Source organism: Rhizobium sp. LC145 (genome assembly GCF_001005825.1).
Classification (GTDB): Bacteria; Pseudomonadota; Alphaproteobacteria; order Rhizobiales; family Rhizobiaceae; genus Neorhizobium.
Genome location: NZ_LBHV01000001.1, coordinates 500,195 through 612,559 on the forward strand (window position 1 = coordinate 500,195; position 112,365 = coordinate 612,559).

Consider the following 112,365-nt stretch of genomic DNA (forward strand, 5'->3'; position numbering starts at 1 on the left):
CGAAAGCTGGCGGGTGTCGTCGGTCTCGGCGATCAGCCGCGCCTGTTCGAGCTGCTGATAGACGACCTTGTCCTGCACGTCGTAGAGCCTCAGCACCCGATCCTGCCGGAGCTGGTTTCGCCAGCCGGAGAAATCGAAACGGGTCATGAGGTTTTCGATATTGAAGGTGCCGAGGCGCAGCGACATGAAGCGGAATCCTCCTGTTTCGACGGCACCATAACCATGCGGGCCGAAGCTGGCTACAATCTCCAAGCGGAGCGGATGACGATCGGCAGGACATCGCCCGCCTTCACCGGATCGCGGCTGAAAGCCCGGAGCATCTGCCCGTCCGGCAGGACGAGCCGCAAGGCGTAGCGCTCACCTTCGAAGAGCACGGAGACGACGCGGGCCTCGATCCCCCCGCCCGCCACCGCGATATCCTGCGGCCTCACAAGAATGTCGGCATGCGCCGTATTCGTCTCGGCGGGATCGAAGAGTAGCTGGAGGCCGCTCCAGTCCAGACGCCGGTTGTCACCGGCCAGTGACGGCAGCGAGAGGATGGCTCCCTGCCCCACCAGCGCGCCGACGAGGCGGCCTTCCGGCCTGGCATAAATCTCCTCCGGCGAGGCTACCTGCAGCAGCCGCCCCTCCGACATCACCGCGACATCGGTGGCGAGCGCCATGGCCTCGCCCTGATCATGCGTGACATAGATCATCGTCGCGCCCGAGCGGGCGTGGAATTCCCGGAAGGTCTCCTCCATCTCCTGGCGCAGATGCCGGTCGAGATTGGCGAGCGGCTCGTCGAGAAGCACGACATCCGGCTCGGTGACAAGGCAGCGGGCCAGCGCCACGCGCTGCCGCTGACCGCCGGAAAGATCGGCCGGCCGGCGGTCCGCGAAGTTTTCCAGGCGAACGGCGGCAAGCGCCTCGCCGATCTTCTTCTGCCGCCTCTCGCCGGAAATGCCGCGCACCTTGAGCGGATAGCCGACATTGTCGGCGACGCTCATATGCGGCCAGAGCGCATAGGACTGGAAGACCATCGCCATGTTGCGGCTTTCCGGCGGAATCATCTCCCCGGCATCCGCGAGCACCCGCTCGCCGAGCAGGATGGAGCCATCGGTCGGCTGCTCGAAACCGGCGATCATCCTCAGCACCGTCGTCTTGCCGCAGCCGGAGGGGCCAAGCAGCGCCAGGAAGCCGCCTTCTCGCACGGTCAGCGACAGATCGTTCACGGCCGGTTTTCCCGAGCCGAAGGCCTTGGAGACACGATTGAGGATCAGCTTCGCCAAGGCACCACTCCCTTCGGCAGTCGTTTCGCCATCAGCTCCAGCGCGATCATCATGGCGACGACCATGACCACCACGAGGACGGACAGAGCGGAGGCGAGATTGAAACTGCCGCTGTCATCGAGATTGTAGATCGCCACGCCGAGCGTCTGCGTGCCCGCCGACCAGAGCAGCGCGGAGATGGTCAGTTCGTTGCAGGCGATCAGGAAGACGAGGATCACCGAGGCGCCGGCGGCGGGCGCCACCAGCGGCACGAGGATATCCGCGAGCCTTCGTCCGAAGCCGGCGCCGGAAAGCCGTGCAGCCTCTTCCAGCGACGGATCGAGCTGGCGGAAGGCGCTGACCACCGGCTTCAGGCTGACGGCGAAGAAACTGGAGAAGTAGGCGATCAGGATGATCCAGATCGTGCCGTAGATGGAGATGCGAAGGATCGGGATCGGCGCGGCGAAGAGCAGGATGAAGGCGACGGCCAGCACGATGCCCGGAAGCGCGTAGGGAATTTCCGCAAGCGCGGTGATGAGGCCGGCAAGCCGGCTCTTCGTGCGCACGAGGAAATAGCCGGTCAGCACCGTCACCGCCAGGAGACCGAAAGCGGTCGAAACGGAGAGAAAAATGGAATTGGAAAACGCGGTGCGCGTCACCGACTGACGGAAGAGGATTTCCTCGTAGGCGTGGATGGTCACGGTCTTGGCGCTCAGCGGCACGCCATAGGCCGGTGCCAAGGAACTTGCGACGAGCGCCGTCAGCGGCATCACCAGGATCAACAGGATGACGAGCCAGAGCAGCGCTTCGGCAAACACCCGCCAGCCGCCCAGCCGGAAAACCGCGACCTGCCCGGAAAGGCCGATCACGCGATAATCCCTCCCCTTGAGAACCCGGCTTTCCACGGAAAGTCCGATGATCGAGATAATCGCGATCAGCGCGGAGATGAGCGATACGTCGCCGAAGGTGCCGGGACCGAAGCTTGCGAATTTCGAATAGATCAGCACCGGCAGCGTGTAGATCGAGGCGGGGATACCGAGGATCGCCGGAATGCCGAAATTGCCGACGCCCGAGACGAAGGCGATCGCCGCACCGGCCACGAGCCCCGGCAGCGACAGCGGCAGGATGATATCGATGAGCACCCGGCGCGACGACGCGCCGGAAAGCCTTGCCGCTTCCACCGCATCGCGCGGCAGGGCAAGCAGCCCGGCCCGCAGCGAAAGATAGACGAGCGGCGCATGCTGCACGCCGAAGAGCAGCGCTATGCCGCCGATCGAATAGAGCGGCTGTGGGCTGCCGAGCGGCGGCGCGAGCCCCAGCGCCTTCAGAAGCGCGCTCGAAGGCCCCGTCATGCCGATCCAGGAGAGCGCCGTCACCTGCGGCGGGATCATCATCGGCAGCATGAAGAGGAAACCGAGCAGCGCCTTCGCCCGAATGTCGAAGAGCGTCAGCAAGAGCGCGAAACCGCCGCCGAGGATCACCGCGGCGATCATGCCGAGGAAGGACGTGACGAGCGTATCGTAAACCGACCGCCAGAGTGCCGGATCGGACAAGAGCTTCGCAGCCCCGCCTTCGAACGCCGAAGCAAGCCCCGTCGCCGCCAGCCTGCCGAGCGGCAGCACGCTCAGGAAGAAGACGACGGTGACGACAAAAGGAAACAGCCAGCGCGGCTGGCTGTTTCCCGGATTTCCGGATCGCGTCATGCGCTCTCTATATCAGCCCTTGATGCCGAAGATATCCGAAAAGGTCTTCACATCCTCTTCGGAAGCCTTGAGAGCTTCGGCCGCGTTGATCGGCAATACCTTGATCTCTTCGCGGGCGGGATAGCCGGCCGGCAGATCGATGCCGTTGCGGGCCGGGATGTAGCCGAGCTTGGCGGCGATCTTCTGGCCGTTTTCCGACAGCAGATAGTCGATGAACTTCCTGGCGGCATCGGCATGCTTGGTGGAGGAAAGGATCGCCGCGGGCTCGGTAACGGCCGAGACGCCCTCCGTCGGGAAGACGAACTCCACCGGCGCGCCCTTCGCCTTCTCGCGGATCGGCAGGTAGTCGACGACCACCCCATAAGCTTTCTCGCCCGATGCGACCGCCTTCAGCACGCCGCCATTGCCGCCGGCAGCGACGGCGCCGTTATCCTTGAGCTGCTTGTAATAATCCCAGCCGAGGCCGTCGACACCGGCAAGCGTCTGGGCGTGGATGAGCGCAGCACCCGAAGCGAGCGGGCTCGGCATGGCGACCAGGCCCTTGGCTTCCGGCTTGGCGAGATCGGCCCAGCTCGTCGGCTTCATGCCGGCCTGGGTGTTGTACATGATGCCGGTGGTGATGAGCTTGGTGGAATGGTAGTAGCCGTCGGCGTCATAGAGAGCAGCGTCGAAATTGGCGGCTTCCGGCGACTTGTAGGCGAGAAGCTGGCCAGCCTGCTTCATGCGTTCCAGCGTGACGGTATCGGCGATCAGCAGAACGTCGGCCATCGGGTTGCCGGCCTGGATCTCCGCATTCAGCTTCGCCATGATCTGCGGCGTGCCGTCGCGAACCCATTCGACGTCGATATCCGGGTTGGCGGCCTTGAAGCCATCGACGGTCGCCTGGGCATCCTCGTTCGGCTGGCTGGTGTAGAGCACGAGGTCGGCGGCTTGCGCGGCACCCGCGACAAGGCCAAGCGCGACGAGCGCGGTGAAGGCGGAGAGAAGCTTTTTCATCTGAGCAGTCCTTCTGAATGGATAACCGCTTAAACACGATCGATCTGACAGGTATGTGACAGTCGCGACCAGCCCCGCAGAAAGACTATCCGCAATAAAAAAGCCCCGTCACCGAGTGGAGACAGGGCTTTGAACTTTGTAAGCGACCTGATCAGGCAGCGGCGGCGGAAAGCGCGTTGCCGATGAGGCGGCCGAGCCGCTGGATGCCTTCCTCGATCATCGCCTCGTCGGCGCAGGAGAAGGAGAGCCGCAGGGTATTCGCGCCCGAGCGGTCGGCGAAGAAGGCCTGGCCCGGCACGAAAGCGACCTTCTCCGTCTCGATCGAGCGGGCGAGAAGCTCGGCGCCGTCGAGGCCCGCCGGAACGGTGACCCAGACGAACATGCCGCCTTCCGGCTTCGTCCAGCTCGTGCCCTTCGGCATGTACTTGGCGAGCGCGGCCAACATGGCGTCACGGCGGGCGCTGTAGGCTGTCTTGATCTTGGCCACCTGCGCGTCGAAGCCGCGCGTCGCGACATGTTCGATGGCGATCTGGTTGATGGTCGAGGAATGCAGGTCGGCCGCCTGCTTCATCAGCACCAGCTTGCGGATGACCGGCATGGCGGCGACCACGAAGCCGACGCGAAGACCGGGAGCAAGGGTCTTGGAGAAGCTTCCGCAATAGATGGTGCGGGTGTTCTCGATGCCGCCCTTGCGGGCGATGTCGAGCGCCAGGATCGGCGGGACCGCTTCGCCATCGTAGCGCAGCGACTGGTAGGCCGCATCCTCGATGACCGCGATGTCGAGCTCATCGGCAAGGCCGAGCAGCTTTTCGCGCCCTGCCCGATCCACCGTCTCGCCGGTCGGATTGGCGAAATCGGCCGAGAGATAGGCGAACTTCACCGCGCCGCCTGCTTTGGCCGCAGCCTCCTGATACGCGGCCGGCGTGCGGTTGCCGAAGGAAAGCTGGTCATAAGTCGGCTCGTAGGCGTTGAAAGCCTGCAGTGCGCCGAGATAGGTCGGCCAAGTGACGAGCGCGGTATCCTTCGGCGATAGGAAGAGCTTGCCGAGATAATCCAGCGCCTGCTGCGAGCCCGACGTGATGAAGACGTTTTCGACCGCGCAAGGGATGCCGATCTTGGCCATCTCGCCGACCAGCCATTCGCGCAGCGGCTTGTAGCCCTCGCTCACCGAATACTGGAGCGCGGCATTCACCTGGGGGCCGGAAAAGATATCCGAATAGGCCTGCTTGAATTCCTGATCGGGAAAGAGCGCCGGGTCGGGAATGCCGCCTGCGAAGGAGATGATGTCGGGACGCTCGAGCAGCTTCAGGAGCTCACGGATTTCGGACGCACGCATGCGACTGGAGCGCGTCGCAAAGATATGTTCCCAATCAAGCACGGATGTTTCCTCTTATTTCAATTTTCTATCGTCTTTCTTTACAGAAAGATCGACAGGTCAGCAATACTGACCTATTGGCCGGCGAGGTATTTTTTTGTCCTCTTGCCCACTATGCCACCAGAGCCATTCCAGCAAAAGTGCGTAGCGGTTTTGCGGCCGCAATTGCGTGAAAACAGACTGCACCCGCGCTTGCCAGAACGGCAAATAGACGCCAGTTTCCGTTCCCCGACAAATAGCGAAGCGGCCGCCCGGCCCAAGAGGAAAACATGCTCAAGAATATCGATCCGGCGCTCAACGCCGACGTGCTGCACGCGCTGCGTTCCATGGGACACGGCGACACGCTGGCGCTCGTGGACACCAATTTTCCGGCCGAATCGGTCGCGCGCCAGAGCACACTCGGCAAACTGCTCAGGATCGACAATGTCTCCGCGGCACGCGCCATGGAGGCCATCCTCTCGGTGCTGCCGCTCGACACCCCGCTCCAACCCTCCGTCGGCCGGATGGAGGTCATGGGCGCGCCCGATCAGCTCGAGCCCGTGCAGGTGGAAGTACAGGCCAAGATCGACGCAGCCGAAGGCCAGTCCGCCCCCATGTACGGTATCGAGCGCTTCGCCTTCTACGAGGCGGCGAAAAAGGCCTATTGCGTGATAGCGACCGGCGAAACGCGGTTCTACGGCTGCTTCCTGCTCACCAAGGGCGTCATTCCGCCGGCGGCGTGAACTATTTGCGCAGAGGAAAGCTCTGACCCCATGAGCGAAAAACTAAAGCTAAATCCACAGCTTTGTAAACATGCTTACGACGAAGCAGTGGAAAGGATAGCAAGACTTGCGGCTTATGCGACGTCACGCAGCCTGAAGATACTCGGCTTCGGTGATTACTTTTCCTTAGCCGAAGAGCTCTGCAAAAAGGACCTGATAATATTAGCCATTTCCGTCAGACGTCTGGCTGAAATGACAAAAAGCACAAGCGAACTGAAAAACCTCCGCATAAAAGCTATGATTACCGATGAGCGAGGCAATCACACGGGCGGCCAGGAAAACTGTTGGGACATAGTCGGCAACATTTTGCACGGTGTGGAAATAGATGTATTTAAGGATGTTGGAAAATACATTTCAGAAGACTTTATGGAAATCATGAGAAACAAAGATGAAATTGATGCCGCCATCTCTATAAAATCTGAAAAATTTCACAAAAAAATGTTCAAGCTTACGGATTTTCTTCGCTGCATAAATGAATATCTCGATAAGGCTGACGAAACCCTCTCTGACAATGGCATATTTGTAAGCGACCTATATCAATAGGCCGGAGCATACGCCCCGGCCTATGATGTAGATTGCCAGAGTTTTGTTTTAGTTGACCGTCTTGTCGACCAGCTTGTTCTTGCCGATCCAAGGCATCATGGCGCGCAGCTTGGTGCCGACTTCCTCAATCTGGTGGTTGTCGTTGTTGCGGCGGATGCCCTTGAAGCGGGCACCGCCGGCGCGATATTCCTGCATCCATTCGGAGGTGAACTTGCCGGTCTGGATGTCCTTCAGGACGCGCTTCATCTCCGCCTTGGTCTCGTCGGTGATGATACGCGGACCGGTGACGTATTCGCCCCATTCGGCCGTGTTGGAGATCGAGTAGTTCATGTTGGCGATGCCGCCTTCATAGATCAGGTCGACGATCAGCTTCACTTCGTGCAGGCACTCGAAATAGGCCATTTCCGGCGCGTAGCCGGCTTCCACCAGCGTCTCGAAACCAGCGCGGATGAGCTCGACCAGACCGCCGCAGAGAACGACCTGTTCGCCGAAGAGGTCGGTTTCGCACTCTTCCTTGAAGTTGGTCTCGATGATGCCCGAACGGCCGCCGCCGACGCCGCAGGCGTAGGAGAGAGCGAGTTCAAGAGCATTGCCGGAAGCGTTCTGATGAACGGCGACCAGGCACGGCACGCCGCCGCCCTTCTGGTATTCGCCGCGAACCGTGTGGCCCGGGCCCTTCGGCGCGATCATGACGACGTCGACCGATGCCTTCGGCTCGATCAGGCCGAAATGCACGTTCAGGCCGTGGGCGAAGGCGATTGCAGCGCCGTCGCGGATGTTCGGAGCGATTTCAGCCTTGTAGATATCGGCCTGCAGTTCGTCCGGGGTCGCCATCATCATCAGGTCGGCCCACTTGGCGGCTTCGGCAACCGTCATGACCTTGAAGCCATCGGCCTCGGCCTTCTTGACGGTCGGCGAACCGGCCTTCAGCGCGATCGCCAGGTTCTTGGCGCCCGAATCCTTGAGGTTCAGCGCATGCGCGCGGCCCTGCGAACCGTAGCCGATGACGGCGACGTTCTTCGATTTGATGAGGTTGATATCGGCATCCCGATCGTAATAAACGCGCATCGTTTTTTCCTTCCCTATGCGTGTCGCTTGTTGATGATGTTCATCGTCCCGAGGCGGCGCGGAGCGCCTCCCCCGAATCCTTCTGCGTGCCGTGCAGCGTCAGGAAGGCGTCGACCGCCTTCTGCGCCTGGCGTGCATTGTCCTTGAGGCCCGGCTCGCCCAGCAGCATGCGCACATGCAGGTCGGAGACGATCAGGCCGTAAAGCGTGTGATAGGCCGCGTCGGCATCGTCGAAGCGCAGGAGCCCTGCCCGCTTGCCCGCATCGATCAACGCGATTGCGCGGCGATCGATCTGGCGGCGGCCGTGCTCGAGCAGCAGCTTGCCGAGTTTGGAACCGTCGCGGTTGGACTGGCCGATCGCCAGCCGGTTCAGCGCCAGAGACACGTCGCCGGCCAGAACCTCCAACAGGTCGCGGGCGAAAAGCTCCAGATGTTCGCGCAGCAATACGGCGTTCAGCCGCTCGCCTGAGCGCTCGAAGGTGCGCACCTTGCTTGCCTGATGGGCGATCATCGCAGCCAGCAGGCCTTCGCGATCGCCGAACCACTTGTAGAGGCTTTCCTTGGAGCAATGCGCTGCGCGCGCCAGGCCGGAAGTCGTGAGCGCCTTTTCGCCCCCTTCCACGAGTAGCCGAAGCGCCTGCTCCAGAACGACATTCTGGCGGGGCGAAAATTCCGGCATGCGGCCTGCTTCGGCGATCACTGTAGGGCCTCCAATTTCCGTACCGTACGGTACGGTTCGGGTGCAGCTTATGACGCAGTCGCAAGCCGGCGTCAAGACGGTTCGGGAGAAGTTGATCGGCAGTTCTTCCAGCGGCGTCCCGTTGCCGGCGAAACCGATCTTGTCAGTTGGGGCTAGGCCGGCAGCGGCGGCAATTCCGGCGCCTCCAATCCCCGGAAGGGATCACGCCACGCGTCGATGTCTTCGAGCCGACGATACCAGCGGCGAATGGAAGGATAATCATCGATCGGCAGCAGCGCCGCATCGTTGAAGGGCAGAAACGTACCCATTCGGAAGTCCGCGAAAGAAAGCGTGTCCCCGACCAGCCAAAGCCGGCTTGAAAGTTCGGCTTCAAGGACCTCAGCGGCCCGGTGAAATTGCCGCAATCCATCCTGGACCTGTTGCGGATCCAGGGGGCCGATCCCGTACCGCAGCTTGGTTCCGCGTTCAAAATGCACGATATCGCAAGCTTTCACGAAATTCTGCATGCCCCAACTGATCCATCGGATCATCTCCGGCTCGTCATCGTCGGTGCGCCAGAAATCCGAGCGCATGTCGCGGGAAAGGCGGCAGACGATTGCGTCAGCCTCCCAAAGGGCCCTTCCGGGACCCTGCAGAATAGGCACCAACAGGTTCGGGTTCAGCGAGCGGTAACGCTCGGCTTGCCCCGGCGCTCGCGGCGATGCGTATTCAAACTCGACCGGCGCATTCAGATAGCGCGCAGCAGCCACCGCCAGACGCGGGTTGGGATTGCGGCTGAAATACAGTTTCATAACAGGCGTGCCTCCATTCATCTCCTTTTAAAGACGAGAGCGGGCACGAGTATCCGACATGCCGGAACAAAAATGCACGTCTGGCCGCCCGATCGTTTCGGACGTTTTCGAAACGATCAAAGCCGGCGCAAACCTGCGCCGGCTTTGATCGGGCCTTTCATGATATGTCGGCGTTTTCAGCCCGGCCGGATCAGGCGGCGTAGGCATCGCCCACGCCGCGCAGACCCTTCACATACGAGATGAGGTCCGCGATCGTAACCAGCGGCATTCCATGGAGTTTCGCGAACTCGACGAGGTCCGGCAGCCGCGCCATGGTGCCGTCATCCTTGGCAACCTCGCAGATGACGCCGGAAGGCTTCAGGCCCGCCAGACGGCAGAGCTCCACGGCCGCTTCCGTATGTCCGGGGCGTGAAAGTACGCCATTCGGATGGGCGCGGAGGGGAAAGATATGGCCCGGCCGCGCGAAGTCGTCCGGCTGCGCCTTCGGGTCCATCAGCGCCCTCACCGTTGCTGCCCGGTCGGCCGCCGAGATGCCCGTCGTCGTTCCCGGAATGTAATCCACCGAAACGGTGAAGGCCGTCTTATGGGATTCCGTATTCCGCGGGACCATCAGCGGGATGTCGAGCGCATCCAGCCGCTCGCCTTCCATCGCCACGCAGATCAGACCGCGTGCGTGGTTCATCATGAACGCAACGGTCTCCGCAGTCACCGTTTCCGATGCCGCGATGATGTCTCCCTCGTTCTCCCGATCCTCGTCATCCACGACGACGATCATCCGGCCACGAGCCAGAGCTTCGAGAGCATCTTCGATTTTTGCGATTGTCATTTCAGTGCCTTTCAAGGGTTACCCGCGTTAGCGGTAAAACCACGGCCTTGCGAGCCGCCATTTATCCCTTGGGCGAACAAGCCGGACTCGTCCCCCGAACAGGAAACACCCGGCGTTGTTCTCTTCCATCCGGACTTTAACCGTCGGCTCCGGCATCTCACCGGATCTGCTGACCTTCCACTTGCGTGAAAGCGCTCGCGGGCTCCGGGATCACTCCCGATACCGCCGGTGGGGAATTGCACCCCGCCCTGAGAACGGTTCCAAAATAATGACTTCCGCGGGTGATTTGCAAGAGGCTTTGCGACAGCCGAGCTTTGTACCGAGGAATTAATCACCTTCAGCGGCATCTGCCGGAGAAGATTTTTCCGGACAACATGGCGTTGCTCGGCGTGACGAGCATTGCCGATATCGGGCACGAACACATCGTCGACATGTCCGCGTGAAGCGCCACAAGGCTAGGCGGTGACGGGTTCGCGGACCGATTCCGATTCCATGTCGCGCAAGGGCGAAAGGCCGTAGAGCCGGCTGTATTCGCGGCTGAACTGGGAAGGGCTCTGATAGCCGACCCGATGGCCCGCCGTGCCGACATCCAGCTTTTCCACCAGCATCAGCCGGCGCGCTTCATGCAGGCGCAGCTTCTTCTGGAATTGAACCGGCGTCATCGCCGTCGCCGCCTTGAAGTGATGGTGGAACGAGGATTCGCTCATATTGACGCGCTCCGCCAGTTCCTCGATGCGAAGCGGACGGGCGTAGTTCTGGCGCAGCCAGGCGATGGCGCGTGCGATCCGGTTGCCGTTGCTGTCGTTGACCGCGATGTTGAGCAGCCGCGCGCCGTCCGGGCCGGTGAGAATGCGGTAGAGGATTTCCTGCTGGATCAGCGGCGCCATGGCCGGTATCTCCTGCGGGCGATCGAGCAGGCGCAACAGACGCACCGCCGCGTCCAGGATTTCCGGCGAGGCGGCATTGACGGTGATGCCGCGCTGGCTTTCCGCATTGGCCTGCCGCCGGGGAAGCTCGATGCGGTTGAGAAGCTCCGCGAGCTTCCCGCTGTCGATCGCGAGCGCGAAGCAGAAATGCGGGGTTTCCGGGCTTGCTTCCGTCACCCGCCAGGTGACGGGCAGATCCAACGAGGTGAGAAGATACTCGCCCATGGCATAGTTGATCGTCTCCGTGCCGAGACGCAGGCTTTTGGCACCCTGCAGCACGATCGCCACACAGGGGCGATAGCTGCTGTGGAACGACTCGCTCGGCGTAGAGCGCCGGCTGAGACACAGATTGTCGATGGCCGTGTCGAACTCGCCCTCGCCCGGCGTATGGCGCGCGGCGATGGAGGCGATTTCCTGATAGGGATTGAAGGGCAGCGTCATGGAAACTCGCTCTGGGATGGCCGCAGGTTTCTTCCAATCTAGGCGTCACGGCGCCATTCTACAAATCCGCAGTCGGCTTACGGAGAAAACGATGCGTTTTATCAATCCCATCCCTTTCGTTCGCGACATAAGCCGCTCCAAGGAATTCTACAACAAGCTGCTGGGTCTGAAAATTATCGAAGACGCCGGAAATTTCGTCCTTTTCGAGTCCGGCTTTGCAATCCACGAAGGTCAATCGCTCGAGCAAACGGTCTGGAACCGGAAGCGTGACACCGGCGAACCCTATGGCCGACGGAATTTGCTTCTGTATTTCGAACACAGCGATGTCGATGCCGCCTTTGAAAGCATCGCGCCGCATGTGGAGTTGATACATCCCATAGAAAAACAGGCGTGGGGGCAGCGGGTCTTTCGTTTCTACGACCCGGATGGACATGCGATCGAGATCGGCGAACCGGAGGACCGAAACACTTAGACGTTTCGTGAAATAGCCTGGCACGGAGCGCGCCATGAATTTTGCAGGATCGTGCAAGAAGCTTGCAGGATCGATCTAACACCTATCGGCTGCCCGGATGCATATTCCGCCTCGTCCCTTTTCCCTCAAATCAACAGATGATTGGAGCTTCTCATGGCTATTGCTAGAGGCTATGCCGCCACCGACGCGTCCAAGCCGCTGACGCCCTTCACCTTCGAGCGCCGCGAACCGAATGCCGACGACGTGGTCATCTCGATCCAGTATTGCGGCGTCTGCCATTCCGATATCCACCAGGCCCGCAACGAATGGGGCGGGTCGAAATATCCGATGGTGCCGGGCCACGAAATCGTCGGCACGATCGCGGCCGTCGGTTCGTCGGTCACGAAGTTCAAGGTCGGCGACAAGGTAGGCGTCGGCTGCTTCGTCGACAGCTGCGTCGGCTGCGCTTCCCGCGATGTCGACAACGAGCAGTACATGCCCGGTCTCGTGCAGACCTATAACGACTACGAGGCCGATGGAAAGACGCCGACCTATGGCGGCTATTCGGACTCGATCGTCGTCAAGGAAGGCTATGTGCTGTCGATCCCGGAAAACCTGCCGCTCGATGCCGCAGCACCGCTGCTTTGCGCCGGCATCACGCTCTACTCGCCGCTTCGCCACTGGAATGCCGGCCCTGGCAAAAAGGTCGCGATCGTCGGCATGGGCGGTCTCGGCCATATGGGCGTCAAGCTCGGCGCGGCCATGGGCGCGGACATCACCGTTCTCAGCCAATCGCTCTCCAAGAAGGAAGATGGGCTGAAGCTCGGCGCCAAGGAATATTACGCCACCAGCGATGCCGAGACCTTTACCAAGCTCGCGGGCACTTTCGACCTCATCATCTGCACGGTGGGCGTGGCGATCGACTGGAACGCCTATCTCGGCCTTCTCAAGGTCAACGGCTCCATGGTTCTGGTCGGCGTGCCGGAGCATGCGGTACCAGTTCATGCCTTCTCGCTGATCCCCGGCCGCAAGAGCCTTTCCGGCTCGATGATCGGCTCGATCAAGGAAACCCAGGAAATGCTGGATTTCTGCGGTCAGCACAACATCGTCTCGGAGATCGAGACGATCAATATCGGTGAGATCAACGAAGCCTATGAACGCGTCCTGAAGAGTGACGTACGCTACCGCTTCGTCATCGACATGGCCTCGCTGGCGGCCTGATCAAACCGAGAGGGGCGGTTTCCGGCCGCCCTTCTCCTTTTTCTGTCGCAAAGCTCTATGAGGCCCGGCGCACCAAATCGTCGGAAAGACAGGCGACAGCTTGGGGATCAGATACATCCACGATGGTTATCCCGTGCTGCATTGCAGCCTCATGCATTTCCGAGTTGTCCTGCAAGGACCGCTCGATGAACTTATCCATTATGGCGCGGACAGGCTCGTCGGCTTGCCGATATTCCGCCTCGGACCGCATTCTTTCCCGCAGAAAATCCGCATCCGCATGGAGACAGATCCCGGCAACCCTATCGGAAACAAGAGGCGCTATGAACTCTGGCCGAAGCGCCGATCCCTCAAGGACAAGCGGCCTCCCGGCTTCGATCTCGCACTCGATCATCCGCCTGATATTGGGCCACATGTTTTCGTGATGCACCTTCAGAAACCAGTAGATCGTCTCCGGTGAAAGCCGCGCGTAATATTCGGCGACAGGTTGAGGTATGCTCGGCCATGGTCGGCCGGGATGTCTTCCGAGGCGGTCGGTCGATACCATATTCCAGCCGAGCGTTTCGGCGAGACGCCGCGCGAGCGTGGTTTTACCCACATGCGAACTCCCGGCAATCAGGATGCCCGATAGTCTTTGCCCCACCCGCTTCTCCGCCGAGTTCGCATTCAATTTCGCATTCAAGCGAGTTCGCTCGCGTCGTAACGCTCCCGCGCCGCCTTGACGTCGGCATGATTGGCTTCCGCCCAGCGAAGAACCTTGGACAGCGGCTCGAACAGCGAGCGTCCGAGATCGGTCATGCGATATTCCACGCTCGGCGGCTTGGTGGGAAACACCTCCCGCTCGATATAGCCGTCCCGCTGCAGGTCCCGCAGGGTCTGGGTCAGCATGCGCTGCGAAATATCCGGGATCAGCCGGCGGAGTTCCCCGAAGCGATAGGGACGGATAGCAAGCGCCTCCAGGAGCAGCGTGGACCATTTGCCGGCGATGCGATCGATCACGTCGCGCACTGGGCAGTTGTCCATATCCCACGCGGTGATGTCGAACTCCTCGCGCTGCAGCTGCGGGCTGGTTTTGCTCAGAACCATGGTGGTTCCCTCCCGGTAACGATCTCCCGCGAAACTGCCTTCTTTACAGCCTGAGGTCAATTCCTATTTTAGCGCTAGTCTCTTTTTGAGACCAACACTCACCAACGCTGCCGCGTGCAAGCGGCCGCCAGAAAAGGAAGATTTCATGAGCAAGCTGCTCGTCACCGGCGCCGCCGGCCAACTGGGCCAGTCGATCATTCGTCACCTCCTGGAAACGTCCAAGGTGCCCGCCAGCGACATCATCGCTGCAAGCCGTGATCCGCAAAAGCTTGCCGGCCTTGCCGAAAAGGGCATCGAAACCCGCAAGGCCGATTTCGATGACGAAGCCGGCCTCGTCGCCGCCTTCAAGGGAGCTGACCGCGTGCTCATCATCTCCACCGACGATCTCGCCAATCCTGGCAAGCGCCTGATCCAGCACCGCAACGCCGTCTCGGCGGCGGCCAAGGCGGGCGTCAAGCACGTCGTCTACACCTCCATGCCGAATCCGGACAAATCGCTCATCTCCTTCGCGCCCGACCACCTCGGCACGGAGGAAGCGATCAAGGCGAGCGGCCTCTCCTACACCATCCTGCGCAATGCTTGGTATTACGACAACTACCTGCACTCCATGCCGCACAACCTCCAGGCCGGCAAATGGTATACCGCATTCGGCAAGGGCCGGGTCTCCAACATCTCCCGCGACGACTGCGCCCGTGCCGCCGCCGCAGCACTTGCCAACCCGCCTGCCGGCAGCCAGACGCTGACGCTCACCGGACCGCAGGCGCATACCGCGGAGGAGATCGCCGCGGCTGTTTCGGCCGCCGCCGGCAAGCCGCTGGAGGTCGTGCATGCGAGTGACGAGCAACTCGAGCAAGGTCTGATCGGTGCCGGGCTACCGGGTTTCGTCGTCAAAATGCTGGTCTCGACCGACGCCAATATCCGGGCCGGCAATTTCGATCTGGTGACCGGGGATTTCGAGAAGCTGACGGGCGTGAAGCCTCAACCTCTCAGCGCCTACTTCGCGGAACACAAAGCAGCGCTCCTCGCCGCATAAAGTATTTGACTAAGTCCAATAAATATCAGACAGAGTCTCCAAAGGGAGGCTCTGTCCATGACCGATATCGCCATGCTGGACGCCGTTCGCGGCTTCAACCGCTTCTACACGAACAAGCTCGGCCTGCTGGCCAAGGGTTATCTCGATACCGATTACACGCTCACCGAAGCGCGCATCCTCTATGAGATCGGCGCCCGAAAGCGACTTTCGGCAACCGAACTCAATCGCGAACTCGGTCTCGATCCGGCCTATCTCAGCCGCATCCTGAAGAAGTTCCGCGAGGCAGGTTTCATCGAAAGCGAGCCCGATCCCGCCGACGGGCGCAGCCAGATTCTCATCGTCACCGATAGGGGACAGGCGGAATTCGAAATGCTTGGCGAGCTTTCCCGCCGGCAGATCGCCGCGGACCTCGATAACGTCGAAGATACCCGCCGTCAGGCTCTAATCGGCGCGATGAACACGATCCGCGCAACTCTCGACCCGTCAATGCCGGCCGGTCCGGCGATCATTCGCCCCCACCGGATCGGCGATATCGGCTGGATCATCGAGGCGCAAGCCAAGGCCTACGCGGCCGAATACGGCTGGAATGAAAAGTTCGAAGGCATGGTTGCCGAAGTGGCCGGCAAGTTCCTGACGAATTTCAACCCTGAACGCGAACGCTGCTGGATCGCCGAGCGCGACGGCCAGAGGGTGGGTTCGATCGTGGCCGCGGATGGCGGAGACGGCATCGCCAAGCTCCGTCTTCTCTATCTCGCTCCCGAAGCGCGTGGACTCGGCCTCGGCCGAACCTTGGTCGAGGAATGCATCCGCTTTTCAAAGACTGCTGGCTATCGCCAGCTCTCGCTCTGGACCAATGACGTCCTGACGGCGGCAATTCACATCTACCGGAAGGCCGGCTTCCGGCTGGTTTTCGAAGAGAAGCACGCCATGTTCGGTCCGGAATGCAACGGGCAGACCTGGGTTCTCGACCTCAGCGAGGCAAGGCTTTCCGCCTAGACTTTCTGACCGCAGGCATGGCGGAAGCGGCGCACCGTTTCCGCCATGCCGTATTCCAGCGCGTCCGCGGTCAGGCCGTGGCCGATCGAGACTTCCGCGAGCGTCGGAATGCGCTTCGCCAGCGCCGGCAGGTTGGCGACAGTCAGGTCGTGGCCGGCATTGACGGCAAGCCCTTCGGCCGCCGCCGCATCGGCCGTCCGCCCCAGTTTTTCGAGGATTTCCGCCGCGAGTTCCGGCTTGTCGTAGCAGCCGCCATAGGGCCCGGTATAAAGCTCGATGCGGTCCGCGCCGGTCGCCTTGGCAAGCTTGACGGCCTCGACATCGCCATCTCCATCGGCAAAGAGCGACACGCGCACGCCCTTCGCCTTCAGCCGTGCGACGATCGGCTTCAGGAACTCGCCCTGCGCGCGGAAATTGAAGCCATGATCCGAGGTCGCCTGGGCGGGATCGTCCGGCACCAGCGTCACTTGCTCCGGCTCGGTTCTTTCGCAGAGCGCCAGGAAATCCTCGCTCGGATAGCCTTCGATGTTGAACTCCGCTTCCGGAAACTCGTCGTCGATCAGCGCGCGGATCACCGGCAGGTCGGAGAAGCGGATATGCCGCTGGTCGGGACGTGGATGGACAGTCAGCCCCGCCGCGCCGGCCTGCAGAGCGATACGGCCGAGATGTTCAAGGCTCGGCCAGGGAAGATCGCGGCGATTGCGCAGCATGGCGATGGCGTTAATGTTGACCGAAAGCTTGGCGGGCATGGCGAAAGTTCCATCTGAGACGACGTGACCTGCTTATGCCATCGAGATAGTAGAGGCCAATGGCTTTTCTGCCATCCGCCCATGCAAAGTTTTGATGGAAGCGATCAGCGAACGATCGTCAGCGTCTCGGCGGCGCGGGTAATCCCGGTATAGAGCCAGCGCTCGCGGGTATCGCGGAAAGCGAAGCTCTCGTCGAACAGCACGACATTGTTCCACTGCGACCCCTGAGCCTTGTGAACGGTCAGCGCATAGCCGAAGTCGAAATCGTCATAGCGCTTCTTGGTGGACCAGGGGATCTCGGTTTCCTGATCCTCGAAGGCGGCCTTCAAGAGCTTTATCTTGGCAGCACCCCGATCCATGTCGTCATCTTCGGGGCGAATCATCAGGTTAATGCCGGGCTTCACCGTCTCGCGCGAGGAACTCATTACCTGCCAGAGCGAGCCGTTGAGCAGCCCCTTGGCCGGATCGTTGCGAAGGCAGACCAGCTTGTCGCCCGATTGCGGGTATTCCGCCGAAAAACCCTTAAGCTCCCGCAGACGCTGATTGTAGCGCTTGCGCGTCCTGTTGGTGCCAACCAGCACCTGGTCGGCTTCCATCACGAGGGTCTGGTTGACCTCGTTGCGGGAAATCACCTGCGCCGTGCCGTAGTCGCCATACATCAGCTCCCTGCCCTCGCGCACGTCCATGGCAAGCTTGATGATCGGGTTGTCGCGCGCCTGGCGGTGGATTTCCGTCAGCAGGTAATCCGGCTCCTGTTCGGTGAAGAAGCCGCCGCCGGTCACGGGCGGCAACTGGCCGGGGTCGCCGAGCACCAGGATCGGCGTGCCGAAGCTCAGGAGGTCGCGGCCGAGCTGTTCGTCCACCATCGAGCACTCGTCGATGACGATGAGCGCGGCCTTTGCGACAGGGCTCTGACGGTTGATGGAAAACATCGGCGAGATGGAGGTCTTACCCGTTTCCTCGTTCTCGACCGCCTCTTCGCCGCGCGGGCGATAGATCAGCGAATGGATCGTCTTGGCGTTGCGGGCGCCGCGCGAGCGCAGCACCTGCGCCGCCTTGCCCGTGAAGGCCGCGAACAGCACATCGCCGTCCACATGCTCGGCGAAATAGCGGGCAAGCGTCGTCTTCCCCGTGCCGGCATAGCCGAACAGGCGGAAAACCTGGCTGCGCCCCTCCTTCAGCCATTGCGAAACGGCTTTCAGAGCCTCGTCCTGTTGGGGTGCGAACTGCATGGGAGCGACTTGGCAGGATTCGGGCCGCAGGCGCAACCGAAAAGAACGAAAGAGGATCAAAACAGCTAGGGCGAATGGTCGCCCGAGCGTGTTGTACTCGGCGGATGGGTGTGGAATGGATTGGCAAACGGAGGAGCATGATGAGAATCGAAAGCATAACGTCCAGCGTCCATAGGCTGCCGCCCGCCTCGCCCTGGGAAGATGCCACCAACAAGGTTGAGGCGCTCGAATTCGTCGTCGTCGAGGTCACGACCGACACCGGCATCACCGGCACCGGTTTCAGCTACAGCGTCGATATCGGCGGCACCGCGATCCACACGCTTATCGAGGACTATCTTTCCGGGCTTGCGATCGGAATGAATCCACTCGCCTACGAACAGGTCTGGACGAGGCTTTCGAACCAGTCGCGGCGGCTCGGCCTCGGCGTCAATTCGATGGCCATCGCCGCCATCGATATCGCGATCTGGGACATTATCGGCAAGCACAAGGGCCAGCCGCTGCACCAGCTCATCGGCGCGGCGCGCGAAAGCATCCCCGCCTATATCAGCGAGATCAATCTTTCCGAAAGCGACCGTGTCGAGGATCTGCTGGCCCGCGCCCGGGATTATCTCGCCCGGCGCTACAAGGCGATCAAGATCAAGATCGGCAAGCCCGACCTGGAGGCCGATATCGAACGCCTGGCCAGGCTCCGCGAATTGCTCCCGTGCGATGTGCGCCTGATGGTCGACCTGAACCAGAAATGGAGCGCCGCGCAGGCGATCCAGGCCGCTGGCCGGCTCGAGCAATTTAATCTCGAGTGGATCGAAGAGCCGCTGCTCTATCACGATGTCCAGGGTCACGCGGACCTCAAACGCTCGAGCAAGACGCCGATCGCGCTCGGAGAAAGCCTCTACAGCAAATACCAGTTCCTCAATTATCTCAGGGCCGGCGCCGTGGACGTGGTGCAGGCAGATGTCGCCTTCGTCGGCGGCATTACCGAATGGCTCAAGGTCGCGCATCTCGCCGGCAGCTTCGGCAAGCCGATCGCGCCCCATTACATGATGGAGATTTCGCTGCCGCTCCTCTGCGGCGTGCCGAACGGTTACATGCTGGAGGACGTGGTGGGTGGCAGCTTCACCGAACTCGGCCTCATCGAAAACCCGATCCTCACGAGGGACGGCGTAGGAACGCCGCTCGATGTGCCGGGCCACGGCATCGCGTTCAGCCGAAGCGCGCTTGACGCCTGCCGGACGAATTCGGTGGAGTTGAAGAAATCCTTCAAGGGCGGCAGCAAATAAACCTGCAAAAATCTCAGGTCGGTACGGAATAAAACCCTCCCCTTCGGTGTCTCGACATGGGCGGCAGGAAAAAGCCGCCTTCACACTTGAGAGGAGACCCCCATGAAAACCCTCATTCTCCTGCCCTTCGCATTCGTTGCGCTGGCCACCGCGGCCTTTGCCGCCCCGCCGGTCAAGACCGTCAAGTCCGAGAAGGGCGAAGTGCTTGCCGGCGAAAACGGCATGACGCTCTATACCTTCCGCAACGACAAGAAGGGCATGTCCAACTGCTACGACAAATGCGCCACCAACTGGCCGCCGCTGATGGCGGATAGCAACGCGACCGAAGAAGGCGCATACTCGCTCGTGACCCGCAAGGACGGGTCGAAGCAATGGGCCAAGGACGGCATGCCGCTCTACTACTGGGTCAAGGATACCAAGGAAGGCGATGTCACCGGCGACGGCGTGGGCGGTGTCTGGGATGTCGCGAAACCCTGACGAAGCCGAACCGGCGCACGGGGCGGCTGCTTCCGCGCCGGTTTCCTTCGAGGCGCATATGCTCGCGCTCCTGCCGTCGCTGAGGCGCTATTCTCGCAGCCTCACGCGCTCCGACAGCGAGGGCGAGGACCTGTTGCAGGATTGCGTCGAGAAGGCGCTTTCAAGCCGTGCCCAATGGCGCGGCGTCAACTTCAAGTCCTGGCTCTACAGGATCATGACCAATCTCCACCTCAACCGGCGCCGCACGCTGCGACGGCATCCTTCCGTCGGCATCGAGGAGGCCGAGGCAATGACGGCGGGTGGTCCCGGCGATCCATTGGAGATGAAGCGGCTTTCGCTGGCGCTCGAGGCGCTGCCGGCCGATGCGCGCGCCGTCCTGATGCTGGTGGCGGTCGAGGGATATGGCTACCGGGAAGTCGCCGAAATGCTGGAAATTCCGATTGGAACGGTGATGTCGCGTCTGTCGCGCGCACGCCAGATGCTGCGCGAACAACTCGCGGAAGAAAACGTCATTCATCTGCGGAGACCAAGATGAACGAAGAGGCACGCGTGAGCGAAGCGGAACTGCATGCCTATGTCGACGGGCTTCTCGACGAGGCAGAGCGCGCGCGCATCGAAAGCTGGCTTGCCGCCAATCCGGACGCCGCGGCGATGATCGCCGACTGGAAGACGCAGAACGACCGGATACGCGCCGCTTTCGCAGGGCATGCGAAAAGCATGGAGAACGACGTTCGGCTGATTGCCCGTGGCGCAGCTCCGAAGAAGACCTCGTCCGCCAGGCGCCTGCAGCTTGCGGGCGCTGCGGCCGCGATCTTCGCGATCGGAGCGCTGAGCGGCCATTTTGCTCCGCGATTGCTCGGCCAGCCGCAGATCGAACTCACCTATGCCGAGATCCTGCCGAAGGAGGCGCAGACCGCCTTCCTCGTCTATGCCGGCGAGGTCAGGCATCCGGTGGAAGTGTTCGCCGAAGAGGAAGCGCATCTCGCCACCTGGCTCGGCAAGAGGCTCGCCATCGACGATCTGAAGGTTCCGAACCTTCAGAGGCTCGGCTTCAAACTGGTCGGCGGCCGGCTGCTGCCGGTGGACGGCCAGCCCGGCGCCATGTTCATGTACGAGGACCAGGCCGGCGAGCGCCTGACGGTGCTGCTCGGCCGCAACTCGCAAAACAGGACGACGAGCTTCCGCTTCGCTTCCGTGGGCGAGGTCGAGACCTTCTACTGGATCGACGGCGACCTCGGCTATGCGGTCACCGGCGAGGTGCCGCGCGACGTGCTGCGACAGGTGGCGGAGGAATGCTACCGGCAGTTTCCGTCATGAAGAGGCGAATAGCACCGCTTAGGGCCAATCGACAATCAGGTTTCGGGCGCGGCGCTCCCTGAAACGCGCTCCAAACCCTGAATGTCGATTGGTCCTAACCTGCCGGCAGGCTCCTGCCGATCTCTCCCCGGATCAGGTGTTCGAAAGGCCGCGGCTCCAGCTTTCCGGGATTGGCATAGGGGTTGGAGAAAGCGAAGATGAAGAAGAGGATGACGCCCGAGTAAGCGCCGAACAGCGATAGCAGCGCTATATGCGTCCGCGTCGGGCGGGAGACGTAGAACGCGGCCGAGACCAGAATCAGGCCGATCAGGGCCGGTCCCCAGAACAGGCCGGAGAAGCGGCTGACCGAGGTGGCCTCCCGGAGTTGCCTGTAACGCGCGATGGAAGCGATCCGATCCTTCATGCGCTGGCTCAGATATCGCTCGCGGTCCGTCGTCGGAGAGAGGTCCAGCAGGCGTCGGTAAACCTCATCCCATATCATCCAGGCCTTTGCGGAAAGGCCCTGATGCTGCGCCAGCAGCGGCCACTCCTCATCCACGACGACCGCCAGATACCGCGCCAGCCCCTCCTGCAACGGTGCGACGATCACGCCGCCATAGCGCCCAGCATCGTGATAGACATCCGAGATGGCGATCGCCTCGTCGGTCAGCGTGGCGCGCACGCCCTTGTAATCGTCAAGCTCCTGTGCATAGACGAGACCCAGGATCAACCCGTGCAATGTCGCGATCCTGACCGCGACATTGTTGGCCACGTCCCATGTCCTGTCCCCCTCGTACCCCGGATGGAGCAGCTTTCGCGCGATGAAATAGCTGCCGAGCACCAGAGCGATCGTCGCCAGGACGAAACCGATACCGGTCGCAAGAGAGGTCAGGAAGTCGCTCATCACTTCAACATTGGCCAGAGGCTCGCGACAAGCAAGACCGCCATGGTGATGTTGAACCATTTAAGCCGCACAGGCACCGACAGCCATTCCCTTAGCGCCGAGCCGAAGCCCGCCCAGGTGGAGACGCTCGGAACGTTGACGGCGGCAAAGACCAGGCCCACCATCAGCACGGTCGGCAGGTAATAGGCGGGATCGGTATAGGTCGCCATGGCGGTGACGGCCATCACCCAGGCCTTGGGATTGACCCATTGGAATGCAGCCGCGCCCAGGAATGTCATCGGCCGGGCTGCCGCCTCGCCTTCGGAAAGGCTGCGCGACGTGCCGATCTTCCAGGCGATCCACAAGAGATAGGCGCCGCCCGCGAACTTCAGCACCGTATAGAGGAGCGGCACGCTCTGCATCAGCGCGCCGAGCCCGAGACCCACGGCGATCAGGAGCGAGAAGAAGCCGGCGCCGATGCCGAACATGTGCGGAATGGTGCGGCGAAAGCCGAAATTCACGCCCGATGCGAACAGCATCATGTTGTTCGGCCCCGGCGTGATGGAGGTCGTGAAGGCGAACAGGAACAGGGCCAGAAGGGTTTCCAGCGACATGAGTACTCCGTAGCGCCAATATGATGAGCTTTTTGCGGGCCATCTCGTTCGCCGGATGACTATGATTGGGGTGTAAGCGCGATTCTCTCGATCGGCAAGCGGGCTTGGCGGCAGGATCGAAAGTCTTATGTTAGGACGATTTCCGCCTTCAAGCCCGAGGTCCGCGATGTCCGATCCGATCCCCACCGTCACCCTTCCTTCAGGCATAAAGGTTCCGGCGCTCGGCCTCGGCACCTGGCAGATGGGCGAGGAGCCGCGCAAGGCCGAAATCGAGGTGGAAAGCCTGAAACGCGGCATCGATCTCGGCATGACATTGATCGACACGGCGGAAATGTATGCGGAAGGCGGTTCGGAACGCGTCGTCGGAAAAGCTATCGAAGGCCGGCGCGACGAGGTCTTCCTGGTCAGCAAGGTTTATCCCTGGAATGCCAGCCGTGACGGGGTGATCGCCGCCTGCGAGCGCAGCCTCGATCGAATGGGCACGGGCCGCATCGATCTCTACCTGCTCCACTGGCGCGGCCAGCATCCGCTCGGAGAAACCGTCGCCGGCTTCGAGGCGCTGAGGCAACAGGGCAAGATCGGCGCCTGGGGCGTCTCCAATTTCGACCTGGACGATATGGAGGAACTGATGGAGCTGCCGGAGGGCGCAAACTGCGCGGCAAACCAGGTGCTCTACAATCTCTCCCGCCGCGGTATCGAATACGACCTCCTGCCCTGGTGCCAGGAACGCGGTATTCCCGTGATGGCCTATTCGCCGATCGAGCAGGGGCGGCTTGCCCGCAATGCCGAACTCATCCGCATCGCCAAGGCCTATCAGGCGACCCCGGCGCAGGTGGCGCTTGCCTTCCTCGTCAAGCGCAAGGGCGTGATCGCCATTCCCAAGACGGCCCATCCGGACCGGGTCGAGGAGAATCGCGACGCGATATCGCTGGAGATCAGCGAGGAGGACTGGGCGGCGCTGGATCGCGCCTTTCCGCCGCCCCGAGGCAAGAAGCCGCTGGAGATGATCTGAAGCTCACATCCCCTGCGGGCCGCGGTTCATGGCCGCGATGCCGGTGCGGCACACTTCCACGAGCCCGAGCGGCTTCACGACGGCCACAAACTGGTCGATCTTGGAGGACTTGCCGGTGATCTCCAGAATGAAATGCTCGACGGTGGCGTCCACCACCTTGGCATGGAAGGCATCGGCAAGCCGAAGCGTCTCGGCGCGGCGTTCGCCCTGCCCCACCACCTTGATGAGCGCCACCTCGCGCTCGATTGGCCGTTCCTGGCCGAGATCGCGCGCCCGCACGGTGAGGTCCACGACGCGGTGCACCGGCACGATCCGCTCGAGCTGCGCCTTGATCTGTTCAAGCACATGAGGCGTTCCGCGTGTCACGATGGTGATGCGCGAAAGGTGAGCCTCATGCTCGGTTTCCGAAACCGTCAGGCTCTCGATATTGTAGCCTCGCCCAGAGAAAAGGCCGATGACGCGGGCGAGCACGCCCGGCTCGTTGCTGACGAGGATCGAAAGCGTATGGCTCTCGACCTTTTCCGTCTCCGGCGAAATGAAATAGGCGGAGCCGGTCGGTTGTTGATGGGCATTCATGATCTTGGGTCCGTTTCCTTAGAATTCAGTTCAAGAAAGCGAGCCCGCATCAGACGAGCTGGCGCCCCTTCGCGTCGATCGCCGTCGCTACCGCTTCGTCGGTCGCCTCGTCCGGCAGCAGCATCTCGTTATGCGCCTTGCCCGAGGGGATCATCGGGAAGCAGTTGGCGAGATTGGCCACCCGGCAATCGAAGATCACCGGCTTGTCGACCGCGATCATTTTTTCGATCTTGTCGTCCAGTTCCTTCGGATCATCGCAATAGAGGCCGACTGCCCCATAGGCTTCCGCCAGCTTCACGAAGTCCGGCATGGCTTCGGTATAAGAGTTCGACAGGCGATTGCCGTGCAGCAATTGCTGCCACTGGCGCACCATGCCCATGTACTGGTTGTTCAAAATGAAGATCTTGACCGGCAGATTGTGCTGGATGGCGCAGGACATTTCCTGGATGCACATCTGGATCGACGCGTCGCCGGCAATATCGATGACGAGCGCCTCCGGATGGGCGACCTGGACGCCGAGTGCGGCGGGCAGGCCGTAACCCATGGTGCCGAGGCCGCCGGAGGTCATCCAGTGGTTGGGCTGCTCGAAGCCGAAGAACTGCGCTGCCCACATCTGGTGCTGGCCGACCTCGGTGGTGATGTAGGTATCCTTGCCCTTGGTCGCCTCGAACAACCGCTCCAGCGCGTATTGCGGCATGATGACGTCCGAAGAGTTCTTGTAGGAGAAGCTCTTGCGCGCCCGCCAGCTTTCGATCTGCGCCCACCATTCCTGGGTCTGCGCCTTTTCCGGCTTCTTCGGCAGCGCCCGCCACAGGCGGACCATATCCTCCAGCACGCTCCCGACGTCGCCGATGATCGGCAGGTCGACCCGGACGGTCTTGTTGATCGAGGACGGATCGATATCGATGTGGATCTTCCGGGAGTTCGGCGAGAACGCGTTGACCCGGCCGGTAATGCGGTCGTCGAAGCGGGCGCCGATGCAGACCATGACGTCGCAATCATGCATGGCCATGTTGGACTCGTAGGAGCCGTGCATCCCGAGCATGCCCAGCCAGTTCTTGCCGGATGCGGGATAGGAGCCGAGCCCCATCAGCGTGGAGGTGATCGGGAAATTGGTGAGTTCCACCAGTTCGCGCAGCAGCCGCGACGCTTCCGGACCGGAATTGACGACGCCTCCGCCGGTATAGAGGATCGGCCGGCGCGCCGAGGCCATCAGCTCGACCGCCGCCTGGATCGCACCGAGATCGCCCTGGACCTTCGGCTGGTAGCTGGACTTGACGGGCGTTTCCGGACGCGGCGTATAGGTGCCGGTCGCGAACTGGATATCTTTCGGGATATCGACGACGACAGGACCGGGCCGCCCGCTCTGGGCGATACGGAAGGCCTCGTGGATGATGCCGGCAAGCTCGTTGACGTCCTTGACCAGCCAGTTGTGCTTGGTGCAGGGGCGGGTAATGCCCACCGTATCGCATTCCTGGAAGGCGTCGGAGCCGATCAGCGTGGTCGGGACCTGGCCGGAAATGCAGACGAGCGGAACGGAATCCATCAGCGCGTCCTGCAGCGGCGTTACCGCATTGGTCGCGCCGGGGCCGGAGGTGACGAGCATGACGCCGACCTTGCCGGTGGAGCGGGCATAGCCTTCGGCAGCGTGGCCGGCCCCCTGCTCGTGCCGCACGAGAATGTGCTGGATATCGTCCTGCTGGAATATCTCGTCGTAGATCGGCAGCACGGCGCCGCCCGGATAGCCGAAGATATGCTCCACGCCGTTGTCCTTCAGCGCTTTCAGAACGATCTCCGCGCCCGTCATGCGATTGTCAGTATCCGTCATTGCTCTCGTCCATTCGCCGGTGATTTTGGTGCATTAAGCTCATTGCGAGCCGGATTGAAGGCATAAAAAAAGGCCCCTTGAGGAGCCTGTCTTTCCGCGCATGGGTGGCTGTCGCCGGATGGTTACACCATCCTGCCCATGCGCGGTCCCACCACAATAAGTGCGCTCGAAATCTTCATGGTGCGAAGTGTTAGCCACATAATCGGCATTCGTCAACTTGGCCCTGCGTCAAAAAATGCCACCTCGATTTTTTCGCGGCGGCCGAACCGCCGCCCGCTACACCACTTGTTAAACCGGCGGCGATACAATTCCCGGCATTTCAAGGGATAGCGCGAGCTCGCTGACGAGCCGCAAGCCAACCCCAGCGACAGGGGCCAGTTTTGCTGAACAACGACCTCCATCGTTCCATCTCGGCCGGCGAGCACGACCGGCGCGATCTTCAAAAGGCCGGCGACCGCCTGCTCGGCCGGGTCGTCGCCTGCAGCGGATCGCATGCCACGATCGCGGCTATTGCCGCGGATGGTGACACGGAGGTTGCGGAACTCTGGTCCGTCGGCCGCCTCATCTCCATCGCGGTCGGGGAAAACCGGGTGGTGGCTCTCGCCTATTCCATGCAGACCAGCCGTCAGGACTGGAGCGAGCGCGAGGACAACAGCTTCCATATCGAAGTCGAGCTTCTGGGTGAGGTCCGCACGCGCCCGGATGGCCGGGACGAGTTTTCCACCGGCATATCGCGCTATCCGCATCTCGGCGCCATGGCCCACCGCATCCGCGCGTCCGACCTGCTGCGCATCTACGACACCGGCAAGAGCGACACCTGCGTCATCGGCAAGATCACCCAGGACGAGACCATAGACGCGACGATCCACATCCCATCGATGCTGTCGAAGCATTTCGCGATCGTGGGTTCGACGGGCGTGGGCAAGTCCACGGCCGTTTCGCTGCTGTTGCACAAGGCGATCGAAACCGACCCCAAGCTCAGGGTGCTGATCCTCGATCCACATAACGAATTCGCGGCCGCCTTTCCGGACCACGCCGTCGTCATCGATACCGACAAGCTCGACCTGCCCTTCTGGCTGATGAAGCTCGACGAATTCGCGGAAGTGGTGTTCCGCGGCCGCCCGCCGGTCTCGGAGGAGATGGATATCCTGCGCGATCTCATTCCCGAGGCCAAGCGCGCCTTCCGGGGCAGCGAGGGCTCGCCGGCGCGGCGCAGCGTGGAGCGGAGCTCGATCACCGCCGACACGCCGGTTCCCTATCGCGTGGCGGACCTCCTGGCCTTCATCGACGAACGCATCGGACGGCTGGAAGGACGCGGCGAGAAGCCGTCCCTCCGCTCGCTCAAGGTGCGGATCATGTCGGCGATCAACGATCCGCGCTATCATTTCATGTTCTCCAACAATACGATCAGCGACACGATCATGGAGACGATCGCGCATATCTTCCGCATTCCGGGCGGAGACAGGCCGATTTCCACCTTCCAGCTTGCGGGCATCCCTTCCGAGGTCGTCAATTCGGTCGCGTCCGTGCTTTGCCGCATGGCGTTCGAGATCGCGCTCTGGAGCAATGGCGCGATCCATGTTCTGGTGGTCTGCGAGGAGGCGCACCGCTATGTGCCCGCCGACCGGGAACTCGGTTTCTTCCCCACCCGGCAGGCCATTTCCCGAATCGCCAAGGAGGGCCGCAAATACGGCGTGTCGCTCGGTATCATCACCCAGCGGCCGGGCGAGCTCGACCAGACGATTCTTTCGCAATGCTCGACAGTGTTCGCCATGCGGCTTTCCAACGAGCGCGACCAGGAAATCATCAAGTCCGCGATCCCGAATTCCTCCATCTCCACGACGAGCTTCCTCTCCTCGATCGGCAACGGCGAGGCGATCGCCTTCGGCGAGGCGATTTCCGTGCCGATGCGCATGCGTTTTTCGCGCGTCGACCGCCTGCACCTGCCGAAGGCGCATGGGATAGCAGAAAGGCAAACGGAAGAGACGCCGGACACTGTGGATCTGCGCGCGGTCATTACCCGCATGCGCGCGATAAGCGGCCCGGACATTTCCACCTTCCAGCGCCGCTACGAGGCGGCGACCGCACCGGACAATCTGGCCTTCGAAGGCAGCCCGGAAGTCCATGACTTTCCGCCGGCAAGCGACGAGGAATTCGAGCGTTGGGATCGCGAGATGCATGGCGATTCGAGACCAACCGCCGACCCGTCAGGGAGCCCCGAGGCCCCGCGGATAGAGCCCTACAGGCCCGACATGCTGCCCCGCGGCGATGCCTCTGCCAAGCAGCCTTCGACGCCATGGCCCGATCGCTTCGCCGAACTGCGCAAGCAGCGCTTTCCCGAGCCTGCCGCTCAGCCCCCTTCGCCGGGCGGAGACGGCCCACGCGCTCCCCTGCCGAGACGCGAGGGTTCGCTGCGGGAAAGCCTGCTGAAGCGGCCCTTGAGCAGCCTCTACGACAAGGATTGAGCGGGCCGACTACCCCAGCCGTTCCCAGCTCTCGTCCATCTGGTTGCGGAACCAGGTCATCTGGCGCTTGGCATACTGCCTCGTCAGCGCCGAGCCTCTTTCGATGACCTCTTCCCTCGTCATCCCGCCTTCCAGCATTTCGGCGATCTCCCGCACGCCGATCGCCTTCATCACCGGTAGATCGGGTGCCGGATCGAGAGCGAGAAGCGCCCTCACCTCCTCGACCGCGCCGGTCTCCAGCATGGTCTCGAAACGGCGATTGATCCGCTCGTGCAGAAGCGTGCGATCCGGCAGCACGACGATCTTGCGCGCCCGCGCCGGATCGATGACCATCGGGCCGCGCCTATCCTGAAACTGCGAGATCGAACGGCCCGTCTCCTCCAGGACCTCGAGCGCGCGGACGATCCGCTGACCGTCCTTGGGTTCGAGGCTTGCCGCGACCGACGCATCCAGAAAGCTGAGTTCGGCATGGAGGGCCTCCGGCCCCACTTCCTTCAAGCGCAGGCGCACCCGGCAACGGATATCCTGCGAGATTTCCGGCATGTCGGAGAGACCGCCGGTCAGCGCCTTGAAGTAGAGCCCCGTGCCCCCGACCAGCACCGGCAGCCTGCCTTCTGCCTTCAACTCCGTCAAAACGGCCGAGACGTCGCGCAGCCATTCGCCGGTGGAATAGGCGCGCGTCGCCGGCACGTGCCCATAGAGCAGATGCGGCACGCCGCGCATCTCCTCGTCCGACGGCCTTGCGGTGAGGACCCGCAATGTATCGTAGACCTGCATGCTATCGGCATTGATCACCACGCCGCCCTGCTCTTCGGCGAGCCGCGCGGCAAGCGCCGACTTGCCGCTCGCCGTCGGCCCGGTTATCAGGATCGCGTCCGCATTATCCAAAAGGTCTTCCATATGGCTTTCGTTGCCACGCTCATCGCCCATCCGTCAAACCCCATTCTGTCACCCGCGCTTGGGGAGAAGGCGGCCGAGGCGGTGAATGCCGCCGGTCTCTACTGGCTTGCGAACGGCATCGCCTGCGATCTCGCGCTGCGCGACGGCGCAGATCCGCGGGCGGCCGAAGCCAATCTGCAGGCCGTGATCGCCGCAAGCCCGATCGACCTCGTGGTGCAGGAGGCCGAAACCCGCCGCAAGAAATTCCTGATCGCCGACATGGATTCCACCATGATCGGGCAGGAATGCATCGACGAGCTCGCCGACGTGGTTGGCCTGAAAGAGAAGGTCGCGGCGATCACCGCGCGGGCCATGAACGGCGAAATCGCCTTCGAACCCGCCTTGCGGGAACGTGTCGCTCTCCTGAAAGGCCTTTCGGTTTCCGTAGTCGATGACGTGATCGCCAAGCGTATCACGCTCACCTCCGGCGGACCGGAGCTCATCGCCACCATGAAGGCGAAGGGGCATTATTCGGCCCTCGTTTCCGGCGGCTTCACCGTGTTTACCAGCCGCATCGCGGCGCGCCTCGGCTTCGACGAGAACCGCGCCAATCTCCTTATCGAGAAGGACGGGCTGCTGACCGGCGAGGTGGCCGAACCGATCCTCGGCAAGCAGGCCAAGATCAACGCGCTGGTCGAGATCAGCGAAAGGCTCGGCATCACGCCGGAAGACGCGATCGCCGTCGGCGACGGCGCCAACGATCTCGGCATGCTGGGGCTTGCCGGCTCCGGTGTAGCATTGCACGCCAAACCCACCGTCGCCGCTCAGGCAAAGATGCGCGTCGACCATGGCGACCTCACCGCCCTTCTCTACATCCAGGGCTACAGGAAAGCGGATTTCGTGACGCCATGAATACCATCATTCATCGCCGTTGAAGCATTACAAAAATGTATGTACACTAGGTGATGCGATGGAATTCGAATGGGACCCTCAGAAAGCAAACCTGAACAAGGCGAAGCACAAGGTCTCATTTGAAATCGCGCAACATGTCTGGGACGATCCGCATCATGTGATTATCCCGGACGGGGTCTATGACGGCGAAGAGCGCTGGCTTGCGATAGGCTCGGTCGCATCGGTGACCATTCTCGTCGTTGCGCATGTCTACCGGAGCGCCGGAGCACAAGAGGTGATCCGTATCATCAGCGCTCGAAAGGCCACTTCGCATGAGAGGAGACGATATGAGCAAGAAGCCTTTTAGTGACGATCAATTGGCCGAACTGGCGGAAATCGCAGCGCTGAACGATGGCGATATCGACACCAGCGATATCCCGGAAATCACGGAAGAACAGTGGCGCCTGGCAAAACGAGGCCACCTTTACAGACCACTGAAAAAATCCGTCACCATCCGGCTGGATGCCGACGTGATCGAATGGTTCAAATCGCACGCTCATGGCAGCGGCTATCAGACCGAAATCAACAGCGTGCTGCGTCAGCATGTTGCCCGGCAGGAAAAGAAGCGGGCATGACGTCCAATCCGATCCACCGGGAAATGCCCACCATCATCCTCGAAACCGAACGGCTGCGGCTGCGGAACTGGCTTGCCTCCGACCGAGACCTCTTCCGCGAGATCAATTCCGACCCGAAGGTAATGGAATTCTTTCCCTTCCGGCGCACACACGCGGAAGCCGATGCGATGATGGAAAAGCTGAACGGCATCATCACCGGGACGGGCCTCGGCTTCTACGCGCTGGAACTCAAGGAAACCGGCGAGCCGATGGGCTTCTGCGGTCTTTCGCTCGCCAACATGCCGGATATCTTTCCGCCGGAGACGGTGGAAATCGGCTGGCGGCTGGCCACCCGCTTCTGGGGCAATGGCTACGTCACGGAAGCGGCAAGCGCGCTCATCGGCTGGGGTTTCGAAAAGGCCGCCCTTGAGGAGATCGTCTCTTTCGCTGTGGCCGGCAACCGGCGCTCCACGGCGGTCATGGAACGGATCGGCCTCAAGCGTGATGCCGGGCGCGACTTCGACCATCCGCGCGTGCCCGACACGCACCCCCACCTGAAGGGCCATGTGGTCTACGCCCTCAGCCGGGAAGAATGGGAGGCCGGCAGAACGCCGGCCTAGGACCAATCGACAATCAGGTTTCGGACGCGGCGCGAGCCGGATTTCGTGGATGGCAAGGAGAAGGAACCGACGTGGAGCATAACTCCACGAGGGGCCTTCGACGCAGCAAGGCGCGAAATCCGCCGCGTCCCACGCTGCGCCAGCCGGCCTGAAGGCCGGCTAAAGGACGCAGCGCTCTCCGGAACGCGCGCAATCCTTTCCGAAAATGCTGAAGCATTTTCGGGGTTGCGCGTGGGATATGGTGAAAATCGCCCATTTCCGCGTCGCGAAACCTTGATGGAGTTCGGCTCCACCATCGGTTTCGCTCCTAGAACTGAACGATTTTCCCTCATACCGCGCTCCAAACCCTGAATGTCGATTGGCCCTAACCTATTCGAGGGGAACTGCCACGAACCGCAGGTTTCCGGTCGCGTCGGAAATCATCACATGCGCATTGCGGCGGCCTTCCGCCTTCAGCGCCTGAACCTTGGCCACCACATCGGCCGGGCTCGCCATGAAATCCTGCCCGACTTCGACCACCACTTCGCCGGGCTTGAGACCCTTTCCGGCCGCGGCTGAATCCGCCTCCACGGCGGTGATGACGACGCCCTCGACGCTTTCGGCAATGCCGAGGCTCTTGCGGCGCTCTTCATCGAGTGTCGCGAGCGTCATGCCGAGGCTGAGCGTCGGGTCGTCCGTTACTGCCCCGGACTGATCATTGGGCTGATCTCCAGATTGATCCCCGGACTGATCTCCGGATTGGTCACCGGGAGCACCGTTCTCCGGAGCCATGTCCTCGCCCTCGCCTTCGGGCAGCACCGGCTGTTCGGCATCGTCGGCGGCGGCATCGGCGCTGTCCTCCAGACGGCCGAGCGTCACCTTGACGGTCTCTTCCTTGCCGTCGCGCAGGACGACGACGTCGACTTCCTTGCCCACCGCGCTCTCTGCCACGGCCCGCGGCAGGTCGCGCATTTCGCTGACCGGGCGGCCGTCGAAGGAAAGGATGACATCGCCGGAGCGCAGCACGCCGTTGTCGACCGGACCTCCCTTGATGACGCCGGCAACCAGCGCGCCGCGGGCGCGGTCCAGGCCAAGGCTCTGGGCGACCTCGTCGGTCACCGGCTGGATGCGCACGCCGAGCCAGCCGCGGCGCGTTTCGCCGAACTCGATCAGCTGGTGGACGATGTTTTCCGCAAGTTCGGTCGGGACGGCGAAGCCGATGCCGATCGAGCCGCCGGAGGGCGAGATGATGGCCGTGTTGATGCCGATGACCTCGCCCTTCATGTTGAAGAGCGGTCCGCCGGAATTGCCCTTGTTGATGGCGGCATCCGTCTGGATGAAGTTGTCGTAGGGCCCGGCATTGATGTTGCGGTTGCGGGCCGAGATGATGCCGAGCGTCACCGAGCCGCCGAGCCCGAAAGGATTGCCGATCGCCATCACCCAGTCGCCGATCCGCATCTGCCGCGAATCGCCGAAACGCACCGCCTTCAGCGGCGTCTTCGGCTCCACCTTCAACACCGAAAGGTCGGTCTTGGTGTCGGTGCCGACCAATGTGGCCTTGAGCTTGCTGCCGTTCGGGAAAACCACTTCGATATCGTCGGCGCCTTCGATCACGTGGTTGTTGGTCACCACGAAGCCGGCCGGATCGATCACGAAGCCGGAGCCGAGCGAGGAAACCTTCTGGGCCCCGCCCTGACCACCCTGGCCGTCGAAATAGTCCTCGAAGAACTCCTGGAAGGGCGAGCCCTCCGGAATCTGCGGCTGCGGGCCGGCGCCCTCCTCCTTGACGCTCTGGGAGGTGGAGATGTTGACCACCGCATCGAGCAGCCCGCCGGCCATATCGGCGATCGAGGCCGGCCCGGCACCCGGCAGAACCGGCGAAGGCGGCGTGCCCGCAATCGGCGGGGAAGAGGTCGGCGGCGCCGGCAGCATTTCCGCGGCAGGTGGCGCGGGCGGAGCCGGCTGCGCCTCGGGAGCAGGCTGCATGTCAGGGGCCGGCTGTGTATCTGGGGGAACCGGCTGTACCTCCGGAGAAGCTGGTGGCGCTTCCGGGGGAGCAGGCTGTGATTCCGGGGGAGCTGGCTGCGTGTCAGGAGCCGGCTGCGTATCAGGGAGAACCGGCTGCGCCTCCGGCGCGGCTGGAGGAACGGCTGGCCCGGTCGTCTGGGCTGCAGCCTGCAAGGGTCCCGCCAGAACGGCGAAGGCCGCGATCAGCGCGACTGAGCACTTCCAGGACGATTGAACCGAATGGACCATCTGGTTTCCTCGCTATCGGGTATGCCCGGCGGAGTAGCGGGCGGACTGTTGAACTTCGGCCTCAAGTTTCGACCGAGCATAAGGCGGAATAAAGACAGGCGAAATTACCTTTTCGTGAGACCGCCCCCTCACCCGGCATTCGCCTGTGGATGTCTCCACAAAAGATCGGGGCGGCCCGAAGCCGCCCCGATCATCGTTCCGTCAGTTAGCCGGCGCCGCCGGCTGGGCGGGCGCGGCAGGCGGCGTCGCCTGCCCCGGCTGGCCGCCGGAGCCGTTGAAGAAGCGGAAGAATTCCGAATCCGGCGACAGCACCATGGTCGTTCCGCTATTCGCCATCGAGGCCACATAGGCCCGCATCGAGCGATAGAACTGGAAGAAGGCCGGATCGCGCGTGAAGGCTTCCGCGAAGATCTTGTTGCGCTGGGCATCGCCCTCGCCTCGGATGATTTCCGAATCGCGCTGGGCCGCGGAGACGAACTCCACCACCTGGCGGTCGGCGATCGCCCGGCGACGCTGGCCTTCCTCGCCACCACGGGCTCGGATCAGCTCCGCTTCGGCCAGACGCTCTGCCCGCATGCGGGCGAAGGTCTGCTGCGAGACTTCCTGCGTCAGGTCGGTCCGGCGGATGCGGACGTCCTGGATCTTGACGCCGAGAGATTCGGCCGCCTGGTTCAAGTCGTTATGAACCTCGGTCATCATCGAGGCGCGCTCGTCGGAAAGCGCGGCGGTGAAGCTGCGCAGACCGTAGACGCGGCGCAGGCCGGCATCGAGACGGGTGCTGAGACGCGCTTCGGCAGCCTCCCGGTCGCCCGACACGGCCTCCCGGAAGCGGCGGGGGTCTTCGATGCGATAGACCACGAAAGCGTCGACTTCATAGAAGGCGCCGCCGCGAACCTGGACGCGGATATTGTCCAGATCGAAACGCAAGGCGCGATCCTCGATATACTGGACGCGGTCTGCATCCATGAACGCGAAGGGCAGCTTGAGATAGATGCCGGGTTGGCTCTTCACGTCCTGAATCTCACCGAAGCGGACGACGATGGCCTGCTCGCGCTCGTTGACCACGAACACCGAGGAGTAGACCAGGAAAAGGATGACCGCGAGGCCAATCAGAAATGCGGGGAGCTTGTTGGAAATCATCAGTTTGCTCCCTGCTGCGTCGTCACCGGCCGGTTGATTTCATTGAGCGGCAGGTAGGGAACGACGCCCTGGCCTCCCTCGATGATGATCTTGTTCGAGTTCTTCAGCACGTTCTCCATGGTTTCGATGAAGATGCGCTCGCGCGTGACATCCGGCGCATTGGCATATTCCTGATAGATCGAGATGAAGCGCTGCGCCTCACCCTGCGCCTCGTTGACGACGCGGTCGCGATAGGCCGAAGCCTCTTCGCGAACCTGGGCGGCCTGACCGCGAGCCTGGCCGAGCTGCTGGTTCGCATATCGATTGGCTTCCTCGACGATGCGGTCCTCGTCCTGCTCGGCGCGCTGCACTTCTTCGAAGGCATCGGCCACTTCACGCGGCGGGGCCGCATCCTCGATCGGCACGGCGTTGATCGAAATGCCGGAGCCGTAGCGGTCCATGGTGCCCTGAATGATATCGCGAACCTGCGTCGACATACCTTCGCGGTCGTCGCGGAAGAGGTCCTGCGCCGGACGACGGCCGGCGACCTCGCGCATGGCGCTGTCGGCGACCTGCTGCAACGTCTCGGCCGGCGATTCCAGATTGAAGAGATAGGCGCGCGGATCGGTCACCGTGAAAAGCACCGAGAACTGCACGTTGACGATGTTCTGGTCGCCCGTCAGCATCCAGCCCGCGTTCGAATTGCTGGAACCGCGTGCGCCGATATTCTGCTGCTGCTCGGTAACCTTGACGATCTCCACCGTTTCGAACGGCCAGAGATGGAAATGCAGGCCCGGCATGGCGATCTCTTCCTTCGGGCGGCCGAAGCGCAGCTCGACGCCGCGTTCGTCCGGCTGCACGGTGTAGATCGACTGGAATGCGAGGAAGGCGAGGAGGACCAGCGCAATGATCGCGAATGCGCCGCCATTGAAGCCTCCCGGCACGATGCCCCGCAGCCTGTCCTGGCTACGTCGGATGATGTCCTCCAAATCCGGCGGGCCGCCGCTGCCGCCGCCGCGTGGGCGGTTGGGTCCCTGTCCCCAGGGTCCCTGATTGTTACCGCCGCCACCGCCGCCGCCCCAAGGGCCGCCGCCGCCACCATTCTGATTGCTCCAGGGCATCAAAACCTCTTTGTTTGCAAATTCTCCCATCCCAGGAACGACAACTTATAACAGCCGCGGCCAAGGTCATTGCCCGTTATAGGTACGAGTTTCGCGCCTTTCAACGCGGCAACCAATAACTTCCAGGTGTTTGGTAACGAAATGTTTCAGTTTGCCGCAGTGCGGCGGGAATAAACGACGAAACGGGTCGGAAAACTGTCCTTTTCGCCCGCCGGGACGAATAGTTCCTCGCTCTTTTCGAAGACTGCGGGATCTATCGCCGGAAAGAAGGTATCGCCGTCGGCGATCTCTGCTTCCACATGCGTCACATAGAGCCGGTCGGCGACGTCGATCGCCTGGGCGTAGATCTGCCCGCCGCCCAGGATTCCGATCTCATCCGCTCCCGTTTGCGCCGCGACCGCCTGCGCCCGCTCAAGTGCCTCTTCAAGCGACCGCGCCACATCCGCGCCTTCCACATGGAAGGCCGGATCGCGGGTGACGACCACGTGCGGCCGCCCCGGCAGAGGTTTGCCGCCGAAACTCTCCAGCGTCTTGCGCCCCACGATCATCGGCTTGCCGAGCGTCATCGCCTTGAAGCGCTTGAGATCGGTCGAGAGCTTCCAGGGCATGTCGCCATCGCGGCCGATGACGTTGTTCCTGGAGACCGCGACGAAAATCGAAACCGGAACGGCCATCACACCGCTACCGCCGCCTTGATATGCGGATGGGGATCGTAATCGGTGAGCGTGAAATCCTCGAAGCGGAAGGAGAATATATCCCTCACTTCCGGATTGATGTGCATCTTCGGCGGCGCCTTCGGCTCGCGGGTGAGCTGCAGTTTCGCCTGCTCGAAATGATCCGAATAGATATGCGTGTCGCCGAGTGTATGGACGAAATCGCCGAGTTTCAGCCCCGTCACCTGCGCCATCATCATCGTCAGCAGCGCATAAGAGGCGATGTTGAACGGCACGCCGAGGAAGACATCGCCCGACCGCTGGTAGAGCTGGCAGGAGAGCTTTCCGTCAGCGACATAGAACTGGAACAGGCAGTGGCAGGGCGGCAGCGCCATCTCATCCACCAGGGCCGGGTTCCAGGCGGAAACGATATGGCGGCGGGAATTCGGATTGACCTTCAGCCCTTCGACAAGCTGCGCGATCTGGTCGACATGCCGACCGTCGGGCGCCGGCCAGGAGCGCCACTGATAGCCGTAGACGGGGCCGAGATCGCCGCTTTCATCGGCCCAATCGTCCCAGATCGAAACCCCGTTTTCCTTGAGATAGGCGATATTCGTGTCGCCTTTCAGGAACCAGAGCAGTTCATGGATGATCGATCTCAGGTGCAGTTTCTTGGTGGTCAGCAGCGGAAAGCCTTCCGCAAGGTCGAACCGCATCTGATAACCGAAGACGGAGCGCGTGCCCTTACCGGTGCGATCGCCACGATCGATGCCGGTTTCCATGACATGCCGGAGGAGGTCGAGATATTGCTTCATGATACGGCCGCTGATTCCTTGTTACCCTCATATTAGCGCCGACTGCGCCGGCGGGCCACCTGCTTGCCGCCACCTCCACAGAATATGCCTGTCTCATCGTTCGATGCCCGGAATGGCGGAAATTTCTGCGGCGAGGAAATCCACCAGCAGGCGAACCCGGACGATACCGGCCCGCTCGGGCACGATCAGCATGTTCAGCGGCACCGAAGGCAGGGAATATTCCGGTAGGACGGCCTCTAACCGTCCCTCCCCCAACAGATCGTCGACAAGCCAGCGGTGGGTGGGGCCGATGCCGCGGCCGGCGGCAAGGGCCTCCCGCGCGGCAAGCCCGTGATCGACGCGAAAACGCCCGCCGAACGCCACGACATGCCGCACGCCGTCTTCCCCCTGCAGGACGAGCGTGTCGCTTCCCGCCACGTTCGACATGCGAATGCCTTCATGCTCGGCAATGTCCTGCGGGCGAGCCGGCCTGCCATGGGCCGCAAGATAATCCGGCGCTGCGACAAGCAAGCGGCGGCTCTGGCCGAGGGGCCGCAGCTTCATGGAACTGTCGGTCAGCGGTCCGAGCCGGAGCGCGATATCGACGCCTTCCCGCACGAGGTCCACTCGTTCGTCGGTGAGGCTGAGATCGACCCCGATATCGGGATAGCGATCCTGAAAGGCGAAGATCAGGCGGGTGACATGCAGCACGCCGAAGGCCGCGGTGCAGGAAATCCGGATCGTGCCGGCCGGTGCTCCGCGCGCGCCCCGCGCTTCGTCCCCCGCCTGCTCCACGAGACGCAGGATCTGCACGCTGTCGGCATAATAGCGGCTGCCTTCATCCGTCAGCGTCACCCGCCGGGTAGTCCGCGACAGAAGCGGCACGCCGACCGCCTCTTCCAGCTCCCTCAGATGCCGCGTCACCGTGGATTGGCCGATGCCGAGTTCACGCGCCACCGCCGAGAGGCTACCGCGTTCGGCCACCCGGATGAAGGTGCGCATGCGCTCCAATGTGACGTCCGATTTATCCATAATACGGCACAATCATATTCATTGGCCACATCTAGTGGATCACATTCCTTCTGTCTACTTGAGGGTAAGTTCTCATTTCAGAGGAATACCGACCATGAAAGTTCTGCTTGTCTTTGCTCATCCCGAACCGGGTTCCCTCAACGGGGCGCTGCGCGATGTCGCCGTCAACGAACTCGAAGCCCAGGGCCACGAAGTGCGAGTGACCGACCTTTATGCGGAGGGCTGGAAATCCGAGGTCGATCGCGCCGATTTCCCGTCGCTCGCCCCGGATGCGCGTCTTGTGCCGGTTGCGGCGTCCAAGAAGGCCTTCGAGACCGACAGCCTGACGGACGACGTCAAGGCCGAGATCGAGAAGCTTCTATGGGCCGACGTTCTGATCCTCCAGTTCCCGCTCTGGTGGTTCAGCATGCCGGCAATTATGAAAGGATGGGTCGAGCGGGTCTATGCCTATGGTTTCGCCTATGGTGTCGGCGAGCATAGCGACACGCGGTGGGGCGACCGCTATGGCGAGGGAAAGCTCGCCGGCAAGCGCGCCATGCTGATCGTGACCGCCGGCGGATGGGAGGAGCATTATTCCGCCCGCGGCGTCAACGGACCGATCGAGGACCTGCTGTTTCCGATCAATCACGGCATCCTCTATTATCCGGGTTATGACGTCCTGCCGCCATTCGTGGCCTACAAGGTCGATCGTCTCGACGAGGCGGGATTCGAAACCGTCGCGGGGCGCCTGCGCGAGAGAATGCGCACGCTGCAAACCACCGCGCCCATTCCCTACCGGCGGCAGAATGGCGGCGATTATCTGATCCCGAGCATGCAGCTACGACCCGGCCTTGCCGATCCGTCCGCGAGCGGCTTCGCGCTGCATCTCGGCGGCGCCGAGGTGGTCCGCAAGGCGTCCTGACGGATGTCCGGCTTTCCGCCGCGCCTCCCAATTCCCAATATTTTTCAGGCCGCAAACGCGGCCTGCCTCTTTTCATGGCGCCCGGAAACACCTATATCAGCCTTGCCGGGCATCTGCCCGGCTATGGCAATAAACGGTCGGTGTAATAAACCTATTGGACCCGGGGGCGGTACCCGGCGCCTCCACCAAAAACCGGTCGGTCCGAAGACCGGCTTTTGATGGGGGCGAAATAGGATCGACAAGGGTGTAAAGATCGAACTTTTGCTCGGCATGATACCACCGTCATCGGGTCACAAGTGTAGTTGCAAACGACAACAACGCTAAGGAATATGCTCTCGCTGCCTAATGGCGGTGCGGGAATTCCGCTCTAAGTCCTTAGGGTTAGCACCTTAAGGCGGGGTCCGAAGGCACCTGGCAACAGAAGCCTTCACCTTCTCCCTCCAGTCGAATAGTATGTGGTTGACTCGAAGCGTCGCGGGGGTTTTCCCCGAGCCGGCCGCATGGCATAACGCGCTTTGCATAAGACAGAGAATTGGAAAGATAGGACCGTATGGGGCAGGATCATATCCGTTACGACATTCTGGCGCAGGACGCTTTGCGCGGCGTCATCCGCAAGGTTTTGGCGGAGGTCGCGGCAACCGGTCGCCTGCCCGGAGACCATCACTTCTTCATCACCTTCCTGACCGGCGCGCCGGGCGTGCGCATTTCCCAGCACCTGAAAGCGAAATATCCCGAGCAGATGACCATCGTCGTCCAGCACCAGTTCTGGGACCTCAAGGTAACCGATACCATGTTCGAGATCGGACTTTCCTTCTCGGATACGCCCGAACGTCTCGCCATCCCCTTCAATGCCATTCGCGGCTTCTACGACCCGTCCGTGAACTTCGAGCTCGAGTTCGAAGTGCCGCTGTCGGAAGAGGACGATGCATCGGCCGAAATCACCGCCATTCCGGTCGAAGCCGCGCCGCGCGCGGTCGAGGCACCGGAAGCCGCCCCCAGCGAAGAGAAGAAGCCTGGCTCAGTCGTCTCGCTCGATTCCTTCCGCAAGAAGCATTGATCCCAAGAGGTCTCATGACCGGCCAAGTCGTCAATCTCCGCCAGTTCCGAAAGAACAAGGCGCGCAGCGAAAAGGAAAAGCAGGCGGAGCAGAACCGCCTCGCTTTCGGTCGCGGCAAGGCGGAGAAGACCCTGACCCGCGCGCTCAACGAAAAGGCGGAAAAGACGCTGGACCAGGGTCGGCTGGAAAAGCCGCTCGACGAAGATTGACGGCCTGTGCGGCCGCCGCGCGGCCTTGAAGCCGAATTCCTGACCGCTCCATGCACTCCTAATGGAGCCTCCGCATGATCCGAAAACACTCAACCACGCTGCATGGTCATCGCACCAGCTTCACCCTCGAGGACGAGTTCTGGCAGGAGCTGCGGCTGATCGCCGAGGAGCGGAACATCAGCCTTGCGGCGCTCATTGCCGAAATCGACGACGGCCGCGCAGCGGAGAGCAATCTCTCCTCGGCGCTCCGCGTCCACGTGTTTCACCGGCTCAAGAACAAACTTTCCTAGGGGCTGGCCAACCGGACCCGGTAATTGCGCAATCCCTGGCGCTGGCCCTCGCTCTCAATCAGCGCTTCGCCGATGAGATGTTGCAGCCGGGAATGAATGAACATGTCGCTCAGTCCGTTTCGGGGGTCACATTTCCCCATCACATCGCCTGCGACCCGCGCCGCAAGGCGCCATTCGGCTGAGCAATTTTCCAGTATGAAGGCATCGTGAACCGACAGATCGCGGAAACGCAGATGTCCGGACCCGTCGCATTCCCGCAAGAGCTCCGGCCGAACGGCGATCGCCTCGAATTCCGCGGCAAGGCGGCGACGGTCGCCCTCCGGGACAACAGTTGCGTCCCTCGCAAAACCGATCAGCGACTGCGGCGTATGGACGGCAACAGCGTGCAAACCGTGCCGCGGCGGCACCGGAATATGCATCAGGGTTGCCCCCGTATCCGCAAGCCGATGGCAGGCCATCCGCAGGAAAACATAGTCCGCCCCGCTGCCGCTTGCCCAGATCAACACGCGATGCGGCCCTCCGGAAATCACCTGCTCGCGCAATATCCGCCACGGAGCAAAGACATCCTCTTCCCCGTGCATCGTTAAATCCAGATCATCATCGCCATATCCCTTGGAAAGGCCCTGCCAAAACAGAAACCGCTCCCTTTCGCTGGCGAGGGGACCGAGTCTCAGATCATCCATGATGCAGTGCACGTCGCCCGACAAACCAAGGCGTTCGACGGCATATTTCAAGCTGCCGGCGGCACTTGGCGAAGTAACGACGTGAAAATCAGTCATGGCAAACCCGCTATTGAACGCCCGGCAGGCTCTGGAACGCTGAATTTCCGAGCGGCGGCAGGCTCTCCCGGATGACGTCCTCGGTGGGAGGCACGCTCAGAACGGGTGCCGACGGCTGATTTCCTTGCGTTTCCCGCTGTCGGCGCTGTTCGGCGAGAACGGCTTGCCGGCGCGTTTCGGCTTCCGCCTGCCTTCTGGCTTCGGCTTCCTGCCGCGCACGCTCTTCGGCCTCCGCCTTCTGGCGGGCCGCCTCACGCTCCGCCGCCTGGAAATTATAAAGCGCGACCTCGCGGCGAAGGCGCTGCTTTTCCAACACGCTCGCCTGTAGCGCCTCCACGCGCCGCCGTTCACGTTCGAAGGCGCGCTGCGACAGGAAATTCGTGAGCGGCGCGGCATCGATCGTCTTTTTAGGCGCGGCAAGATCGCCGGAATAGACGAGCCGCACCGTCGGATCTCCGCCCGCGATGGCTTCATCTCCGGCGTCATATGTGATCGCGAGACTGCCCTGGAGCGCCTCTTTCAGGAGATCGACGCGGACATCCCCCATCAGCTTCGCCGGACCGGTCGAGGCCGCGACGTTCTGTGCCCGGAGTTCGCCATCGGTGATGGTGAAGGGAATGGCGACCTGACCAAGATTGGCGGAGCCCTTGTGCACGACCTTCGATAGCAGAGGCAGGACCTTCGCTTCCGTCACCTCCCCCTCGAGCTTGTCGATCTCGGCGGAGAGCGGCGGCAGGGCATTCGGATTGATGCCCTCGACTGCAAGGTCGGAGAGCCGTATCTCGCCGGAGCCTCCGGCCGAATCCACGAGTTCGGCAACACTCTTTCCCGTCACCTCCGCCGAAAGATCGAGCCCCAGCTTGCCGCTTGCGATCGGCACTTCGTCAAGGTTCCAGACCAGTGGCGTAAGATCGGCGTCCTCCAGGTGGATTTTCGTCTGGAAGATACCGGCGCCTTCGCCGTTCGACATCATCATGCGGCCCGAAACCCTGCCGCCCTGCCACGTCCCGTTTCCGTCCTCGATCGTGACACCGCCATTCTTGTGCACGAGCTTCGCGGAAAAATCATCGATCCTGCCGGCCATGCCCGCCCAGAAGGCCTTGGCCTTCACGTTTAGGCTCACATCGGCGTCGCCGAAGATCGGCCGGCCGAAATCCCTTGCCGAAAAGGCACCGCTCTCGGGTTCGGTCAAAGGCCCGTAGACGGCTTCGCCAAGCCAAGCCAAATCGAGCGTATCGAAGTCGAGCGATCCGGATGCGGGATAGCCCGGTAGAGTGCGATCGATGTTCAGCTCGCCTGAAAAGGCGCTGCCGGCGGCCTCGCCGTTCACGCCCGTCAGATTCACGGTCTGCGGGGTCACGGCCACGTCTCCCGCAAACCGGAGCGGCAGGCCCGAGCCGAATTGCGGCAGGCCGATGCCCGTCATCAGCAGATAGGGTTCGAGATCGGCGCTCCGCAGATCCACATGCGCCCTTCCCTCACCGAAACCACCCGCCTTCAGATCGACATCGCCCTTGGCCGAAAGCTGCGTGCGCTCCGTGCGGAAAGAAAAGTCGGCGGCGGCAGGCCCTTCTCCCTGCTGACGGAGATCGAGTTCCAGACGGCCGGCGCCATCGCCCTCAAAAGGCAGCGGATCGAAACCCGCCTGGCCGAGAAGAATCGACGGCGTCGGATTGTCGAGCCTAGCCTTGACGGAAAAATCCGGCCCGCCGGTGAGATCGAAGATGCGTGGCAGTTCCAGATCCGCGGAAAGCCTGCTCCCGTTCATGGCGCCCGTCACCACCGCGGAAATGCCGCTTCGTCCGGCCCCGCCGATCGTCAGGTCGGCGGAAAGATCGGTATCGGCGAACCAGGCGGAATTGCGCGCCAGCTTTTGCAGGGCGGGATGCGGCGGCAGGCGGTCGCGCAGCATTGCGAGGAAACGGCCGGGATTTGCCGCCTTCAGAGTGACGGTCGCATTGCCGAGATAGGAGAGCAGAGAGCCTTCCGCCTTGCCGCGGGCATTGATCGTCGCCCCCTCCAGGCTGCCGACCGTCAGCCGTTCCAGCGACAGTGCGCCTTCCGAAAGCGTGAAGACGGTATCGACCTTTTCCGCCGCCACGCCGAAGGCGGTGAACCGGTCGGCTTTCAGATTGGCGGCGATGCGGTGGTCGAGCACGGCCTGACCGGCATCGTCGCCCGTCATCAGCGAGGCGAGCGCCCGCATGGCATCGATATCGATCTCGTTGCCCGAAAGATCGAGCGTCAGCGCGGGTACGGCGTTCGACTGCGACTGCCGTTCGACGCTGCCTTTCAGCGTCGCCGGGCCGATCGCCAGCTCGAGGTCGTCGAACCGCTGCAGTTCCGGCGTCAGATTGACCTTCGCCGAGAAACCCGCAGTGCGCAATTGCCGGATGGCCGGGTCCACCTGGCCGGAAAGCCAGTCCGCGAGACCCGAAGGCTGGGTCGAGGCGAGCAGGAGATCGCCCACGAAGGAGGGCCGGCCGGCCAGTGTCAGCAGGCCCTTGCCTTCGACCTGCGTGCGTCCCGGCAAGGTCGCCACCACATTGTCGACGGTCCAGCCCTGGCCGGCGGGGCGGATATCGAGACGGATGTCGCGGATGGTCGTATCGTCGGCGACGATCGCCGGCAGGCGAAGCGTCGCCTTGCCGGGCATCTGCGGAACGGGAATGCGGGCTGCAAGCTCGATGAAGGCGTTGATGCGGCGATTGGCGGAGGCGGCCGCATACCGGCCTGTCTTGCCCCGATTGCCGTTGCCGAGGCGGTCGACATCGATCTGCTGGCCCTCCGCGGTCAACAGGAATTCCGGCTTTTCGCCGGTATCCAGCGTCGCCTCGCCGGTCACGACGTAAGGGTCGTCCGGAGCGCCTGCCTCCAAGCGGTATTCCGGGATGCGGAAGCGCTCGTTGGTGAGTTCGAAACCACCCTTGACGCGTGGCCCCGGAGGCGGCGGTTCCACGGGCTCGGTCTCGTCTTCCTCCTGCAGAAAGCCGAAGGTGAAATTGCCGCGGTATAGCGGCTTGTTGTCGGCAATCGCCAGCTCGCCGTCGAGATTGACTTCGACCGGCTGCGCCTCCGGCCATAGGCGCAGCCGAAGCGGAAGCCGGGCCGCCGCGCGGTCGATCTCGCCGCTCGCCAGCGTGAAGCGCGCGCCATGGCCATCAAGGATCGCGGCGCCCTCGCCCCGCCAGGGACCGGTGAGCCTTTCAGCCGACATATCGGCCGAAAGCCCGGTGAGGCGGCGCGACTTGCCGGTCTGCTCGTCGATCAAGTCGATCGCGCCATCGGTGATGTGCACATCCTCGATGACGACGGTGCGGGCCGGGATCGCCGGGCGGCTGCCGCGCATCCAATCGAGCGTGCCGTCCTGCAATACGCGAATGCGCGCCTTCGGCTCCTCAATGCGCATGTCGAAAATACGCGCCTCGCCCGACAGGAAAGGCGCAAGCTCCATATCCATCGAGAACCGGGCGACCTGAACCAGCGGCTGGCCGTCGGTATCGGTTCCGACCCTCACATCATGCAGGGTGACGGAGGGAAACGGCAGGATACGCGCATCGACGGAGCCGTGGACGGAGACCTTCTTGCCGAGGATGCGGCTCGCCTGCTCCTCGAAGGCGACGCGAAAGCTCGACCAATCCACGAAGAACGGAGCGAGCAGCGCGGTGAAAAGCGCCACCACGACAAGTCCGCCGATTGCAAGCATGATGCGTTGAAGCACCGTCCCCGTTTCCTTCCGTTCCGTTCGCCTCACATAATCTCAACGGCAATCGCGTTTTCTTGTCACCCTAGTGCGTTTCACCACGAAATGAAAAGGTCGAAAGACCGCTGGCAGGTCACGCTTGCGGGAGCCCTCCTTAAAGAGGCCGCAGGATCTTGCCGGGATTGAAGATATTGTCGGGATCGAGCCCTTTCTTGATGGAACGCATCAGCCCCAGCGCACCGCCGAGTTCCTCTTCCAGGAAAGCCATCTTGCCCTGGCCAATGCCGTGCTCGCCGGTGCAGGTGCCATCCATGGCGAGAGCGCGGCGATTGAGGCGTTCCGTGAAAGCCTCGACCTTCGCGACGGAAGACGGGTCCTTGCCGTCAAAAAGGATGAGCACGTGGAAATTGCCGTCACCCGCATGGCCGACGATCGGCGCGAGCAAGCCCTCACGGGCGATATCGGCCTGGGTCTCGGCCACGCATTCGGCAAGCCGCGAGATCGGCACGCAGACATCGGTGGAAAGCCCGTCGAGATGCGGCGCCAGCGCCCGGCTCGCCCAATAGGCATCGTGTCGGGCCTTCCAGAGCTTGGTGCGCTCCTCGGCATTGTCGGTCCAGCGGAACTCGTCGCCGCCGCATTCGGCCGCGATTTCGGAAAACTGGGCGGATTGCAGCGCCACGGTCTCCTCGGTGCCGTGGAATTCCAGGAAAAGCGTCGGCTTTTCCGGGTAGCTGAGGCCGGAATAGGCATTGCAGGCGCGTATCTGCACGTCATCCAGCAGTTCGATGCGGGCGATGGGAATGCCCATCTGGATGGTCATGATGACGGCATCGCAGGCGGCCTGGAGGGTCGGAAAGGCGCAGACGCCGCCGCCAATCTTTTCGGGAATGCCCTGCAGGCGCAGCGTCACCGAGGTGATGACACCGAGCGTGCCTTCGGAGCCGACGAAAAGGCGGGTGAGATCATAGCCGGCGGAGGACTTCTTCGCGCGGCGGGCGGTGCGGACCTCCTCGCCATCGGCGGTGACGACCGTCAGCGACAGGACATTGTCCTTCATCGTGCCGTAGCGAACCGCATTGGTGCCGGAAGCGCGGGTCGCCACCATGCCGCCGATCGAGGCGTTGGCGCCCGGATCGATCGGGAAGAAGAGGCCGGTATCGCGCAGCTCCCGGTTCAGCTCCTCACGGGTGATGCCCGGCTCGACGGTGACGTCGAGATCGGCGGGGCTGATGCTGAGCACGCGGTTCATGCGGCTGAAATCGATGGAGATGCCGCCGGAGGGCGCATTGACCTGCCCTTCGAGCGAAGAGCCCGTGCCGAAGGGAATGACGGGCACGCGATGGCTCGCACAGGCCTTCACCACCGTCTTCACGTCCTCGGAACTTTCGACGAAGACGACGCCGTCCGGCAGTTGCGACGGCAGATAAGTGGCGGTGTGGGCATGCTGTTCGCGGAAGGACCGGCCGGTCTGGAAGCGCTCGCCGAAGGCCTGCTTCAAGATGCCGAGGACCGCGGCAATCCCCTCCTCATTGCGAACTCCCGTTCTCACATCCTTCACAGCCATCGACCAATCTCCCTGCAACTGACGAGGACTGGTTAGGCGACGGTTTTCGCTTTGTCCACCCTCGTCCTCGGGTCAGGCCCGAGGAGGACGACCCGAGTATTGAACGGTTTCCTCGAAGGCCCGAGGGTGACGAGTGGACGGACTCCTCTCTTGGTGCTGCAGCGGTTTTCTTTTCGTCATCCTCGGACAAGCGAAGCGCGATCCGAGGACGGCCGGGACACGTCGTGTGCCTCGTATTGAATTTTATAGGTGACACGCGACGTGTCCCGTTCGGTGTGTTTTTCCGCGCAACTCCGGTCCCTCTGCGGCGGCCCATATGTTGTTGATTATTAGCCGGGCCGGGTTGTGTGCGACACACGCACGCCCCGCCGTTTCTCAGGCGAGAGGGAGACCATTTTCTGCGCAGCCCCTAACTGCCCGCCTGCATCAACGGCGGATCGAAAGGGCACCGGCCCCATCTCGCCGGCGATGCTTGACCGGTGCAGCCGAAACAGGACAGGGACAGTATGAGGCAAAGTTGGAGAGCGGGGATGAAGGAGGATGAAAATTTCTTCGCGGGCGGCTGTTTTCTCCGTCATCCCTGTGCTTGTCACAGGGATCCAGCGCGCCCAAGTCCTTGGGCGCAAAAGACAGTTTGCCATTCAGAGAAGCCAGGGAGAAATGTCCTCCCATTCCGGATTGACGCTTTCGATCAGATTGAGCTTCCACGCTCTCGGCCATTTCTTGATGGTCTTTTCCCGCCGGATGGCATCCACCACCAGATCATGGATTTCGAACCAGACGAGCGTCTTGACGCCATAGCGGCTGGTGAAGCCCGGCGTCAGCTCATTCTGATGTTCATAGAGCCGCCCCGGCAGATCGCTGGTCACGCCGGTATAGAGCGTGCCGTTCCGTTTCGATGCCAGGATGTAGACATAGCCACAGCGCATGAGGCGATGATTGCATGACGTCTACATGCACGTAAAGGTTTAATTCGAACTCGTTGGTAAGGCAAAGCAGCCACCCAGCCGGACGATTGCTCAAAGAGTCCTCTCGCCGTGCAGACGCACGGCGGCTGGATTCCTGTGACAAGCACAGGAATGACGGGAGGATGTAGTGCCGGCGTGCCCCACTTACTCGCCGGGTATATCTCAAACGAAAACACCTACTCCGCCGCAAGCAGCGGGCGCTCGTCCTCGTCCAGCTTGCGGGCGCGGGCCGCATTGGCGAGTTCCTGATGAAGCCGATGCTCATCATGGGCGTGCGGGGTGGCGAAGCGAGCAATCAGGAGATAGGCGACCGGGGTGATGAAGAGCGTCACCAGCGTGGCGAAGCCGAGGCCGCCGACAATGACCCAGCCGAGCGCGATGCGCGCTTCGGCGCCAGCCCCCTGGGCCAGCACCAGCGGCACGCCGCCGATGACGGTCGCGATCATCGTCATCATGACCGGGCGAAGGCGGATGGAGCAGGCCTTCTCGATCGCCTCGCGAACGCTCGCGCCGTGATCGCGAAGCTGGTTGGCGAATTCCACGATCAGGATGCCGTTTTTGGCCATGACGCCCACCAGGAGCACGAGGCCGATCTGGCTGTAGACGTTGAGGCTCGAGCCGGTGACCACCAGCGCGATCGCGGCGCAGGCGAGCCCGAGCGGAACGGTGGACATGATGATGATCGAGGAAAGCACGCTTTCGAACTGCGCGGCCAGCACCAGGAAGATGATGGCGATCGCGAAGCCGAAGGTCATCAGCATGGCGTTCGAATTCTCGCCCAGCGTCTTGGCTTCGGCGAGCGGCATCAGCCTGGAGCCCGGCGGCAACAGCGGCTCGGCAAGTGCCGTCACCTCGTTGACCGCTTGGCCGAGCGAAACACCGTCGCGAAGGCCTGCGGAAATCGAGACGGAAGCGAGCTGCTGTTCGCGGTTGAGCTGCGGGGCGACCGCGTTTTCCTTCAACGTCGCAATCGTCGACATCGGCACGATCTTGCCGTCGCCCGTCTTCAGGAAGATGTTTTCGAGATCGGTCGGATCGTCGATCGGCCGCGTGGTGGAGGTGAGCTTCACCGGCAGCGCGTCGCCGCCGACGAAGACATCCACGACAGACCGGCCCTCCAGCAGCGATTGAAGCGCGGTCGAGAGCCCCGTGATATCGATGCCGAGATCGGAGGCACGCTCGCGATCGATCGTGACGGAGAGCTGCGCCTGGGTCGGCTCGTTGGTGAGGCGCGGCGTATCGAAGAGCTGCGTATCCTCCATCTCGCGCACGAGCTGCTGCGCAGCCGCCGTCAGCTTTTCATAGTCGTGACCGACCAGCGCCATCTGCAGGCCGTTGCCGGCGCCGCGGATGCGCAGGCTGTTCGATTGCATGGCAAAGCCGCGCAGTGCCGGCACTCGCTGGGCGGCCGCATTGATGTCGGCGACGATCTGATCCTGCGTGCGGTCGCGCTCGTCCCAGGGCGCGAGTGTCAGCACCATGAAGCCGCTGTTCTTGTTGCTGCCGAAACCGGAAATCGAGAAAATATTCTGGATCTCGCCCGAATCCACCAGCGGCTTCAGGTTCTCCTCGACACGCTGAAGCTGGTCGCGCGTGTAATCCAGGCTGACGCCCTGCGGAGCCGTGGCCCGCATCATCACCATGGAACGATCCTCGCGCGGCGTGATCTCGCTCTTGACCAGACCGAAGACGTTATAGGCGGCGACCGAGAAGAGCACCGCAACGACGATGACGACGAGCGGAGCGTTCAGGCAGGAGTGCAGCGCCGAGGCATAGAGGCGGGCGAACTTCTGGCCGAACCAATGCAGCGGCCCGTGCTTTTCCTTGATCGGCTTTACCAGCATGCGCGAGGCCAGCATCGGGCAAAGGGTCAGCGCGGTGATGGAAGACAGCGCGACGGCAAAGGCGAGCACGAAGCCGAATTCCTTGAACAGGCCACCGATCTGGCCGGGCAGGAAGGAGAGCGGAATGAACACGGCCGCCAGCGTCGCCGTGGTGGCGATGACGGCGAAGAAGACTTCCTGGGTGCCGAGGACGGCCGCGGCACGCGGCCCCATGCCCTCCGACCGCCGCCGGACGATGTTTTCCAAGACAACGATCGCATCGTCCACCACAAGGCCGGTCGCCAGCACGATCGCCAGCAGCGTGAGGATGTTGATCGAGAAGCCGACCAGATACATCGCGATCAGGGTGCCGATCAGCGCCACGGGCATGGTGAGCGCCGGAATGAGCGTCGCGCGCCAATCCCGCAGGAAGAGGTAGATGACGACGACGACGACGGTCGCCGAGAGCAGGAGGGCGATCTCCACCTCGTGCAGCGCGCCCTCGATGAAGACGGCGTCGTTGCTGGTGACCGCAATCCGCGTGCCCTCGGGAAGGATCGACTGCATCTCGGCGACGGCGGTCTTGACGCCTTCGGAAATGTTCAGCGTGTTCGACTGGGCCTGGCGGATGATGCCGAGGCCGACGCCCTGCACGCCGTTCGAGCGCAGCACCGTCGTGCCGTCGTCCGGACCGAGGCTCACGGTCGCGACGTCGCGCAGGCGCACGTTGGGACTGATGAGGACGTTTTCGAAATCATGTGGCGTGGTGAGGTTGGCGGTGGCGCGCACCACGATGTCCTGCGTCGTGCTCTTCAGTGAGCCGGCCGGAACGTCGAGGGCCGCACTTTCGAGCGCATTCGAGACATCGCCCACCGTCAGCCCGCGGCCGGCGAGTGCCGCCTGGTTCACGTCGACGCGGAAGACCTTCTCCTGGTCGCCGTAAAGCTCGACATCGGCCACGCCCTCGACCGCCGCCAGACGGTCGACGATCTCGTTGTCGACGAGCTGGGTCAGGTCGTCCATCGAAAGTTTGCTGGAGGTGACGGCAAGCCGCATGATGGCTTCGGAATCGGAATCCGCTTTCACGATGCGGGGATCGTCGGCGTCATCCGGCAGCTGGTTGGTGATGCGGCCGATCGCATCACGCGTGTCGTTGGCGGCTTCCGAAAGATCGACGGAATCGGAGAATTCCAGCGTCACGCGGCTGGAGCCGAACTGCGACTGCGAGGAAATCGCCTTCAGGCCGCTGACGCGCGCCACCGCCCCCTCGATGACCTGGGTCACCTCCTGGTCCATGGTCTGCGGCGATGCGCCGTCGTAATTGGTGCGCACCGTGATGACGGGCTGATCGACATCCGGCAGCTCGCGGACCTCAATGCCGAAGAGCGCGGCAAGTCCGGCGACCACGAGCAGCGTGTTGAGCACCGCCGCGAGAATCGGGCGGCGGACGAAGAGCGCAGTGAAGGTCTGGCTGGATTTCTCCTCGCCCGGGATCGGGCCGGTCGGGGGAACCTCTATCTTCATTGGCTCGCCACCTCCGCCGATGCCGGGGCTCCGAGAACGCGGACCGCGCCGCCTTCACGCACGCGCTGCAGGCCTTCCACCACGACGGGATCGCCCTCCTTCAACGCGGCCTCCACGAGGACCGAATCCGGATTGCGCTGGATGATGCGCACGCGGGCCTTCACCGACTTGCCGTCCTGGACCTGCCAGACATAGGAGCCCTCGCCATCCCACTGGACGGCCAGCGGATCGACCGTGGGATAGGTCTCGCCGGGGAAGCGCATGGAGACACTGAAGGACATGCCGGCGCGCAGCTCGTCTTCGGCATTATCGACGCGGGCGCGGATGCGCATGGTGCGGCTCGCGGCATCGACACGGTTGTCGATCGACTCGACCGCGCCGGAGAAGACTTTGCCCGGACGGGCGATCGAGGTCGCCTCCACCGGCAGGCCGGCGGTAACGGCAGTCGCAAACCGTTCCGGGGCCCAGAAATCGACGAGGATGGCGGAACGGTCGTCGATCGTCACTATGTTGGTCTGGGTGGTGACGTTGTCGCCGATATTGACCGCGACGATGCCGGTAATGCCGTCGATCGGCGCGGTGATATCGCGGCGCTTCAGGTTGAGCTCGGCGGTGGCAAGGGCGAGCTTGGCCGACTGCTCGGCGATCTGCGCATCCAGGACGTCGAGGCGGGAGACCGACCGGAGATTTCTGTAGGAGGCGGATTTTTCCGTGGCGCTCTGCAGCGTCACCCGCGCCTTGTCGCGCTCGATGATCTGCTCGTCATCGTCGAGGCGGGCGAGAACCTGGCCCTTCTTAACCTTCTCGCCGGAGCGGACCATGATCTCCGAGATGGTTCCGATGGACTGCGGCATGACGACGACCGACTGGATGGCCTCGCCGCTGCCGATCGCGGAGAAGCGGTCGTTGACGGTGCCGGTCGCAACGGGACGGATCGCCACCGTGGTCGCGCGGTTTCCACCGCCCTGCCCTGCACCTTGGGTCCCACCCTGACGCGGTGCGTCGGGCTCGTTCTCCGGCGAGGCAGCCTGACCGCCTTGTTCCGGACGGATAGCGGCAACCACCTGGCCCGGCACGCCGATCTTCGCCAAAATCCCCCCGGCGCTCGGCACCAGGAAAACCCAGAGACAGAGCGCTCCGGCAAGTATAGCCATGCCGAGTACAAGCTGTTTCCAAATCCGCATTCAGTTCTCCGGGTCGGGCGCGCGCAAAAGCCTTGATTTTCCGGCCAAGTATCCATTTTTGCGGGCGCGCAGGCAATGGCGGATCGACAACCTTACGGAAATGTAATTTACCCGTGAAAAGTCCAGGGTCGGACGACCTACGAGAGTCCGGAAGCAGTCTCTCCACAATTTAGCCGCTCCTTGTGGAGAGATTGGGAATAAAAGAGGAACATTTTCTAGCCTTTCAGGCTCGAATCACTACATTGGCCGCATGACTAACAGTTTCGACGACATCCCGTTCTTCGACGAGGAACCCGCGCCGCGCAAAAATCCCGAGCCGGCGGCCGGCGGCCTCGGCATCGCCGCCCGCGCCATGGCGGCCCGCGACCAGCGCCGCGCCGCGCCGGATTATCTCTCCGGTCTCAACCCGGAACAGCGCGAAGCGGTGGAGACGCTGGACGGGCCCGTATTGGTGCTCGCCGGCGCCGGTACTGGCAAGACGCGCGTGCTGACCACCCGCATCGCCCATATCCTCGCCACCGGCCGCGCCTTCCCTTCACAGATGCTGGCCGTCACCTTCACCAACAAGGCGGCGCGCGAGATGAAGGAGCGCATCGGCGTGCTCGTCGGCGGCGCGGTCGAAGGCATGCCCTGGCTCGGCACCTTCCACTCGATCGGCGTCAAGCTTTTGCGCCGGCATGCGGAGCTCGCGGGGCTTCGCTCCGATTTCACCATTCTCGACACGGACGACGTGATCCGGCTCATCAAGCAGCTCATCCAGGCCGAGGGGTTGGACGACAAGCGCTGGCCCGCCCGTCAGTTCGCCGGCATGATCGACGGCTGGAAGAACAAGGGGCTCTTGCCGAAGGACATTCCGGAGGGAGACGCGCGGGCGTTTGCCAACGGCAAGGGACGCGAACTCTACGCCGCCTACCAGGCGCGGCTCAAAAGCCTCAATGCCTGTGATTTCGGCGATCTGCTGCTGCATCCGATCGCGATCTTCCGCCAGAACCCGGACGTGCTGAAGGACTATCACGACAGGTTCCGCTACATCCTGGTGGACGAATATCAGGACACCAACACGGCGCAGTACATGTGGCTGAGGCTGCTCGCGCAACGGCCGAAGGGCGTGGCCCAAAACGTCTGCTGCGTCGGCGACGACGACCAGTCGATCTACGGCTGGCGCGGCGCGGAGGTGGACAACATCCTGCGCTTCGAGAAGGATTTTCCGGGCGCCAAGGTCATCAAGCTGGAGCGCAACTACCGCTCCACCGAGCACATTCTCGGCGCGGCCGGCCATCTGATCGCCCATAACGAGGGCCGGCTCGGCAAGACGCTCTTCACCGACCGGGTCGATCCGGACGACGAGAAGGTGATCGTGCACGCCGCCTGGGACTCGGAAGAAGAGGCCCGCGCCGTCGGCGAGGAGATCGAGCGGCTGCAGCGGGGCGACGGCAATGGCAATAGCGGCGGCAAGAAGCACGCCCTGAACGACATGGCGATCCTGGTGCGCGCCTCGTTCCAGATGCGCGAATTCGAAGACCGATTCGTGACGCTCGGCCTCAACTACCGCGTCATCGGCGGTCCGCGCTTCTACGAGCGGCTCGAAATCCGCGACGCCATGGCCTATTTCCGCCTGACCTGCCAGCCGGCCGACGACCTCGCCTTCGAGCGGATCGTCAATACGCCGAAGCGTGGGCTGGGCGATACCACGGTGCGCTATCTGCACGACTATGCCCGTGCCCGCGACATCCCGATGCTGGCAGCGGCTTCCGAAATCATAGAGACGGACGAGCTGAAGCCGAAGGCGCGCAAGGCCCTGTTCGACCTCGTGCAAAACTTCAGGAACTGGCAGCAAAAGCTTGAAGCAGTTACTCATCTAGAGCTTGCCGAGCAGATCCTCGAAGAGTCCGGCTATACCGACATGTGGAAGAACGACAAATCGGCGGAAGCACCGGGACGGCTCGAAAACCTGAAAGAACTCATCCGTTCCATGGAGGCTTTCGAGAGCATGCGCGGCTTCCTCGAACACGTCTCGCTGGTGATGGAGGCGGAGCAGAACGAGGACATGGATGCGGTCTCGATCATGACGCTGCATTCGGCCAAGGGGCTGGAATTCGACACGGTCTTCCTGCCCGGCTGGGAAGAAGGCCTCTTTCCGCACCAGCGGGCGCTGGACGAAGGCGGGCGTTCGGGGCTCGAAGAGGAGCGGCGGCTGGCCTATGTGGGCATCACCCGCGCCAAGCACCGCTGCCATATCTGGTTCGTCTCGAACCGCCGCATCCACGGGCTCTGGCAATCCACCATGCCCTCACGGTTCCTCGACGAGCTGCCGCCCTCCCATGTGGAGGTCGCCGCCTCCGACAACAGTTACGGCGGTTATGGTGGGCGCGGCGGCTATGGCCAATCGCGTTTCGACAAGGCGGAACCGTTCGCCAACAGCTATTCGACGCCCGGCTGGCGGCGCGCTCAAGCGAACCGCACGGATGCCACCCGCGACAATTGGGGCACCCGCTCTGGCCATGCGGTGGAGCGGATCGGCTATGGCGAGAGCGGCCCGCGCGGGCGCACGATCGAAGGCGAGCTCGTGGCGAAATCCGTGGCCGACACGCCGTCCAAATTCTCCATCGGCGACCGGGTGTTCCACATCAAGTTCGGCAACGGCAATATCTCGGCCATCGAGGGCAACAAGCTCACCATCGATTTCGACAAGGCCGGCCAGAAGCGGGTGCTGGACGGGTTTGTGGAGAGGGTCTGATAGGCTGTTTCCACATCATTCCGGTGCGGCGGGTGCCGCAATCCGCCTGTCGAGCCAGACCATTGTCGCCCCGACGACCAGAAAACCGATCGCTATCATCACCGCGTTGAGAAGAACCTGCGTCCATCCGAGAGCGCCGACATCGAGGAAGGGATAGGCATAGGAGCCTTGCGCCCGGCCGCGGATGGTGCCGTAGGCGAAATAGAGAAGCGGATAGAGCATCCACTGGAACGGCGCACGGAAGGTGAGCGCGTTCCTGGGAACGAAGAGCAGCCAGAACAGCGGAACGAGGACCGGATTGAGCCGGTGCAGCAGGAAATCCGCGAGGAGGCGCGCGCCTTGAAGCTCCCGCAGCCCTTGCAGCAGAAGAGCGAAGACGACCCCGACCAGCATGATGCTGAGCGCCAAACCGCCGACCCGCCAGCTATCTTTCGGGCGAAGTCCCGCGATGGCGATGTGGCTGAAGACGATGGCGACCAGGAAATTCGTGATGATCGTGAAATAGCCGAAGATCGCCCAGAGCGCACCGGCCAGACTTGCCCCATTCACTATCACCGTGCGCAACTCGATCAGGAGGCCGAGCCAGGCGGAAATCGCGATTGCCGCGGCAGCCATTCGCGACAGGGCGGATGCGCGTTCCGTGAGCATTCAGTTCTCCCGCAGTTGAGAGGAGATTCCTCTGCAACCTTCTACACGATCGGCCGGAACATTTCATCTCCTGGAATCAGCCTGGCGAGACAAGCCCTCTCACATAGTCCCGTAGCGTCATCCTTCCCCGCCTCACCCCGTTCGCAGGCCGCATCGGCGCGTCCAGCGTCAGCCCCGTCATGCCCGCATAGGATTTCACGGCCGCATCGGAAAAGCCGAGCGCGCGATAAGCCCGCTCCCATTCTTCGCGCGGCGTGGTGACGGTCCTGACCGGCCTTCCCAGAACTTCGGCAAAAGCCGCAGCGACATCGGCCGGGCAGTAATGCTCGGGCCCCTCCACATGCAGCAGCCGAGCCTGCTCGGCCGGCTCCATCATCAGATCGGCCGCCGCCTCACCCAAATCCTGCGGAGCCACCATCGGCAAGCGATGATCCTCCGGGAAGAAGGTATTCAGCACGCCCTCTGCCCGCGCCGCTTCCAGCGCGAAATCCCAATTGCTCATATAGTAGGCCGCGCGAAGGATGCTTGCCGGGATCGGTTGCCGCTTCAGCCCCTCCTCCAGCCCGTAAAGCGTGCCGAGATCACCGATCCCTTCGCCCTTCTGGGCGCCATAGGTGGAGTGGCCGACGACCTTTTCCAGCCCTGAGCCCTCGATTGCCGCGAGGATCGAGGCGATCGTCGCCTTCTCCTCGGCGTCCGTATCGCTCGATGGCGGCGCGGGCGGATTGAGCGCATAAAGGCGCCCGCCCTTTCGAAGGATTTTTCGGAGCGCTTCGGTGTCATGGACATCCGCGGCCGCGATTTCCGCGCCCTTGCGGCGCAGCCGATCCGCCTTTTCGGGATGCCGCGCAACGATCGTCACCGGCTCGCCGCGCGAAAGAAGCGTCTCGGCCGCCACAGATCCCACATGGCCGGTTCCACCAAGAATGATGTGCATCGGGTCCTCCTCCTGGGTTCAAGAAGGAATTCTCCACAGCCGCCAGGGTTCCCTGCGCGCAGGGATCGGCATTGCGCCTGCCTTCGTGGACGGATACCTCTTCCTGCACGCAAAAATACGGAGGACGCCGATGCAGCTCACCAATCAGGACGTGATCGAACTGACCGCATGGCGGCGGAAGCTGCACACCATGCCGGAGGTTTCGGGGCAAGAGGTGGCGACCGCCGCCGAGGTCATGTCCTTTCTTGGCGAGACGCGGCCGGACCGCGTGGTCTCCGGTCTCGGCGGCACGGGCGTGGCGGTGATCTACGACAGCGGAAAGCCGGGGCCGACGGTGATGTTCCGCGCCGAGCTCGACGCGCTGCCGATCGAGGAATTGGGCCAGCCGGAACATCGTTCGCGCATTCCCGGCAAGGGTCACATGTGCGGGCATGACGGGCATATGGCGACGCTCGCGGCACTCGGCCGGGCCTTCGGCCGGAAACGGCCGGAGCGCGGGCGGGCGATCCTGCTCTTCCAGCCGGCCGAGGAAACCGGCGCGGGCGCGGCGGCGGTGATCGCCGACGAGAAATTTGCCGAACTGCGGCCCGATTACGCTTTCTCCCTGCACAATATGCCGGGCCTGCCGTTTGGCCATGCCTGGCTGAAGGAGGGCACGGCCAATTGCGCCTCGCGGGGCCTGAAGATCGTGCTCGAAGGCAGGACGGCGCATGCCTCCATGCCCGAAACCGGCATTTCTCCCGCGCCTGCCGTCGCAAGCCTGATGCCGGCGCTCACGGGCTTGAGCAGAGGCACGGTCGCCGCCGGCGATCTCGTGCTTGCGACCGTGACGCATGCCTCGATCGGCGAACCGGCCTTCGGGATTGCGCCGGGACGGGCCGAGCTATGGGTGACGCTACGCACCATGACGGACGGACAGATGGAGGCGCTCGTCGCGGCGGCGGAGACGTTGGCCAGCGACGCAGCCGCGGCCGGCGGGCTCCAGTGCCAGATGGAATATCACGACATCTTCGGCCATTGCGAAAACGACGCGGAGGCCACGAGGCTGCTGCGCGCCGCAATGGATGCGGAAAAGGTGAGCCACGAGGACGGCGAAGCGCTGCGGGCGTCGGAGGATTTCGGCCGTTTCGGCGCGGTCTCCAGATCGGCCATGTTCTTCCTCGGCGCGGGCGAGAACATGCCGGCGGTGCACAATCCCAATTACGATTTTCCGGACGAGCTGATCCCGATCGGCGCGAGCGTGTTCATGCGCGTAGGCCGGGATATTCTCGGCTGACCCAATACGTTACGTGTCGCGGCCGCCGAAGAGGTTGACCAGCAGGTTGTTGCTCCTGCCGGGGCGGCGGCCGTCATGTTCGGGCACGATGACCATATGGGTGACCTCGCCGCGGCGGAAGGCGGCCAGGAACTTGTCGTAGTTCTTGAACGCGACGCAGCCGTGCGAATCGCCGGGATTGGAGCGCAGGAGATAGGTGTGCGCCAGGAGGCCGGTGCGGCCCTGCGGATGCTTGCCGTCGACGGAGGTCAGGCGGATGGCGGCGACGCCATGAAAGGGCTTTTCGCGCATCGACAGTCTGTAGGTGCCGGGAGGCGTTGGGCCGTTCATCTTCACATGCGTGTATTTCGGGTTGTCGCGCATCTTGCCGATGCCGGAATGGGCCTCGAGCTTCGTGCCGTTCGGCATGTGCACGACGCCGTTGGTGATGTCGTAGATGGCGACCTTGCTGCCGATTCCCGGCCATTTGGGTGCTGGAGCCGCGGGCTCTTCGCGCATCGGATTGTTCGGCTTTGCGAAGGCAAGCGCGGTCGGCTCGTCGTCCTTGTCCTTCTCCACCTTGCGGGGCTTCTGCGGCGCGACCTGGTCGATCGCGGCCAGCGCGTTGGCGGTCGCAGGCTTCGGAGCGGCTGCCGGACGCGTGTCGGGCAGCGGGCCGGCCATCGGCAGACCGCTGGCGTCAGCAGGAGCGGGAGCGGGAGCGGGAGCGGGTTCCTCTACGATCGCGGGCGCTTCCTCAAGGGCTGCCATTTCGACTGGCGGCATGTTCTCGAGTTCCGCGACGCTCACCGGCGGCGCGGCTTCCTGAACCAGATCCGGCGCCGATGCACCACGCGGCGCGACTACGACGAGGCTTGCCATGGCGGGAGCGAGCGCCGCCTTGATGGTCTTTGCTTCGGGCCGGCTCGCCGCAAGCTCGGCGAATTTCTCCTCATGGGCGGCGCGCGCGAAAGCCACTTCCAGGTTCTGCCTGACGACGGCGGTCTCCGGGCGGCGCGCATTCAGGGCTGCAAGTTCGGCCCCTTCAAGACGGGCTGCCTTGGGTGCGGCGGCGAAGCGGTTTTCCAGCCGTGAGAACTTGGAAACTTCGAGATGCCGATCCGAGGCCACGGGTGGAGCTGCGAGCGGCCGCACCAGAGCGGTTTCGAAGCCGACGCTGGAAGCGCCCCTGACCGACATGGCGAGCGTCACGACGCTTGCCGTCATCAGCGTCGCGACGACGAGGCCGGTCCCGATGACCATGTTCGTCAGAAGCGAGCGGCGGGGGTTCCTGCGGCGCGGACCCGTTACCTGCATATGTCCGCTGTTCTTGGAAACCTGGATCGAACGCACCATCACCCGTTACCCGTACCGTCACTCACACCGATGCCCGCCGCTTTTCTCGCGGCCCCCGCGAACGGCGGGGAAACGGGCGAATACGCATGAGAATGAACGAGTATGGTAACCAATGTGTTTACACCGCCCCGATGTGATACGCCGCCCTGTCAATATTTTCGGAATCGCGAATACAGCCGCAAATTGCCCAAAATTTAGCGAAAATGCGGCGGGGAGGTGTCAGCGGAGCATTCGGAGCGGCTGATGAGGCCGGGGCAGACGGCTTAGCCGTCGATCCTGCGGATGGTGGCGCGCTCCATGAAGAACCATGGACGAAGCTTGACGCCGAGCACATTGCCCGCGAAGGCTGCGACCGCCCAGAGATAGCCGTGCAGGCTGCCCGACGCGATGCCGGAGAAATAGGCCCCGATATTGCAGCCATAGGCGATGCGCGCGCCGTAACCGAGCAGGAGCCCGCCGATGACCGCGGCGAGGATCGAGCGCAGCGGAATATCGAGGCTCGGCGCAAAGCGGCCAGCGAGTGCTGCAGCCAGCATGGCGCCGGCGACGATGCCGAAATCCATGACCGAGGTGACATCCGCAAAGACGCTGCCGGCGAGCGCCTTGGCGTTGGCGGGTGTCTGCCAATAGGTCCAGGCGGTGGGGTCTATGCCGATCACCTGTGCACCCTTGGCGCCCCAGAGCGCGAATGCCGAGGTGATGCCCCAGGGCCGGCCGGCGAGCGCCAGGGTGGCGAAGTTGAGAAGCGCCAGCGCGACCGCGCCGAACACCAGCGGCCAGGGACCACGCAGGAAGCGCGCAAAGCCTTCGCGCGGCGATGCGGGTTCCTTTTCGAGCGTGCCGTGACGGATTTTCTCGATCCACACGGTTAGAGCCGCGATCGCCGCGAAGATCAGAAGCGAGACGGCGATGCCACCCGCCGCGCCGAAGCTGGTGACGAGCGAGGTCGGCGGCAGCGACGGCAGGCTCACCCACCAGTCGAAATGGATGGTGGCGAGAACAGAGCCTAGGATGAAGAAGAAGAGCGTGACCAGCATGCGGGCATTACCGCCGCCGGCGGTAAACAACGTGCCGGAGGCGCAGCCGCCGCCAAGCTGCATGCCGAGGCCGAACATGAAGGCGCCGACGATGACGCCGAGACCGGCGGGCGAAACCGAGCCGCGCACCTCGTTGCCGAAGAGCACGCCATTGGCGAGCGCCGGGAAGAACAGGATGACGGCGATGGCGAGCAGGATCATCTGCACGCGGAGCCCCCGTCCCCTGCCCTCGGCGATGAAGACGCGCCAGGCGGAGGTAAAGCCGAAGGCCGCATGATAAAGCGAAATGCCGAGCGCGCCGCCGATCAGGAACAGCACACCTTGAACGGGGCCGTAATAGAGCCCGAGCAACAGAGTGCCGACAACGAGCGCCGCGAGTGCTGCAAGTCCTGGCGCGCCGAGCGGAGGCAGGCCGGCGGCACGCGGCTCGATGGAAGACGAAACGGACATGATGAAACTCCAATCTTTGGAGTGTGTATAAACGCCGCGTCCAAGCCTCGCGAGGAACGAGGTTTCAACCTCCGCCAAGCATGCGGATTCGTCTTTCCGTCTTCGCCGCCCACGCCTAAAAAGCTTCCTTATGTCGAGGGAACCACCCCCGATTGCCCTTAGAGCTTGATCCTCGACGCATGGCTTGTCATCTTACGCGCAAGCAAGGGAATTTGGAGGAAGCGCGATGAAGGCCCTGCTCCTGATCGACATCCAGAACGGTTTCTGCCCCGGCGGCAATCTGCCCGTGCCCGAAGGCGACAAGATCGTGCCGATCGTGAACCGGCTGATCGAGGACGGCGGCTACGACCTGATCGTCGCCTCGCAGGACTGGCATCCGGAGAACCATGGCAGCTTCGCCTCCCGGCATCCAGGCAAGAAGCCGTTCGAGATGGGCGAGCTTTCCGGCCAGCCGCAGATGATGTGGCCGGATCACTGCGTGCAGGAAACGGCGGATGCGGATTTCCATCCCGATCTCAACACGGACGCCATCGACTTCATTCAGCAGAAGGGCGAGAACCCGGCGATCGACAGCTATTCCGCCTTCCGCGACAACGACCGGGCGGCGGTGACGGGACTTGCCAACTATCTCAGGGCCCAGCAGGTGACCGAACTCGATCTCTGCGGGCTGGCCACCGATTACTGTGTGAAGTTTTCAGCGCTCGACGCGCTGGAAATGCTCCCGGACGTGAAGGTGCGTTTCATCAAGGACGCGAGCCGCGGCATCGATCCGAAAGGCGTGAAACAGGCGATCGCCGAGATGGAGGCCAAGGGTGTGACCATCCTGACGAGCCGGGATATCCTGCGCTCCTGAGCGGGCCGCCGGCGCAACAGGATCGGCGGCATGCTTCAGCGGAATCGATAGATCCATCAGCCCAATTGAATTGCCTCCGGCACGCTTGACGCTTAAACGCTGCGCCAGAGGTATTCCCATGAACCGCAGCGATCTTCTAGAAGGCGTCAGGGGCGGAGCCATCATCGCGCTCTCTTCCGCACCGTTTGCAGTGCTCTTCGGCGCCGTGGCCGTCGATAACGGGCTTTCAGTCGCCGAGGCCGGGCTGATGAGCGCCGTCGTCTATGCCGGCGCCAGCCAGCTCGTCGGCATCGAGCTCTTCGGGCAGAACGTCGCGCCCTGGCTGGTGGTGCTGTCCGTCTTCGCCGTGAACTTCCGGCATGTGCTCTATTCGGCCGCGATCGCCCGCTTCATCCGGCATTTTTCGCCCGTCCAGAAGTTCTTGACCTTCTTCCTGCTGACCGATCCGCAATTCGCCGAAAGCGTGCGGCGCGGCGAGGACGGGCGCGGTGTCAGCTTCATCTGGTATCTCGGCTTCGGGGCCGCGATCTATTTTCCCTGGCTGTTCTTCAGCGTCGTCGGCGCCTATTTCGGCCGGATGATCGGCGATCCGAGGACGCTCGGCATCGACGTGCTGCTGCCGATATACTTCCTCGGCCTGGTGCTCGGCTTCCGCAGCAAGCCCGGCTTCTACCCGGTCGTGCTCGCAAGCGTGCTGGGCTCCGTCCTCGGCTACCATTTCGTCGGCTCCCCCTGGCATGTCAGCATCGGCGCGGTCGTCGGCATCATCGTCGCCGCGCTTCTGCCGTTGCCGGCTTCCGAACCCGAGGGCGAGCCCGCAAGCGAGACGGAGGCCTGAGATGGAAGACCATTCCAGCATGGGCATGGTGCTGCTGATCGCCGCCGCCGCGGTCGCGACTTTCCTCACGCGCATCGGCGGCTATGTGCTGATCACGCGCATGAAAACCATTCCGCCGCGCATGGAAGCGGCACTGAATGCGGTGCCCGCCGCGGTTCTGGCGACGCTCGTGGCACCTGCCTTCTTTACCGGCGGCTGGGACGTGAAGATCGCCATGGGGGCAGCCCTTCTCGTGGCGCTGCGTTACCCCGGCCTCATCATGCTCGCTGCCGGCTGGGCGGCGGCAATGGTCTGCCGCCACCTTCTGGGCTTCTGACGAGCCCTCTCAGAGCGTTTCCAGGATAGGGCATTCCAGAAGGCGACCCGTCGTGGCATCGGCAATGCCGCGATCGGTCTGGTGCGGCCCGGCATTGCAGGCAAGCGTCGCGCCGAAGCAGGCCTTGAAGACCAGGTAGGGCGGCTGCCAGTCCACGATGCGGTCCACCGCCGCGCGGATCGCCGAAAAGCCTTCGGAGACCTCCTTCAATCCGGCTTCGGAAACAAGGCCCGCCAGTGGCAGGGGCAAAATCGCATCGACCTTGCCGGCGGAAGCGACCGCCAGGCCGCCGCCCGCCTCGATCACCGCATTGGCGGCCGCCGCCATGTCACGGGGGTTGCCGCCGAACACCGCGAGATTGTGGCTGTCATGCGAAACGGTGGTGGCGAAAGCTCCGCGCCAGGCGCCCCAACCCCTCAGGAAGCCAAGACGGGTGCGGCTGTCGGCGCGGCCGTGGCGGTGGGTCACGGCAATCAGCGCCGTTCCCTCCGGGGGTACCACGTAACCGTCGACGACATCCGCATCCGTCTGCCCCCAGCAAGTGAATCGCGGCTGGTCGATCGTCGCGAGGCGAACCTTGCGGCCTTCCGCGCGCAACCGGAAATCCTCTTCCCGCAAAGGCTGGAGCTTCACGGAATCGCGAAGCGGCATCGGGTCCGCGGCGGTCAGCTCCACGACCATGTTTCCGCCCTTGGCGACCCGCCTGCCGCTGACGAAAACCTCGCGCACGCGAAAATCCGTCAGATCCTCGAAGAGGACGATATCTCCCCGCCGTCCGGCGGCGATGAGACCGAGATCGGCCCGGCCGATGCGGCGGGAGGCGTTGAAGGTGGCGGCCTGCAGCGCCCATTCCGGCTTCATGCCGTAGCGCACCAGCCGGCGCACCACGTCGTCCAATCCACCCTGATGGTAGAGATCGTCGGGGAACACGTCGTCGGTGCAGAGCGTCACCGTCTGCGGCAGATGGCCGAGCTTGTTCAGCGCCTCGACGAATTCCGGCAGAAGGTGATCGTGCGAGCCGCGCAGCTCGATCGTCAGGCCAGCGCGCAGCTTGGCCAGCAGATCGCCGCCCGAGACCAGCTCGTGATCCGACGTGACCCCGGCGGTCATGAAAGCCTGGAGATCGCCGCCGGCGAGGCTGCGCGCATGGCCGCAGATCAGCTTTTCCGAGGTGAGCGCCGCCTGGACGATATCGGTCATGCGGGGATCGCGCTCGATGACGCCGCGCATGTTCATCATTTCCGCAAGGCCGCCGATCTCCGGCCATAGCAGCATTTCCTCGATGACATCGGCATCGAAATCGGCGCCGGCCATTTCGAGCCCCGGCGCGGAGGGCACGCTGGAGGGCGCCAGCATGACGGCGCGCAGCGGCAGCTTCTTCTTCGCCTCGACCGCCCAGCGCACGCCATCGACGCCGTAGACATTGCCGAATTCGTGCGGGTCCCAGACGATGGTGGTGACGCCCCGCGGCAATACCGCCGCCGCATAGTTTGCCGGCGTGACCATGGAGCTTTCGACATGCATATGCGTATCGATGAGGCCGGGCGAGACGAAGGCCCCGCCGGCATCGACGGTTTCCGCCGCGTCGGCGCGGCTGCCGGCTTCATGGACGCTGGCGATCAGCGGCCCGACAAGGCCGATATCGGCGCGGCGCAATTCACCCGTCACCATGTCCACCAGCGTACCGCCGGCAATCAGCACATCGAAGGGCGCATCGCCCCTCGCCGCCTCGACCGCGCGCTCGCGCAGTTGCGGATCGTTGAACTCGCAAACGGTCGCGATCATTCCCTTCATCGGCCTGCCTCCATTCTCAGGGCATCCAAAATCATCGTGCGTGCCCGGCCGGCATCGATATCCGCTCCGTAGGCAGCGTTGAATTCGGCCTTTCCGGGCCGTGTTTCCAAAATGGTGCGGCCGCGGGTGAGCGCGCCGGCAAGTTCGACATCGAGCCGTGCTTCACGCCATGTCACCGCTTCGGGACAGACGAAGGCGACGGCCGCGACGGCATCGTAGAGCGACATCGCCGCCCTGCCCCGGCTGGTGGCGATCCCGATGAACCCTTCCAGCAGATCGGCGACCAAAGCGGCGTTGCGGCCGCCGGCCTCGCGTATGGGGAGGACGTCATCCGGGCCGGCCAACACCTTGCGGCAAAGATCGAGATCGACCATGCGGAAGGGAATGCCGTGCGCCAGTACGATGGCCAAGGCCTCGGGATCGGCAAAGGCGTTGTATTCGGCCGAAGCCGTGTGATTGCCGCTGGTCACGCCGCCGCCCATCCAGACGATCTCTGTAATCCTTGCCGCCAGATCGGGGCGGGCAAGTGTCAGCACCGCGATATTGGTGAGCGGACCGAGCGCCAGGATGCGGCGCGGCCCCTCGCCTTCCAGCCAAAGGCAGAGAGCGGAAAAGGCATCCCCCAGTTCCGGCACGGGGACCTGCGGCAGATGCAGGCCGGCGGTCGGCATGCCCGCCGCGCTGAGCACGCTCTCGGCGGTCTCGATGCGGCCGAGAACCGGCGCCGCGCGACCGCGATGGACGGGAAACCGCCAGCCGAAGGCTTGCGATGCCCCGGCGGCATTCTTTTCCACCTGGGCAAGCGTGGCATTGCCGAAGACCAGCGAAACGCCGTCCACCGTCTCGCCCGATGCCAGGACGACCATCACTGCGGCGATGTCGTCGAAGCCCATGTCGGTATCGATCCAGACGCCCATCGGATCAGCCGAACCGCTTGAGTTCCGCCGCCTTTTCGACCGGAAGATCGAAGGCGAGCTCGGTATCCGGTGCGTGGGCAGGCAGGCTCGCGTCGATTTCGGCCTTGATGGGCCCAAGCGGCGTATCGAGCAGGTATTCGCGGCTGTCGCCGGAGAAGGATGCGCCGCGCACGGTGCCCCGGAAAGGACCTGATCCGAGGGTCACCATGCGCGGCCGCCAGGCCAGTCCCGCCGCTGAGGGGACCGGTCCGGGAAGCTCCGCCAGGCCGTTAGCGGCCTTCAGCTTTCCGCCGGAAAGCTCGAATATGTTCTCGAAGCCGACGAAATCCGCCACGAAGGCGGAAGCCGGGCGGTTATAGATTTCCTCCGGCGTGCCGATCTGCTCGATCGTGCCGCCCTTCATGACGACGATCCGGTCTGCGAGCGACAGCGCCTCGCCCTGGTCGTGGGTCACGAAGATCATCGTCACGCCGGTCTCCTTCTGCACACGCTGGAGTTCGGTGCGCATTTCGAGGCGCAGGCGGGCGTCGAGGTTCGAAAGCGGTTCGTCGAGAAGCAGAACCTTCGGCTCCATGACCATCGAGCGGGCGAGCGCCACGCGCTGCTGCTGGCCGCCGGAAAGCTCGGCGGGCTTGCGCGAGGCGAAGCTCGTCAGGCCAACCGACTTCAGGCCGGCATTGACGCGCTTTTCGATGTCGGCGGCGGGCAGCTTCTTGAGCCGCAGACCGAAAGCGACGTTCTCGAAGACGCTCAGATGCGGGAAAAGCGCGTAGGACTGGAAGACCAGCCCGACCGAACGCCTGTTGGCCGAGACGCGGGTGATATCGGCACCATCGAGCCGGATACGGCCGGAGGCAGGTGCAAGCAGGCCGGCGATCGCCCGCATCGTGGTCGTCTTGCCGCAGCCCGACGGACCGAGGAAGGCGACGAGCTCGCCCTTGCGGATGGAAAGGTCGAGCTCTTTCACCGCAATGCTGTCGCCATAGGCGAGCGTCAACTTTTCGAGGCTCAGGAAATCGAGATCAGACATAGCGGGAGAATCCAAGGAAACGTTCGGCAAGGAAGACGATGCCGATGGACATGAAGGCGAGCAGCGAGGAAAGCGCGGCCACCGACGGATCGAAGACGATCTCCATATAGGCGATCATATCGATCGGCAGGGTGCGCACACCGGGCCCGGAGAGGAAGAGCGAGACCGGCACCTGATTGAAGCTGGTGACGAAGCCCAGGATGAAGGCGGAAAGAATGCCGCCGCGGATATTCGGCAGCACCACGCGGAAGAAGGCGCCGAGCCGCGAGGACCCGAGCAGCACGGCCGCCTCCTCAATATCGGAACGGAGGTTCGCAAGGCTCGCGGAAACCACGCGCACCGCATAGGGCAGCACGAGCGCTGTATGGGCGAGGAACAGAGCCGGTGTGATGCCGATGCCGAAGGGCACGACGAAATAGCGCAAGAGCGCCAGACCGACGATGATGCCCGGCACGATGACCGGCGCCGAGACGATGGTGCGGACGGTTTCGGAGAGCGGCAGCTTGTAGCGCGACATGGCATAGGCTGCGGGAATGCCGAGTACCAGCGCGCAGAATGTGCCGCCGATCGCGAGCATCATCGAGGTCGCGAAGCTGTCGCGGAAGCTTTCGACTGTGAAGACCTTGGCGATCCAGCGGAGCGAAAAGCCTTGCGGCGGGAAGGCGAGCGTTTCGCCCGCGGAAAAGGACGCTGCGACGATGATGAGGAAGGGCCCGATCAGGAAGCCGATCACCAGGAAGAGCGCAAAGGGAGCGAAGAGGCGCTGGATCATCGGTTGTTCCTCGCGGTTGCGACGCGCTTCAGGAGCAGATTGGCGGCGAAGCTCATGACGATCAGGATCAGCGCGATGACGCTTGCCGAGACGAAGTCATTGGCGACGCTGACCTGCTGATAGAGCAGCGTTTCCAGCATCAGCACCTTGGAGCCGCCGAGAATGGCGGGCGTGATATAGGCGGTGAGCGAACCGGTGAAGACCAGCGTTCCGCCGATCACCACACCCTCCTTGGTGAGCGGCAAGATGACTTTCCAGAAGACCTGGAACCAGTTGGCGCCGAGCACGCGGGCGGCCGGAACGGCATCGCGCGGCATGTTCTCGAGCGCCGAGATCAGCGAGATGATCATCAGCGGCAGAAAGAGCTGAAGGAGACCGATGAAGACTGCCGTCTCGGTGAACAGGATGCGCAGCGGCCCGTCCGTCAGCCCCAATCCCTGCAGCGCCTGATTGACGATGCCGGTGCGCCCGAGAATGACGATCCAGGCATAGGTGCGCGCAACCGGCGAAATCATCAGGGGCAGGATGACGAGGCCGATCATGCGGCCCTTGGTGCCGGGTTTCAGATTGACGATCGCAAATGCAGCCGCATAGCCGATCACCGCTGAGACGACGGTGACGATGGCGCCAAGCCTCAATGTCCGCCAGAAGACCGTCTGGTTGATCGGCTCGGAAAAGAAGCCGGTATAGGCGGCGGCGCTCCAGCCCTCCGCAGACTTGAAGCCTTCCGCCAGCAGCAGGATCACCGGCAGCAGAAACACTGCCGCCGCGAAGACTGCCGCCGGCAGGGCAAGTGCCATGGCTTCGGCTCTATTGTGAAACATCGCTCGTCTTTCTCCTGCATCCCGCTGCACGGAATTGCGTTTGTGCCCCCTCTGGCCTGCCGGCCATCTCCCCCACAAGGGGGGAGAAAACAAGCCGCGACGCCCTCGTCCGCTCAACAGCAGCCTTGGGGCACTAGAGCCCCTCCCCCTTGTGGGGAGGGGTTGGGGAGGGGAAAACTGACTTTACTGCCCTACCTTGGCGTTCCACTCGGAAAGCCAGGCATTGCGGTTGTCGAGCGCCACGTCTGAGGGGATCAGCTTCAGGCTCTCGGCGGTTTCCTGGCCGTAGGTGATGTTGTTCGCGACCTGGTCGGAAACCTTCACTTCCTTGTTGGCCGGGCTATCGACGAGGGCTTCGGCGAGCTTCGCCTGGACTTCGGTGGAGAGCCAGAAATCCATGAACTGCAGGGCAAGCTCCTGGTTCTTGGAGCCCTTGGCCAGCACCATGACGTTCATGCCGCCCGTCTGGCCTTCCTTCGGCGTCGCCCAGCCGATCGGCAGATCGAGCTTGGTGAAGGGCGCCCAGGAGAAGCGGCCGATCGGAGCGGCCCAGATCTCCTCCTGCTGCATGAGCTGAACGAGCTGCGAGGACTTCACGTAGAAGGTAACGATCTCGTCCTTCTTCTCGCCGAGGGCTTCGATCGCGCCCTTGAGGTCCGGGCTATCCTTGCCGAGCGCCTGGCCCAGCATGTAGAGCGCCGGCGGGCCCTGGTTGGTGGTGACATTCGGGAAGGCGACGTGCTCGACATATTCCGGCTTCAGGAGATCGGCCCAGGACTCGATCTTCATCTTGTCGGTGCGGTAAGCGATGGAGGTCGCATAGAAGGTATAGCCGACGCTCATACCGTCGCCGTTCGGGTCCTTGGCGATGTCGTAGAGCTTGTCGAAGTTGGAAAGCTTGGAGGTGTCGATCTTCTCGATGAGGTCCGAGCGGGTGGCGGCGAGCGCATCGGCCATCGAGACGACGGCCATGTCGACCACCGGATTGGCCTTGTTGGCCTCCATCTTGGCGAGCCGCTCGACGCTGTTTCCGGTTTCCACCACCAGCTTGCAGCTGCACAGCTTCTCGAAGGGATCGTAGACGATCTTCTTGAACTCGTCCTGCGCGAAAGCATAGACGGAGATAGTGAGCGTCTTTTCCTGCGCGTGCGCCGCGCCCATGCCGAGCATCAGGGCTACGCCCGATGCGAGAATGACCTTCTTCATGATGCGAGTTCTCCTTCTGTCCGGTTTCTTGCTTGCGACAATCCCATGCCTGCGACACCCGTGGAGTGGCGGATCACCAGTTCCATCGGAACTTTCGGAACGGCGGCCGAGACGGGCCCGAGGATTTTCTGTTCCTCACCGCCGCGCCGCTCCGCCTCGATCGTATCGACCAGCGCCGCAACGGCAATTTCGGCGACCGTTTCCATGTCCATGCGCATGGTGGTGAGCCCCGGCGTCACGACGGAGGACCAGATGAGGTCGTCGAAGCCGCTGACGCTGACCGCCTGGGGAACCGCGATGCCGGCACCCTGCAATTCGGTGAGCGCGCGAAGCGCGATGAGATCGGAAAGGGTAGCGACCGCGGTGACGCCACTACGCACCTTCTCGACGAGGCCGAGGGGACAGCCCGCGCCGCCCGCCGCCTCCAGCTTTTCGATCCAGAGGGTTTCCGTGACCGCGCCGCGGCCGAGACCCGACTTCAGCCCGCCGATGCGGTCGTTCTGCACATTGGAGGCGGGGCTGTGGCCGATGAGAAGCACGTTGCGATGGCCGAGCTCGCGCAGATGGCCCCCCATCTGCCTGCCGCCCTCCCAATGATCGGCGGCGACCGTATTGCCCGGCGTCGAAGGGCTGTCGATGACGGCGACGGGACAGCTTGCCTCGACGATGCGGGTGCCGCGGCGGGGCACGACGACCATGCCGTCCACGCCACGCTCGATGAGCCTGCCGATCGCTTCCGTCTGCATGGCGGTCTCGCCGCGGGAGTCGGCGATCAGCACGCCGTAGCCGGCGCTTGCCGCGGCATGTTCGATCGCCTGGGCGATCTGCGGAAAGAGCGGATTGGCGATATCGGGAAGGACGAGGCCGAGAACCCCGCTGCGGCCGGTGCGCAGCGCCCGCCCCGCGACACTCGGCACATAGCCGAGTTCGGCGGCGGTGGCGCGGATGCGCTCCACGAGTTCGGGAGAGACCCGGCCCTTGCCGGAAAGCGCATTCGAAACGGTCGCGACGGAAACGCCGAGCGTTTCCGCAATCCTCGACAATTTCGGTTTCGACCGGTCCACGTCGGCGCCCGCGCTTGAAGGTGATTAATCGTTTAATCCGCCTAGCGCGACAACGCCCGCTTGTCGAATCGAATCTGCAAGTTTCCCGAACTATTGCGCCGGCATTTTTCGCGCCCGCATCCGCCGCATCGGAGTAACGTTCCTGAAAAGAATGAGTTTTCCGTTGGCGGAAACAGGCAGAACATGGGCGCAAACGAAACAGCGTCCTTCTTCCTTCATGCAAAACTCGACCCGAGGAAAAGAGCAGGAAATAAACCTGCCCAAAACGGTCAAACGGCCTGCAACAATCAGAAGGGAACGAAAATGAAGCATCTCCTTGCAGCCACCTGCCTTGCCGCGGGCCTTCTCGCCATCGGCAGTCCGGCCTCCGCGGCCGAATGCGGAGACGTCACGATCGCAAGCATGAACTGGCAGAGCGCCGAAGTTCTTGCCGCGCTCGACAAGCTCATCCTCAACGAAGGCTACGGCTGCAATGCCGAGATCATCGTGGGCGATACCGTGCCGACCATCACCTCCATGGTGGAGAAGGGCCAGCCGGACCTCGCGCCCGAGGGTTGGGTGGACCTGCTGCCGGAGGTCGTCGGCCGCGGCATTACCGAAGGCAAGCTCGTGGGCGCGGCCGTCGCGCTCTCGGACGGCGCGGTACAGGGCTGGTGGATACCGAAATACCTCGCCGACGCCCATCCGGACATCAAGACCATCCAGGACATGCTGAAGCATCCGGAACTCTTCCCCGATCCGGAGGATTCCAGCAAGGGCGCGATCTTCAACGGCCCGGCAGGCTGGGGCGGCACGGTGGCGACCGCGCAGCTCTACAAGGCCTATGAAGCGGAAAAGGCGAACTTCACGCTGGTCGATACCGGTTCGGCGGCCGGCCTCGACGGATCGATCGCCAAGGCCTACGAAGCCAAGCAGGGCTGGGTCGGCTATTACTGGGCGCCGACCGCCCTCCTCGGCCGCTACGAGATGGTGAAGCTCGAGCACGGCGTGCCTTATGACGCGGCCGAATGGAAGCGCTGCAATACCGTGGCCGACTGCCCCGATCCGAAGCCGAACGACTGGCCGAAGGACAAGGTGCAGACGCTGCTCACGAAGAGCTTCGCCGATCGCGCCGGGCCGGAGATCATGGATTATCTCAACAAGCGCGCCTGGACCAACGATACGGTCAACAAGCTGATGGCCTGGATGACCAACAACCAGGCGACCGGCGAGGACGGCGCCAAGCAGTTCCTCCGTGAGAACGAGGCTCTGTGGACCTCGTGGGTTTCGCCAGAGGCCGCGGAAAAAGTCAAAGCCGCCCTCTGACCTGAACAACACCTTGGATCGGGCGGCGTGATGTCGATCGCGCCGCCTCTCCGTTGTTGTACGGCTTTCCAAAGCCGCATGTCGCACCCGAAGGAGGCCCGAGATGGAATGGCTGACCCGTTTCCCGCATATGGACGACAGCAGGTTGCGCGACCTGAAGAAGATGATCGACGACGGTTTCCGGTCCTTCACCCGCGCCTATGGCGACTGCATCGAATCCTTCTTCGATCCGCTGCAGCTCTTTCTCATTCATTCCGAACGCCTGCTGACGCGCACGCCCTGGCCGATCGTGCTGATCGCGATCGCGCTGATCGCCTGGCTTGCGAGCCGCAACTGGAAAATCGTGACGGGCTGCGTCGCAACCCTTCTGGCGATCGGCTATTTCGACATGTGGGACGACACGATGAAGACCGTCTCGATGATCTTCGTCTGCACCGTCCTCTCGATCGCCATCGGCATTCCGATCGGCATCGCCATGTCGCGCTCCGACCGGCTGCAGAACATCGTCAACCCCGTGCTCGACGTGATGCAGACCATGCCGAGCTTCGTCTATCTGATCCCCGTCGTCATGCTGCTCGGCATCGGCAAGGTGCCCGGCCTCATCGCCGTGGTGATCTACGCCATCCCGCCGATGATCCGGCTCACCAATCTGGGCATCAGGCTGGTTGACCGCGATGTTCTGGAAGCGTCGGACGCGTTCGGCTCGTCAAGCTGGCAGCGGTTGAAGGACGTGCAGATGCCGCTTGCGTTGCCGACCATCATGGCCGGCATCAACCAGACGATCATGATGGCGCTCGCCATGGTCGTTATCGCCTCGATGATCGGCGTCCAAGGCCTCGGCCAGCCGGTGCTGAGGGCGATCTCCAACCAGTATTTCACGCTGGGTATCTTCAACGGGCTGGCGATCGTCGGCATCGCGATCATCTTCGACCGCATCAGCCAGGCCTACGGCCAGCGCCTGCAGCGCCACCGCGAGATCGTGCACGGATAAGGCAAACCCGATCAGACGAAATGGACCGGGCTGTTCTCCATCTTGAGAGCGGCCCGGTGGTCCCGCTCATAGGAAGCGCGCAGGCTGTTGCGCTTTTCGGCGGAGGCCGGTTCCGTCAATGTCAGATGGAACACGCCGTCGGGATAGGTGCCGGTGGCCTCGGCATTGTCGGTGTTGTTCAGAAGCGAGTTCAGGAACTTCAGGGTCATCCAGCACCTCCTATTTTCCGCGCATCAACGAACATTCGCCGCATCGGTTCCGCATGCTCTTCCAATCGTTAAAATCTTAACCATCTTTGTTAGAGATTTCTTAACATCGCGGCTCGCGCGCGGATTTTTTATGCTACATTCGCGCCCGGAGCAGGAACGAGGAAGCATGTCGCCCTTTGGTCCTTAGGCGGATAGCAACGTGTCCGCCACCTGGAGGAACCATCCGGCAAATTCGACGTTTCATTCTGTTGGTATCTTGGGAGGAGCTAGCAATGCGCAACACAAGTTGGGAGAAGCCTGTTCACGTGACCTTCGGCCATCTCGGCACGGAATACGTGAAAAGCCCGTTCGAGGCACTGGCACTCTTGACCGACCGCTGGCCGGACATGCGAGGTCCGGAATTCGTGAGAGCCCGCAGCGCCTGCCGGGCGGCGCTCGATGGACGCAAATCCCCCGAGGAAGCGCGGCAACAGTTCGAACAGGCCGTGAGCGAGGCTCGGCTTTATACGCACTGAGCGTCCTGACGTATCGTACGGGCATTATTCCGGACATGATCGCCGGCCGCGCAGCGCGCGCCGGCCTTTTTCATGTCCAGTTTCATGTCCGGGCGCGGCGGAGATCGCGGCGGGATAGACGAAACGGAATTCGCCCGCATCGACATCCTAAAGAACAGAATTTCTTGCCTTTTGGAGCTTGCCCGCCGAAAAGACCCTGCTTACATGAAGCAATCGAAAGAAGGCTCCGATGACAATCCATCCCTCCGTTCTCAGCGTGATCGGCAACACGCCGCTTATCCGGCTCAAGGGCGCTTCCGAAGCGACCGGCTGCGAAATCCTCGGCAAGGCGGAGTTCCTCAATCCGGGCCAGTCGGTCAAGGACCGCGCGGCGCTCTACATCATCCGCGACGCGGAGAAGAAGGGGCTGCTGAGGCCCGGCGGCGTGATCGTGGAAGGCACGGCGGGCAATACGGGCATCGGCCTGACGCTGGTTGCCAAGGCGCTCGGATACCGCACCGTGATCGTCATTCCCGAGACCCAGAGCCAGGAAAAGAAGGACGCGCTGAAATTGATGGGCGCGGAGCTGGTCGAGGTTCCGGCCGTCCCCTACAAGAACCCCAATAATTATGTGAAGGTTTCCGGCCGGCTGGCCGAGGAGCTTGCCAAGACCGATCCCGCGGGCGCGATCTGGGCCAACCAGTTCGACAATGTCGCGAACCGCGAGGCGCATGTGCAGACGACGGCGCCGGAAATCTGGGAACAGACCGGCGGCAAGGTGGACGGCTTCGTGTGCGCGGTCGGATCGGGCGGCACGCTCGCCGGCGTCGCGGAAGGCCTGAAGGCGAAGAATCCGAACGTCAAGATCGGCATCGCCGACCCGGAAGGGGCGGCACTCTTCGAATACTACGCCCATGGCGAGCTGAAATCGGAAGGCTCCTCGATCACCGAAGGCATCGGCCAGGGCCGCATCACCGCCAATCTCGAAGGCTTCACGCCGGACTTCGCCTACCGCATCCCCGACGCGGAGGCTTTGCCGCTCATCTTCGACCTGGTCGAGAACGAAGGCCTCTGCCTCGGCGGCTCGACCGGCATCAACATTGCCGGCGCCATCCGGCTCGCCAAGGACCTTGGTCCCGGGCACACCATCGTCACCATTCTCTGCGACTACGGCAACCGCTACCAGTCCAAGCTCTTCAACCCGGACTTCCTCAAGTCGAAGGGCTTGCCCATCCCGCGCTGGTTGACCGAAAAGCGGCACATCCCCGTTCCTTTCGAAACCGTCTGACGCAATCCCAGGAACCGACATGCCAGTGGAAGCCCTCTACCGCGACGACTTCTATCTTTCGACTGCCGAAGCGGTGGTGACCGCCATTCACGAGGATGGCGGGATAGAGCTCGACCGCACCTGCTTCTACGCCGCTTCCGGCGGCCAGCCGGGCGATACGGGCTTTCTGGAGCGCAGCGACGGCGCGAAAATCCAGCTTGCGCCGACGAAGCACGGAGCGACCAAGGACATCGTCGTCCATGTTCCGCTCGTCGGCGAGCCGCAGCCGCTGGTCGGCGAGAAGCTGACGCTGCATGTGGACTGGCCGCGCCGCTACCGCCTGATGCGCATGCACACCGCCTGCCATCTGCTCTCGGTCGTCTGCCAGTATCCGATCACCGGCGCGGCCGTCGGCGAGGAGGAAGCGCGGATCGACTTCGACATGAGCGAGACGATCGACAGGCATGAAGTGACGGCCAAGCTGATGGCGCTCGTCAAGGAGAACCATCCCGTCTATGTCCAGTGGATCACCGACGAGGAACTGGCGGCCAATCCCGGCATCGTGAAATCGAAAAACGTGCGCCCGCCGATGGGCCTCGGCCGGGTGAGCCTCGTATGCATCGGCGAGAACTCCAGCATTGACAGCCAGCCCTGCGGAGGCACACATGTTTCCGAGACGCAGGAGGTCGGGGCGATCCACATCGCCAAGATCGAGAAGAAGGGCAAGGAGAACCGCCGGTTCCGAATCCGGTTCGGCGAGCCCTCCGCGGCGGAAGCTTAAGAACTCCAGGAGAGCATGATGAGCGAGACAAGCCGTTTCGTGGTTTCGGCCGATTGGCTGCAGAAGGAGCTCGGCAGTCCCGATCTCAAAATCCTCGACGCCTCCTTCTACCTCCCCGCCCAGAACCGCGACGCGGATGCCGAATATGCGGCCGGGCACATTCCCGGAGCGCTCCGCTTCGATCACGACAAGGTCGCCGATCATTCGACCGGCCTGCCCCACACGGTACCTTCGCCGGAAGTCTTCGCCGAGGCCGTCGGCAAGATGGGGATCAGCGAGAAGGACCGCATCGTCGTCTATGACGGACCCGGTATCTTCTCCGCCCCCCGTGCCTGGTGGCTCTTCCGCACCATGGGCGCGAGACAAGTCTTCGTTCTCGACGGCGGCCTCGATGGCTGGAAGGCGGAAGGGCGGCCCCTCGAAACCGAGGTTCCCTCGCCCGCTCCCGCGACGTTCAAAACCAATTTCCGCGTCGACAAGGTGATCGATTTCCAGACGATGCTTTCGATCGTCGGCGAAGGATCGCGGCAGATCGCCGATGCCCGCAGCGCCGGCCGCTTTGCCGGCACCGAGCCCGAGCCGCGCGCCGGAATGCGCTCCGGCCATATGCCGGGCGCCCGCAGCCTGCCTTCCGGCACATTTTCCACGAGCGGCAAGCTGAGGCCGCTTTCCGAACTCCGGCAGGCGATCGAGGATGCCGGCATCGATTTCGGCCGGCCGGTGATCACCAGCTGCGGCTCCGGTATCACCGCCGCAATCATCACGCTTGCGCTGGAATCCCTCGGCCACGAGGACAACGCGCTCTATGACGGCTCCTGGAGCGAATGGGGCAGCCGGGAAGATACGCCGATCGTTGCCGGCCCGCCGACGCCGAAAACGGCCTGACTCATGGCGAAGAAGCCCGCTCCCCTGAAGGCGCATGTGACGAGCCTCGAAATGACGGCTCCACCCAAGACGAGCCTGCCGGTGCCGGCGAATATCCAGACGGCGATCATCCGCGCGTCGGATATTCCGCTGCATTACTACCGCTATATCTACCGGCAGGTGGGCAAGCGCTGGCACTGGTACAAGCGGCTGAAGATGAACGACGAGGAGCTTGCCGCGACGATCCACGACCCGCGCGTCTCGGTGACGGTTCTTTACGTCGACGGCGCGCCGGCGGGCTTCTTCGAGCTCCTGCAGGAAAGCGAAGATGTGGTCGAGCTTTCCTATTTCGGCCTGTTCGAGCGGGCGATCGGGCTCGGCATCGGAAAATGGTTCCTGCTGCAGGCGCTTTATGCCGCCTGGCAGAGCAATCCGCAAAAGGTGACGGTTACCACCAATACGCTCGACCATCCGCGCGCATTGCAGCTCTACCAGATGATGGGTTTCTCCCCCGTCGGCACCAGCGAAGCGCTGATCGAACCGATGACGGACACGGAGCTTCTGAAAGCGCTGGACGGCTGACGGCCCGCAAGAAACGGGTGGTTTCGAGGTTTTTCTCGGCGCATCACAGGCGTTCTCAGACAAGGAGATCGCCATGACCATCACCTTCAACGCCATGCCGACCGAACATGCCGCTTATCTGTGGAGCGGCAGCCCCGACGCCTATGGTCTTCAGCCGGAGACAAGGGTTTCCGACGGTCCCGGCCATCCCTGCCGTCACTGCCTGCGGAATATCGGCGCCGGCGAGGAATTCCTCGTCTTCGCCTATCGCCCGTTTCCGGAATTGCAGCCCTATGCGGAAACCGGACCGATCTTCCTGCACAAGCAGCCGTGCGAGCGCTATGCGGCGCGAGAGGTCATACCGCCGATCCTGACAAGCCCCGACTATATCGTGCGCGGCTACGGCCGTGACGACCGGATCGTCTACGGCAGCGGCGCGGTCACGCCCACCGGCGAAATCGCCGCGCGGGCGGAAGATCTGCTGGCGCGCGAGGATATCGCCTATGTGCATGTCCGCTCGGCCCGCAACAATTGCTTCCAATGCCGGATCGACGGCACCAAGGTGCCGGACCTGGAGAATGCCGCCACACCGTCCGGGGCAACGGTGCACGGCACGGCAGGTCTCGGCCCGCAGGCAATTGTCGAACGGATGTTTTCCGTTGAAATGGCATTTCTGGCGTCGGAGGAGAAAGACATCCGGCAACTGGCCGAAGCATTCGCGGAGGACGTGATCGTTCGCGAGCCGGCCTCTCTGCCCTATCGCGGAAACTGGAGAGGCCTGGACGGCATCGCCGCCCTTTTCGCGAAGATGGGCGAGGTCTGGAGCGACATGAAAGTGGACGGGCTCCTAGTTACCGGGTCATCGGAGGAAATCCATCTGTCCTGCAACCTGACGATGGTTTCACGGGCGACCGGCAGAACCGTCATTCAGCCATTCTGCGAGCGCCTTCGGTTCCGGGACGGACGGCTTATCGAGGGCATACCGTTCTATTACGATACGCAGGAATTGCTCGAAGTCATCACGCAGAATGCAGCCGCTTGACGTGCTGGGAGGCACCTTTTCGACGCCTCCCGACACGCAGATCAGGCATTGCCCTGGTTTCCGTTCCGATCCAGATCTTCCGCGGTCTGCAGGAGGAGCCTGACGATCTCGCCGGCCTTCTTCTCGTCGGCCTCCAGCTTGCGGGCAATCACCTCGCGCAGGTTCAGGAGGGCTGCATCGATGCTGCGCGGCAATGCCGGGCCACCCTCGGCCCCGCGGGCCTGCATCCGCTCCTGCTTCTGGCGGATGCGCTCCGCAAGCTCGGTGAGGCGGTCGAGGATCGTCGCGGCAAAGCTCCTGTTTTCGTCGAGATATTTGCGGCCTTCATCGGTGATGGCGTAGCGCTTCTTGTTGCCCTCCGCCTCGGCGACGACATAGCCGGCTTCCTCGAGATAGGTGAGCGTCGGGTAGATGACGCCGGGGCTCGGCGCATAGAAGCCGTAGGTGAGATCCTCGATATGCTTGATGATCTCGTAGCCGTGGCGCGGCTCCTTTTCGATCAGCGCCAATACGACCAGGCGCAGATCACCCTGCATGAGGAAACGGCCGATACGGCCGTCGCCGTCGTCACCGAAACCACGTCCGCCTCCGGGGCCACCACGACCGCCGAAACCACGGCGGAACGGCCCGCCGCCCATCGCGAACATTTCCTCGAAATTCCTGCGTCCCCGGCCATGGCAGCCCTGACGGCCTTCAAATTTGTGTCCGAACATCACATGTCTCCTTGACTATCGTTCGATATATCTAAAGATAGTCAAGGTAGAGATTTCGTCAATGTCTTCGTTATATCTAAATCATATCTTACTGATTTTGAACGAAAGAAAACGCCCATGTCGGGGCTGCTGACATGGTTCGTACCTGTCCCGCCGTCATCCTCGGGCTTGTCCCGAGGATCTGCAAACGCAGGATGTTATTGACGGGGTTAGATCCTCGGGACAAGCCGGAGGATGACGTTCCGGCAAAATCGGAAACGCCGGCGAAGAGACGCCGGCGTTCCAAGGAGTGTTTAGCGTATCGATATATTTCGATATATCTAAACGATCACGCTACGCTCAGCAGGCTCTCGGGCGCATAGGCCTCGTAGCCCAGCGCCTCGGCGACCGGCTTGTTGGTCACCCTGCCCTTGTGGACGTTGAGGCCATTGCGAAGATGCCTGTCTTCGGCAATCGCCCGCAGGCCGCGATCGGCAAGTGCGAGACCATGATAGAGGGTCGCATTGTTGAGCGCATGGGCCGAGGTGACCGGCACCGCGCCCGGCATGTTGGCGACGCAATAATGCACGATGCCGTCGATCTCGTAGGTCGGCTCGGAATGCGTGGTGGCGTGCGAGGTCTCGAAGCAGCCGCCCTGATCGATCGCGACATCCACCAGCACCGCGCCCTGCTTCATGCCGGAGAGCATTTCGCGGCTGACGAGCTTCGGTGCGGCGGCCCCTGGAATGAGGACGGCACCGATGACCAGATCGGCGGAAAAGGTTTCCTCTTCCACAGCGTCGATGGTCGAGTAGCGGGTATGGACGCGGCCATTGAAGATGTCGTCGAGCTGGCGCAGGCGCGGCAGCGAACGATCGATGATGGTGACATCGGCGCCAAGTCCGGCGGCCATTCTGGCGGCATGCAGGCCGACCACGCCGCCGCCGATGACGGCCACCTTGGCCGGCAGAACGCCCGGAACGCCGCCGAGCAGGATGCCGCGCCCGCCATTCGCCTTCTGGAGCGCCGTCGCGCCGGCCTGGATCGCCAGGCGCCCGGCGACCTCCGACATGGGAGCAAGCAGCGGAAGACCGCCGCGCTCGTCGGTCACGGTTTCATAGGCGACCGCGGTGACGCCGGAAGCGAGCAGGCCCTTGGTCTGCTCCGGATCCGGGGCAAGATGAAGATAGGTATAGAGAAGCTGGCCTTCGCGGAGCTGCACCCATTCGTTCGGCTGGGGCTCCTTGACCTTCACGACCATGTCGGATTTTTCGAAAATTTCCTTCGCGGTGCCGACGATCCTGGCACCCGCCGCGATATAGGCGGCATCATCTGCGCCGATGCCGGCGCCCGCCTTGGTTTCGATCAGCACTTCGTGGCCGTGCGCCACGTATTCACGCACCGCGCCCGGCGTGAGGCCGACACGATATTCATGGTTTTTGATTTCCTTCGGGCACCCGACACGCATTCAGCGTTCCTCTCTATCTCTTGGCTTTCAGCCGTTTCGTTTTCAACGGATCAAGCAAAACAGAGAATCGGAAGAATGTCCTTGCGAAGAGGAATTGCCACAAAGCGGATTTTCGCAGATTATTGCATGAGTTGAAATTTTTTCGAAGGATCATCGAATGAGCGGGATAGATGCCATCGATCTTGCGATCATGCGCATTCTTCAACAGGAGGGCCGCATCTCCAACGCAGAGCTTGCGCAGCGCGTCGGCCTGTCTCCCTCCGCCTGCTCCAGACGTCTCGATATCCTGGAGAAGAACGGCACGATCAGCGGCTATCACGCGCGCCTTTCCAACAAGGCGCTCGACTACAAGATGATGGTGATCGTGCACATCTCGCTATCGGGCCAGTTCGCAAAGACGCTTGCCGAATTCGAGGCGGCGGTGAAGCTCTGCCCCAATGTGCTCGTCTGCTACCTGATGTCCGGGGAGTACGATTACATCCTGCGCGTGGCGGCGAAGGATCTGGAAGACTACGAGCGCATTCACCGCGACTGGCTGTCGGCCCTGCCGCATGTGGTCAAGATCAATTCCAGCTTTGCGCTCCGCGAGGTGATCGACCGGCCGAATATCGGCCTATGAGATGCCGATGAGGATCGCGCCGGCCGTTACGACCAGACATGCGGCGATCCGCTTGGCCGAAAGCGCTTCGCCCAGGAACAACCAGCCGATCAGGGCGGCGAATACCACGCTGGTCTCACGCAGCGCCGATACGGGACCGGCCGGCGCCATGGAATAGGCCACCAGCACGACACCGTAGGCAACCAGCGAGACCAGCCCACCTCCAGCGGCCTTCAACGTTTCGCGCGAGCGGAGATCGACGTGCAACGGGCCCCGCAGGATGACGAAGGCGGCCGTCATCAGGATGCCCGGCAGCAGGAAAACCCAGGTGATGTAGGAACTCAGATTGCCGGAAATCCGGATACCCATTGCGTCGACGGTCGAGTAGCCGGCGATCGAAATGCCCGTCGCAAGCGCATATAACATGGAGCCGGAAGAGGCTCGGCCCCGCCCGAACGACAGCAACATGATCCCCAGGACTACGAGGCTGATGCCGAGCATGGTCAGCGGCAGCAACACGTCGCCGGCAAAGACGAGGCCGGCAAGCGTCACCAGAAGCGGCGCGCTGCCGCGGATGATCGGATAGACCTGCCCGAGTTCTCCCTGCCGATAGGCGGCTACGAGCAGCAGACCGTAAGCGACCTGAAACAATGCCGAGCCGATCAGGTAAGGCCAGGCCTCGGCAATCGGCAACGGCAGAACGACAGCAATAGGGATGGCGACGATCGTCATGGCGAGCATCATGATCGTCATCATCCAGAAACGATCGGCACCGGAGCGCAGGAAAGCGTTCCAGCTCGCATGAAGGATAGCGGCGAAAAGGGCCAGCGCGACGACGATGGTGCTCATTACCCGCTCCCGTCACAATCGGCCCGGCTCCCGGCCGGTTTCCCTGGATATCCAGCCGAATGGCCGGCGGGGCGCCCTGTCATAATTCATTCCCGAGGGAATCAGTTGAACGCATCTTCCATGCGTCGGACGCCCCATCGGATTTGTCAAAGGGGCGAGCGGCCAGAACGAAGAAATGCCTAGCGCGACCGTTCGATTTTTAATCTTTCCCAAAAGGGGAGTTCAAGAAATGTCTGCTACTTATCGCTGCAGGCAACACAACCCGGATGCTCGTCATGGATAACGCCAATTTCGACATGAAGACCCGAAGTGCTGAGCGCAGCAGAACCCGCATCTTCGGCACCATCCGCTATTTCAACCAGGCCACACAGGGGCGCGTCGTCGATCTTTCCGAGACGGGAATGGCTCTCGAACTCCACGGCCCTTTCCATGCGGCAAACGGCAGCCGCGTGCGCATCGAAAGCGAGGAACTCGGCATCCTCGAAGGCACCGTCAAATGGTGCCGCGGCGGCCGGGTGGGCGTGCAGTTCAACCTCAACAGCAATGCGCTGGCTCAGGTCTCCTCCTATTTCCGCTTCTTCCACCAGGATGTGAAGCCGGTGCTGACGCGGTAAATCCGAGCGGCCGGAGGCAATCTCCGGCCCTTCCCCAATCTGCGATCATCCCCTGTCATTTTGCTGATGCAAGCCTGTGCGATTGCGCATAATCTGCCGGCGAAAACGATCCAGAGGGAGATCATAATGTCGTCGTTCACCGCCCTTCACCCGATCACGCGCCGCTCTCTGCTCGGCGGGATCGCAGCCTCCTCGGCGCTCGTGATGCTGCATCCGTTCGCCGCACGCGCGCAAGGCAACCAGGCGCATCTGCGCATCATGGAAACGACCGACATCCACGTCCACGTCTTCCCCTACGACTATTACGGCGACAAGCCGAACGACACGATGGGGCTTGCCCGCACCGCCTCGATCATCGATTCGATTCGCGCCGAGGCCGGCAATGCGATGCTGATCGACAATGGCGACTTCCTGCAGGGCAACCCGATGGGCGATTACATCGCCTATGAGCGCGGCATGAAGGACGGCGACAAGCACCCGGTCGTCACGGCCATGAACGTGCTCGGTTACGACGTCGGAACGCTCGGAAACCACGAGTTCAACTACGGCCTCGACTTCATGTTCAAGGTGCTGGCGGGCGCCGGCTTCCCTTACGTCTGTGCGAATCTTACCACAGGGTTGCTGGCATCCGATCCCAAACAGGATGAACTCTTCTTCAAACCCTATGTCATCATCGAGAAGCAGATCCGCGACGGCTCCGGTGCGACGAGCCCGATCAAGGTGGGCTTCATCGGCTTCGTGCCGCCGCAGATCATGACCTGGGACGCCAAGAACCTCGAAGGTAAGGCGCAGACCCGCGACATCGTGGACGCCGCCAAGGCCTGGGTGCCGGTGATGAAGGAGGAAGGCGCCGATATCGTCATCGCGCTCTCCCATTCCGGCATCGACGGAACGGGGCTCAGCGAGCGCATGGAAAACGCCTCGCTCTACCTTGCCGGCGTCGAGGGTATCGATGCCGTCTTCACCGGCCACCAGCATCTCGTCTTCCCCGGCCCGAAGGATTTCGAGGGCATTACCGGAGCCGATGCCAAGAAGGGCACGTTGATGGGCAAGCCGGCCGTGATGGCGGGCTTCTGGGGCTCGCATATGGGGCTCATCGACCTGTTGCTCGAAAAGGACGGCAATAGCTGGAAGATCGTCGATTCCACCTCCGAGGCGCGGCCGATCTACCACCGCGACGAGAACCGCAAGATCGTCGCCGACGTCGCAGACAAGCCCGAAGTCACAGCCGCGGCAAAGGCAGAGCATGAGGCGACGCTTGCCTATGTGCGACGGCCAGTGGGCAAGACCTCCGCGCCGCTCTACTCCTATTTCGCGCTGGTGGCGGACGACCCGTCCGTGCAGATCGTCTCCAACGCGCAGACGTGGTACATCAAGGACATGCTTAAGGAAGGCCAGTACAAGGACTATCCCGTCCTTTCGGCCGCAGCCCCCTTCAAGGCGGGCGGGCGCGGCGGCGCCGAATACTATACGGACGTCCCCTCGGGCGACATCGCCATCAAGAACGTCGCCGACCTCTATCTCTACCCGAATACGGTGCAGGCGGTGCTCGTTACCGGCGAGCAGGTGAAGAACTGGCTGGAAATGTCGGCCGGCATGTTCAACCAGGTGAAGGCGGGATCGAAGGATGCGCCGCTGCTGAACGGCGATTTCCCCTCTTACAATTACGACGTTATCGACGGCGTCACCTACCAGATCGATCTTTCGCAGCCGGTTCGATTCGACAAGGACGGCAAGCTCCTGAACGCCGACGCCCACCGCATCGTCGACCTGAAATATGACGGCAAGCCGATCGATCCGGCGCAGAAATTCGTGGTGGCGACGAACAACTACCGCGCCGGCGGCGGCGGCAAGTTCCCGGAAATCGCCGGCGACAAGGTGATCTTCGTGGCCCCCGACACCAACCGAGACGTGATCGTGCGCTATATCGTCGAGCAGGGGACGATCAACCCATCGGCGGATGCCAACTGGTCGTTCAAGCCTCTGTCCGGCACGACGGCGGTGTTCGAGACCGGACCGAAGGGGCGGCAATATGCGGCCGAAGTGAAGGGCGCGAAGATCGAGGATGCCGGTGACGGCGAGAACGGCTTCGCCAAGTTCCGCCTGGTGCTGTGATCCATCTGGGCGTCATCCTCGCGCTCGGGATGAACCCGAGGGTGAGGATGACGCCCATTTGCTTCCCCGTAAAACAGCTTTGTGAGCGCCATGCCCACCTTTGCCTTCCAGCAAGTCGACGTATTCTCCAGCGAGCCCATGCGGGGCAATCCGCTGGCCGTCGTCGTGGGCGCGGATTCGCTTGATGATGCCCAGATGCAGGCATTCGCCAGCTGGACCAATCTCAGCGAGACCACGTTTCTTCTCAAACCTCGAAATCCCGAGGCAGACTACAGAGTTCGAATCTTCACCCCGAAGCAGGAATTGCCGTTCGCCGGGCATCCGACGCTCGGAAGCTGCCATGCCTGGCTGGCGCAATCGGCTTCGACGGACAAAGATGAAATCCTGCAGGAATGCGAAGCGGGCCTCGTCCGTATCCGCCGGGACGGCAGCCGGCTCGCCTTCCTCGCTCCGCCATTGAAGCGAGAAGGCGTTATAGAAGACGCGGTCATCGAGAGGGTCGCGCAAGGTTTGGCCATCCCGAGGGAGGCGATCCTTGCCGCCCAATGGGTGGACAACGGGCCTGGTTGGATGGGGTTTCTCCTGCGGTCCCGCCAGGACGTGCTGGCTCTCGAACCTGATTTTGCCGCTCTCTCCGGCCTGCGGGTGGGCGTGGTCGGCCCCTTCGACGCCGAATGGGACGGGGAGGACGCGCAGTTTGAGGTGCGCGCCTTCACCGCCGCCGGCTTCGAGGACCCTGTGACAGGCAGCCTGAATGCCGGGCTCGCCCAATGGCTGTTCGGCAGCGGCATCGCCCCGTCGAACTATATCGCCGCCCAGGGTACGCGCCTCGGACGCGCAGGCCGTGTCCACGTGAACCGGGTGGGAGACGAGATATGGATCGGCGGAGAGGTCACCACCTGCATCAAAGGCACGGTCGATCTCTGACTGCCGGCTGCTAGACGACCTCAGCCACCCTCGCCTCGAGCCGCCGAAGCAGCAATCCGAGCTCCGGAGGCGGCTTCTTCTCCACGCGCCGATAATCGCTGCCGTCCCGCTTGCGGGTGACGAGGCCGAGGTCGAAGAGATCCCGGCGCAGCAGCGCGGCATCACCGAACAGATGCAGCGTGTTCAGGAACTCGCTGATCTCACGCTCAGTGAAGATCGGTTCCGCGGGAATTTTCGACCAGAGAAACCAGAGGCAAAGCTCCTGTTGAGACCGTTTGGTCGGCCAGCGGGTTATGCAGCCTTCCCGATCGAAGACGCGGAGGGTTTTCAGCACGCGCGCCTCGTCGGGCGCCGGCGGAGCCTCCGACGTCACGTTCCACTCCTGCAGAGCTTCGGCTGTCTTTCTGGTGGCGCGAAAATGCTGGAAATTGCGGAAGCCCGCAGCGCGGGTCAGCAGATTGAGCATCTCCACATGGCTCGGCTTGCGCTCGAGCTTGTCGATCTCACCGCGAACGGATTTGGCGAAGGCCGAAAGGTCGGCGATCTCCATGGAAAAGATGGATCTCGGCATGTCTTATCCTCGAACGTGCCGTTCCCTGGAAAAGGTGTCTGTGGTCGCCGGCTTCCGACTTCGGCACGGGATAAGTGCTGATCATCTTCAATGGAGCATGGCAGGTTTAGCTTCCCTTTCGGGACGGCGACGCCTCGGTGAACTGCAGACCGTGGCGCGCTTATAGCAAGCGGAGGGAGACCGGTCAAATCGGAGGCTAGCGGCGCCGATGCCCTATTCGGCAGCGGCCAGCATGCCTTTCCCGGCCTCCAGAATCGCCGTGAAATCCGCATGGTTGGGACATGCGGAAAGCCGTTTGCGGAAGGAGTCAATCAGCCAGCCTGCCGCGGGTCCGGGCGGATTGGAGGCCTTGCGGAGAGCGTAAAGCGGATATTCGCCCTGTTCGTAGGCATCGAGCTTCAAGGCCACGAGCTTGCCTTTCAGGATGTCCTTCCTGACCAATGAGGCCGGCAGACCACCCCAGCCAAGACCGCCCCTTATGAGCTGGTGCTTGGTGGCGATGTCGCTGACGCGCCAGGTCCTGTAGGAGAGCACGTTGAAATCGCGCCCGCTCGTCAGACCGGATGCGTCCGTCACGACGAGCTGCACTTCCTCACGCACATCCGCAAGCGTCAGGGGCCGCTCGATTAGCCCCAACGGATGATCGGCGGAGGCCACCGGCAACATGAAGGAATGGCCGATCTTTTCCGCGGTGACGGAATCATCCTGCTTCAAAAGCGCGCCGCCGATACCCACATCCGCCTTGCCGTCGATCACCATCCCCATCACCATGCCGAGCTCGCCGACATTGAGATTGAGCGAAACGGCGGGAAATTTTTCGCGGAAGCCGCGCAGCGTCGCAACCACCGCTTCTGACGGCACCATGATGCTGATGGCCAGCGAGACCTGCGCCTCCAGCCCCTGCTTGATGCTCTTGGCGCGGGCGCGCATGACCTGCAGGTCGGCCACGATGCGGCGCGCATCCGTCAGCATGGCCTTGCCGGCTTCCGTCAGTTTCGGCTGGCGCGCGCCGCCGCGCTCGAACAGCGGCACTTCGAGCTGCGCCTCGAGATTGGAGATGGTATAGCTCACCACCGATTGCGCGCGGTTGAGCTGGCGCGAGGCGGCGGAAAAACTGCCGGTTTCGGCAACGGCCAGGAACACCTGCAGCTGGTCGAGGGTCGGATTGGCATCCATCGGCATCATCCAAACTATCGATAAAAGACTTCGATATTATCACAGTTTTCTCGATAGCAGTCCACACCTATCTTCCTGATCGAAGCAACGGGGCAACGCCTCGTTCACCACTCTCAAGACTTCAGGCAAGGAAGAAAACATGTCCTCCATTCTGCTCGTCACCTCCAGCCCGCGCGGCGACGAATCGCTTTCCAGCAAGGTCGCGATCGACCTTGCCAATACGCTCAGCGCCAAGGGCAACGGCACCTCCGTCATCCACCGCGATCTCGGTGCCAACCCGATCCCGCATCTCGACACGGTGACCACGTCCGCCATCCGCAAGCCCGCCGAGGCCCGTAACGCCGAGGAAGCCGCTGCCGCCGAATATTCCGACAAGCTCGTGGACGAGCTCATGGCGGCCGATACGGTCGTCATCGCCACCGGCCTCATCAACTTCAACATCTACTCCACGCTGAAAAGCTGGATCGACAACGTGGCCCGCGCCGGCCTTACCTTCCGCTACACCGAAAACGGCCCGATCGGCCTTGCCTCCGGCAAGAAGGTCTATGTCGTTCTCTCTTCGGGCGGCGTCTATTCCGAAGGCCCGGCAGTCGGCATGAACCACGCCGTACCCTATCTCAAGACGGTGCTCGGCTTCATGGGCATGACCGATATCGAAGTCATCTATGTCGAAGGCGTGGCCTTCGGTCCGGAAGCGGCCCAGAAGGCAATTGCCGCCGCACAGGCCCGCTCGGAAGAGCTGGCACTCGCCGCCTAACCACCACACCCTGCCCCGCCCAAGCCAATAACGGCCGTGGACCTCGTCCCGGCCGTTATTGGTTTTGAAAAACTGGAAGCCGGTTTAAGCGGAGCGGGATTTCTCGCCGTCGGCAAACAGCGAAACGCCGTTCTGGTCGATGATCTGCTGGGCCTTGCGGACGGTGAACTCGACCGCATCGTCCATCGAGGTGAAGACATCGGCACGAACGAAGTGCCTGACCAGCACCTCGCCGTTCACTTCCTTCTCGATGCGGCCCGCCAGCCGGTACTGGTTGCCTTCGCGGATCGGCGTCGCATGGATGGTGCAGTCACCATAGGCCTGCGGCTCGGCGGCGGAGGTTGCGGAAGCGGCATCCTTGGAGCCGCCCGAGAACATCGACAGGAGATTGGACAGGAATGAAGCCATGGCGGCTGCCTAACACATTCCAGGCGATGCCGGAAGTGCGTTCATCCCGGAAAAGTCGCAATCGGATTCGACGAAGGTTGTGCTCTCCCCAACCTGATTCGGAGCCTCCATGAAGTGGAAAGTCATCCTCGCCGTGCCTGCCGTCGCCGCGCTGGCGCTCTGGGCCGGCAATACCTCGGTGTTTTCGCGGTTTCCGGAAGACGAGCCGCTCAGGCTGATCGCGCATCGCGGCCAGCACCAACTCTTCGACCGCACCGATCTCGCGAGCGACACCTGCACGGCGAGCCGCATGCTGCCGCCGACGCATGGCTTCCTTGAAAACACCATTCCCTCCATGCGCGCGGCTTTCGAGGCGGGCGCGGACGTGGTGGAACTGGACGTGCATCTGACGCCGGACAAGCAATTCGCCGTCTTCCACGACTGGACGCTCGACTGCCGCACCAACGGCACCGGCGTGACCGAGGAGACGCCGATGGCCAAACTGAAGGCGCTGGACATCGGCTACGGCTACACGGCCGATGGCGGCGCGACCTTTCCCTTTCGCGGCCAGGGCATCGGCCTGATGCCGACGCTGCCGGAGGTTTTCCAGGCGCTTCCCGAAAATCGCTTTCTCGTCAACTTCAAGAGCCGCCGCACCGAGGAAGGCGAAGCGCTCGCCGCCATGCTTTCCGCCGAGCCGGCATTCCGACAGGCAGTCTTCGGCGTCTATGGCGGCGGCGAGCCGACCGAAAGAACGGTTGCGCTGGTCGAAAACATGGCCGGCTTTTCCAACCGCAGCGCCAAATCCTGCCTTCTCAACTATCTCGCGCTCGGCTGGAGCGGCCATGTGCCGGAAGACTGCCGCAACACGCTGGTCGCCGTGCCCGCCAATTACGCCTTCCTTCTCTGGGGATGGCCGGAGCGATTCTATACACGCATGCAGGCGGCCGGTTCCGACGTCATATTGATGGGACCGTATGAGGCAGGCGATGCGGGCACTTCCGGCATCGACGATGCGGAAAGCTGGGATCTTGTGCCGGCCGGCTTTCCCGGCCTCGTCTGGACGAACCGGATCGAGGCCGCGCGCCCGGAAGTCGAGCGCCGTGGCTTCTGTGCCCTCTCCGCCCCGCCGGCGATCTGCGCACGCTGATGTTCAGATAATGAAGCTTGCGAGGAGATCGTTCTCGGTGATGTCCTCGTAGCCCATGCCGGCGGCCTCGAGACGCTCGATCAGGGCGGAGAAGTTCTCCGGCTGCGACGTTTCGATGCCGATCAGGATCGAGCCGAAATTGCGCGCCGATTTCTTCAGGTATTCGAAGCGGGAGATATCGTCCTCCGGTCCGAGCAGGTTGAGGAAATCGCGCAGCGCGCCGGGACGCTGGGGCATGCGGAGAACGAAGTATTTCTTCACGCCCGCATAGCGCATGGCGCGTTCTTTGACGTCCGGCAGGCGTTCGAAGTCGAAATTGCCGCCCGAAACCACGCAGACGACCGTCTTGCCCTCGAGCCGCTCCGCCCCGAGCGCCTCCAGCGCCGTGATGGAGAGCGCGCCCGCCGGTTCCAGCACCACGCCTTCCACGTTCAGCATCTCGCTGATCGTCACGCAGATGGCGTTTTCCGGAAGAAGCAGCACCTGATCCGGTGAAAATTCCTTGAGCGCTTCGAAGTTGAGGTCGCCGATCCGCGCCACGGCCGCGCCGTCCACGAAATTGTCGACCTTGGCGAGCGTCACGGGCTCCTTCGCCTCCAGGCTCTTCTTCAGGCTCGGCGCTCCCGCCGGCTCGGTGAAGACGAAACCTTCCGGAGCGACGATGTCCTTCAGATAACCCGTCATGCCGGAGGAAAGCCCTCCTCCCCCGACTGGCATGACGACGAGATCGGGCACCGTGCCCTGCGGAAGCTGGTCGATGATTTCAGCCGCGACGGTCGCCTGGCCTTCGATGATGTCGAGATCGTCGAAGGGCGGCACCATGAGGCCGGCAACCTCTTCCACATGCGCGCGCGCTGCCGCATAGCATTGGTCGAAGATATCGCCGACGAGGCGGATGGTGATGAACTCGCCGCCGAAGATGCGCGTCTTGTCGATCTTCTGCTGCGGCGTGGTGACCGGCATGAAGACGACGCCTGGCACCTGGAAATGTCGGCAGACGAAGGCGAATCCCTGCGCATGGTTGCCCGCCGAGGCGCAAACGAAGGTCTTGTCCGTGGCCCCGCCGGCGATCACCTTGCGGAAGAAATTGAAGGCTCCGCGTATCTTGTAGGAGCGCACCGGCGAAAGATCCTCGCGCTTCAACCAGATCTCGGCCCCGTAGCGGCGGCTGAGATGCTCATTCAATTGGAGGGGCGTTTCGGCAAATATCTCCCGCAGCGCCATCCTCGCTTCATCCACATCCGATCTGTTCACGCTCGTCGATCCATTGAAATCCTTAGACGGTCCCGCTATGCCATAGGCAATCGGGAGAGACAAAGCTTCTTTCCACGGCGACGGCATCGGCACGAAACGCGGGATCTCTTCTTGAACGGCAGTCTTCTCCGGCCCACCGTCTATATTGCGGCCCTATGCGGGCTCTATCTTTCCATCGCCATGTTCCTGCCGGCGATGTTCGATCTCTATTACGGCCACGATGACTGGCAGGTCTTTGCGCTTTCCGGGCTGATGGTCGGCGGATTTTCGGCGGCCGCGGCGCTCGCAACGCGCGGACCGCCGCCGGTGTTCAACAAACGCTTCGGCTTCCTGCTCGTCAACGTGCTGTGGCTGGTCTTCTCCATCGTCGGAGCCATTCCCCTCTATCTCGCGGAATACAAGACGACCTTCGCGCAGGCACTGTTCGAATCGGTCTCGGGTATCACGACGACCGGTTCGACCATCATCGTTGGACTCGACGATCTGCCGCCCGGCATTCTTTTGTGGCGTTCACTGCTGACCTGGCTCGGCGGCATCGGCATCGTCGGCCTCGGCCTCTTCATCCTGCCGTTTCTTCGGGTCGGCGGCATGTCGATCTTCAAGCTCGAATCATCGGAGACCTCCAACGAGAAGCCCTTCGCACGGCTTGCGAGCTTCACCCGCGCCTTCCTCGCAGTCTACGTGCTTCTGACGATCTCCTGTGCGGTTGCCTACGACTTTGCCGGGATGAGCCGTTTCGACGCGCTGAACCATGCCATGTCGACAATCGCGACGGCCGGGTTTTCGACGCATGACGCTTCGTTCGGCTATTTCAAAGACAACACTGCGATTCTCGTCATCGGCACGATTTTCCTGGCGATCTGCAGCCTGCCTTTCTCGGTCATCATCCTTCTGGCGGTGCGCGGAAGGCTGGAGACCCTGCGCGATCCGCAGATCGTGGTCTTCCTCGGATATCTCGTCGCCATCTCGGTGGCGGTCGGCGTCTACCACCATCTCAATAACGGCGTAGAGCTGGATGACGCCCTCATCCATGCGTTCTTCAACATCACCTCCATTCTCTCCACCGGCGGTTTCTCCAGCGACGATTATACGCTCTGGGGACCGTTTGCGGTGCTCGCGGCTTTCTTCGCGACCTTCATGGGCGGATGTTCCGGCTCGACGGCCGGTGGCATCAAGGCCTACCGTTTCGTCATCATCTTCAACGTGGTGCGCGCGGGGCTTGCCAAGCTGATCTATCCGAACGCGGTCCATACCGTGCGCTACGGCAACCTGACGGTGGATGCCGAAACGCAACGAGGCGTCTTCCTGTTCGTCAGCCTCTATCTCTTCCTGTGGGTGGCGGGCAGCGTCGCCATGGCGGCCCTCGGCTACGATATTCTCACATCGATGTCGGGCGTCATCACTGCGCTTTCGAATGTCGGCCCCGGCATCGGCCCGATCATCGGCCCGGTCGGTAATTTCTCCACCATCAGCGATCCGGCGCTCTACCTGCTTTCGCTGATGATGCTGCTCGGCCGTCTCGAAATCCTCACCGTGCTCGTGCTGCTGACACCGGTCTTCTGGCGGCATTGAGAGCTTTTAATATTCGGAGATGAGCCTGGTGCGGACGGCGGGGATCGAACCCGCACGGGCAAGCCCGAGGGATTTTAAGTCCCTTGCGTCTACCAGTTTCGCCACGTCCGCGAGGCGCGATTTCAATATCGTGACCGAATACGAAATGGAAGGGCCGCTTGCCGGAAAGATGTCGTTCGGCCAACTCCAGCCTCTGCGAGATTCGCCGAACGCGCAACGCTGCCGCCGCCCAAGGTCAGCTCAAGCCCCCGGATTCACTCCAGCTTGGCATCCACGACGAGCATACCTGCCCCAAAATGGTACGGAGCTGTGGAAATTTACCGATCGTTCACCATGTCCGTTGACATCTCTGGAACCAAACGGCCCGCCGCTACAACCTTCTCTTGCTGCGGGCTGCTGCTCCCCTCCGGCGTGGCCGCGGCAAGGGCTGGCGCGGGGATATCTTCGATCCCGAGACGCCGGCCCGCTTCAGCCCCCGCAAGCTTCGCGCAAGCCTCGCGAACAATAAGCGCCCTCTAAATTAGGCGGGCAGTTGTTTGCCGAGAATCATGAGGATTTCGAATGCGGTATGATTGGACGGGCGTCAGGACGATGCGGATCAAACGGCTGAAGATCGCGGCCTTCTGCGTGTCGCTGACGGCGCTTGCCACCGTCCCCGCCTGGACATTCCTCTCCTGAGTCTTCCATTTTGGGCTGAGCCAATCACGGCAAAGGGCGCGGCATCCACATGCCGCGTCCTTTTGATTCGAGTGCGATGAACGATTTCAGGCGGCGAGCTTGCCGGCGATCTTCGCCACATGCGCGCCCTGATATCGCGCGGCTTCCAGCTCTATCTCCGAGGGCTGGCGGGAACCGTCACTGCCGGTAATGGTGCTCGCACCATAAGGCGAACCGCCCTTGATCTCATCCAGGCCCGACTGGCCGGCAAAGGAGTAAGGCAGGCCGACCACGACCAAACCCTGATGGAGCAGGGTCGGGATGAAGGTCAGGATGGTCGATTCCTGGCCGCCATGCTGGGTCGCGGACGAGGTGAAGACCGAGCCGACCTTGCCGACCAGCGCGCCCTTGGCCCATAGGCCGCCGGTCTGATCCCAGAAATTGCGCATCTGCGAGGCAACGGTGCCGAAACGGGTGCCGGCGCCGACGATGATCGCGTCGTAATTCGCCAGTTCGTCGACGGTGGCGATCGGCGCCTGCTGGTCGAGCTTGTAATGGGAGGCCTTGGCGACCTCTTCCGGGACGAGTTCGGGAACGCGCTTGACATCCACCTCGGCGCCCGCCGATCTGGCGCCTTCCGCCATGGCATATGCCATCTTCTCGATATGACCGTAGGCGGAATAATAAAGAACCAGAACCTTTGCCATCACATGTCTCCGTTTTGTGTGGAATGCGTTTGGGATCTCGATGACGAGATGTAGCAAGTTCGCCGAATGCGGACAGCCCCGGCCCGCTCAACGCACCGTTCAATTTTTGACGACGTTTTCCGATGGACGGTCACAAAATCATGACTATCCGGCAATCTGCCGGTCTGGCGAAGGAAACCACTTCTGCGCCCGGCGATTTCGGCGTAGAGCATCATCCGACCACGGAGGACGCCATGCCAGATACGCCTATCGTCACCGCCGCCATGCTTGCCATCGGCGACGAACTTCTTTCCGGTCGCACCAAGGACAAGAATATCGGCCACCTCGCCGATGTGCTGACGCTTTCCGGCATCGACCTGAAGGAAGTGCGGATCGTTCCGGACGAGGAAGAGGCGATCGTCGAGGCGCTGAACGCGCTGCGCGGCCGGTATGATTACGTCTTCACGTCCGGTGGCATCGGCCCGACCCATGACGACATCACGGCGGATGCGGTTTCCAAGGCGTTCGGCGTTCCCTGCATCTATGATCCCGAGGCCATGCGCCTACTCGCCGAGATGTACAGGCGCCGCGAAATGGAATTCACCGAGGCGCGCCAGCGCATGGCGCGCATGCCCGAGGGCGCCCGGCACATTCCCAACCCGGTTTCGACCGCCCCCGGCTTCGTCATCGGCAATGTCCATGTGATGGCCGGCGTGCCGCAGGTCTTCCAGGCAATGATCGACAACGTGCTGCCAACGCTGAAATCGGGTACGAAGATGCTGAGCCGCGCCCTTCCCTGCCCCTATGGCGAGGGCGACATAGGCACGCCGCTTACGGCCGTGCAGAAGGCGCATCCGCAGACGAACATCGGCTCCTACCCGAAATATGACGGGCAGCGCTTCTCGACGGAGATCGTCGTGCGCGCCCGCGACCAGGAGGCGCTGGATGCCGCCGCCAATGCGGTGGCGGACATGATCGCCGGCATAAAGGCCAGCAAGGCGCGCACCAACCCGACCGCGGACGCCTGAACGACTGCGGCATTATCACCTCTTTGTTGCTGGCTGCTTGACCGGGAACAATGGGAGCCCCACGTTATCTTGAGATAGTCTTTGATCCCTTGGGGAAAGCCTGTCGCTGAGGAGATACCGCCATGGCTTACAAGACCATACTCGCCGTTCTCGACACACCCCGCAATGCGCGCCAGATCACCGATTTCGCCGTCGCGCTCGCCGACCAGTTTTCCGGGCACCTGATCGGCGTCCACGCCGAGACGCTGGCCGCCGTGCCGCTGATCGCACCCATGGAAATCCCCGATCCGGCGGCTGTCCAGGCGCTGCAGGAGGCGGCCCACCGCGAAACCGCCGAGGTCGAGCGCATCTTCAAGGAGCGTGCCGGCCACGACGGCGTCTCCATGGAATGGCGCAGCTTCCTCTCCTCTGCCGGTTACGGCGCCCATACCGTGATGGAAACGGCGCGCGCCGTGGACCTGATCGTCGCCAGCCAGAGCGATCCCGCCCATTCCTCCGACAATCGCGCCGATCTCGAAACCTTTCTGTTCGAAAGCGGCCGGCCCATGCTCTTGGTGCCCTACACGATGAAACAGCCGGCGCCGATCCGCCGCGTGCTGATCGCCTGGAACGGTTCGCGCGAAGCCGCACGCGCCGCCTTCGATGCCCTGCCGCTTCTCAAGGAGGCGGAAAGCGTCGAGGTCTTCTGCGTGGACCCGCCGGAAAGAGGCGATCAGATGCGCGACATGATGGGCGTGGAACTTGCCGCCGCGCTTTCCCGCCACGGTGTCAACGTGACGCTGACCACGCAGGACAGCGGCGGACTTTCGGCCTCCGCGGCGATCGAGAACCGGCTTTCGGAAGGAGGCGTCGACCTTCTCGTGATGGGCGCCTACGGCCATTCGCGCTGGTGGGAAATGCTGTTCGGCGGCGTCACGCGCAGCCTGCTCGATTCGATGACAGCGCTCTCGCTCCTGTCGCGCTGAGGCCTCACGCAACCCGCGCAAGCTCGCGCATCAAGCTCCGGGTGGGCTCCTGAACTCCTGCCCGGCTATTTCCGCAGGATCTTCTGCATCGCCTTCCCCTTCGCGAGTTCGTCGATCAGTTTGTCCAGGTAGCGAATTTCCCGCATGGTGGGCTCCTGGATCTCCTCCACGCGGATGCCGCAGACCACGCCCGTAATCAACGATCGCGAGGGATTCATCTTCGGCGCTTGCGCGAAGAAATCCTCAAGGCTGGTGTTTTTCGCCAGCTGATCGTCCAGCGTCTCCTGGCTGTGTCCCGTCAGCCAACGGATGATTTCATCGACCTCCGCCTTCGTGCGCCCCTTCTTCTCCGCCTTAGCGACATAGTGGGGATAGACGCTTGCGATGCCGATCGAATAGACGCGATGCTTCGTCATGCGAACTCCGAGACATCCAGGATAACTTTCGGATTACATTAGCAGACATCGGCGCTTTAACGTACGGCCCATCAGTCGCGAATCACCCGCTTGCCATCAGGGCGGGAATGCCGCTATTAGCGAGAGCCAAAGCAGCTCCCGCTAATTGGCAAAAAGACATGTCCCTTCCCGATAAAGCCTTTCCCGTTTCCTGGGATCAGTTCCACCGCGATGCCCGCGCACTTGCCTGGCGGCTTGCCGGCCTCGACCAGGATTTCCACGCCATCGTCTGCATCACCCGCGGCGGGCTCGTACCGGCCGCCATCATCTCGCGCGAACTCAACATCCGCCTGATCGAGACGGTCTGCATCGCCTCCTACCACGACTACGTCAACCAGGGCGAAATGAACCTGCTCAAGGGCATCAGCCCGGATCTCACCAAGGATGGGGGCAAGGGCGTGCTGGTCGTCGACGACCTCACCGACACCGGCAAAACGGCCTCCGAAGTGCGCGCCATGATGCCCGAGGCGCATTTTGCCTGCGTCTATGCCAAGCCCAAGGGCGTGCCGACGGTCGACACCTTCGTGACCGAAGTCAGCCAGGATACCTGGATCTATTTCCCCTGGGACATGGGCTTCACCTATCAGGAGCCGATCGCCAAGGGCACCAAGGGCTGATTCGGGGCCCTTCGCCCGAGGAAACAATCCTGTCCCTGCACCGTTGACCGTCCGTGGCCGACGAGGTTTGGGATGGACAGTCAGTTTTCGATCGTTTTCGGCGTGGCGCTTGCCGCCGCCCTCGCCTCGCCGCTCGGCGGGGCACTTTCCATCTGGCTCAAACCTTCCAGCCTTCTGCTATCGCTTGTCGTCGGCCTGGCAGCGGGCGTGCTTTTGGGCACCTTCGCCTTCGAAATGATGCCGAAGGCGCTGGAGCTTTCCTCGATCCCGCTTGCCGCCTGCGGCTTCGCCCTCGGTTTTGCGCTCGTCTACCTGCTCGACCTCTATGTCAACCGCTGGAAAATGGCCGGCCGGGAGGCGGCACAGAACGAGGCGGTGAAGAGCATGCACCGGCGCCTGAAACCGCGCGGCAGCAACACCGCCGTGCTTGCCGGCGGCACCAGCGCCGAGGAACTCATCGAAGGCGTATCGATCGGGATAGGCGCCGCGCTCGACCCGAGCATTGCGGTCATCGTCGGGCTTGCCATCTTCATCGACAATATCAGCGAGGCGATGAGCATCGGAGAACTGGTGCTGGGCGAAAGACGGGATCATGCGGGACGGCGAATCACCCTGTGGACGTCGCTGATCGGCGCATCGCTCTTCATCTCCGCCATGGCCGGCTGGTTCTTTCTCCAGGGCGTGCCAGAACCGGCGCAAGGTTTTCTCTTCGCCATGGGCGCCGGCGGCATGTTCTATCTGACGATCACCGACCTCGTTCCGGAGGCAGAATCGCACCATTTCCAGCAATCCTCGGCGATTGCCACCGGCTGCGGCTTCCTCCTCATCATGGTATTGTCGGAACTGATGTAATCCGGGATTCATGGGCTGTTTCAAAGCGCTACGGCGCGCGGCTCAAAGCCTCGGCCAATATTCCCTCAAAAGAACGACCGCGGGTTGAAAGATTTTGTGATCGCATCCAAGCCAGCTTGAAGCGCTCGGCCCAAATGCCTGAGTTTCTTCGATTATTTTTCTATCCCCGTTTTCCACAGTCTGCGAGCACAATATCTTGTGGTTATAAAAGCGTCGCAATCTACGCCTTGACGAATCTGTTGGCTCGGACAACAGTGTTCCAATGTTGCGGCGGCGACTGGACCGGATCTAACGAGGCCGGTTCCCATCTACGAAATCCTGTACCCGTATTCGGGGGCTCGCCTTGATTTAGCGCGTGCCGCCGTGGGGCTTTGTTGTCTTGATTTTCGTGGGCTGTCAAAGCACGAAAAGACTGGCGGAAAGAAGTTGTTAATACTATATTTAGTGTTTGCAGCCAGCATCGCCACAAGATACAGGTTGACCATCTCCGGATAACCTGACCGACGGAACGGAACGGACACTGGCTGCAGGTCGTTGATCGACGGCCGCCGGCATCAGAATTTTTGCGTCTGAAAACGGGCGCCAACGCGAGGATAGGGCAATGCGTATAGAACGTCGTTTCACCAAGCCGGGCCAGGGCGCCTATGCGGAGATCGAATTCCGCAAGGCGGTGAGCGAGATCCGCAACCCGGACGGCTCCATCGTCTTCCGGCTGGCCGACATCGACGTGCCGGCGCAGTTCAGCCAGGTCGCCACCGACGTGCTTGCCCAAAAGTATTTCCGCAAGGCGGGCGTGCCGAAAATCCTGAAAAAGGTCGAGGAAAACGACGTCCCCTCCTTCCTGTGGCGCTCCGTTGCCGACACTGAAGCCCTGAAGGCGCTCCCCGAAGGTGAGCGCTACGGTTCCGAGACCGACGCCCGCCAGGTCTTTACCCGTCTCGCCGGCACCTGGACCTACTGGGGCTGGAAGGGCGGCTACTTCACGTCCGAAGACGACGCCGCAGCCTTCATGGACGAGCTCGCCTACATGCTCGCCACCCAGCGCGTCGCTCCGAACAGCCCGCAGTGGTTCAACACCGGCCTGCACTGGGCCTATGGCATCGACGGTCCCGGCCAGGGCCATTTCTACGTCGATCCCTTCACCGGCAAGCTCACCAAGTCCAAGTCGGCCTATGAGCATCCGCAGCCGCATGCCTGCTTCATCCAGTCCGTCGGCGACGACCTCGTCAACGAAGGCGGCATCATGGATCTGTGGGTCCGCGAGGCGCGCCTCTTCAAGTACGGTTCCGGCACCGGCTCCAACTTCTCCCATCTGCGCGGCGAAGGCGAAAAGCTTTCCGGCGGCGGCCGTTCGTCCGGCCTGATGAGCTTCCTCAAGATCGGCGACCGCGCAGCGGGCGCCATCAAGTCGGGCGGCACCACGCGGCGCGCCGCCAAGATGGTGGTGGTCGATATCGACCATCCGGATATCGAGGAATATATCAACTGGAAGGTCAAGGAAGAGCAGAAGGTGGCGGCCCTCGTCACCGGCTCGAAGATCGTCGCCAAGCATCTGAAGGCGATCATGAAGGCCTGCGTCAACTGCGAAGCGGATGGCGACGACTGCTACGACCCGGCCAAGAACCCGGCGCTCAAGCGCGAGATCAAGGCCGCCAAGAAGGACATGGTTCCGGAAAACTATGTGGGCCGCGTCATCCAGTTCGCACGCCAAGGCTACAAGGACCTCGAGTTCAAGACCTATGACACCGACTGGGATTCGGAAGCCTATCTGACCGTCTCCGGCCAGAACTCCAACAACTCCGTCTCGCTGAAGGACGACTTCCTCAAGGCCGTCGAGAACGACGGAGAGTGGAACCTCACCGCCCGCAAGGACGGCAAGGTGATGAAGACGCTGAAGGCCCGCGATCTCTGGGAACAGATCTCCTATGCCGCATGGGCGTCCGCCGATCCGGGCATCCACTTCAACACGACGATGAACGACTGGCACACCTCGCCTGCCGGTGGCCCGATCCGCGGCTCCAACCCGTGCTCGGAATACATGTTCCTCGACGACACGGCCTGCAACCTTGCCTCCCTGAACCTCCTGCAGTTCAAGGACAAGGCGACGAAGCGCATCGACATCGCCGATTACGAACATGCCGTGCGCCTGTGGACCGTCGTGCTCGAAATCTCGGTCATGATGGCGCAGTTCCCGTCGAAGGAAATCGCCGAACTCTCCTATCAGTACCGCACGCTCGGCCTCGGCTACGCGAATATCGGCGGCCTCTTGATGTCCACCGGCATTCCCTACGACTCCAAGGAAGGCCGCGCGATCGCCGGTTCGCTCACCGCGATCATGACCGGTATCGCCTATGCGACCTCCGCCGAAATCGCCGGCGAGCTCGGCCCCTTCCCGAACTTCGCGCCGAACCGCGAGAGCATGCTGCGCGTCATGCGCAACCATCGCCGCGCGGCTTACGGCGAAACCACCGGCTACGAACAGCTGTCGGTCAACCCCGTCCCGCTCTTCCATGCGGAAAACCCGGACCAGGACCTGGCCGCCCATGCCAAGGCCGCCTGGGACAAGGCGCTGGAACTCGGTGAGAAGCACGGCTACCGCAACGCCCAGACGACGGTGATCGCGCCGACCGGCACGATCGGCCTCGTGATGGATTGCGACACGACCGGCATCGAGCCCGACTTCGCGCTCGTCAAGTTCAAGAAGCTCGCCGGCGGCGGCTACTTCAAGATCATCAACCGCGCCGTTCCTGAAGCGCTCCGTTCGCTCGGCTATTCGGAATCGCAGATCGCCGAGATCGAGGCCTATGCGGTCGGTCATGGCAACCTCAACCAGGCGCCCGGCGTCAACCCCGGCACGCTGAAGGCCAAGGGCTTTACCGACGAGAAGATCGAGGCCGTCAACGGCGCGCTGAAAGCGGCCTTCGACATCAAGTTCGTCTTCAACCAGTGGACGCTCGGCGCCGACTTCCTGAAGGACGTGCTGAAGGTCACCGACGAACAACTCGGCGACATGAGCTTCAACCTGCTCGAGCACATCGGTTTCTCGAAGAAGGACATCGACGCCGCCAATATCCATGTCTGCGGTGCGATGACGCTGGAAGGCGCACCGTTCCTCAAGGACGAGCATCTGCCGGTCTTCGATTGCGCCAATCCCTGCGGCAAGATCGGCAAGCGCTACCTCTCGGTCGAAAGCCATATCCGCATGATGGCGGCCGCCCAGCCGTTCATCTCGGGCGCGATCTCCAAGACGATCAACATGCCGAACGAGGCGACCGTCGAGGATTGCGGCGCGGCCTACATGCTGTCCTGGAAGCTCGCTCTCAAGGCCAACGCTCTCTACCGTGACGGCTCCAAGCTTTCCCAGCCGCTCAATGCCTCGCTCATCGACGAGGACGATGCGGAGGACGCGATCGAGGAACTGGTACAGGCTCCGACCGCGGCCCAGGCCGTGCAGATCACCGAGAGGATCGTGGAGCGCGTCATCGAGCGCATTACCCGCGAACGCGAAAAGCTGCCGAACCGCCGCCAGGGCTATACCCAGAAGGCCAATGTCGGCGGACACAAGGTGTATCTGCGCACCGGCGAATTCGGCGACGGCCGGCTTGGCGAGATCTTCATCGACATGCACAAGGAAGGTGCCGCCTTCCGCGCGATGATGAACAACTTCGCCATCGCCATCTCGCTGGGTCTCCAGTACGGCGTGCCGCTGGAAGAATATGTGGAGGCCTTCACCTTCACCAAGTTCGAGCCGGCCGGCATCGTGACGGGCAACGACGCTATCAAGAACGCCACCTCGATCCTCGACTACGTGTTCCGCGAACTCGCCGTCTCCTATCTCGGCCGTCACGACCTCGCGCATGTCGATACGTCGGACTTCTCCAACACCGCACTCGGCAAGGGTATCAAGGAAGGCAAGACCCAGCTCGTCTCGACCGGCTGGACCCGCGGTTACAAGCCGACCCTGATCCAGGGCGGCCAGACCGGCCCTTCGTCCGAAGCGAAGGGTGCCGCAACCGCAGCCCCTGCCCGCGCTTCTGCAACGGTTACCTCGTTCACCGGCAGCGTTGCCGGCAATACGGCCCGCAAGCTGGAACCGACGGTTGCCGCAGCAACCTCCGAAATCGTCTCCTTCAAACGGGATTATGAGGAGCGCGCCAAGGAACTGGCCGAAGAGATCGCCGAGGAAGTGCTCGACGACGTCGCTTCCGAAGAGCAGCAGGCAGCCACCGCCCTCTTCTCCGACAAGGCCGCCGCCGACGCAGCCTCGGCCAAGGCGGAAGCCAAGAAGGTGGAGAACGAGCGGCGCATGCGCTCCATCGCTCAGGGCTATACGGGCAACATGTGCTCCGAGTGCCAGAACTTCACCATGGTGCGCAACGGTACCTGCGAGAAGTGCGACACCTGCGGCGCGACCAGCGGCTGCAGCTGATCCGGCGGTATGCTGTATATAGCGCGGGCGCCACTGGGTTCGGCCGCTGCGCCATTGAGATGACATCAAATCGGTGGTCTGCCGCCGATCGGGAATGCGAAAGCCGCGCCTTCGAAACGAAGGTGCGGTTTTTTTCTTGTAGCCGTTGATCCAGAAGGTGCCAGCCCGCACCTGGGATTCTATCCGGAGAGCCCGGGCAACGTCCTGTGTCCATACCGCACCCGCGAGCATATGGATTGTCGTTGGCGATGCTGCGAAGCCAGCGGGAATCGGAACCAAACCGATCATGGGAGGGTTTACGCCGCATGCCTCTTCCCGGAGATTGGCGCCATTGCCAGGGAAGCATCTCGCGTCGGCCGCTGCTCATAGCGGCCAGAAGGAGGCGGTATGCGCGATCACCACAATGCACATGAACACACGAGCAGGCATCCATATGCCATGTTCGCCGTGAACATGATCCTCAGCCTCGTCGTCATGTATTTCGTGATGTTCTCGATGATCGACGGCTGGGGGGACTTTCGCAACAATCTCAACATGTTCTACATGGCTCTGACGATGGTGGCGCCCATGGGCATCATCATGCTCGCGACGATGAGGGGCATGTACGGCAACGGGAGGCTGAACGCGGCCATCCACGTCGGCCTAGCAATCCTCTTCCTGGCAGCTTTGTCGGGCACCCGTACCCAGGCGCTGGTGGGCGACCGGCAGTTTATCGCCTCGATGATCCCGCATCACTCGGGCGCTATCCTCATGTGCAGGGAAGCAGGATTGACGGATTCGGAACTGGTCACGCTCTGCTCCGAGATCTCACGTGCCCAGCGCGAGGAGATCGAGCAGATGAACCAAATTCAGGCCCGTCTGGGAGGACGGGGTTAGCCGAATAAACCCGTAGTCAATGGCTCCAGCCGATGTTATGAAACGGCATCAGGGATAACCGAAGCACTGCCTCGAAACCCGGCTCGCAACATGCCGTGCCGGGATCGCCGCTTCCCGCATGGCTTTGCCATGAAGGGAACGGCAAATGTATTTTCGGCTCTTTCTTCTCGCCCTCGCGACATTCGCCACAGGCACGGCGGAGAACATCATCGTCGGCATCCTTCCCACCATAGCGCCGAGCCTCGGCGTCTCGGTCGGGATCGCCGGACAGCTTACCTCGGTTTTCTCGATCACCTTCGCGCTTACCGCACCCTTGGCTCTTGGCCTGACAATGCGCTTCGAGCGCAAGAGCATCATGCTTTCGGCACTTGCGGTCTTCGCTTTCAGCAATGTCGTCGCCGGCATCAGCCCCAGCTACTCCATTCTGTTTGCCGCCCGCATCGGCATGGCTGCCGCCAGCGCCGTGGTTTGCCTGATCGCCACGATGCTGGCCACGGAACTGGTCGACAGCGGCATGAGAGGGCGCGCGATCGGCATCATCTTCATGGGCATCAGCGGGTCGATGGTGCTGGGTGTTCCGGCGGGAATGCTGATCAATGAATGGTTCGGCTGGCGTGCCGTCTTCCTCGCCCTGGCATCTGCCGCGCTCATCGTCCTGTTTCTCGCCCAATCCTTCCTGCCGAGGATGGGGCAGCGCCTGCAGGGCGACCCCGATTACAAGTCGCATCTGAAATCTTACAGGCTTCAGTCAGCGCAGCTGGTATCCATTCTCATGATAGGCGGCCACTTCGTCCTTTTCGCCTATCTCGCGCCATATCTGACCGAAGCCGTCGGCATTGCAGGCCCGCATGTCGTTTTGGCTTTCATAGCCTTCGGGGCCGCGGGCGTGAGCGGCGGATATTGCGGAGGATGGCTTGCAGACAGGCTCACGCCGCGCATGGCAATCGTCGTGACGCCGTTTCTCTACCTGCTGGCGCTCGCAGCCATTCCGCTGTTTTCAAACGCGCCGGCGGCCTTCATCGCCATCATGGCGGTCTGGGCTTGCATCAGTTGGATGATATCGCCCGTCGTGCAGAGCTTCCTGATATCCGCCGATCCCGCGACTGCGGAGGCTGGCATCGGTCTCAATCTCTCCGCCATGCATATCGGAGTGGCGCTCGGGACCGCTGCCGGAGGCCTGATCCTGGAACGCGCTTCCTTGCAGGCGCTGCCCTGGGCGGGATGCATTCTGGTCGGGCTTGCCGTTCTTTGCGCTCTGAACGCGACCTGGCGCGGAAAGAGGGTGCGGCCAACGGGATGACGTGATCCCCTACCACACCCTCGATTTCATCCGTTTCGAATCCGGCAGGTCACCGCCCGGCGACTTTACTGCAGTGTGCGGATCTCGATCTCTTCGGCGGCGCCCGAAACGGCGGCGGGTAGTCCGTCCCCTTCCAGGCCAGTCGCGACAACCGAGACGCGGAACCGACCATCGAGGTTGCGGTCGAAGATCGCCCCCACGACAATATCGGCAAAATCCTGCACCTCGTCGCGAATGCGGCTTGCCGCCTCGTCCACTTCGAAGAGCGTCATATCCGAACCGCCCGAGATGGAGATCAGCACGCCTTTGGCGCCCTTCATCGAGACATCGTCAAGAAGCGGGTTTGCGATCGCCGCTTCCGCCGCCTTCATCGCCCGGCTATCTCCGGCGGCTTCGCCCGTGCCCATCATTGCGCGCCCCATGCCGCGCATGACAGACTTCACATCGGCAAAGTCGAGGTTGATCAGGCCTTCCTTGACGATGAGATCGGTGATGCAGCCGACACCGGAATAAAGCACGCGGTCGGCCGTCATGAAGGCATCGGCGAAAGTCGTTTTCGCATCAGCGATGCGGAAGAGGTTCTGGTTGGGAATGACGATCACGGTGTCGGCAGCTTGACGAAGCGCCTCGATACCGATTTCCGCAGTTTTCATGCGGCGATTTCCTTCGAAGGTGAAGGGCTTTGTGACGACACCCACCGTCAGAATGCCGGCCGAACGCGCGGCATGCGCGATCACGGCAGCGGCCCCTGTACCCGTTCCTCCGCCCATGCCGGCGGTCACGAAGCACATGTGCGAACCGCTCAGGTGGTCCATGATCTCGTCGATCGACTCCTCCGCAGCGGCGCGGCCGACATCCGGCAGCGAACCTGCGCCAAGCCCCTCTGTGACGTTTGCGCCAAGCTGGATGCGGCGCGACGCCTTGGATGTGGCGAGCACCTGGGAGTCGGTATTTGCCGCGATGAATTCCACACCCTGCAGATTTTCCGCAATCATATTGTTGACCGCGTTGCCGCCTCCGCCGCCAACGCCGATCACAGTAATATGCGGCCGTAGTCCGGAAATACCGCTCTTGGCGTCCGTCATTGCTCTCTCCTTCAAAGCCTCGTGTCTGCCCCGCCCCTGTGAGGACAGCGAATCAGGCATTAAGCTAGGCGTACAACAAGGCAGAGCCGGGGCGAAGCCCTCATGACCAGGGCGGCCGATACTCGACGTGGCAAGGCATCGCCTGCCCAGACGCAAACAGCGCCGCGCATCTCTCAAGACGCGCGGCGCTGCAGTTTTCACGCTGGCTCCGGGTCCATCCGGACCCGGAAAAAACTAGAACTTGTAGTTCACGCCGGCCTTGATGGTGTGGTCGCCGATGTCGGACTTGGAGGTTCTCGCGCCGTCGAAGCTGCGGACGTCGTTGGTGCGGACATAGTTGTATTCGACCTTGGCGGAGAGGTTCGAATTGATGTTCTGCTCGATGCCGGCGCCGAGCAGCCAGCCGGGCTTCCAGCCATCGGGGCCTTTCGCGCTATCGGTATCGCGCAAGCTCGTCATCGCCACGCCGGCGGTGCCGTAGAGGAGCGTATCGCCGAGCGGCGCACCCACCTTGCCCTTTGCCGCCACGCGATAGCGCTCCTTCAGCTCGCCGCCGCGCACGTCGACTTCGGTATCACCCATGTGCGACAGCTCCAGCTCGCCGCCAACGACGGCGCCGCCCATTTCGGCATTGTAGCCGCCCTGGATGCCGCCCATGAATTCCTTGTCGCCGGAGAACGGGCTCATCTTGTCCGAGCCCATGCCCGCATGAAGGCCGACATAGGGACCCGTCCAACCGCCGGAAGCCGAAGCCGGCTCGTTATAGGACGGCGCATCGGAATAAGGTGCCAGGTCGGCAGCCGAGGCCTGCGTGATCAAAGCGGGCGTGGCGGAAATTGCGGCGATCATCGCCAGGGCGAAAGGCTTCACGTTCATGGTCATCGGCTTTACTCCGTACAGCGCCTGCGTTGGGAATACGCAGGCAATTACTCAGGTTACAAACTGCGGGGCGATACCGGCCATTCCACCACCCCCTCGGATGGCGCGGCGCTCGCCGGGCGCGCAGACACCTCTTCAATTTTCATGAATCCTTAAAGACTTCCTTAACCCGGCGGCCGGCTGGCGAGAGTTCGAAGGCAAGGGATGTTCACAATGCCGCGAGCGGGGCAATCATCCTCCGGCTCCGTTACCGCGCGGCCGGGGCGCGCAAATTTTCCGTCCGCCAGCGGAACTTTTTGCGGCGAGAGAAATTGTGAACAATTCGATCATCAGTGAGAGGAGAAATGCGCCATGTCTGCCGCACAGGAGTCCATCGCGCCGCGCGATGAACACATCCTCACCGTCCAGGAGGCGCTCGAGCCGCTCTTCTTCGCCTTGGAGGAGGAGGCCGAAATGAAGATGATCGCGGCAGCCGTAAAGGCCGGCTGGTCGGTCGACGAAGCGGTGGCCGCCATCGACGAGCTGCGCCGCAACGAATTGTTCCCCGTAGGCCGGACCCATTGAATTCATGAAAGCCTGTCGCTGCCCGGCGCAGGATCAAGCCTTCTCTTTTCCGCCTGTCGCCATCGCAAAAGCGGTGCACGGTTTGACGCGGCATGCTCTAAGTCTAGAAAAAGAGCAACAGCGACGAGGGCATGGCATTCATGACGATCCGAAACATTTGCATCTATGGCGCGGGCGCGCTCGGCGGGGCATTCGCGGCGAAGATCGCATCCGGGCTCGGCGACCAGGCCGAGGTATCGGTGGTGGCGCGCGGCGCACATCTCGACGCCATCCGCCGGAACGGCCTTACGGTGCGCTATGCCGGCGAACCCGAGCCGATTACGGCGCGGGTCACGGCAACGGACACCCCCTCCGAGCTGCCGCCGCAGGATCTTGTCATCACCGGGCTCAAGGGCCACCAGCTTGCGGGCGCGGCCGAGGGCATAGCAGGGCTATTAAAAGACGGAACCCGCGTGGTGATGATCCTCAACGGCATTCCGTGGTGGTATTTCCACCGGGATGAGGCGAGCGGCCATGCGGAGCGGCAACTCGAGGAACTCGATCCGGGCGGCAGGCTCTGGCGCCTCATCGGCCCGGAGCGGGTCATCGGCTGCGTCGCCTATCAGGGCGCGGAAGTCGTCCGCCCGGGAGAGATCGGCTTGAGCCTTCGCGGCCATTTCTTCCTCGGCGAACCGTCGGGCGTGCTTTCGGACGATCTGCGGACCATCGCCGATCTTCTGAGGGCGGCTGACCTGGACGTCCGCACGACCCAGGCGATCCGCGAGGTGATCTGGGAAAAGCTGATGCGCAATGCGGCCGTCAACCCGACCAGCGCGCTAACTCGGGCGCTATGCAACGACATGGTCGCCGATCCAAACATGCTGGCTCTTATGGGCAGGCTGATGGAAGAGGTGCAGGCCGTCGGCAAGGCGCTCGGTATCCGCTTTGCCCAGAGCGTGGAACAGGAGATCGAGCGCACACGCACGCTCGGCGCCGTGCGCACCTCCATGCTGCAGGACCTGCTTGCCGGAAAACCACTGGAGATCATGCCGCTCACCGGCATGATCGTCTCGCTCGGGAAGCTCGCCGGTATTCCCGTGCCGGCCTCCGAGACCATACTCACGCTTGCCGGCCAGCTGGACAGGGAAAACCTCAGAAGGTGATTCAAGAATTTCAGGAATTGAATCCGGAAAACCTTCCAGCCCTTTGAAAAGAAACGCTTCCGGCGGACTGGTTTCACCGGAAGCGTTTCGGAAAATCTCTATTGTTTGACCTGCTCGGCCCAGGTCGCGGTATTCGACTTGCCGTCCAGGAAGGGCAGCACGGTCGCCGCGAGTATCGGAGAAGCGAACATGTCGTAATGGGTCTGGTCCGGCACGATCGCCAGCCGGTTCTTCGGCATGTTCTCGCGCATCCAGCCCGCATCCTTCAGCCCGCCACCGAGCTTCTGGTAGAATTCGACGATATGCTCCGGGCGGATCATGTCGCTGTCGCCGTAGACGAGCATGACCGGCATGGTGAGCTTGGCGACGGCATCGGAAAAATCGTAGTCCCGGCGCATCAATTCGCCCATGGCATCCAGCAGCCGCGGGAACTCGGAAACATCCGGCGCCACCGCCTTGTAGGAGATGAACATGGGCGTTTCCTTCATCATCTCCGCCATGCCGGCGCCGACGGCCTCCTGTTGCGGGATCATCTCGGGGAAGAAGCCCTTTCTGGCAAACGGTGCCGAGACGACGACCAGCCGCCGCACTTTTTCCGGTGCCTGGGCCGCCATTTGCAGCGCCACGCCGCCGCCCATGGAATAGCCCATCACGTCCACCTGGCTGTAGCCGAGTTCGGCAATCAGCTCGCCCATATCGGCGCCGATGGCTTCCAGCGCGATCGGCCGGTCGCCGAGGCGCGTGCGCCCATGGCCCTGCAGATCGACGGCGATCACCTGCCGATGCTCGGTCAGCGCCGGCAGGATCGGCGCAAACATATCGATGGAGCCGAGCCCGCCATGCAGGAGCAGCAGCGGATCGCCCTCTCCCCGGATTTCGTAATAGTAATCTATGCCGCCGGCTTCGACATATCCCGTCTTCGACGGTTCGGCAGCGACCGCCGGAACGATCGAGGCGGCGATGACAGCGATAGCGGCTGCGAGCATCTTCATCGGCATGACTTCCTCCATGAGGCAACAGTTGAGATGCCCCAAGGACGTGCGGGTCTCGACCGAGCCGACAATGCGAACTCAAAAAGCTGCGGGCAAAAGAAAAAAGCCTGCCGGGGGTACGGCAGGCTGGAGTTGTGGAGGTCAATGTTATTGTGCGGTGGCGGCAGGGGACGAACGCCACCTTGTTATTTCAAGTGCCGCAAGCGGCGTATTCCGGCAGCGGGTCCGGGGACGGGAGCTGCGGCTTTTGCACGTTCAACTCGAAGCCAAGCCGAAGGTTCCACCAATCCTTAACCCGGGTTCCGCTACGCTTTCCGGGAGCATATGCAGGCATAAAGAGGCAAAGGCATGGCAGCCCCGACATTCCGCTTTACCCACTACGATCTGAAGGAACAGCGCGCCGGCGTGACGATCGAGGTAACGTTGAATGCCGTCAACAACGTGCGGCTGATGAGCAATTCGAACTTCCAGCGCTTCAAGGAGCTCCTGGATTTCAAGTATATCGGCGGTATCGCGAAAAAATCGCCGGTCCGGCTGCAGATCCCCGAAAGCGGCCATTGGCATCTGGTCGTGGATATGGAAGGCCATCACGGCCTTGCGGATTCCGGCGTCCGGATGATCCCCGCCCCGCCGAGCGTCACGGCCGGGAAGAAGGCGTCGTAGCGCGTCTCAGGGTTCGCCGCGTTCCTTGCGCAGCTTTGCCCACCAGTCGAGCCGTTTCCTGATCTCGCGCTCGAAACCACGCTCCGGCGGATCGTAGAAGACCTGCCGGCCCATCTTTTCCGGGAAATAGTTCTGGCCGGAAAAGGCATCAGGCTGGTCATGGTCGTAGCGATAGCCCTCGCCATAGCCTTCGCCCTTCATCAGCTTGGTGGGAGCGTTCAAGATGTGCTTGGGCGGCAGCAGCGAACCATTCTCCTTGGCGGCGCGCATCGCCGCCTTGAAAGCCGTGTAGACCCCATTGGATTTCGGCGCGGTCGCGAGGTAGACGCAGGCTTCCGCAAGCGCCAGTTCGCCTTCCGGCGAGCCGAGATAATCGTAGGCATCCTTGGCGGCATTGGCGATCACCAGAGCCTGGGGATCGGCAAGCCCGATATCTTCCACCGCCATGCGCACCAGCCGGCGGCCGAGATAGAGCGGGTCCTCACCAGCATCGAACATGCGGGCGAGATAATAGAGCGCCGCATCCGGATCGGAGCCGCGCACGGATTTATGGAGGGCGGAGATCAGGTTGTAATGGCCGTCCTGGGCCTTGTCGTAGACCGGGGCTCGGCGCTGGACGATCTGGATGAGACCTTCGGTATCGAAGACCTCCCCTTCCCTCGCCGCGCGCCAGACTTCCTCCGCAAGCGTCAGCACGGCGCGGCCATCCCCGTCCGCCATGCGGATCAGGCTTGCGCGCGCCGCCTCGTCGAGCGGCAACGGCCGGCCTTCGGTCTCTTCCGCGCGCTTGAGGAGCTCCTCCAGGCTCTCCTCGTCATGCGGCAGAAAGGTCAGCACGCGGGCGCGGGAAAGCAGAGCGGCGTTGAGTTCGAAGGACGGATTTTCGGTGGTCGCTCCGACCAGAATGACGGTGCCATCCTCCATCACCGGCAGGAAACTATCCTGCTGGGCGCGGTTGAAGCGGTGTATCTCGTCCACGAAGAGCAGGGTCTGGCGGCCATCCATGCGGCGCATGCGCGCCGCCTCGAACACTTTCTTCAGGTCCGCGACACCGGAAAAGATCGCCGAAATCTGCTCGAAGGCGAGCCCCGCCTCGCCCGACAGCAGGCGGGCGACCGTCGTCTTGCCGGTTCCCGGCGGCCCCCAGAATATCATCGAGCCGAGCGATCCGGCCTCGATCATCCGCCGCAGGGCGCCGTCAGGCCCGGTCAGATGCGGCTGACCGGTCACCTCCGCCAGCGATTTCGGGCGCAGCCGATCCGCCAGAGGCCGCCGGCTGGCGACCTCTTCCGGAACTTTCGGCGCGAAAAGATCGTCACTCATCGAAAGAACTGCCGTATCCTCTGGCCGTCGCGCTCGATCTCCACCCGCCAGAAACCGGGATCGTCATCGAGCATGGCCTCCATGCCGTTGGTGGAGGTAACGGACGTGCCGTTCAGCGAAATGATGATATCGCGCGGCTGGAAGCCCAGTCGGCCGGACGGCGAGCCGCGCGCCACATCCGTCACCACCACGCCGGTCTTGTCTGCCGGAATGCGCAGCTCCGTGGCAAGCTTCGGCGAGAGGTTGGCGATCCTCAGCCCAGCAAAGGGATTACGCCCTTCGATCAGCCGCTCGTCGCGCGGGGTGCTTTCCGGCGCCGTATTCAGCGCGATCGTGACCTCTCTCTGGCTACCGTTCCCCTCTACCGTCAACGTCGCCTGCTGGCCGAGGCCCGCGGTGGTCAGCCGATAGCCGAGCGCGTCGGGATGCTCGACCGGAATGCCGTTCACGGCCGTCACGACCTCGCCGGTTTTCAGGCCGGCCTTGTCGGCGGGGCCGCCCTCCACGACACGCACGACCAGCGCGCCGCGTGCCGTCTTCAAGCCCAGAGACTCCGCGATATCCGAGGTGACCGGCTCGAAACCGGCGCCGATATAGGGCCGTTCGAAGACGCCCTTGCCGCTTTCGGCGGCGGCGAGGAAGACCTTCACCAGATTTGCGGGAATGGCAAAGCCGATGCCGTTCGAACCGCCACCGCGCGAGAAGATCGCAGTGTTGATGCCGATCAACTGGCCGTTCATGTTCATCAGCGCGCCACCGGAATTTCCGGGATTGATCGACGCATCGGTCTGGATGAAGAAGCCGAAATCGCCGGACGTGATCTGGTTGCGGGCAAGTGCGGAAACGATGCCGCTCGTCACCGTCTGGCCGACGCCGAAGGGATTGCCGATCGCAAGCACCAAGTCCCCCACCTCGACGTGGTCGGAATCGCCGATCGGCAGCGCCGGGAAGTTCTCCTTCGCATCGATCTTCAGAACGGCGAGATCGACGCTCTCGTCCTTCAAGAGAACCTTGGAGGGAAATTCGCGGCCATCGGCGAGCGCGATCTTGATATCGTCGGCCCCCTCGATGACGTGATTGTTGGTCACCACCAGGCCGTTCTGAGCGAGAATGACGCCCGAGCCGAGCGAGGACTGTTTCTCCGTGCGGTTCGGCAGGCGCTGTCCGAAGAACTGTTCGAAGAAAGGATCACCCGCGAACGGGTTCAATCGCTGGATCACCCGTTCGGCATAGACGTTCACCACCGCGCCCGACGTCTGCTTGACGAGGGGCGAGAAGGAAAGCTGCATTTCCTGCCGGCTCTGCGGCACGACCTTGTTCTCCTGGGCGAATGCCGCAGCGGGCATCACCAGGTTCAGGGCCAGAAGGCCGGCCGACAGGCGTTTCAGCGTGCTCTGCATGTGATTCCTCTTCACGAAAATCTGGAACGATTTGTAGCGGCGAACGCTAGAAAGGAAAGGTGGCGGAACATAGGAATGGGAATTCTCCGAAGGCACCTCACCTTGCAGCCGGAAACGGAAAGATAGCATGGATCATATGGTGAAAGCGAAGGCCTGGGCCAAGACCCTGAAGCGGGACATAGTGGCCCTGTGGCTCGCCGCGCGCGACAGCCGCGTGCCGTGGAGCGCCAAGCTCATGGCC

At 62.7% G+C, this 112,365-nt stretch carries 107 protein-coding genes, 1 tRNA gene, 1 other RNA gene, 3 pseudogenes and 1 riboswitch (2 of these 113 only partly in view); of the genes and pseudogenes, 53 read left to right on the forward strand and 59 right to left on the reverse strand.

Annotation, left to right across the window (positions count from 1 at the left end; genetic code table 11):
* From YH62_RS02570 to YH62_RS02590, 5 genes are all read right to left on the reverse strand, one after another.
* A protein-coding gene (locus tag YH62_RS02570) for an endonuclease/exonuclease/phosphatase family protein (RefSeq protein WP_046792569.1) crosses the window boundary here: on the reverse strand, positions 1-186 show its 5' end (the start). 924 nt of this gene lie to the left of the window's left edge; the window shows 186 of its 1,110 coding nt (coding positions 1-186); its start codon is at positions 184-186; its stop codon lies beyond the left edge, outside the window.
* A gap of 53 nt (positions 187-239) precedes the next feature.
* Positions 240-1,268: an ABC transporter ATP-binding protein gene (locus tag YH62_RS02575; protein WP_046792570.1), complete on the reverse strand. Its 1,029-nt coding sequence runs from the start codon at positions 1,266-1,268 to the stop codon at positions 240-242.
* Positions 1,256-2,950 carry an iron ABC transporter permease gene (locus YH62_RS02580; RefSeq protein ID WP_046792571.1) on the reverse strand — a complete coding sequence of 565 codons (1,695 nt, stop codon included), beginning with the start codon at positions 2,948-2,950 and terminating at the stop codon, positions 1,256-1,258. The genes YH62_RS02575 and YH62_RS02580 overlap by 13 nt, the downstream gene beginning before the upstream one ends.
* Before the next feature lie 12 nt (positions 2,951-2,962).
* Positions 2,963-3,946, reverse strand: a complete 984-nt coding sequence (locus YH62_RS02585) for an ABC transporter substrate-binding protein (RefSeq protein WP_046792572.1) — start codon at positions 3,944-3,946, stop codon at positions 2,963-2,965.
* A gap of 151 nt (positions 3,947-4,097) precedes the next feature.
* Positions 4,098-5,324: a PLP-dependent aminotransferase family protein gene (locus YH62_RS02590; protein WP_046792573.1), complete on the reverse strand. Its 1,227-nt coding sequence runs from the start codon at positions 5,322-5,324 to the stop codon at positions 4,098-4,100.
* 266 nt (positions 5,325-5,590) lie between these two features.
* Here YH62_RS02590 and YH62_RS02595 point away from each other — a divergent pair, with 266 nt between their 5' ends.
* Both YH62_RS02595 and YH62_RS02600 read left to right on the forward strand, forming a co-directional pair.
* Entirely contained in the window at positions 5,591-6,043 is a 453-nt protein-coding gene (locus tag YH62_RS02595) for an RbsD/FucU family protein (protein ID WP_046792574.1), read from the forward strand.
* Between the two features lie 30 nt (positions 6,044-6,073).
* Positions 6,074-6,625 carry a hypothetical protein gene (locus tag YH62_RS02600; RefSeq protein ID WP_046792575.1) on the forward strand — a complete coding sequence of 184 codons (552 nt, stop codon included), beginning with the start codon at positions 6,074-6,076 and terminating at the stop codon, positions 6,623-6,625.
* Positions 6,626-6,673: 48 nt separating this feature from the next.
* Here the strand turns inward: YH62_RS02600 and ilvC are convergent, their stop codons facing one another.
* From ilvC to YH62_RS02625, 5 genes are all read right to left on the reverse strand, one after another.
* Positions 6,674-7,693 carry a ketol-acid reductoisomerase gene (gene ilvC / locus YH62_RS02605; RefSeq protein WP_046792576.1) on the reverse strand — a complete coding sequence of 340 codons (1,020 nt, stop codon included), beginning with the start codon at positions 7,691-7,693 and terminating at the stop codon, positions 6,674-6,676.
* 40 nt (positions 7,694-7,733) lie between these two features.
* Positions 7,734-8,372 carry a TetR/AcrR family transcriptional regulator C-terminal domain-containing protein gene (locus YH62_RS02610; RefSeq protein ID WP_046793008.1) on the reverse strand — a complete coding sequence of 213 codons (639 nt, stop codon included), beginning with the start codon at positions 8,370-8,372 and terminating at the stop codon, positions 7,734-7,736.
* A 173-nt stretch (positions 8,373-8,545) separates the two neighbouring features.
* Positions 8,546-9,184, reverse strand: a complete 639-nt coding sequence (locus YH62_RS02615; protein WP_046792577.1) for a glutathione S-transferase family protein — start codon at positions 9,182-9,184, stop codon at positions 8,546-8,548.
* 190 nt (positions 9,185-9,374) lie between these two features.
* Complete coding sequence (gene ribB, locus YH62_RS02620) at positions 9,375-10,010, reverse strand: 3,4-dihydroxy-2-butanone-4-phosphate synthase (RefSeq protein WP_046792578.1); 636 nt, start codon at positions 10,008-10,010, stop codon at positions 9,375-9,377.
* A 113-nt stretch (positions 10,011-10,123) separates the two neighbouring features.
* Positions 10,124-10,270, reverse strand: a riboswitch (FMN riboswitch).
* A 195-nt stretch (positions 10,271-10,465) separates the two neighbouring features.
* Positions 10,466-11,377, reverse strand: coding sequence for an AraC family transcriptional regulator (locus YH62_RS02625; RefSeq protein ID WP_046792579.1), 912 nt, complete (start codon positions 11,375-11,377; stop codon positions 10,466-10,468).
* Between the two features lie 91 nt (positions 11,378-11,468).
* On the opposite strand from YH62_RS02625, the gene YH62_RS02630 reads away from it, so the two are divergent.
* Entirely contained in the window at positions 11,469-11,849 is a 381-nt protein-coding gene (locus tag YH62_RS02630; protein ID WP_046792580.1) for a VOC family protein, read from the forward strand.
* A gap of 153 nt (positions 11,850-12,002) precedes the next feature.
* The gene (locus tag YH62_RS02635) at positions 12,003-13,049 is read left to right on the forward strand and encodes an NAD(P)-dependent alcohol dehydrogenase (protein ID WP_046792581.1); all 1,047 of its coding nucleotides are present in this window, start codon (positions 12,003-12,005) and stop codon (positions 13,047-13,049) included.
* A 55-nt stretch (positions 13,050-13,104) separates the two neighbouring features.
* Here the strand turns inward: YH62_RS02635 and YH62_RS02640 are convergent, their stop codons facing one another.
* Together YH62_RS02640 and YH62_RS02645 are read right to left on the reverse strand one after the other, a co-directional pair.
* Complete coding sequence (locus YH62_RS02640; RefSeq protein ID WP_046792582.1) at positions 13,105-13,689, reverse strand: AAA family ATPase; 585 nt, start codon at positions 13,687-13,689, stop codon at positions 13,105-13,107.
* Positions 13,690-13,724: 35 nt separating this feature from the next.
* Positions 13,725-14,132, reverse strand: a complete 408-nt coding sequence (locus tag YH62_RS02645) for a helix-turn-helix domain-containing protein (protein WP_046792583.1) — start codon at positions 14,130-14,132, stop codon at positions 13,725-13,727.
* A 145-nt stretch (positions 14,133-14,277) separates the two neighbouring features.
* On the opposite strand from YH62_RS02645, the gene YH62_RS02650 reads away from it, so the two are divergent.
* Both YH62_RS02650 and YH62_RS02655 read left to right on the forward strand, forming a co-directional pair.
* Positions 14,278-15,165: an SDR family oxidoreductase gene (locus YH62_RS02650; RefSeq protein WP_046792584.1), complete on the forward strand. Its 888-nt coding sequence runs from the start codon at positions 14,278-14,280 to the stop codon at positions 15,163-15,165.
* A 57-nt stretch (positions 15,166-15,222) separates the two neighbouring features.
* Entirely contained in the window at positions 15,223-16,161 is a 939-nt protein-coding gene (locus YH62_RS02655) for a bifunctional helix-turn-helix transcriptional regulator/GNAT family N-acetyltransferase (RefSeq protein ID WP_046792585.1), read from the forward strand.
* On the opposite strand, the gene YH62_RS02660 is transcribed toward YH62_RS02655, so the two are convergent.
* The gene (locus YH62_RS02660; RefSeq protein WP_046792586.1) at positions 16,158-16,910 is read right to left on the reverse strand and encodes a pyridoxine 5'-phosphate synthase; all 753 of its coding nucleotides are present in this window, start codon (positions 16,908-16,910) and stop codon (positions 16,158-16,160) included. The two genes, YH62_RS02655 and YH62_RS02660, sit on opposite strands and share 4 nt — an antisense overlap.
* Positions 16,911-17,014: 104 nt before the next feature.
* Complete coding sequence (locus YH62_RS02665) at positions 17,015-18,142, reverse strand: ATP-dependent RecD-like DNA helicase (protein ID WP_046792587.1); 1,128 nt, start codon at positions 18,140-18,142, stop codon at positions 17,015-17,017.
* A gap of 137 nt (positions 18,143-18,279) precedes the next feature.
* On the opposite strand from YH62_RS02665, the gene YH62_RS02670 reads away from it, so the two are divergent.
* From YH62_RS02670 to YH62_RS02685, 4 genes are all read left to right on the forward strand, one after another.
* Positions 18,280-19,419 (forward strand): mandelate racemase/muconate lactonizing enzyme family protein, encoded by a 1,140-nt coding sequence (locus YH62_RS02670; protein WP_046792588.1) that lies wholly within the window; start codon positions 18,280-18,282, stop codon positions 19,417-19,419.
* 102 nt (positions 19,420-19,521) lie between these two features.
* Positions 19,522-19,896 carry a lipoprotein gene (locus tag YH62_RS02675; protein WP_046792589.1) on the forward strand — a complete coding sequence of 125 codons (375 nt, stop codon included), beginning with the start codon at positions 19,522-19,524 and terminating at the stop codon, positions 19,894-19,896.
* Positions 19,880-20,431 (forward strand): RNA polymerase sigma factor, encoded by a 552-nt coding sequence (locus YH62_RS02680; protein WP_046792590.1) that lies wholly within the window; start codon positions 19,880-19,882, stop codon positions 20,429-20,431. Before YH62_RS02675 ends, YH62_RS02680 begins: the two co-directional genes overlap by 17 nt.
* On the forward strand, positions 20,428-21,213 hold the full coding sequence (locus tag YH62_RS02685; protein WP_046792591.1) for an anti-sigma factor: 786 nt from the start codon (positions 20,428-20,430) through the stop codon (positions 21,211-21,213). Before YH62_RS02680 ends, YH62_RS02685 begins: the two co-directional genes overlap by 4 nt.
* 94 nt (positions 21,214-21,307) lie before the next feature.
* Here the strand turns inward: YH62_RS02685 and YH62_RS02690 are convergent, their stop codons facing one another.
* Positions 21,308-22,096: a DUF4239 domain-containing protein gene (locus YH62_RS02690; RefSeq protein ID WP_046792592.1), complete on the reverse strand. Its 789-nt coding sequence runs from the start codon at positions 22,094-22,096 to the stop codon at positions 21,308-21,310.
* Positions 22,096-22,689 carry a LysE family translocator gene (locus tag YH62_RS02695; protein WP_046792593.1) on the reverse strand — a complete coding sequence of 198 codons (594 nt, stop codon included), beginning with the start codon at positions 22,687-22,689 and terminating at the stop codon, positions 22,096-22,098. The genes YH62_RS02690 and YH62_RS02695 overlap by 1 nt, the downstream gene beginning before the upstream one ends.
* 166 nt (positions 22,690-22,855) lie before the next feature.
* Here YH62_RS02695 and YH62_RS02700 point away from each other — a divergent pair, with 166 nt between their 5' ends.
* Positions 22,856-23,701, forward strand: coding sequence for an aldo/keto reductase (locus tag YH62_RS02700; RefSeq protein ID WP_046792594.1), 846 nt, complete (start codon positions 22,856-22,858; stop codon positions 23,699-23,701).
* A gap of 3 nt (positions 23,702-23,704) precedes the next feature.
* Here the strand turns inward: YH62_RS02700 and ilvN are convergent, their stop codons facing one another.
* Positions 23,705-24,277, reverse strand: a complete 573-nt coding sequence (ilvN, locus tag YH62_RS02705) for an acetolactate synthase small subunit (protein WP_046792595.1) — start codon at positions 24,275-24,277, stop codon at positions 23,705-23,707.
* Positions 24,278-24,326: 49 nt separating this feature from the next.
* Positions 24,327-26,105 carry an acetolactate synthase 3 large subunit gene (locus YH62_RS02710; protein WP_046792596.1) on the reverse strand — a complete coding sequence of 593 codons (1,779 nt, stop codon included), beginning with the start codon at positions 26,103-26,105 and terminating at the stop codon, positions 24,327-24,329.
* Positions 26,106-26,485: 380 nt separating this feature from the next.
* Between YH62_RS02710 and YH62_RS02715 the strand changes: the two genes are divergently transcribed.
* The gene (locus YH62_RS02715) at positions 26,486-28,570 is read left to right on the forward strand and encodes an ATP-binding protein (RefSeq protein ID WP_046792597.1); all 2,085 of its coding nucleotides are present in this window, start codon (positions 26,486-26,488) and stop codon (positions 28,568-28,570) included.
* A gap of 9 nt (positions 28,571-28,579) precedes the next feature.
* Here YH62_RS02715 and miaA read toward each other — a convergent pair whose 3' ends face one another.
* Entirely contained in the window at positions 28,580-29,470 is an 891-nt protein-coding gene (gene miaA, locus YH62_RS02720) for a tRNA (adenosine(37)-N6)-dimethylallyltransferase MiaA (RefSeq protein ID WP_046792598.1), read from the reverse strand.
* Here miaA and serB point away from each other — a divergent pair, their 5' ends adjacent.
* From serB to YH62_RS02740, 4 genes are read left to right on the forward strand one after another with little or no spacing between them, the layout of a single operon-like run.
* Positions 29,471-30,361: a phosphoserine phosphatase SerB gene (gene serB / locus YH62_RS02725; RefSeq protein WP_046792599.1), complete on the forward strand. Its 891-nt coding sequence runs from the start codon at positions 29,471-29,473 to the stop codon at positions 30,359-30,361. It abuts the gene before it with no gap.
* Positions 30,362-30,419: 58 nt separating this feature from the next.
* Positions 30,420-30,707, forward strand: coding sequence for a BrnT family toxin (locus tag YH62_RS02730; protein WP_046792600.1), 288 nt, complete (start codon positions 30,420-30,422; stop codon positions 30,705-30,707).
* Positions 30,688-30,975 carry a BrnA antitoxin family protein gene (locus YH62_RS02735; RefSeq protein ID WP_046792601.1) on the forward strand — a complete coding sequence of 96 codons (288 nt, stop codon included), beginning with the start codon at positions 30,688-30,690 and terminating at the stop codon, positions 30,973-30,975. The genes YH62_RS02730 and YH62_RS02735 overlap by 20 nt, the downstream gene beginning before the upstream one ends.
* Complete coding sequence (locus tag YH62_RS02740; protein ID WP_245282030.1) at positions 30,972-31,574, forward strand: GNAT family N-acetyltransferase; 603 nt, start codon at positions 30,972-30,974, stop codon at positions 31,572-31,574. The genes YH62_RS02735 and YH62_RS02740 overlap by 4 nt, the downstream gene beginning before the upstream one ends.
* A 369-nt stretch (positions 31,575-31,943) precedes the next feature.
* Here YH62_RS02740 and YH62_RS02745 read toward each other — a convergent pair whose 3' ends face one another.
* The 6 genes from YH62_RS02745 to YH62_RS02770 form a co-directional block, all read right to left on the reverse strand.
* Complete coding sequence (locus YH62_RS02745; protein ID WP_046792602.1) at positions 31,944-33,809, reverse strand: DegQ family serine endoprotease; 1,866 nt, start codon at positions 33,807-33,809, stop codon at positions 31,944-31,946.
* 201 nt (positions 33,810-34,010) lie between these two features.
* On the reverse strand, positions 34,011-34,949 hold the full coding sequence (locus tag YH62_RS02750) for a protease modulator HflC (RefSeq protein WP_046792603.1): 939 nt from the start codon (positions 34,947-34,949) through the stop codon (positions 34,011-34,013).
* A complete protein-coding gene (gene hflK, locus YH62_RS02755) occupies positions 34,949-36,049 on the reverse strand; it encodes an FtsH protease activity modulator HflK (protein WP_046792604.1) in 1,101 nt (366 codons plus the stop codon). Before hflK ends, YH62_RS02750 begins: the two co-directional genes overlap by 1 nt.
* Positions 36,050-36,195: 146 nt before the next feature.
* A complete protein-coding gene (locus tag YH62_RS02760) occupies positions 36,196-36,723 on the reverse strand; it encodes a dihydrofolate reductase (protein WP_046792605.1) in 528 nt (175 codons plus the stop codon).
* Positions 36,723-37,517 (reverse strand): thymidylate synthase, encoded by a 795-nt coding sequence (locus YH62_RS02765; RefSeq protein ID WP_046792606.1) that lies wholly within the window; start codon positions 37,515-37,517, stop codon positions 36,723-36,725. The genes YH62_RS02760 and YH62_RS02765 overlap by 1 nt, the downstream gene beginning before the upstream one ends.
* Positions 37,518-37,610: 93 nt before the next feature.
* Positions 37,611-38,528, reverse strand: coding sequence for a LysR family transcriptional regulator (locus YH62_RS02770; protein WP_046792607.1), 918 nt, complete (start codon positions 38,526-38,528; stop codon positions 37,611-37,613).
* A 94-nt stretch (positions 38,529-38,622) separates the two neighbouring features.
* Between YH62_RS02770 and YH62_RS02775 the strand changes: the two genes are divergently transcribed.
* The 5 genes from YH62_RS02775 (at position 38,623) to YH62_RS02790 (ending at position 40,985) form a co-directional block, all read left to right on the forward strand.
* Positions 38,623-39,429, forward strand: a complete 807-nt coding sequence (locus YH62_RS02775; protein ID WP_046792608.1) for an NAD(P)H-dependent oxidoreductase — start codon at positions 38,623-38,625, stop codon at positions 39,427-39,429.
* A 65-nt stretch (positions 39,430-39,494) separates the two neighbouring features.
* Positions 39,495-39,861: a transfer-messenger RNA gene (gene ssrA / locus YH62_RS29320) on the forward strand.
* Positions 39,862-39,979: 118 nt separating this feature from the next.
* Positions 39,980-40,486 (forward strand): SspB family protein, encoded by a 507-nt coding sequence (locus YH62_RS02780; RefSeq protein ID WP_046792609.1) that lies wholly within the window; start codon positions 39,980-39,982, stop codon positions 40,484-40,486.
* 14 nt (positions 40,487-40,500) lie between these two features.
* Entirely contained in the window at positions 40,501-40,695 is a 195-nt protein-coding gene (locus YH62_RS02785; RefSeq protein WP_046792610.1) for a DUF4169 family protein, read from the forward strand.
* 74 nt (positions 40,696-40,769) lie between these two features.
* A complete protein-coding gene (locus YH62_RS02790) occupies positions 40,770-40,985 on the forward strand; it encodes a ribbon-helix-helix domain-containing protein (protein WP_046792611.1) in 216 nt (71 codons plus the stop codon).
* Here YH62_RS02790 and YH62_RS02795 read toward each other — a convergent pair.
* From YH62_RS02795 to YH62_RS02820, 6 genes are all read right to left on the reverse strand, one after another.
* On the reverse strand, positions 40,982-41,764 hold the full coding sequence (locus YH62_RS02795) for a DUF3658 domain-containing protein (RefSeq protein ID WP_082118216.1): 783 nt from the start codon (positions 41,762-41,764) through the stop codon (positions 40,982-40,984). The genes YH62_RS02790 and YH62_RS02795 overlap by 4 nt on opposite strands.
* A 10-nt stretch (positions 41,765-41,774) precedes the next feature.
* Positions 41,775-45,485: an AsmA family protein gene (locus YH62_RS02800; RefSeq protein WP_046792613.1), complete on the reverse strand. Its 3,711-nt coding sequence runs from the start codon at positions 45,483-45,485 to the stop codon at positions 41,775-41,777.
* 136 nt (positions 45,486-45,621) lie between these two features.
* Positions 45,622-47,034 (reverse strand): FAD-linked oxidase C-terminal domain-containing protein, encoded by a 1,413-nt coding sequence (locus tag YH62_RS02805; protein ID WP_046792614.1) that lies wholly within the window; start codon positions 47,032-47,034, stop codon positions 45,622-45,624.
* A gap of 641 nt (positions 47,035-47,675) precedes the next feature.
* Complete coding sequence (locus tag YH62_RS02810; RefSeq protein WP_046792615.1) at positions 47,676-47,963, reverse strand: GIY-YIG nuclease family protein; 288 nt, start codon at positions 47,961-47,963, stop codon at positions 47,676-47,678.
* Positions 47,964-48,178: 215 nt separating this feature from the next.
* Complete coding sequence (locus YH62_RS02815) at positions 48,179-51,349, reverse strand: efflux RND transporter permease subunit (RefSeq protein ID WP_046792616.1); 3,171 nt, start codon at positions 51,347-51,349, stop codon at positions 48,179-48,181.
* Positions 51,346-52,533 carry an efflux RND transporter periplasmic adaptor subunit gene (locus YH62_RS02820; RefSeq protein ID WP_046792617.1) on the reverse strand — a complete coding sequence of 396 codons (1,188 nt, stop codon included), beginning with the start codon at positions 52,531-52,533 and terminating at the stop codon, positions 51,346-51,348. Before YH62_RS02820 ends, YH62_RS02815 begins: the two co-directional genes overlap by 4 nt.
* Before the next feature lie 250 nt (positions 52,534-52,783).
* On the opposite strand from YH62_RS02820, the gene YH62_RS02825 reads away from it, so the two are divergent.
* Positions 52,784-55,270, forward strand: coding sequence for a UvrD-helicase domain-containing protein (locus YH62_RS02825; protein WP_046792618.1), 2,487 nt, complete (start codon positions 52,784-52,786; stop codon positions 55,268-55,270).
* A gap of 15 nt (positions 55,271-55,285) precedes the next feature.
* On the opposite strand, the gene YH62_RS02830 is transcribed toward YH62_RS02825, so the two are convergent.
* Positions 55,286-55,918, reverse strand: coding sequence for a Pr6Pr family membrane protein (locus tag YH62_RS02830; RefSeq protein WP_046792619.1), 633 nt, complete (start codon positions 55,916-55,918; stop codon positions 55,286-55,288).
* 76 nt (positions 55,919-55,994) lie between these two features.
* Positions 55,995-56,855 carry an NmrA family NAD(P)-binding protein gene (locus tag YH62_RS02835; protein WP_046792620.1) on the reverse strand — a complete coding sequence of 287 codons (861 nt, stop codon included), beginning with the start codon at positions 56,853-56,855 and terminating at the stop codon, positions 55,995-55,997.
* A 130-nt stretch (positions 56,856-56,985) separates the two neighbouring features.
* Here YH62_RS02835 and YH62_RS02840 point away from each other — a divergent pair, with 130 nt between their 5' ends.
* Positions 56,986-58,131 (forward strand): amidohydrolase, encoded by a 1,146-nt coding sequence (locus YH62_RS02840; protein ID WP_046792621.1) that lies wholly within the window; start codon positions 56,986-56,988, stop codon positions 58,129-58,131.
* Between the two features lie 9 nt (positions 58,132-58,140).
* On the opposite strand, the gene YH62_RS02845 is transcribed toward YH62_RS02840, so the two are convergent.
* Together YH62_RS02845 and YH62_RS02850 are read right to left on the reverse strand one after the other, a co-directional pair.
* Positions 58,141-59,466: a DUF2778 domain-containing protein gene (locus YH62_RS02845; protein ID WP_052760332.1), complete on the reverse strand. Its 1,326-nt coding sequence runs from the start codon at positions 59,464-59,466 to the stop codon at positions 58,141-58,143.
* 263 nt (positions 59,467-59,729) lie between these two features.
* Positions 59,730-60,953, reverse strand: coding sequence for a YeeE/YedE family protein (locus YH62_RS02850; RefSeq protein WP_046792622.1), 1,224 nt, complete (start codon positions 60,951-60,953; stop codon positions 59,730-59,732).
* Positions 60,954-61,179: 226 nt separating this feature from the next.
* Between YH62_RS02850 and pncA the strand changes: the two genes are divergently transcribed.
* The 3 genes from pncA (at position 61,180) to YH62_RS02865 (ending at position 62,960) form a co-directional block, all read left to right on the forward strand.
* Complete coding sequence (pncA, locus tag YH62_RS02855; RefSeq protein WP_046792623.1) at positions 61,180-61,806, forward strand: bifunctional nicotinamidase/pyrazinamidase; 627 nt, start codon at positions 61,180-61,182, stop codon at positions 61,804-61,806.
* A 118-nt stretch (positions 61,807-61,924) separates the two neighbouring features.
* A complete protein-coding gene (locus YH62_RS02860) occupies positions 61,925-62,644 on the forward strand; it encodes an AzlC family ABC transporter permease (protein ID WP_046792624.1) in 720 nt (239 codons plus the stop codon).
* A 1-nt stretch (position 62,645) separates the two neighbouring features.
* A complete protein-coding gene (locus tag YH62_RS02865; protein WP_046792625.1) occupies positions 62,646-62,960 on the forward strand; it encodes an AzlD family protein in 315 nt (104 codons plus the stop codon).
* 9 nt (positions 62,961-62,969) lie between these two features.
* Here the strand turns inward: YH62_RS02865 and YH62_RS02870 are convergent, their stop codons facing one another.
* The 7 genes from YH62_RS02870 to YH62_RS02900 all read right to left on the reverse strand — a co-directional run bounded on the left by YH62_RS02870 (position 62,970) and on the right by YH62_RS02900 (position 70,567).
* Complete coding sequence (locus YH62_RS02870; protein WP_046792626.1) at positions 62,970-64,754, reverse strand: adenine deaminase; 1,785 nt, start codon at positions 64,752-64,754, stop codon at positions 62,970-62,972.
* Positions 64,751-65,671: a nucleoside hydrolase gene (locus YH62_RS02875; protein ID WP_046792627.1), complete on the reverse strand. Its 921-nt coding sequence runs from the start codon at positions 65,669-65,671 to the stop codon at positions 64,751-64,753. The genes YH62_RS02870 and YH62_RS02875 overlap by 4 nt, the downstream gene beginning before the upstream one ends.
* Positions 65,672-65,675: 4 nt before the next feature.
* A complete protein-coding gene (locus YH62_RS02880; protein ID WP_046792628.1) occupies positions 65,676-66,701 on the reverse strand; it encodes an ABC transporter ATP-binding protein in 1,026 nt (341 codons plus the stop codon).
* Entirely contained in the window at positions 66,694-67,473 is a 780-nt protein-coding gene (locus YH62_RS02885) for an ABC transporter permease (RefSeq protein ID WP_046792629.1), read from the reverse strand. Before YH62_RS02885 ends, YH62_RS02880 begins: the two co-directional genes overlap by 8 nt.
* Positions 67,470-68,297: an ABC transporter permease gene (locus YH62_RS02890; RefSeq protein ID WP_046792630.1), complete on the reverse strand. Its 828-nt coding sequence runs from the start codon at positions 68,295-68,297 to the stop codon at positions 67,470-67,472. Before YH62_RS02890 ends, YH62_RS02885 begins: the two co-directional genes overlap by 4 nt.
* Positions 68,298-68,480: 183 nt before the next feature.
* Positions 68,481-69,503 (reverse strand): ABC transporter substrate-binding protein, encoded by a 1,023-nt coding sequence (locus YH62_RS02895; protein ID WP_046792631.1) that lies wholly within the window; start codon positions 69,501-69,503, stop codon positions 68,481-68,483.
* Positions 69,500-70,567, reverse strand: a complete 1,068-nt coding sequence (locus YH62_RS02900; RefSeq protein ID WP_046792632.1) for a LacI family DNA-binding transcriptional regulator — start codon at positions 70,565-70,567, stop codon at positions 69,500-69,502. The genes YH62_RS02895 and YH62_RS02900 overlap by 4 nt, the downstream gene beginning before the upstream one ends.
* Positions 70,568-70,870: 303 nt before the next feature.
* On the opposite strand from YH62_RS02900, the gene YH62_RS02905 reads away from it, so the two are divergent.
* Together YH62_RS02905 and YH62_RS02910 are read left to right on the forward strand one after the other, a co-directional pair.
* Positions 70,871-71,872: an ABC transporter substrate-binding protein gene (locus YH62_RS02905; RefSeq protein ID WP_046793011.1), complete on the forward strand. Its 1,002-nt coding sequence runs from the start codon at positions 70,871-70,873 to the stop codon at positions 71,870-71,872.
* 103 nt (positions 71,873-71,975) lie between these two features.
* Entirely contained in the window at positions 71,976-72,863 is an 888-nt protein-coding gene (locus YH62_RS02910; RefSeq protein WP_046792633.1) for a proline/glycine betaine ABC transporter permease, read from the forward strand.
* Between the two features lie 11 nt (positions 72,864-72,874).
* Here the strand turns inward: YH62_RS02910 and YH62_RS02915 are convergent, their stop codons facing one another.
* Positions 72,875-73,072 carry a hypothetical protein gene (locus YH62_RS02915; RefSeq protein WP_046792634.1) on the reverse strand — a complete coding sequence of 66 codons (198 nt, stop codon included), beginning with the start codon at positions 73,070-73,072 and terminating at the stop codon, positions 72,875-72,877.
* A gap of 272 nt (positions 73,073-73,344) precedes the next feature.
* On the opposite strand from YH62_RS02915, the gene YH62_RS02920 reads away from it, so the two are divergent.
* From YH62_RS02920 to YH62_RS30420, 7 genes and pseudogenes are all read left to right on the forward strand, one after another.
* Entirely contained in the window at positions 73,345-73,587 is a 243-nt protein-coding gene (locus YH62_RS02920) for a DUF982 domain-containing protein (protein ID WP_046792635.1), read from the forward strand.
* Between the two features lie 229 nt (positions 73,588-73,816).
* The gene (locus YH62_RS02925; protein WP_046792636.1) at positions 73,817-74,854 is read left to right on the forward strand and encodes a cysteine synthase A; all 1,038 of its coding nucleotides are present in this window, start codon (positions 73,817-73,819) and stop codon (positions 74,852-74,854) included.
* Between the two features lie 19 nt (positions 74,855-74,873).
* Positions 74,874-75,614, forward strand: coding sequence for an alanyl-tRNA editing protein (locus YH62_RS02930; RefSeq protein ID WP_046792637.1), 741 nt, complete (start codon positions 74,874-74,876; stop codon positions 75,612-75,614).
* Between the two features lie 18 nt (positions 75,615-75,632).
* Positions 75,633-76,499: a 3-mercaptopyruvate sulfurtransferase gene (gene sseA / locus YH62_RS02935; RefSeq protein WP_170986334.1), complete on the forward strand. Its 867-nt coding sequence runs from the start codon at positions 75,633-75,635 to the stop codon at positions 76,497-76,499.
* A gap of 3 nt (positions 76,500-76,502) precedes the next feature.
* A complete protein-coding gene (locus tag YH62_RS02940; protein WP_046792639.1) occupies positions 76,503-77,060 on the forward strand; it encodes a GNAT family N-acetyltransferase in 558 nt (185 codons plus the stop codon).
* A 73-nt stretch (positions 77,061-77,133) separates the two neighbouring features.
* Positions 77,134-77,592 (forward strand): annotated as a pseudogene (locus tag YH62_RS30415) (DUF1203 domain-containing protein); the annotation flags it as partial.
* Between the two features lie 132 nt (positions 77,593-77,724).
* A pseudogene (locus YH62_RS30420) lies at positions 77,725-78,081 on the forward strand (nuclear transport factor 2 family protein); the annotation flags it as partial.
* A gap of 41 nt (positions 78,082-78,122) precedes the next feature.
* Here YH62_RS30420 and YH62_RS02950 read toward each other — a convergent pair.
* Entirely contained in the window at positions 78,123-78,794 is a 672-nt protein-coding gene (locus YH62_RS02950; RefSeq protein WP_052760333.1) for a PadR family transcriptional regulator, read from the reverse strand.
* Positions 78,795-79,122: 328 nt separating this feature from the next.
* On the reverse strand, positions 79,123-80,241 hold the full coding sequence (gene ald / locus YH62_RS02955) for an alanine dehydrogenase (RefSeq protein WP_046792640.1): 1,119 nt from the start codon (positions 80,239-80,241) through the stop codon (positions 79,123-79,125).
* 157 nt (positions 80,242-80,398) lie between these two features.
* Between ald and YH62_RS02960 the strand changes: the two genes are divergently transcribed.
* On the forward strand, positions 80,399-80,860 hold the full coding sequence (locus tag YH62_RS02960) for an Lrp/AsnC family transcriptional regulator (protein ID WP_046792641.1): 462 nt from the start codon (positions 80,399-80,401) through the stop codon (positions 80,858-80,860).
* Here the strand turns inward: YH62_RS02960 and YH62_RS02965 are convergent.
* Positions 80,855-81,688, reverse strand: coding sequence for a DMT family transporter (locus YH62_RS02965; protein ID WP_046792642.1), 834 nt, complete (start codon positions 81,686-81,688; stop codon positions 80,855-80,857). The genes YH62_RS02960 and YH62_RS02965 overlap by 6 nt on opposite strands.
* Positions 81,689-81,963: 275 nt before the next feature.
* Here YH62_RS02965 and YH62_RS02970 point away from each other — a divergent pair, with 275 nt between their 5' ends.
* From YH62_RS02970 to YH62_RS02980, 3 genes are all read left to right on the forward strand, one after another.
* Entirely contained in the window at positions 81,964-82,302 is a 339-nt protein-coding gene (locus YH62_RS02970) for a PilZ domain-containing protein (protein ID WP_046793014.1), read from the forward strand.
* 126 nt (positions 82,303-82,428) lie between these two features.
* A complete protein-coding gene (locus YH62_RS02975) occupies positions 82,429-84,417 on the forward strand; it encodes a bifunctional 2',3'-cyclic-nucleotide 2'-phosphodiesterase/3'-nucleotidase (protein WP_046792643.1) in 1,989 nt (662 codons plus the stop codon).
* A gap of 90 nt (positions 84,418-84,507) precedes the next feature.
* The gene (locus YH62_RS02980) at positions 84,508-85,344 is read left to right on the forward strand and encodes a PhzF family phenazine biosynthesis protein (RefSeq protein WP_046792644.1); all 837 of its coding nucleotides are present in this window, start codon (positions 84,508-84,510) and stop codon (positions 85,342-85,344) included.
* 10 nt (positions 85,345-85,354) lie between these two features.
* Here YH62_RS02980 and YH62_RS02985 read toward each other — a convergent pair whose 3' ends face one another.
* Entirely contained in the window at positions 85,355-85,915 is a 561-nt protein-coding gene (locus YH62_RS02985; protein ID WP_046792645.1) for a DUF2087 domain-containing protein, read from the reverse strand.
* 213 nt (positions 85,916-86,128) lie between these two features.
* The gene (locus YH62_RS02990; protein WP_046792646.1) at positions 86,129-87,100 is read right to left on the reverse strand and encodes a LysR family transcriptional regulator; all 972 of its coding nucleotides are present in this window, start codon (positions 87,098-87,100) and stop codon (positions 86,129-86,131) included.
* A gap of 130 nt (positions 87,101-87,230) precedes the next feature.
* Here YH62_RS02990 and YH62_RS02995 point away from each other — a divergent pair, with 130 nt between their 5' ends.
* Positions 87,231-87,848 carry an FMN-dependent NADH-azoreductase gene (locus YH62_RS02995; RefSeq protein WP_046792647.1) on the forward strand — a complete coding sequence of 206 codons (618 nt, stop codon included), beginning with the start codon at positions 87,231-87,233 and terminating at the stop codon, positions 87,846-87,848.
* Positions 87,849-87,932: 84 nt separating this feature from the next.
* On the opposite strand, the gene YH62_RS03000 is transcribed toward YH62_RS02995, so the two are convergent.
* On the reverse strand, positions 87,933-88,256 hold the full coding sequence (locus YH62_RS03000) for an HlyU family transcriptional regulator (RefSeq protein ID WP_046792648.1): 324 nt from the start codon (positions 88,254-88,256) through the stop codon (positions 87,933-87,935).
* A 109-nt stretch (positions 88,257-88,365) separates the two neighbouring features.
* Here YH62_RS03000 and YH62_RS03005 point away from each other — a divergent pair, with 109 nt between their 5' ends.
* On the forward strand, positions 88,366-89,385 hold the full coding sequence (locus tag YH62_RS03005) for a glycerophosphodiester phosphodiesterase family protein (RefSeq protein ID WP_046792649.1): 1,020 nt from the start codon (positions 88,366-88,368) through the stop codon (positions 89,383-89,385).
* A gap of 3 nt (positions 89,386-89,388) precedes the next feature.
* Here the strand turns inward: YH62_RS03005 and ilvA are convergent, their stop codons facing one another.
* Positions 89,389-90,639 (reverse strand): threonine ammonia-lyase, encoded by a 1,251-nt coding sequence (gene ilvA, locus YH62_RS03010; protein ID WP_046793015.1) that lies wholly within the window; start codon positions 90,637-90,639, stop codon positions 89,389-89,391.
* Positions 90,640-90,750: 111 nt separating this feature from the next.
* Here ilvA and YH62_RS03015 point away from each other — a divergent pair, with 111 nt between their 5' ends.
* Positions 90,751-92,211 carry a TrkH family potassium uptake protein gene (locus YH62_RS03015; protein ID WP_046792650.1) on the forward strand — a complete coding sequence of 487 codons (1,461 nt, stop codon included), beginning with the start codon at positions 90,751-90,753 and terminating at the stop codon, positions 92,209-92,211.
* A gap of 26 nt (positions 92,212-92,237) precedes the next feature.
* Here YH62_RS03015 and YH62_RS03020 read toward each other — a convergent pair.
* Positions 92,238-92,322: transfer RNA gene (locus YH62_RS03020), tRNA-Leu, on the reverse strand.
* Between the two features lie 653 nt (positions 92,323-92,975).
* Positions 92,976-93,575: an NAD(P)H:quinone oxidoreductase type IV gene (gene wrbA, locus YH62_RS03025; RefSeq protein ID WP_046792651.1), complete on the reverse strand. Its 600-nt coding sequence runs from the start codon at positions 93,573-93,575 to the stop codon at positions 92,976-92,978.
* 233 nt (positions 93,576-93,808) lie between these two features.
* On the opposite strand from wrbA, the gene YH62_RS03030 reads away from it, so the two are divergent.
* Both YH62_RS03030 and YH62_RS03035 read left to right on the forward strand, forming a co-directional pair.
* Entirely contained in the window at positions 93,809-94,582 is a 774-nt protein-coding gene (locus YH62_RS03030) for a competence/damage-inducible protein A (protein WP_046793016.1), read from the forward strand.
* Positions 94,583-94,704: 122 nt separating this feature from the next.
* On the forward strand, positions 94,705-95,547 hold the full coding sequence (locus tag YH62_RS03035; RefSeq protein ID WP_046792652.1) for a universal stress protein: 843 nt from the start codon (positions 94,705-94,707) through the stop codon (positions 95,545-95,547).
* A gap of 65 nt (positions 95,548-95,612) precedes the next feature.
* Here YH62_RS03035 and YH62_RS03040 read toward each other — a convergent pair whose 3' ends face one another.
* Entirely contained in the window at positions 95,613-95,963 is a 351-nt protein-coding gene (locus YH62_RS03040; protein WP_046792653.1) for a DUF2200 domain-containing protein, read from the reverse strand.
* Positions 95,964-96,121: 158 nt separating this feature from the next.
* Between YH62_RS03040 and gpt the strand changes: the two genes are divergently transcribed.
* From gpt to YH62_RS03055, 3 genes are all read left to right on the forward strand, one after another.
* On the forward strand, positions 96,122-96,619 hold the full coding sequence (gene gpt / locus YH62_RS03045; protein WP_046792654.1) for a xanthine phosphoribosyltransferase: 498 nt from the start codon (positions 96,122-96,124) through the stop codon (positions 96,617-96,619).
* A gap of 72 nt (positions 96,620-96,691) precedes the next feature.
* Positions 96,692-97,471: a ZIP family metal transporter gene (locus YH62_RS03050; protein ID WP_046792655.1), complete on the forward strand. Its 780-nt coding sequence runs from the start codon at positions 96,692-96,694 to the stop codon at positions 97,469-97,471.
* A gap of 601 nt (positions 97,472-98,072) precedes the next feature.
* Entirely contained in the window at positions 98,073-101,900 is a 3,828-nt protein-coding gene (locus YH62_RS03055; protein ID WP_046792656.1) for a vitamin B12-dependent ribonucleotide reductase, read from the forward strand.
* Between the two features lie 135 nt (positions 101,901-102,035).
* Here the strand turns inward: YH62_RS03055 and YH62_RS30710 are convergent.
* Positions 102,036-102,128: pseudogene (locus YH62_RS30710) on the reverse strand (aldehyde dehydrogenase family protein); the annotation flags it as partial.
* Positions 102,129-102,287: 159 nt separating this feature from the next.
* Here YH62_RS30710 and YH62_RS03060 point away from each other — a divergent pair.
* Both YH62_RS03060 and YH62_RS03065 read left to right on the forward strand, forming a co-directional pair.
* A complete protein-coding gene (locus YH62_RS03060; protein WP_046792657.1) occupies positions 102,288-102,776 on the forward strand; it encodes a DUF305 domain-containing protein in 489 nt (162 codons plus the stop codon).
* A 145-nt stretch (positions 102,777-102,921) separates the two neighbouring features.
* On the forward strand, positions 102,922-104,076 hold the full coding sequence (locus YH62_RS03065) for an MFS transporter (protein ID WP_046792658.1): 1,155 nt from the start codon (positions 102,922-102,924) through the stop codon (positions 104,074-104,076).
* 65 nt (positions 104,077-104,141) lie between these two features.
* On the opposite strand, the gene ftsZ is transcribed toward YH62_RS03065, so the two are convergent.
* Together ftsZ and YH62_RS03075 are read right to left on the reverse strand one after the other, a co-directional pair.
* Positions 104,142-105,161 carry a cell division protein FtsZ gene (gene ftsZ / locus YH62_RS03070; RefSeq protein WP_046792659.1) on the reverse strand — a complete coding sequence of 340 codons (1,020 nt, stop codon included), beginning with the start codon at positions 105,159-105,161 and terminating at the stop codon, positions 104,142-104,144.
* Between the two features lie 234 nt (positions 105,162-105,395).
* Complete coding sequence (locus YH62_RS03075; RefSeq protein WP_046792660.1) at positions 105,396-106,043, reverse strand: outer membrane protein; 648 nt, start codon at positions 106,041-106,043, stop codon at positions 105,396-105,398.
* 348 nt (positions 106,044-106,391) lie between these two features.
* Here YH62_RS03075 and YH62_RS03080 point away from each other — a divergent pair, with 348 nt between their 5' ends.
* Together YH62_RS03080 and YH62_RS03085 are read left to right on the forward strand one after the other, a co-directional pair.
* Positions 106,392-106,604, forward strand: coding sequence for a hypothetical protein (locus YH62_RS03080; RefSeq protein ID WP_046792661.1), 213 nt, complete (start codon positions 106,392-106,394; stop codon positions 106,602-106,604).
* 140 nt (positions 106,605-106,744) lie between these two features.
* Positions 106,745-107,746, forward strand: coding sequence for a 2-dehydropantoate 2-reductase (locus tag YH62_RS03085; RefSeq protein WP_046793017.1), 1,002 nt, complete (start codon positions 106,745-106,747; stop codon positions 107,744-107,746).
* Between the two features lie 98 nt (positions 107,747-107,844).
* Here the strand turns inward: YH62_RS03085 and YH62_RS03090 are convergent, their stop codons facing one another.
* A complete protein-coding gene (locus YH62_RS03090) occupies positions 107,845-108,756 on the reverse strand; it encodes an alpha/beta hydrolase (RefSeq protein WP_046792662.1) in 912 nt (303 codons plus the stop codon).
* Between the two features lie 330 nt (positions 108,757-109,086).
* Between YH62_RS03090 and YH62_RS03095 the strand changes: the two genes are divergently transcribed.
* Positions 109,087-109,401, forward strand: coding sequence for a DUF1883 domain-containing protein (locus YH62_RS03095; RefSeq protein WP_046792663.1), 315 nt, complete (start codon positions 109,087-109,089; stop codon positions 109,399-109,401).
* A gap of 6 nt (positions 109,402-109,407) precedes the next feature.
* Here YH62_RS03095 and YH62_RS03100 read toward each other — a convergent pair whose 3' ends face one another.
* Both YH62_RS03100 and YH62_RS03105 read right to left on the reverse strand, forming a co-directional pair.
* Positions 109,408-110,724: a replication-associated recombination protein A gene (locus tag YH62_RS03100; RefSeq protein ID WP_046792664.1), complete on the reverse strand. Its 1,317-nt coding sequence runs from the start codon at positions 110,722-110,724 to the stop codon at positions 109,408-109,410.
* On the reverse strand, positions 110,721-112,124 hold the full coding sequence (locus YH62_RS03105) for a DegQ family serine endoprotease (protein ID WP_046792665.1): 1,404 nt from the start codon (positions 112,122-112,124) through the stop codon (positions 110,721-110,723). Before YH62_RS03105 ends, YH62_RS03100 begins: the two co-directional genes overlap by 4 nt.
* 127 nt (positions 112,125-112,251) lie before the next feature.
* On the opposite strand from YH62_RS03105, the gene YH62_RS03110 reads away from it, so the two are divergent.
* Positions 112,252-112,365: the beginning of a YkvA family protein gene (locus tag YH62_RS03110; RefSeq protein WP_046792666.1), read on the forward strand. Its footprint extends 267 nt past the window's final position; the window shows 114 of its 381 coding nt (coding positions 1-114); it begins with the start codon at positions 112,252-112,254; its stop codon lies off the right edge, out of view.

Coding starts and splice junctions, on each gene's coding strand:
- YH62_RS02580 (WP_046792571.1), bottom strand. CDS start 2,950: ATGACGCGATCCGGAAATCCGGGAAACAGCCAGCCGCGCTGGCTGTTT.
- YH62_RS02585 (WP_046792572.1), bottom strand. CDS start 3,946: ATGAAAAAGCTTCTCTCCGCCTTCACCGCGCTCGTCGCGCTTGGCCTT.
- YH62_RS02595 (WP_046792574.1), top strand. CDS start 5,591: ATGCTCAAGAATATCGATCCGGCGCTCAACGCCGACGTGCTGCACGCG.
- YH62_RS02600 (WP_046792575.1), top strand. CDS start 6,074: ATGAGCGAAAAACTAAAGCTAAATCCACAGCTTTGTAAACATGCTTAC.
- ilvC (WP_046792576.1), bottom strand. CDS start 7,693: ATGCGCGTTTATTACGATCGGGATGCCGATATCAACCTCATCAAATCG.
- YH62_RS02610 (WP_046793008.1), bottom strand. CDS start 8,372: ATGCCGGAATTTTCGCCCCGCCAGAATGTCGTTCTGGAGCAGGCGCTT.
- YH62_RS02615 (WP_046792577.1), bottom strand. CDS start 9,184: ATGAAACTGTATTTCAGCCGCAATCCCAACCCGCGTCTGGCGGTGGCT.
- ribB (WP_046792578.1), bottom strand. CDS start 10,010: ATGACAATCGCAAAAATCGAAGATGCTCTCGAAGCTCTGGCTCGTGGC.
- YH62_RS02625 (WP_046792579.1), bottom strand. CDS start 11,377: ATGACGCTGCCCTTCAATCCCTATCAGGAAATCGCCTCCATCGCCGCG.
- YH62_RS02630 (WP_046792580.1), top strand. CDS start 11,469: ATGCGTTTTATCAATCCCATCCCTTTCGTTCGCGACATAAGCCGCTCC.
- YH62_RS02635 (WP_046792581.1), top strand. CDS start 12,003: ATGGCTATTGCTAGAGGCTATGCCGCCACCGACGCGTCCAAGCCGCTG.
- YH62_RS02645 (WP_046792583.1), bottom strand. CDS start 14,132: ATGGTTCTGAGCAAAACCAGCCCGCAGCTGCAGCGCGAGGAGTTCGAC.
- YH62_RS02650 (WP_046792584.1), top strand. CDS start 14,278: ATGAGCAAGCTGCTCGTCACCGGCGCCGCCGGCCAACTGGGCCAGTCG.
- YH62_RS02655 (WP_046792585.1), top strand. CDS start 15,223: ATGACCGATATCGCCATGCTGGACGCCGTTCGCGGCTTCAACCGCTTC.
- YH62_RS02660 (WP_046792586.1), bottom strand. CDS start 16,910: ATGCCCGCCAAGCTTTCGGTCAACATTAACGCCATCGCCATGCTGCGC.
- YH62_RS02665 (WP_046792587.1), bottom strand. CDS start 18,142: ATGCAGTTCGCACCCCAACAGGACGAGGCTCTGAAAGCCGTTTCGCAA.
- YH62_RS02670 (WP_046792588.1), top strand. CDS start 18,280: ATGATGAGAATCGAAAGCATAACGTCCAGCGTCCATAGGCTGCCGCCC.
- YH62_RS02675 (WP_046792589.1), top strand. CDS start 19,522: ATGAAAACCCTCATTCTCCTGCCCTTCGCATTCGTTGCGCTGGCCACC.
- YH62_RS02680 (WP_046792590.1), top strand. CDS start 19,880: ATGTCGCGAAACCCTGACGAAGCCGAACCGGCGCACGGGGCGGCTGCT.
- YH62_RS02685 (WP_046792591.1), top strand. CDS start 20,428: ATGAACGAAGAGGCACGCGTGAGCGAAGCGGAACTGCATGCCTATGTC.
- YH62_RS02690 (WP_046792592.1), bottom strand. CDS start 22,096: ATGAGCGACTTCCTGACCTCTCTTGCGACCGGTATCGGTTTCGTCCTG.
- YH62_RS02695 (WP_046792593.1), bottom strand. CDS start 22,689: ATGTCGCTGGAAACCCTTCTGGCCCTGTTCCTGTTCGCCTTCACGACC.
- YH62_RS02700 (WP_046792594.1), top strand. CDS start 22,856: ATGTCCGATCCGATCCCCACCGTCACCCTTCCTTCAGGCATAAAGGTT.
- ilvN (WP_046792595.1), bottom strand. CDS start 24,277: ATGAATGCCCATCAACAACCGACCGGCTCCGCCTATTTCATTTCGCCG.
- YH62_RS02710 (WP_046792596.1), bottom strand. CDS start 26,105: ATGACGGATACTGACAATCGCATGACGGGCGCGGAGATCGTTCTGAAA.
- miaA (WP_046792598.1), bottom strand. CDS start 29,470: ATGGAAGACCTTTTGGATAATGCGGACGCGATCCTGATAACCGGGCCG.
- serB (WP_046792599.1), top strand. CDS start 29,471: ATGGCTTTCGTTGCCACGCTCATCGCCCATCCGTCAAACCCCATTCTG.
- YH62_RS02730 (WP_046792600.1), top strand. CDS start 30,420: ATGGAATTCGAATGGGACCCTCAGAAAGCAAACCTGAACAAGGCGAAG.
- YH62_RS02735 (WP_046792601.1), top strand. CDS start 30,688: ATGAGCAAGAAGCCTTTTAGTGACGATCAATTGGCCGAACTGGCGGAA.
- YH62_RS02740 (WP_245282030.1), top strand. CDS start 30,972: ATGACGTCCAATCCGATCCACCGGGAAATGCCCACCATCATCCTCGAA.
- YH62_RS02745 (WP_046792602.1), bottom strand. CDS start 33,809: ATGGTCCATTCGGTTCAATCGTCCTGGAAGTGCTCAGTCGCGCTGATC.
- YH62_RS02750 (WP_046792603.1), bottom strand. CDS start 34,949: ATGATTTCCAACAAGCTCCCCGCATTTCTGATTGGCCTCGCGGTCATC.
- hflK (WP_046792604.1), bottom strand. CDS start 36,049: ATGCCCTGGAGCAATCAGAATGGTGGCGGCGGCGGCCCTTGGGGCGGC.
- YH62_RS02760 (WP_046792605.1), bottom strand. CDS start 36,723: ATGGCCGTTCCGGTTTCGATTTTCGTCGCGGTCTCCAGGAACAACGTC.
- YH62_RS02765 (WP_046792606.1), bottom strand. CDS start 37,517: ATGAAGCAATATCTCGACCTCCTCCGGCATGTCATGGAAACCGGCATC.
- YH62_RS02770 (WP_046792607.1), bottom strand. CDS start 38,528: ATGGATAAATCGGACGTCACATTGGAGCGCATGCGCACCTTCATCCGG.
- YH62_RS02775 (WP_046792608.1), top strand. CDS start 38,623: ATGAAAGTTCTGCTTGTCTTTGCTCATCCCGAACCGGGTTCCCTCAAC.
- YH62_RS02780 (WP_046792609.1), top strand. CDS start 39,980: ATGGGGCAGGATCATATCCGTTACGACATTCTGGCGCAGGACGCTTTG.
- YH62_RS02785 (WP_046792610.1), top strand. CDS start 40,501: ATGACCGGCCAAGTCGTCAATCTCCGCCAGTTCCGAAAGAACAAGGCG.
- YH62_RS02790 (WP_046792611.1), top strand. CDS start 40,770: ATGATCCGAAAACACTCAACCACGCTGCATGGTCATCGCACCAGCTTC.
- YH62_RS02795 (WP_082118216.1), bottom strand. CDS start 41,764: ATGACTGATTTTCACGTCGTTACTTCGCCAAGTGCCGCCGGCAGCTTG.
- YH62_RS02805 (WP_046792614.1), bottom strand. CDS start 47,034: ATGGCTGTGAAGGATGTGAGAACGGGAGTTCGCAATGAGGAGGGGATT.
- YH62_RS02810 (WP_046792615.1), bottom strand. CDS start 47,963: ATGCGCTGTGGCTATGTCTACATCCTGGCATCGAAACGGAACGGCACG.
- YH62_RS02815 (WP_046792616.1), bottom strand. CDS start 51,349: ATGAAGATAGAGGTTCCCCCGACCGGCCCGATCCCGGGCGAGGAGAAA.
- YH62_RS02820 (WP_046792617.1), bottom strand. CDS start 52,533: ATGCGGATTTGGAAACAGCTTGTACTCGGCATGGCTATACTTGCCGGA.
- YH62_RS02825 (WP_046792618.1), top strand. CDS start 52,784: ATGACTAACAGTTTCGACGACATCCCGTTCTTCGACGAGGAACCCGCG.
- YH62_RS02830 (WP_046792619.1), bottom strand. CDS start 55,918: ATGCTCACGGAACGCGCATCCGCCCTGTCGCGAATGGCTGCCGCGGCA.
- YH62_RS02835 (WP_046792620.1), bottom strand. CDS start 56,855: ATGCACATCATTCTTGGTGGAACCGGCCATGTGGGATCTGTGGCGGCC.
- YH62_RS02840 (WP_046792621.1), top strand. CDS start 56,986: ATGCAGCTCACCAATCAGGACGTGATCGAACTGACCGCATGGCGGCGG.
- YH62_RS02845 (WP_052760332.1), bottom strand. CDS start 59,466: ATGGTGCGTTCGATCCAGGTTTCCAAGAACAGCGGACATATGCAGGTA.
- YH62_RS02850 (WP_046792622.1), bottom strand. CDS start 60,953: ATGTCCGTTTCGTCTTCCATCGAGCCGCGTGCCGCCGGCCTGCCTCCG.
- pncA (WP_046792623.1), top strand. CDS start 61,180: ATGAAGGCCCTGCTCCTGATCGACATCCAGAACGGTTTCTGCCCCGGC.
- YH62_RS02860 (WP_046792624.1), top strand. CDS start 61,925: ATGAACCGCAGCGATCTTCTAGAAGGCGTCAGGGGCGGAGCCATCATC.
- YH62_RS02865 (WP_046792625.1), top strand. CDS start 62,646: ATGGAAGACCATTCCAGCATGGGCATGGTGCTGCTGATCGCCGCCGCC.
- YH62_RS02870 (WP_046792626.1), bottom strand. CDS start 64,754: ATGAAGGGAATGATCGCGACCGTTTGCGAGTTCAACGATCCGCAACTG.
- YH62_RS02875 (WP_046792627.1), bottom strand. CDS start 65,671: ATGGGCGTCTGGATCGATACCGACATGGGCTTCGACGACATCGCCGCA.
- YH62_RS02880 (WP_046792628.1), bottom strand. CDS start 66,701: ATGTCTGATCTCGATTTCCTGAGCCTCGAAAAGTTGACGCTCGCCTAT.
- YH62_RS02885 (WP_046792629.1), bottom strand. CDS start 67,473: ATGATCCAGCGCCTCTTCGCTCCCTTTGCGCTCTTCCTGGTGATCGGC.
- YH62_RS02890 (WP_046792630.1), bottom strand. CDS start 68,297: ATGTTTCACAATAGAGCCGAAGCCATGGCACTTGCCCTGCCGGCGGCA.
- YH62_RS02895 (WP_046792631.1), bottom strand. CDS start 69,503: ATGAAGAAGGTCATTCTCGCATCGGGCGTAGCCCTGATGCTCGGCATG.
- YH62_RS02905 (WP_046793011.1), top strand. CDS start 70,871: ATGAAGCATCTCCTTGCAGCCACCTGCCTTGCCGCGGGCCTTCTCGCC.
- YH62_RS02910 (WP_046792633.1), top strand. CDS start 71,976: ATGGAATGGCTGACCCGTTTCCCGCATATGGACGACAGCAGGTTGCGC.
- YH62_RS02915 (WP_046792634.1), bottom strand. CDS start 73,072: ATGACCCTGAAGTTCCTGAACTCGCTTCTGAACAACACCGACAATGCC.
- YH62_RS02920 (WP_046792635.1), top strand. CDS start 73,345: ATGCGCAACACAAGTTGGGAGAAGCCTGTTCACGTGACCTTCGGCCAT.
- YH62_RS02925 (WP_046792636.1), top strand. CDS start 73,817: ATGACAATCCATCCCTCCGTTCTCAGCGTGATCGGCAACACGCCGCTT.
- YH62_RS02930 (WP_046792637.1), top strand. CDS start 74,874: ATGCCAGTGGAAGCCCTCTACCGCGACGACTTCTATCTTTCGACTGCC.
- sseA (WP_170986334.1), top strand. CDS start 75,633: ATGAGCGAGACAAGCCGTTTCGTGGTTTCGGCCGATTGGCTGCAGAAG.
- YH62_RS02940 (WP_046792639.1), top strand. CDS start 76,503: ATGGCGAAGAAGCCCGCTCCCCTGAAGGCGCATGTGACGAGCCTCGAA.
- YH62_RS02950 (WP_052760333.1), bottom strand. CDS start 78,794: ATGTTCGGACACAAATTTGAAGGCCGTCAGGGCTGCCATGGCCGGGGA.
- ald (WP_046792640.1), bottom strand. CDS start 80,241: ATGCGTGTCGGGTGCCCGAAGGAAATCAAAAACCATGAATATCGTGTC.
- YH62_RS02960 (WP_046792641.1), top strand. CDS start 80,399: ATGAGCGGGATAGATGCCATCGATCTTGCGATCATGCGCATTCTTCAA.
- YH62_RS02965 (WP_046792642.1), bottom strand. CDS start 81,688: ATGAGCACCATCGTCGTCGCGCTGGCCCTTTTCGCCGCTATCCTTCAT.
- YH62_RS02970 (WP_046793014.1), top strand. CDS start 81,964: ATGGATAACGCCAATTTCGACATGAAGACCCGAAGTGCTGAGCGCAGC.
- YH62_RS02975 (WP_046792643.1), top strand. CDS start 82,429: ATGTCGTCGTTCACCGCCCTTCACCCGATCACGCGCCGCTCTCTGCTC.
- YH62_RS02980 (WP_046792644.1), top strand. CDS start 84,508: ATGCCCACCTTTGCCTTCCAGCAAGTCGACGTATTCTCCAGCGAGCCC.
- YH62_RS02985 (WP_046792645.1), bottom strand. CDS start 85,915: ATGCCGAGATCCATCTTTTCCATGGAGATCGCCGACCTTTCGGCCTTC.
- YH62_RS02990 (WP_046792646.1), bottom strand. CDS start 87,100: ATGATGCCGATGGATGCCAATCCGACCCTCGACCAGCTGCAGGTGTTC.
- YH62_RS02995 (WP_046792647.1), top strand. CDS start 87,231: ATGTCCTCCATTCTGCTCGTCACCTCCAGCCCGCGCGGCGACGAATCG.
- YH62_RS03000 (WP_046792648.1), bottom strand. CDS start 88,256: ATGGCTTCATTCCTGTCCAATCTCCTGTCGATGTTCTCGGGCGGCTCC.
- YH62_RS03005 (WP_046792649.1), top strand. CDS start 88,366: ATGAAGTGGAAAGTCATCCTCGCCGTGCCTGCCGTCGCCGCGCTGGCG.
- wrbA (WP_046792651.1), bottom strand. CDS start 93,575: ATGGCAAAGGTTCTGGTTCTTTATTATTCCGCCTACGGTCATATCGAG.
- YH62_RS03030 (WP_046793016.1), top strand. CDS start 93,809: ATGCCAGATACGCCTATCGTCACCGCCGCCATGCTTGCCATCGGCGAC.
- YH62_RS03035 (WP_046792652.1), top strand. CDS start 94,705: ATGGCTTACAAGACCATACTCGCCGTTCTCGACACACCCCGCAATGCG.
- YH62_RS03040 (WP_046792653.1), bottom strand. CDS start 95,963: ATGACGAAGCATCGCGTCTATTCGATCGGCATCGCAAGCGTCTATCCC.
- gpt (WP_046792654.1), top strand. CDS start 96,122: ATGTCCCTTCCCGATAAAGCCTTTCCCGTTTCCTGGGATCAGTTCCAC.
- YH62_RS03050 (WP_046792655.1), top strand. CDS start 96,692: ATGGACAGTCAGTTTTCGATCGTTTTCGGCGTGGCGCTTGCCGCCGCC.
- YH62_RS03055 (WP_046792656.1), top strand. CDS start 98,073: ATGCGTATAGAACGTCGTTTCACCAAGCCGGGCCAGGGCGCCTATGCG.
- YH62_RS03060 (WP_046792657.1), top strand. CDS start 102,288: ATGCGCGATCACCACAATGCACATGAACACACGAGCAGGCATCCATAT.
- YH62_RS03065 (WP_046792658.1), top strand. CDS start 102,922: ATGTATTTTCGGCTCTTTCTTCTCGCCCTCGCGACATTCGCCACAGGC.
- ftsZ (WP_046792659.1), bottom strand. CDS start 105,161: ATGACGGACGCCAAGAGCGGTATTTCCGGACTACGGCCGCATATTACT.
- YH62_RS03075 (WP_046792660.1), bottom strand. CDS start 106,043: ATGACCATGAACGTGAAGCCTTTCGCCCTGGCGATGATCGCCGCAATT.
- YH62_RS03080 (WP_046792661.1), top strand. CDS start 106,392: ATGTCTGCCGCACAGGAGTCCATCGCGCCGCGCGATGAACACATCCTC.
- YH62_RS03085 (WP_046793017.1), top strand. CDS start 106,745: ATGACGATCCGAAACATTTGCATCTATGGCGCGGGCGCGCTCGGCGGG.
- YH62_RS03090 (WP_046792662.1), bottom strand. CDS start 108,756: ATGGAGGAAGTCATGCCGATGAAGATGCTCGCAGCCGCTATCGCTGTC.
- YH62_RS03095 (WP_046792663.1), top strand. CDS start 109,087: ATGGCAGCCCCGACATTCCGCTTTACCCACTACGATCTGAAGGAACAG.
- YH62_RS03100 (WP_046792664.1), bottom strand. CDS start 110,724: ATGAGTGACGATCTTTTCGCGCCGAAAGTTCCGGAAGAGGTCGCCAGC.
- YH62_RS03105 (WP_046792665.1), bottom strand. CDS start 112,124: ATGCAGAGCACGCTGAAACGCCTGTCGGCCGGCCTTCTGGCCCTGAAC.